Annotated in this window: 112 protein-coding genes, 3 tRNA genes and 2 pseudogenes (2 of these 117 running past the window's edge); 61 read left to right on the plus strand and 56 right to left on the minus strand. The window is 60.8% G+C overall.

The window, feature by feature from the left end; translation table 11 throughout:
• Positions 1-777, minus strand: the 5' portion of a protein-coding gene (exoR, locus tag FHT69_RS08800; RefSeq protein WP_047614771.1) for an exopolysaccharide production regulator ExoR. 27 nt of this gene lie to the left of the window's left edge; 777 of the gene's 804 nt are visible here — the first part of the coding sequence; the start codon lies at positions 775-777; the stop codon falls past the left edge of the window.
• Between exoR and FHT69_RS08805 the strand changes: the two genes are divergently transcribed.
• On the plus strand, positions 731-1,474 hold the full coding sequence (locus FHT69_RS08805) for a hypothetical protein (protein WP_164735957.1): 744 nt from the start codon (positions 731-733) through the stop codon (positions 1,472-1,474). The genes exoR and FHT69_RS08805 overlap by 47 nt on opposite strands.
• 22 nt (positions 1,475-1,496) lie before the next feature.
• Here FHT69_RS08805 and FHT69_RS08810 read toward each other — a convergent pair whose 3' ends face one another.
• The 4 genes from FHT69_RS08810 to FHT69_RS08825 all read right to left on the minus strand — a co-directional run bounded on the left by FHT69_RS08810 (position 1,497) and on the right by FHT69_RS08825 (position 7,947).
• A complete protein-coding gene (locus tag FHT69_RS08810; RefSeq protein ID WP_047614769.1) occupies positions 1,497-2,774 on the minus strand; it encodes an OmpP1/FadL family transporter in 1,278 nt (425 codons plus the stop codon).
• Between the two features lie 399 nt (positions 2,775-3,173).
• Positions 3,174-6,017, minus strand: coding sequence for a valine--tRNA ligase (locus tag FHT69_RS08815; protein ID WP_047614767.1), 2,844 nt, complete (start codon positions 6,015-6,017; stop codon positions 3,174-3,176).
• A gap of 115 nt (positions 6,018-6,132) precedes the next feature.
• Positions 6,133-7,005 carry a DUF2497 domain-containing protein gene (locus FHT69_RS08820; RefSeq protein WP_183905235.1) on the minus strand — a complete coding sequence of 291 codons (873 nt, stop codon included), beginning with the start codon at positions 7,003-7,005 and terminating at the stop codon, positions 6,133-6,135.
• Between the two features lie 276 nt (positions 7,006-7,281).
• The gene (locus FHT69_RS08825) at positions 7,282-7,947 is read right to left on the minus strand and encodes a protein-L-isoaspartate O-methyltransferase (protein WP_174824495.1); all 666 of its coding nucleotides are present in this window, start codon (positions 7,945-7,947) and stop codon (positions 7,282-7,284) included.
• Between the two features lie 528 nt (positions 7,948-8,475).
• Between FHT69_RS08825 and FHT69_RS08830 the strand changes: the two genes are divergently transcribed.
• Positions 8,476-8,778, plus strand: a complete 303-nt coding sequence (locus FHT69_RS08830) for a hypothetical protein (RefSeq protein ID WP_097543837.1) — start codon at positions 8,476-8,478, stop codon at positions 8,776-8,778.
• 76 nt (positions 8,779-8,854) lie between these two features.
• On the opposite strand, the gene FHT69_RS08835 is transcribed toward FHT69_RS08830, so the two are convergent.
• Positions 8,855-8,928 (minus strand) — tRNA-Cys (locus tag FHT69_RS08835).
• A gap of 260 nt (positions 8,929-9,188) precedes the next feature.
• Between FHT69_RS08835 and FHT69_RS08840 the strand changes: the two genes are divergently transcribed.
• Positions 9,189-9,527 carry a KTSC domain-containing protein gene (locus FHT69_RS08840; protein ID WP_097543836.1) on the plus strand — a complete coding sequence of 113 codons (339 nt, stop codon included), beginning with the start codon at positions 9,189-9,191 and terminating at the stop codon, positions 9,525-9,527.
• Here the strand turns inward: FHT69_RS08840 and FHT69_RS08845 are convergent.
• Both FHT69_RS08845 and FHT69_RS08850 read right to left on the minus strand, forming a co-directional pair.
• On the minus strand, positions 9,524-9,862 hold the full coding sequence (locus FHT69_RS08845; protein WP_047614762.1) for a hypothetical protein: 339 nt from the start codon (positions 9,860-9,862) through the stop codon (positions 9,524-9,526). The genes FHT69_RS08840 and FHT69_RS08845 overlap by 4 nt on opposite strands.
• A gap of 84 nt (positions 9,863-9,946) precedes the next feature.
• Positions 9,947-10,264 carry a hypothetical protein gene (locus FHT69_RS08850; protein ID WP_047614760.1) on the minus strand — a complete coding sequence of 106 codons (318 nt, stop codon included), beginning with the start codon at positions 10,262-10,264 and terminating at the stop codon, positions 9,947-9,949.
• A gap of 117 nt (positions 10,265-10,381) precedes the next feature.
• Between FHT69_RS08850 and FHT69_RS08855 the strand changes: the two genes are divergently transcribed.
• Positions 10,382-10,456 (plus strand) — tRNA-Asn (locus tag FHT69_RS08855).
• 135 nt (positions 10,457-10,591) lie between these two features.
• Positions 10,592-10,846: a hypothetical protein gene (locus FHT69_RS08860; protein ID WP_017991185.1), complete on the plus strand. Its 255-nt coding sequence runs from the start codon at positions 10,592-10,594 to the stop codon at positions 10,844-10,846.
• Between the two features lie 268 nt (positions 10,847-11,114).
• Here FHT69_RS08860 and FHT69_RS34135 read toward each other — a convergent pair whose 3' ends face one another.
• Positions 11,115-11,294 carry a hypothetical protein gene (locus FHT69_RS34135; protein ID WP_080759894.1) on the minus strand — a complete coding sequence of 60 codons (180 nt, stop codon included), beginning with the start codon at positions 11,292-11,294 and terminating at the stop codon, positions 11,115-11,117.
• A 324-nt stretch (positions 11,295-11,618) separates the two neighbouring features.
• Between FHT69_RS34135 and FHT69_RS08865 the strand changes: the two genes are divergently transcribed.
• The 3 genes from FHT69_RS08865 to FHT69_RS08875 all read left to right on the plus strand — a co-directional run bounded on the left by FHT69_RS08865 (position 11,619) and on the right by FHT69_RS08875 (position 15,328).
• Positions 11,619-12,518 carry a hypothetical protein gene (locus FHT69_RS08865; RefSeq protein ID WP_097543835.1) on the plus strand — a complete coding sequence of 300 codons (900 nt, stop codon included), beginning with the start codon at positions 11,619-11,621 and terminating at the stop codon, positions 12,516-12,518.
• A 193-nt stretch (positions 12,519-12,711) separates the two neighbouring features.
• Positions 12,712-14,829, plus strand: coding sequence for a catalase (locus FHT69_RS08870; RefSeq protein WP_168332906.1), 2,118 nt, complete (start codon positions 12,712-12,714; stop codon positions 14,827-14,829).
• Between the two features lie 139 nt (positions 14,830-14,968).
• Positions 14,969-15,328, plus strand: a complete 360-nt coding sequence (locus FHT69_RS08875; RefSeq protein WP_047614753.1) for a low affinity iron permease family protein — start codon at positions 14,969-14,971, stop codon at positions 15,326-15,328.
• Here the strand turns inward: FHT69_RS08875 and FHT69_RS08880 are convergent.
• From FHT69_RS08880 to FHT69_RS08890, 3 genes are all read right to left on the minus strand, one after another.
• Complete coding sequence (locus FHT69_RS08880) at positions 15,325-15,732, minus strand: low affinity iron permease family protein (RefSeq protein WP_047615366.1); 408 nt, start codon at positions 15,730-15,732, stop codon at positions 15,325-15,327. The genes FHT69_RS08875 and FHT69_RS08880 overlap by 4 nt on opposite strands.
• A gap of 219 nt (positions 15,733-15,951) precedes the next feature.
• A complete protein-coding gene (locus FHT69_RS08885; RefSeq protein WP_183905236.1) occupies positions 15,952-16,563 on the minus strand; it encodes a general stress protein in 612 nt (203 codons plus the stop codon).
• Positions 16,564-16,599: 36 nt separating this feature from the next.
• Positions 16,600-16,914 carry a PepSY domain-containing protein gene (locus tag FHT69_RS08890; protein WP_047614749.1) on the minus strand — a complete coding sequence of 105 codons (315 nt, stop codon included), beginning with the start codon at positions 16,912-16,914 and terminating at the stop codon, positions 16,600-16,602.
• Positions 16,915-17,171: 257 nt separating this feature from the next.
• Between FHT69_RS08890 and FHT69_RS08895 the strand changes: the two genes are divergently transcribed.
• The 7 genes from FHT69_RS08895 to FHT69_RS08925 all read left to right on the plus strand — a co-directional run bounded on the left by FHT69_RS08895 (position 17,172) and on the right by FHT69_RS08925 (position 23,050).
• Positions 17,172-18,263 (plus strand): alpha/beta hydrolase family esterase, encoded by a 1,092-nt coding sequence (locus FHT69_RS08895; protein ID WP_097543832.1) that lies wholly within the window; start codon positions 17,172-17,174, stop codon positions 18,261-18,263.
• Positions 18,264-18,376: 113 nt separating this feature from the next.
• Positions 18,377-19,480 carry an ABC transporter substrate-binding protein gene (locus FHT69_RS08900; RefSeq protein ID WP_047614745.1) on the plus strand — a complete coding sequence of 368 codons (1,104 nt, stop codon included), beginning with the start codon at positions 18,377-18,379 and terminating at the stop codon, positions 19,478-19,480.
• A gap of 4 nt (positions 19,481-19,484) precedes the next feature.
• Entirely contained in the window at positions 19,485-20,549 is a 1,065-nt protein-coding gene (locus tag FHT69_RS08905; protein ID WP_183905237.1) for a FecCD family ABC transporter permease, read from the plus strand.
• Positions 20,546-21,304 (plus strand): ABC transporter ATP-binding protein, encoded by a 759-nt coding sequence (locus tag FHT69_RS08910; RefSeq protein WP_063475434.1) that lies wholly within the window; start codon positions 20,546-20,548, stop codon positions 21,302-21,304. The genes FHT69_RS08905 and FHT69_RS08910 overlap by 4 nt, the downstream gene beginning before the upstream one ends.
• Complete coding sequence (locus FHT69_RS08915; protein WP_047614741.1) at positions 21,301-21,918, plus strand: hypothetical protein; 618 nt, start codon at positions 21,301-21,303, stop codon at positions 21,916-21,918. The genes FHT69_RS08910 and FHT69_RS08915 overlap by 4 nt, the downstream gene beginning before the upstream one ends.
• Complete coding sequence (locus FHT69_RS08920) at positions 21,915-22,535, plus strand: hypothetical protein (protein WP_097543829.1); 621 nt, start codon at positions 21,915-21,917, stop codon at positions 22,533-22,535. Before FHT69_RS08915 ends, FHT69_RS08920 begins: the two co-directional genes overlap by 4 nt.
• The gene (locus tag FHT69_RS08925) at positions 22,532-23,050 is read left to right on the plus strand and encodes a hypothetical protein (RefSeq protein ID WP_183905238.1); all 519 of its coding nucleotides are present in this window, start codon (positions 22,532-22,534) and stop codon (positions 23,048-23,050) included. The genes FHT69_RS08920 and FHT69_RS08925 overlap by 4 nt, the downstream gene beginning before the upstream one ends.
• Here the strand turns inward: FHT69_RS08925 and FHT69_RS34140 are convergent.
• Complete coding sequence (locus FHT69_RS34140; RefSeq protein WP_080759889.1) at positions 23,023-23,313, minus strand: DUF6074 family protein; 291 nt, start codon at positions 23,311-23,313, stop codon at positions 23,023-23,025. The two genes, FHT69_RS08925 and FHT69_RS34140, sit on opposite strands and share 28 nt — an antisense overlap.
• A gap of 108 nt (positions 23,314-23,421) precedes the next feature.
• Positions 23,422-25,497, minus strand: a pseudogene (locus FHT69_RS08935) (adenine deaminase).
• Between the two features lie 72 nt (positions 25,498-25,569).
• Here FHT69_RS08935 and FHT69_RS08940 point away from each other — a divergent pair.
• The 6 genes from FHT69_RS08940 to FHT69_RS08965 all read left to right on the plus strand — a co-directional run bounded on the left by FHT69_RS08940 (position 25,570) and on the right by FHT69_RS08965 (position 32,217).
• Complete coding sequence (locus FHT69_RS08940) at positions 25,570-26,610, plus strand: ABC transporter substrate-binding protein (protein ID WP_047614733.1); 1,041 nt, start codon at positions 25,570-25,572, stop codon at positions 26,608-26,610.
• A gap of 120 nt (positions 26,611-26,730) precedes the next feature.
• Positions 26,731-27,555 carry an ABC transporter permease gene (locus FHT69_RS08945; RefSeq protein ID WP_047614731.1) on the plus strand — a complete coding sequence of 275 codons (825 nt, stop codon included), beginning with the start codon at positions 26,731-26,733 and terminating at the stop codon, positions 27,553-27,555.
• The gene (locus tag FHT69_RS08950) at positions 27,552-28,343 is read left to right on the plus strand and encodes an ABC transporter permease (protein WP_047614729.1); all 792 of its coding nucleotides are present in this window, start codon (positions 27,552-27,554) and stop codon (positions 28,341-28,343) included. Before FHT69_RS08945 ends, FHT69_RS08950 begins: the two co-directional genes overlap by 4 nt.
• Positions 28,344-28,350: 7 nt before the next feature.
• A complete protein-coding gene (locus FHT69_RS08955) occupies positions 28,351-29,409 on the plus strand; it encodes an ABC transporter ATP-binding protein (RefSeq protein WP_047614727.1) in 1,059 nt (352 codons plus the stop codon).
• A gap of 17 nt (positions 29,410-29,426) precedes the next feature.
• Entirely contained in the window at positions 29,427-30,824 is a 1,398-nt protein-coding gene (locus FHT69_RS08960) for a dipeptidase (protein ID WP_097543827.1), read from the plus strand.
• A gap of 127 nt (positions 30,825-30,951) precedes the next feature.
• Complete coding sequence (locus tag FHT69_RS08965) at positions 30,952-32,217, plus strand: glycerate kinase (protein WP_097594633.1); 1,266 nt, start codon at positions 30,952-30,954, stop codon at positions 32,215-32,217.
• A 20-nt stretch (positions 32,218-32,237) separates the two neighbouring features.
• Here FHT69_RS08965 and FHT69_RS08970 read toward each other — a convergent pair whose 3' ends face one another.
• Together FHT69_RS08970 and FHT69_RS08975 are read right to left on the minus strand one after the other, a co-directional pair.
• Positions 32,238-33,191: an NAD-dependent epimerase/dehydratase family protein gene (locus tag FHT69_RS08970; RefSeq protein ID WP_183905240.1), complete on the minus strand. Its 954-nt coding sequence runs from the start codon at positions 33,189-33,191 to the stop codon at positions 32,238-32,240.
• A 96-nt stretch (positions 33,192-33,287) separates the two neighbouring features.
• Positions 33,288-34,271 carry a lytic transglycosylase domain-containing protein gene (locus FHT69_RS08975; RefSeq protein ID WP_174824493.1) on the minus strand — a complete coding sequence of 328 codons (984 nt, stop codon included), beginning with the start codon at positions 34,269-34,271 and terminating at the stop codon, positions 33,288-33,290.
• Between the two features lie 171 nt (positions 34,272-34,442).
• On the opposite strand from FHT69_RS08975, the gene FHT69_RS08980 reads away from it, so the two are divergent.
• On the plus strand, positions 34,443-35,165 hold the full coding sequence (locus tag FHT69_RS08980; protein ID WP_047615359.1) for a glutathione binding-like protein: 723 nt from the start codon (positions 34,443-34,445) through the stop codon (positions 35,163-35,165).
• A gap of 160 nt (positions 35,166-35,325) precedes the next feature.
• Positions 35,326-36,096 (plus strand): gamma-glutamyl-gamma-aminobutyrate hydrolase family protein, encoded by a 771-nt coding sequence (locus tag FHT69_RS08985; RefSeq protein WP_047614721.1) that lies wholly within the window; start codon positions 35,326-35,328, stop codon positions 36,094-36,096.
• A 100-nt stretch (positions 36,097-36,196) separates the two neighbouring features.
• On the opposite strand, the gene FHT69_RS08990 is transcribed toward FHT69_RS08985, so the two are convergent.
• Together FHT69_RS08990 and FHT69_RS08995 are read right to left on the minus strand one after the other, a co-directional pair.
• Entirely contained in the window at positions 36,197-36,856 is a 660-nt protein-coding gene (locus tag FHT69_RS08990) for a peroxiredoxin (protein WP_017964008.1), read from the minus strand.
• Between the two features lie 295 nt (positions 36,857-37,151).
• Positions 37,152-37,369, minus strand: a pseudogene (locus tag FHT69_RS08995) (TRAP transporter substrate-binding protein); the annotation flags it as partial.
• Positions 37,370-37,517: 148 nt separating this feature from the next.
• Between FHT69_RS08995 and FHT69_RS09000 the strand changes: the two are divergent.
• From FHT69_RS09000 to FHT69_RS09025, 6 genes are all read left to right on the plus strand, one after another.
• Positions 37,518-38,105 (plus strand): ANTAR domain-containing response regulator, encoded by a 588-nt coding sequence (locus FHT69_RS09000; protein ID WP_047614717.1) that lies wholly within the window; start codon positions 37,518-37,520, stop codon positions 38,103-38,105.
• A gap of 34 nt (positions 38,106-38,139) precedes the next feature.
• Positions 38,140-39,420 carry a CmpA/NrtA family ABC transporter substrate-binding protein gene (locus tag FHT69_RS09005; RefSeq protein WP_174824492.1) on the plus strand — a complete coding sequence of 427 codons (1,281 nt, stop codon included), beginning with the start codon at positions 38,140-38,142 and terminating at the stop codon, positions 39,418-39,420.
• 488 nt (positions 39,421-39,908) lie between these two features.
• Positions 39,909-41,150 carry an MFS transporter gene (locus FHT69_RS09010; protein WP_063475427.1) on the plus strand — a complete coding sequence of 414 codons (1,242 nt, stop codon included), beginning with the start codon at positions 39,909-39,911 and terminating at the stop codon, positions 41,148-41,150.
• Between the two features lie 17 nt (positions 41,151-41,167).
• A complete protein-coding gene (nirB, locus tag FHT69_RS09015; protein ID WP_047614711.1) occupies positions 41,168-43,618 on the plus strand; it encodes a nitrite reductase large subunit NirB in 2,451 nt (816 codons plus the stop codon).
• A gap of 4 nt (positions 43,619-43,622) precedes the next feature.
• Positions 43,623-43,973 (plus strand): nitrite reductase small subunit NirD, encoded by a 351-nt coding sequence (gene nirD / locus FHT69_RS09020; RefSeq protein WP_047614709.1) that lies wholly within the window; start codon positions 43,623-43,625, stop codon positions 43,971-43,973.
• Positions 43,974-46,631: a nitrate reductase gene (locus tag FHT69_RS09025; RefSeq protein WP_183905241.1), complete on the plus strand. Its 2,658-nt coding sequence runs from the start codon at positions 43,974-43,976 to the stop codon at positions 46,629-46,631.
• 36 nt (positions 46,632-46,667) lie between these two features.
• Here FHT69_RS09025 and FHT69_RS09030 read toward each other — a convergent pair whose 3' ends face one another.
• Together FHT69_RS09030 and FHT69_RS09035 are read right to left on the minus strand one after the other, a co-directional pair.
• Positions 46,668-47,345 (minus strand): HAD family hydrolase, encoded by a 678-nt coding sequence (locus tag FHT69_RS09030; RefSeq protein ID WP_047614706.1) that lies wholly within the window; start codon positions 47,343-47,345, stop codon positions 46,668-46,670.
• 119 nt (positions 47,346-47,464) lie between these two features.
• A complete protein-coding gene (locus FHT69_RS09035; RefSeq protein ID WP_028757668.1) occupies positions 47,465-47,884 on the minus strand; it encodes a DUF2000 domain-containing protein in 420 nt (139 codons plus the stop codon).
• 136 nt (positions 47,885-48,020) lie between these two features.
• Between FHT69_RS09035 and FHT69_RS09040 the strand changes: the two genes are divergently transcribed.
• Complete coding sequence (locus tag FHT69_RS09040) at positions 48,021-48,506, plus strand: Lrp/AsnC family transcriptional regulator (protein WP_028757669.1); 486 nt, start codon at positions 48,021-48,023, stop codon at positions 48,504-48,506.
• 58 nt (positions 48,507-48,564) lie between these two features.
• On the opposite strand, the gene FHT69_RS09045 is transcribed toward FHT69_RS09040, so the two are convergent.
• Positions 48,565-48,882: a hypothetical protein gene (locus FHT69_RS09045; protein ID WP_063475424.1), complete on the minus strand. Its 318-nt coding sequence runs from the start codon at positions 48,880-48,882 to the stop codon at positions 48,565-48,567.
• 213 nt (positions 48,883-49,095) lie between these two features.
• On the opposite strand from FHT69_RS09045, the gene FHT69_RS09050 reads away from it, so the two are divergent.
• The 5 genes from FHT69_RS09050 (at position 49,096) to FHT69_RS09070 (ending at position 54,669) form a co-directional block, all read left to right on the plus strand.
• Positions 49,096-49,422 carry a hypothetical protein gene (locus FHT69_RS09050; protein ID WP_028757671.1) on the plus strand — a complete coding sequence of 109 codons (327 nt, stop codon included), beginning with the start codon at positions 49,096-49,098 and terminating at the stop codon, positions 49,420-49,422.
• A gap of 177 nt (positions 49,423-49,599) precedes the next feature.
• Positions 49,600-51,051 (plus strand): cryptochrome/photolyase family protein, encoded by a 1,452-nt coding sequence (locus FHT69_RS09055; protein WP_183905385.1) that lies wholly within the window; start codon positions 49,600-49,602, stop codon positions 51,049-51,051.
• Positions 51,048-52,385: an NAD(P)/FAD-dependent oxidoreductase gene (locus FHT69_RS09060; protein WP_063475423.1), complete on the plus strand. Its 1,338-nt coding sequence runs from the start codon at positions 51,048-51,050 to the stop codon at positions 52,383-52,385. Before FHT69_RS09055 ends, FHT69_RS09060 begins: the two co-directional genes overlap by 4 nt.
• Positions 52,382-53,287 (plus strand): DUF1365 domain-containing protein, encoded by a 906-nt coding sequence (locus FHT69_RS09065; RefSeq protein WP_183905242.1) that lies wholly within the window; start codon positions 52,382-52,384, stop codon positions 53,285-53,287. Before FHT69_RS09060 ends, FHT69_RS09065 begins: the two co-directional genes overlap by 4 nt.
• 122 nt (positions 53,288-53,409) lie before the next feature.
• The gene (locus FHT69_RS09070; RefSeq protein WP_183905243.1) at positions 53,410-54,669 is read left to right on the plus strand and encodes a cyclopropane-fatty-acyl-phospholipid synthase family protein; all 1,260 of its coding nucleotides are present in this window, start codon (positions 53,410-53,412) and stop codon (positions 54,667-54,669) included.
• On the opposite strand, the gene FHT69_RS09075 is transcribed toward FHT69_RS09070, so the two are convergent.
• Positions 54,670-55,503 carry an SDR family NAD(P)-dependent oxidoreductase gene (locus FHT69_RS09075; protein WP_063475421.1) on the minus strand — a complete coding sequence of 278 codons (834 nt, stop codon included), beginning with the start codon at positions 55,501-55,503 and terminating at the stop codon, positions 54,670-54,672.
• A 98-nt stretch (positions 55,504-55,601) separates the two neighbouring features.
• Positions 55,602-56,261, minus strand: coding sequence for a ChrR family anti-sigma-E factor (locus FHT69_RS09080; RefSeq protein ID WP_176707380.1), 660 nt, complete (start codon positions 56,259-56,261; stop codon positions 55,602-55,604).
• 223 nt (positions 56,262-56,484) lie between these two features.
• Here FHT69_RS09080 and FHT69_RS09085 point away from each other — a divergent pair, with 223 nt between their 5' ends.
• From FHT69_RS09085 to FHT69_RS09100, 4 genes are read left to right on the plus strand one after another with little or no spacing between them, the layout of a single operon-like run.
• Positions 56,485-57,522, plus strand: a complete 1,038-nt coding sequence (locus FHT69_RS09085; protein WP_029867991.1) for a cysteine synthase A — start codon at positions 56,485-56,487, stop codon at positions 57,520-57,522.
• A gap of 6 nt (positions 57,523-57,528) precedes the next feature.
• The gene (locus FHT69_RS09090; protein WP_047614697.1) at positions 57,529-58,266 is read left to right on the plus strand and encodes an alanyl-tRNA editing protein; all 738 of its coding nucleotides are present in this window, start codon (positions 57,529-57,531) and stop codon (positions 58,264-58,266) included.
• Between the two features lie 18 nt (positions 58,267-58,284).
• The gene (sseA, locus tag FHT69_RS09095) at positions 58,285-59,154 is read left to right on the plus strand and encodes a 3-mercaptopyruvate sulfurtransferase (RefSeq protein ID WP_183905244.1); all 870 of its coding nucleotides are present in this window, start codon (positions 58,285-58,287) and stop codon (positions 59,152-59,154) included.
• A gap of 5 nt (positions 59,155-59,159) precedes the next feature.
• Positions 59,160-59,720, plus strand: coding sequence for a GNAT family N-acetyltransferase (locus FHT69_RS09100; protein WP_063475417.1), 561 nt, complete (start codon positions 59,160-59,162; stop codon positions 59,718-59,720).
• A 27-nt stretch (positions 59,721-59,747) separates the two neighbouring features.
• On the opposite strand, the gene FHT69_RS09105 is transcribed toward FHT69_RS09100, so the two are convergent.
• Both FHT69_RS09105 and FHT69_RS09110 read right to left on the minus strand, forming a co-directional pair.
• Positions 59,748-59,915, minus strand: coding sequence for a hypothetical protein (locus FHT69_RS09105; protein WP_176707379.1), 168 nt, complete (start codon positions 59,913-59,915; stop codon positions 59,748-59,750).
• 48 nt (positions 59,916-59,963) lie between these two features.
• Entirely contained in the window at positions 59,964-60,752 is a 789-nt protein-coding gene (locus FHT69_RS09110; RefSeq protein ID WP_183905386.1) for a class I SAM-dependent methyltransferase, read from the minus strand.
• 281 nt (positions 60,753-61,033) lie between these two features.
• Here FHT69_RS09110 and FHT69_RS09115 point away from each other — a divergent pair, with 281 nt between their 5' ends.
• Positions 61,034-61,537, plus strand: a complete 504-nt coding sequence (locus FHT69_RS09115) for a DUF1203 domain-containing protein (protein ID WP_028757377.1) — start codon at positions 61,034-61,036, stop codon at positions 61,535-61,537.
• A 122-nt stretch (positions 61,538-61,659) separates the two neighbouring features.
• On the opposite strand, the gene FHT69_RS09120 is transcribed toward FHT69_RS09115, so the two are convergent.
• The 5 genes from FHT69_RS09120 to ald form a co-directional block, all read right to left on the minus strand.
• Positions 61,660-61,944 carry a DUF1330 domain-containing protein gene (locus FHT69_RS09120; RefSeq protein WP_028757378.1) on the minus strand — a complete coding sequence of 95 codons (285 nt, stop codon included), beginning with the start codon at positions 61,942-61,944 and terminating at the stop codon, positions 61,660-61,662.
• Between the two features lie 61 nt (positions 61,945-62,005).
• On the minus strand, positions 62,006-62,554 hold the full coding sequence (locus FHT69_RS09125) for a flavin reductase family protein (protein WP_183905245.1): 549 nt from the start codon (positions 62,552-62,554) through the stop codon (positions 62,006-62,008).
• A gap of 67 nt (positions 62,555-62,621) precedes the next feature.
• Positions 62,622-63,371, minus strand: a complete 750-nt coding sequence (locus tag FHT69_RS09130; RefSeq protein WP_028757380.1) for an SDR family oxidoreductase — start codon at positions 63,369-63,371, stop codon at positions 62,622-62,624.
• A gap of 250 nt (positions 63,372-63,621) precedes the next feature.
• On the minus strand, positions 63,622-64,551 hold the full coding sequence (locus tag FHT69_RS09135; RefSeq protein ID WP_028757382.1) for a helix-turn-helix domain-containing protein: 930 nt from the start codon (positions 64,549-64,551) through the stop codon (positions 63,622-63,624).
• A gap of 228 nt (positions 64,552-64,779) precedes the next feature.
• Positions 64,780-65,898 (minus strand): alanine dehydrogenase, encoded by a 1,119-nt coding sequence (ald, locus tag FHT69_RS09140; RefSeq protein WP_183903510.1) that lies wholly within the window; start codon positions 65,896-65,898, stop codon positions 64,780-64,782.
• Between the two features lie 155 nt (positions 65,899-66,053).
• Here ald and FHT69_RS09145 point away from each other — a divergent pair, with 155 nt between their 5' ends.
• The 4 genes from FHT69_RS09145 (at position 66,054) to FHT69_RS09160 (ending at position 70,288) form a co-directional block, all read left to right on the plus strand.
• Positions 66,054-66,515: an Lrp/AsnC family transcriptional regulator gene (locus tag FHT69_RS09145; RefSeq protein ID WP_028757384.1), complete on the plus strand. Its 462-nt coding sequence runs from the start codon at positions 66,054-66,056 to the stop codon at positions 66,513-66,515.
• Between the two features lie 72 nt (positions 66,516-66,587).
• Positions 66,588-67,469 (plus strand): DMT family transporter, encoded by an 882-nt coding sequence (locus FHT69_RS09150; RefSeq protein ID WP_028757385.1) that lies wholly within the window; start codon positions 66,588-66,590, stop codon positions 67,467-67,469.
• Between the two features lie 84 nt (positions 67,470-67,553).
• The gene (locus FHT69_RS09155) at positions 67,554-67,958 is read left to right on the plus strand and encodes a PilZ domain-containing protein (RefSeq protein WP_028757386.1); all 405 of its coding nucleotides are present in this window, start codon (positions 67,554-67,556) and stop codon (positions 67,956-67,958) included.
• 341 nt (positions 67,959-68,299) lie between these two features.
• Positions 68,300-70,288: a bifunctional 2',3'-cyclic-nucleotide 2'-phosphodiesterase/3'-nucleotidase gene (locus FHT69_RS09160; protein WP_063475413.1), complete on the plus strand. Its 1,989-nt coding sequence runs from the start codon at positions 68,300-68,302 to the stop codon at positions 70,286-70,288.
• Between the two features lie 98 nt (positions 70,289-70,386).
• Here the strand turns inward: FHT69_RS09160 and FHT69_RS09165 are convergent, their stop codons facing one another.
• On the minus strand, positions 70,387-71,355 hold the full coding sequence (locus FHT69_RS09165) for a LysR family transcriptional regulator (RefSeq protein ID WP_063475412.1): 969 nt from the start codon (positions 71,353-71,355) through the stop codon (positions 70,387-70,389).
• 139 nt (positions 71,356-71,494) lie between these two features.
• On the opposite strand from FHT69_RS09165, the gene FHT69_RS09170 reads away from it, so the two are divergent.
• The gene (locus tag FHT69_RS09170; RefSeq protein WP_063475411.1) at positions 71,495-72,109 is read left to right on the plus strand and encodes an FMN-dependent NADH-azoreductase; all 615 of its coding nucleotides are present in this window, start codon (positions 71,495-71,497) and stop codon (positions 72,107-72,109) included.
• A gap of 48 nt (positions 72,110-72,157) precedes the next feature.
• Here the strand turns inward: FHT69_RS09170 and FHT69_RS09175 are convergent, their stop codons facing one another.
• Positions 72,158-72,733, minus strand: a complete 576-nt coding sequence (locus FHT69_RS09175) for a TetR/AcrR family transcriptional regulator (protein WP_063475410.1) — start codon at positions 72,731-72,733, stop codon at positions 72,158-72,160.
• 108 nt (positions 72,734-72,841) lie between these two features.
• On the opposite strand from FHT69_RS09175, the gene FHT69_RS09180 reads away from it, so the two are divergent.
• Positions 72,842-73,618 (plus strand): SDR family oxidoreductase, encoded by a 777-nt coding sequence (locus FHT69_RS09180; RefSeq protein ID WP_097594654.1) that lies wholly within the window; start codon positions 72,842-72,844, stop codon positions 73,616-73,618.
• An 81-nt stretch (positions 73,619-73,699) separates the two neighbouring features.
• On the opposite strand, the gene FHT69_RS09185 is transcribed toward FHT69_RS09180, so the two are convergent.
• The 4 genes from FHT69_RS09185 to ilvA form a co-directional block, all read right to left on the minus strand.
• A complete protein-coding gene (locus FHT69_RS09185) occupies positions 73,700-74,917 on the minus strand; it encodes an MFS transporter (protein WP_183905246.1) in 1,218 nt (405 codons plus the stop codon).
• A 203-nt stretch (positions 74,918-75,120) separates the two neighbouring features.
• Complete coding sequence (locus tag FHT69_RS09190) at positions 75,121-76,392, minus strand: sensor domain-containing diguanylate cyclase (RefSeq protein ID WP_049813629.1); 1,272 nt, start codon at positions 76,390-76,392, stop codon at positions 75,121-75,123.
• A gap of 253 nt (positions 76,393-76,645) precedes the next feature.
• Complete coding sequence (locus tag FHT69_RS09195) at positions 76,646-76,972, minus strand: HlyU family transcriptional regulator (protein WP_029867973.1); 327 nt, start codon at positions 76,970-76,972, stop codon at positions 76,646-76,648.
• Between the two features lie 37 nt (positions 76,973-77,009).
• The gene (gene ilvA, locus FHT69_RS09200; RefSeq protein ID WP_183905247.1) at positions 77,010-78,260 is read right to left on the minus strand and encodes a threonine ammonia-lyase; all 1,251 of its coding nucleotides are present in this window, start codon (positions 78,258-78,260) and stop codon (positions 77,010-77,012) included.
• Positions 78,261-78,440: 180 nt separating this feature from the next.
• Between ilvA and FHT69_RS09205 the strand changes: the two genes are divergently transcribed.
• A complete protein-coding gene (locus FHT69_RS09205) occupies positions 78,441-78,815 on the plus strand; it encodes a VanZ family protein (protein WP_183905248.1) in 375 nt (124 codons plus the stop codon).
• A gap of 271 nt (positions 78,816-79,086) precedes the next feature.
• Here FHT69_RS09205 and FHT69_RS09210 read toward each other — a convergent pair.
• Positions 79,087-79,171: transfer RNA gene (locus FHT69_RS09210), tRNA-Leu, on the minus strand.
• A 149-nt stretch (positions 79,172-79,320) separates the two neighbouring features.
• Positions 79,321-79,917, minus strand: coding sequence for an NAD(P)H:quinone oxidoreductase type IV (gene wrbA, locus FHT69_RS09215; RefSeq protein ID WP_183905249.1), 597 nt, complete (start codon positions 79,915-79,917; stop codon positions 79,321-79,323).
• 261 nt (positions 79,918-80,178) lie between these two features.
• On the opposite strand from wrbA, the gene FHT69_RS09220 reads away from it, so the two are divergent.
• The 4 genes from FHT69_RS09220 to FHT69_RS09235 all read left to right on the plus strand — a co-directional run bounded on the left by FHT69_RS09220 (position 80,179) and on the right by FHT69_RS09235 (position 83,427).
• Positions 80,179-80,955 carry a competence/damage-inducible protein A gene (locus tag FHT69_RS09220; RefSeq protein ID WP_029867969.1) on the plus strand — a complete coding sequence of 259 codons (777 nt, stop codon included), beginning with the start codon at positions 80,179-80,181 and terminating at the stop codon, positions 80,953-80,955.
• 107 nt (positions 80,956-81,062) lie between these two features.
• A complete protein-coding gene (locus tag FHT69_RS09225) occupies positions 81,063-81,905 on the plus strand; it encodes a universal stress protein (protein ID WP_183905250.1) in 843 nt (280 codons plus the stop codon).
• A gap of 243 nt (positions 81,906-82,148) precedes the next feature.
• Positions 82,149-82,643, plus strand: coding sequence for a xanthine phosphoribosyltransferase (gpt, locus tag FHT69_RS09230; RefSeq protein WP_029867966.1), 495 nt, complete (start codon positions 82,149-82,151; stop codon positions 82,641-82,643).
• Positions 82,644-82,836: 193 nt separating this feature from the next.
• Positions 82,837-83,427, plus strand: coding sequence for a hypothetical protein (locus FHT69_RS09235; RefSeq protein WP_029867965.1), 591 nt, complete (start codon positions 82,837-82,839; stop codon positions 83,425-83,427).
• A gap of 186 nt (positions 83,428-83,613) precedes the next feature.
• On the opposite strand, the gene FHT69_RS09240 is transcribed toward FHT69_RS09235, so the two are convergent.
• Complete coding sequence (locus FHT69_RS09240; protein WP_029867964.1) at positions 83,614-83,895, minus strand: hypothetical protein; 282 nt, start codon at positions 83,893-83,895, stop codon at positions 83,614-83,616.
• A 122-nt stretch (positions 83,896-84,017) separates the two neighbouring features.
• Between FHT69_RS09240 and FHT69_RS09245 the strand changes: the two genes are divergently transcribed.
• Positions 84,018-87,836 carry a vitamin B12-dependent ribonucleotide reductase gene (locus tag FHT69_RS09245; protein WP_183905251.1) on the plus strand — a complete coding sequence of 1,273 codons (3,819 nt, stop codon included), beginning with the start codon at positions 84,018-84,020 and terminating at the stop codon, positions 87,834-87,836.
• A gap of 270 nt (positions 87,837-88,106) precedes the next feature.
• Here FHT69_RS09245 and FHT69_RS09250 read toward each other — a convergent pair whose 3' ends face one another.
• The 6 genes from FHT69_RS09250 to hppD form a co-directional block, all read right to left on the minus strand.
• On the minus strand, positions 88,107-89,432 hold the full coding sequence (locus FHT69_RS09250) for a hypothetical protein (RefSeq protein ID WP_183905252.1): 1,326 nt from the start codon (positions 89,430-89,432) through the stop codon (positions 88,107-88,109).
• Positions 89,433-89,449: 17 nt separating this feature from the next.
• Entirely contained in the window at positions 89,450-90,595 is a 1,146-nt protein-coding gene (locus FHT69_RS09255; RefSeq protein WP_183905253.1) for an SH3 domain-containing protein, read from the minus strand.
• 210 nt (positions 90,596-90,805) lie between these two features.
• Positions 90,806-91,438 (minus strand): maleylacetoacetate isomerase, encoded by a 633-nt coding sequence (gene maiA, locus FHT69_RS09260; protein ID WP_168332920.1) that lies wholly within the window; start codon positions 91,436-91,438, stop codon positions 90,806-90,808.
• The gene (locus tag FHT69_RS09265) at positions 91,435-92,460 is read right to left on the minus strand and encodes a fumarylacetoacetate hydrolase family protein (RefSeq protein WP_047614555.1); all 1,026 of its coding nucleotides are present in this window, start codon (positions 92,458-92,460) and stop codon (positions 91,435-91,437) included. Before FHT69_RS09265 ends, maiA begins: the two co-directional genes overlap by 4 nt.
• Positions 92,461-92,512: 52 nt before the next feature.
• Entirely contained in the window at positions 92,513-93,874 is a 1,362-nt protein-coding gene (gene hmgA, locus FHT69_RS09270; protein WP_183905254.1) for a homogentisate 1,2-dioxygenase, read from the minus strand.
• Between the two features lie 62 nt (positions 93,875-93,936).
• A complete protein-coding gene (gene hppD, locus FHT69_RS09275; protein ID WP_183905255.1) occupies positions 93,937-95,046 on the minus strand; it encodes a 4-hydroxyphenylpyruvate dioxygenase in 1,110 nt (369 codons plus the stop codon).
• Between the two features lie 129 nt (positions 95,047-95,175).
• Here hppD and FHT69_RS09280 point away from each other — a divergent pair, with 129 nt between their 5' ends.
• Positions 95,176-95,655, plus strand: a complete 480-nt coding sequence (locus FHT69_RS09280; protein WP_029867958.1) for an Lrp/AsnC family transcriptional regulator — start codon at positions 95,176-95,178, stop codon at positions 95,653-95,655.
• A gap of 37 nt (positions 95,656-95,692) precedes the next feature.
• Here FHT69_RS09280 and FHT69_RS09285 read toward each other — a convergent pair whose 3' ends face one another.
• Entirely contained in the window at positions 95,693-96,154 is a 462-nt protein-coding gene (locus FHT69_RS09285; RefSeq protein WP_047614551.1) for an Lrp/AsnC family transcriptional regulator, read from the minus strand.
• A gap of 123 nt (positions 96,155-96,277) precedes the next feature.
• On the opposite strand from FHT69_RS09285, the gene FHT69_RS09290 reads away from it, so the two are divergent.
• On the plus strand, positions 96,278-97,069 hold the full coding sequence (locus FHT69_RS09290; RefSeq protein ID WP_047614550.1) for a phenylalanine 4-monooxygenase: 792 nt from the start codon (positions 96,278-96,280) through the stop codon (positions 97,067-97,069).
• A 31-nt stretch (positions 97,070-97,100) separates the two neighbouring features.
• Here the strand turns inward: FHT69_RS09290 and FHT69_RS09295 are convergent, their stop codons facing one another.
• Complete coding sequence (locus FHT69_RS09295; RefSeq protein WP_183905256.1) at positions 97,101-98,114, minus strand: L,D-transpeptidase; 1,014 nt, start codon at positions 98,112-98,114, stop codon at positions 97,101-97,103.
• 150 nt (positions 98,115-98,264) lie between these two features.
• On the opposite strand from FHT69_RS09295, the gene FHT69_RS09300 reads away from it, so the two are divergent.
• Entirely contained in the window at positions 98,265-99,158 is an 894-nt protein-coding gene (locus FHT69_RS09300; protein WP_183905257.1) for a LysR family transcriptional regulator, read from the plus strand.
• A gap of 26 nt (positions 99,159-99,184) precedes the next feature.
• On the opposite strand, the gene FHT69_RS09305 is transcribed toward FHT69_RS09300, so the two are convergent.
• The 4 genes from FHT69_RS09305 to FHT69_RS09320 all read right to left on the minus strand — a co-directional run bounded on the left by FHT69_RS09305 (position 99,185) and on the right by FHT69_RS09320 (position 100,910).
• Positions 99,185-99,499: a hypothetical protein gene (locus FHT69_RS09305; RefSeq protein ID WP_047614547.1), complete on the minus strand. Its 315-nt coding sequence runs from the start codon at positions 99,497-99,499 to the stop codon at positions 99,185-99,187.
• A 117-nt stretch (positions 99,500-99,616) separates the two neighbouring features.
• Positions 99,617-100,198, minus strand: coding sequence for a BA14K family protein (locus FHT69_RS09310; protein ID WP_047614545.1), 582 nt, complete (start codon positions 100,196-100,198; stop codon positions 99,617-99,619).
• Complete coding sequence (locus tag FHT69_RS09315; RefSeq protein WP_164735955.1) at positions 100,195-100,362, minus strand: hypothetical protein; 168 nt, start codon at positions 100,360-100,362, stop codon at positions 100,195-100,197. Before FHT69_RS09315 ends, FHT69_RS09310 begins: the two co-directional genes overlap by 4 nt.
• Positions 100,363-100,511: 149 nt before the next feature.
• Positions 100,512-100,910 (minus strand): DUF1236 domain-containing protein, encoded by a 399-nt coding sequence (locus FHT69_RS09320; RefSeq protein WP_047614544.1) that lies wholly within the window; start codon positions 100,908-100,910, stop codon positions 100,512-100,514.
• 197 nt (positions 100,911-101,107) lie between these two features.
• Between FHT69_RS09320 and FHT69_RS09325 the strand changes: the two genes are divergently transcribed.
• A complete protein-coding gene (locus FHT69_RS09325) occupies positions 101,108-101,401 on the plus strand; it encodes a hypothetical protein (RefSeq protein WP_047614542.1) in 294 nt (97 codons plus the stop codon).
• Positions 101,402-101,459: 58 nt separating this feature from the next.
• Here FHT69_RS09325 and FHT69_RS09330 read toward each other — a convergent pair whose 3' ends face one another.
• Positions 101,460-102,302 carry a methyltransferase domain-containing protein gene (locus tag FHT69_RS09330; RefSeq protein WP_183905258.1) on the minus strand — a complete coding sequence of 281 codons (843 nt, stop codon included), beginning with the start codon at positions 102,300-102,302 and terminating at the stop codon, positions 101,460-101,462.
• Positions 102,303-102,703: 401 nt separating this feature from the next.
• Between FHT69_RS09330 and FHT69_RS09335 the strand changes: the two genes are divergently transcribed.
• Positions 102,704-104,092 carry a sensor histidine kinase gene (locus FHT69_RS09335; protein WP_097631453.1) on the plus strand — a complete coding sequence of 463 codons (1,389 nt, stop codon included), beginning with the start codon at positions 102,704-102,706 and terminating at the stop codon, positions 104,090-104,092.
• Positions 104,093-104,094: 2 nt separating this feature from the next.
• Positions 104,095-104,718 (plus strand): response regulator, encoded by a 624-nt coding sequence (locus tag FHT69_RS09340; protein ID WP_047614536.1) that lies wholly within the window; start codon positions 104,095-104,097, stop codon positions 104,716-104,718.
• Positions 104,719-104,733: 15 nt separating this feature from the next.
• On the opposite strand, the gene FHT69_RS09345 is transcribed toward FHT69_RS09340, so the two are convergent.
• Positions 104,734-105,249 carry a hypothetical protein gene (locus FHT69_RS09345; RefSeq protein WP_183905259.1) on the minus strand — a complete coding sequence of 172 codons (516 nt, stop codon included), beginning with the start codon at positions 105,247-105,249 and terminating at the stop codon, positions 104,734-104,736.
• Positions 105,250-105,547: 298 nt separating this feature from the next.
• On the opposite strand from FHT69_RS09345, the gene FHT69_RS09350 reads away from it, so the two are divergent.
• The 3 genes from FHT69_RS09350 to FHT69_RS09360 all read left to right on the plus strand — a co-directional run bounded on the left by FHT69_RS09350 (position 105,548) and on the right by FHT69_RS09360 (position 107,237).
• Positions 105,548-106,045, plus strand: coding sequence for a hypothetical protein (locus tag FHT69_RS09350; RefSeq protein ID WP_097545176.1), 498 nt, complete (start codon positions 105,548-105,550; stop codon positions 106,043-106,045).
• A gap of 92 nt (positions 106,046-106,137) precedes the next feature.
• Complete coding sequence (gene xth / locus FHT69_RS09355; RefSeq protein ID WP_097631455.1) at positions 106,138-106,932, plus strand: exodeoxyribonuclease III; 795 nt, start codon at positions 106,138-106,140, stop codon at positions 106,930-106,932.
• A gap of 122 nt (positions 106,933-107,054) precedes the next feature.
• A complete protein-coding gene (locus FHT69_RS09360) occupies positions 107,055-107,237 on the plus strand; it encodes a hypothetical protein (protein ID WP_097545174.1) in 183 nt (60 codons plus the stop codon).
• A gap of 34 nt (positions 107,238-107,271) precedes the next feature.
• Here the strand turns inward: FHT69_RS09360 and FHT69_RS09365 are convergent, their stop codons facing one another.
• The 3 genes in view from FHT69_RS09365 to FHT69_RS09375 are tightly spaced (at most 24 nt apart) and all read right to left on the minus strand, a layout consistent with a single transcriptional unit that may run on beyond the window.
• Positions 107,272-109,341, minus strand: coding sequence for an FAD-binding protein (locus FHT69_RS09365; RefSeq protein WP_183905260.1), 2,070 nt, complete (start codon positions 109,339-109,341; stop codon positions 107,272-107,274).
• On the minus strand, positions 109,338-110,516 hold the full coding sequence (locus tag FHT69_RS09370; protein WP_183905261.1) for a Gfo/Idh/MocA family protein: 1,179 nt from the start codon (positions 110,514-110,516) through the stop codon (positions 109,338-109,340). The genes FHT69_RS09365 and FHT69_RS09370 overlap by 4 nt, the downstream gene beginning before the upstream one ends.
• A gap of 24 nt (positions 110,517-110,540) precedes the next feature.
• Positions 110,541-111,617, minus strand: partial view of a GMC family oxidoreductase gene (locus FHT69_RS09375; RefSeq protein WP_063475384.1) — the 3' portion only. 579 nt of this gene lie beyond the right edge of the window; only the last 1,077 of its 1,656 coding nucleotides appear in the window; its start codon lies beyond the right edge, outside the window; it ends in the stop codon at positions 110,541-110,543.

Here is a 111,617-nt window from a genome sequence, read left to right on the forward strand (position 1 = left end):
GTGCGAGAGGGATACCGCCGTGCGGCGGTCGGCCTCGTTCGCAACAGAGAAGGCCTGCTCCTGCAACGCTTCCATCCAGCCACAGTCCTTGGGCTTGCAGCGGTCGAGTGCCGCCGTCATCAGCGCCAGACCACGGGCCGTCTGGCCTTCGTCGAACAGGATATTGCCGAAGACCGCCATGGCGCCGGGATGGCCGCTCTTGCGGGCCTGGTTCAACCATTTCTTCGCCTGCTGCGGGCTGGCATTGCCGCCCTCGCCGGCGAGCATCATCTGCGCCAGTTGGAACTGCGCTTCGGGGACGCCAAAGGTGGAGGCCACCTGGAAATAAAGTTGGCGTGCCTGGCTGAGGTCGATCCTGACCGGGCTGCCGGCAATGCCGTGCTTGTAATAGTTGGCGAGCGAGAGCAGCGCGTTGACGAAGAAGCCGGTATCTTCCGAACCGGGCTCGACGCCCTGCTGGGCGATCTCGCTATAGATCTTGAAGGCTTCGAAATCATCCTGGGTGACGCCGTCGCCATCGGCATACATGTTGGCAAGCGCCCAGCGCGAGCCGGTGTGCCCCTTTTCGGCGGCGTATCTATAGGCTTCCACCGCCTCTTCCTTCTGGCCGTTCTTGTAGGCCTTGAAGCCGAACTTGAAGAGGTCGAAGGGTCCGGATTCCTTGCTGACGCCGCCTTTGATATCGAATGCGCGGCACGGACCGGACAGCGCCAGCGCGACGGCTATCGACATGCCCATCAGCATGAATTTGAACAGTTTGAACTCGGACGTCACCATTTCAACCGATTTCTTTCGTTCATCTCAGGCAGGCGGCAACGGCGCTCGCGCCCTGCATCCCGCGGATGTATTCCTTCGAGGCGAGCGATCCCGCGGCGAGCTCAATGGCTCCCTTACCCGCGTCGCATCCAGCCCAGTGGCCTTTTCTCAAAGGCGCTATTCTCAGCCCATCATTCAGAACCACCCGGCTCCCGGCATGGCCCCGACTGCAATCTCCGTGGCATTCTTTCGGCAGGTGCGGCATCCGCCTTCCCGCCTCATCGCATTCGTAAACAGCAAATGTGACGAAAGCGGTATCGACGTCTCCGGCAAAGCTAGGCTGCTCATCCGAACGGGTCGAAAACAACGACAATGGATGGATCGGCGACGTCATCGCAAGGCCGGATTGGCGGCCGGAACAGCCTTGTTCGGAAAGCGAAACGACTGCAATCAAACGACTGTCGCCAATCGCGCCGTGCGATCTGGTGTTACCGGAAAAAAATCGACCCATGCTACTATTTACACGCACCGTAAGCCTGCCATCTCCTCGCCTGCAAATAGCGCTGCGCCCTCTTTGTGGCGGGAAATGGACAAATTCGCCCCGCCGCCACCTTACGCCAATCGTCGTAAAAAAGTGTTGCTGAATCGTCACAAATTGGAACGTCGATTTGTCTTGCCGACCGCCCAAAGAAAAGCCCGGCAAACTGCCGGGCTTTAACACTTTTACTTGGATCGCAGGATCAGAACTTGACCTTTACGCTGGTGGAAAGAGCCGCGACCAGATCGTCGCCGAAGGAATAGGAGACGTCGTTGCCATAGGTCCGGCCATTATAGACGTAGGTACCGGAATCCCCGCCCGTCATGATGCCGAGCGCGCCGGCCAGACGCCACTCGACATTCTCGACCGGCGTATAGGCGACACCTGCGCCGAGCGTCCATGTATCGGTCTGGGCGCCGTAGCCCTGGCTCGTGCCGCGATCCCAGGTCAGGCTGAGGGCACCGGACCATTGGTCGTTGAACTTGTGGCCGACGCCGCCGCTGACCGTCCAGCCGTCGCGGTAGAAGAGATCGAGCGAGGTGAGCTGGCTGCTGGCGGAGCAGGCGACGACGCCCTTGGTGGCCTTCGGGCAGAAGGCGATCGACTGCAGCACGCTCCAGTTCGTCCACTTGACCGACCCGAAGGCGAGCCAATCGGGCGCAATGCCGCTCTGAAGCTTGAGCTCAACGGAATCCGGCGCCTCGGCCTCCCCATAGACCGGCGTCACGACACCGAGGTAGGGATTTTTGGGATTGGCGGCCTTCGGCACCTCGGTCAGGTCGACCGTGCCGGTGAGATCGTCATACTTGACCTTGCTGTTGTAGACCAGGCTGGCGCGGAAGGCATATTCCTCGATTTCGTAGGCGATGCCCGCCCGCCATCCCATAGCCTGGTCGGCAAGATCCAGACGACCGGTGCCGTCATAGATCAGCGCGGCCGGCATTGTGGTGATCGGCGCCACGAGGCGCGTCTTGAAACCTTCGACCGTCTGATAGAATCCGCCGCCGATCAGGCGAAGCTGGCCGGGACCCATATCGAAACGATAGGAGCAGGTGGCGCCGTAATTGCGGGTGCTGATCTTGGTTTCGATATTGTCGTTGACGCCAAGCCAGTCAGCGCCGGGATTGGTGTGTGCGCCGAAGGGTGTCGAAAAATCGCCCATGCAGTCGATCGAGTCGCCGAGACCAACCTTCACGCCGAGATAGGGGACCCAGTAATCCTCGGTATCATCCGCCGTGGTCGAACCGCCGCCGATGCCGTTGGTGCCGAGGCCATCGGTGGGATCGGTGTCCTTGACGTTCTTCAGCTTACGCTGCGGCATGACATAGGTCGCACCGGACTGCACGGCAAACCGCGAATTGTCGAAGAGAAGGTCGATATTGTATCCGCCGCGCTCCAGACCGCCGGCAAAGGATGGCGATGCAAGCGACGAAAAAAGAACGAGCGATGTTATGCCCTTGGAAAACCTACGAGATGCCATTGTGTCTCCCCCACTCCAGCAATTGATGTGACCCCACTCTAGTAAGTGTTCGCGTGATATGGCAACGCGCCCCTCAGCGGCGCTCCCGGCCATTGCAGTGGCTAATTTACGTAAAGAAATTGACGGACACGTCAAAAAATCTGGTTAATAAAATTTTTTTCGAACTTGGCGGCATTTCAGCGGTACTTTTGGGTTTTCATTCCAAACATTGCAGAAGCTGTATCAATCCGACAACAGTGGCACTTTTCGCCGGCAGGCCCCTTGTACGACAACAATCCACAGGCTGAGACGCCTAAAATCTGCTGGTTCGGGACCGAATCGCATGAGGCAGCAGTAAAAAAGACGCACCCCGCAAAGGGCGCGTCTTTGAAATAACTTACCAAAATGGGTCGGGGAAATTTACCCGGCTTCGCTCACCCTGGAAAGAGCGGTCGTCAGGCTGCCGATCTGACCCTTCAGTTCCTCAAGGCGCTCGCGTTCGGCCTCGACCACTTCGGGATTGGCATTGGCGACGAACTTCTCGTTGGAGAGCTTGCCGTCGATCCGGGAGATCTCGCCTTCCATCTTGGCAATCGCCTTTTCGAGCCGAGCCTTTTCGGCGGAAAGGTCGATCAGCTTGCCGAGCGGCAGGCAGATGGTGGCCTCGGCGACAACGATCTGTGCGGCACCCTTCGGCGCGTCCTCCGCCAGCGATATCGCCTCGACGCGCGCAAGCCGCTTGATGGCCGCGTCGTGGCGGAACAGCCTTTCACGCGTCAGGCTGTTGGCCTTGACGACGACGAGCGGGGCTGTCGCCGACGGCGGCACGTTCATTTCAGCGCGCACCGAGCGGATGCCGGAGACGAGGTCGATCAGCCAGTTGATCTCGTCGGCGGCGCCGTCGTCGGCATAGGAGGGCGCAGGCCATTCGGCGTGGCAGACCAGTGTGTCGCGCTCTTTGCCATCGCCTGCGGTATGGGCCCAAAGCTCTTCGGTCATGAAGGGCATGAAGGGATGCAGCAGCTTGTAGATCTCTTCGAGAATATAGGCGCTGCAGGCCTGGGCTTCAGCCTTGGCGCCCTCGTCCTCGCCGTTGAAGACCGGCTTCAAGAGTTCGAGATACCAGTCGCAGACCTCGTTCCAGACGAAGCGATAGAGCGCACCGGCGGCATCGTTGAAGCGGAAGGCTTCGAGTGCTTCCGTAACGTCACGTTCCGTACGGGCAAGTTCCGTCAGGATCCAGCGGTTGATGGTGAGCTCGGCCGCCTCCGGCACGAAATGCGGATCGCTCTTCGCCCCGTTCATCTCGGCAAAACGCGTGGCGTTCCAGAGCTTGGTGCCGAAATTACGGTAGCCGGCGATGCGGGCCGGATCGAGTTTCACGTCGCGGCCCTGCGCGGCCATGATCGCCAAGGTGAAGCGCAGCGCGTCGGCGCCGTATTCGTCGATCAGTTCCAGGGGATCGATGACGTTGCCCTTCGACTTCGACATCTTCTGCCCGTTCTTGTCGCGCACCAGCGCGTGGACATAGACGGTCTGGAAGGGCTCGACGGGCTGCCCGTCCTCGTCCTTCATGAAGTGCAGGCCCATCATCATCATGCGGGCGACCCAGAAGAAGATGATGTCGAAACCGGTGACGAGAACGTTGGTCGGGTAATAACGTGCCAGCTCCGGCGTCTCGTCCGGCCAGCCGAGCGTCGAGAAGGGCCAGAGCGCGGAGGAGAACCATGTGTCGAGCACGTCCTCGTCCCGCGTCAGGATCTCGCCCGGCTTGAAGTTTTCGAGCAGGTCCTCGACATAGGCCTTCATCGGCCCCTCATGCGAGAGGTAATGCTGGATCGCCGCCTGCAGCGCCTCTTCCTCGGTCTTTTCGACGAAGACCTGGCCGTCCGGGCCATACCAAGCGGGAATCTGGTGACCCCACCAGAGCTGACGGGAGACGCACCAGGGCTGGATGTTTTCCATCCATTCGTAATAGGTCTTGTCCCAGCTCTTCGGCACCATCCTGGTGCGGCCTTCGCGGACCGAGGCGATCGCCGGCTCGGCGAGCGTCTTGGCATCGACATACCATTGTTCGGTCAGCCGCGGCTCGATCGGCACGCCGCCGCGGTCGCCATGCGGGACCATGTGCTTGTGTGGCTCGATCTTGTCGAGAAGGCCGGCCTCTTCGAAAATCTCGACGATGACCTTGCGCGCATAGAAACGGTCCTGCCCTTCCAGGCGATCCCAGGCGCCATGCAGCGCCGCCGGATTGTCGAGGCCTTCGAGAAAATCCTCATTGTCCTTGATGGTGATCGTGCCGTCGATATTCAGGATGTTGATCGCGCGCAGGCCAGCCCGTTTGCCGACGTCGAAGTCGTTGAAGTCATGCGCAGGCGTGATCTTGACGGCACCGGTACCGGCGGTCGGATCGGCGTAGCCGTCAGCAACGACCGGAATGCGGCGGCCGACGATCGGCAAGATGACGTGCTTGCCGATGATCGACTTGTAACGCTCGTCCTCCGGATTGACGGCAACACCGGTATCACCCAGCATCGTCTCCGGTCGCGTGGTCGCAACGACCATATAGTCGCGCGTTTCCCATTCGGTCGGCTTGCCTTCCTCGTCGAAAGCGATCGGGTACTGGTAGGTAACGCCCGGCTCCAGCGGATAACGAAGATGCCAGAGATTGCCCTTGATCTCGTGCTGTTCGACTTCAAGGTCGGAGATCGCCGTCAGGAGCTTCGGATCCCAGTTGACCAGACGCTTGTCCTTGTAGATCAGCCCTTCCTTGTAGAGCGTGACGAAAACCTCGAGAACGGCCTTCGACAGGCCCTCGTCCATGGTGAAACGTTCGCGCGACCAGTCGCAGGATGCACCCAGACGTTTCAGCTGGTTGAAGATCAGTCCGCCCGATTCGGCCTTCCATTCCCAGACCTTGTCGATGAAGGCGTCGCGGCCCATGTCGCGGCGGCCCGGCAGCTGCTGTTCCATCAGCTTGCGCTCGACGACCATTTGCGTGGCGATGCCGGCATGGTCCATGCCCGGCTGCCAGAGCACGTCCTTGCCGCGCATGCGCTCGAAACGGACCAGGATATCCTGCAGCGTATTGTTCAGCGCATGGCCCATATGCAGCGAACCGGTGACATTCGGCGGTGGGATCACGATGGTGAAGGTCTCGGCCCCGGGCTTGGCGTTCGCGCCGGCGCGGAAAGCGTCCGCCTCATCCCATTTCGCGGCGATTTTTGGTTCGACGGCGGCGGAATCATAGGTCTTGTCGAGCATTTTCTGACCAATTTCGAGGTTCGAGGATGGAGGTTGTAAATAGGATGGCCACGGGCAAGTCAATAAAAAAGCCGCCCCGGAGACCGGAGCGGCTTTTCAGGAAAAAGCAATCCGATCAGCGGCGCGGGCCGCGTGCCACGCGCTCAATTTCTTCGCGCACCAACCGCTCGACCAGTGTCGGCAAATTGTCATCAAGCCATTCGCGCAGCATCGGGCGCAGCATGTCCTCGGCGATTTCGTCCAGCGAGCGGCGTTCAGCACCGTCGATCGCGGCGGCGAGCTCCTCGAAGGAACGGCTGATCTGCAGGCCGGCATCTTCCGAAAGCAGCGCCGGCTGGACCTCGTCCATAACGCTCGGCAGGAAACGCTCGACCGACGACTGAGCAGGCTCCATAGCCGGCGGCGCTGTTTCGACGGCAGGCGCCGGCTCGGCGACGGCCACCCCAGGCGCTTCCGTCAGCACCGGCTCGGCCGGCTGCTGGATCGGAGCATGCTGAGCAGGCGCTGCGGCAGCCGGGAAAAAGGGCTGTGAGGGTTGCGGTTGGGGTTGTGGCGCCACGGCGCGCGGCGGCTCCGGTATTGCGGCCGGTTGCGGTTCGGGCTGACGGAAGCCGCTCGGAATTTCGCGCAGTGCCTGACCGGCATGCACGGCGCTGCGCTCGGAGGCGGCGCGCACGCGGGCGGCGACATCGGCAAGCGACAGCGCGCGGGCCGGCACTTCCGCTTCGGGGGTGCCGGCCGAATTGGCGGCGACAAAACGCGGATCGGAAGAGCGCATGACCGGTTCGGGGAATTCCACACCGGCATAGGTGTCGTCGACCGTCAAATGGATTTCGGAGCTGTTCTCATCCTCGTCGGCGCCGTAGACCGGCGGCAGGGATGGGGAAATCGCCTTGCCGGCGCCGGGCTCATTGCTTTCGATAATCTGGCGGATGGAGGCCAGAATTTCTTCCATGGACGGTTCACGCGCTACACTTGGCTGAGCCATATCTATCCCCGTTATTCCAAAACAACGACCGGATGGTGTGGAGCATTCATCCGAATCACCACGACCTTAGAATACCCCAGGCGGGAAAAAAATCATCGCGAATGAAATGAATGCGGCCATGCACAGTTTTGTTACCCAATGTTTGCCACCCGCAAAGCCTGCCGTGATTTTGTGGCGGCGTCAGGATAAATTATGTTTGTGAAGGCTTTCCAGCGGCGCTCATAAAAAACGGGCGCCGATGGCGCCCGTCGTTGAATTTCGTCGACAAGAACGATGTCAGAAAACGAATTCGCGCGCCTTGGCGAAACCCGGCAGCGGCTTGACCGAGGCATTGAAGAAGACGTTTTCCGAAACCGCGCCGCGTTCGGCGACGAAGACCTTGGCGCGGGCGGCATTGCCGTAACCCTCGACCGTGATCAGGCGGCCACCATCGCGCAGTTGACCGAGAAGGGCTGCTGGAACTTCCTCGACGGCGCCGTTGACGAAAATCAGATCATAGGGAGCGCCGGCAGCGTAACCTTTTTCGAGCGGGCCGGTGACGACCTCGACTTTGGCATAGTCGGCAAGCTTGGCCTTCGCCTCGGCGGCCAGCGTCTCGTCGCATTCGAGCGCGATGACGGAGCCGGCAACCATTGACAGCAGCGCCGAGGTGTAACCTGTGCCGCAACCGACTTCGAGGACGAAATCATCCTTGGTGATCGCGGCGAGTTGCAGCAGCTTGGCGAGCGGAGACGCCTCCATCAGGAATCGGGCCGGCTTTCCCGGTGCGGCGGCTGATATTTCGACATCGTTGTCGATATAGGCCAACAGCTTCGCCTTCTCCGGCACGAAAGCCTCACGCGGCACCGTGAGAAGCGCCATCAGCACGGAATGGGAGGTAACGTCCGTGGTGCGAACCTGAGTGTCGACCATCTTTACGCGCGCTGCTTCGAAATCCATCATGTCCTCTCGCTCTTTGAAAAGCGGTTCCTGTCCTTCGTCTCTTAATCCCCGCCACGGATGCTTTCAAGGCTTGGCAGCCGCCGGCGAAAAGAATCCGGCAGACGCCTCTTCCGCGCCACAGGAGACGGAGTGGACGCTGCAACTCCAGCGTGGAAGCTTCTGCCCCTTCATGATATGATCTGCAACGGAGGAAATGGGAGGAGCAGGCCATGTCTGCGATTTTCGAATATTTCACGCTGTTCGATTTCTTCATCCTCGCAGCGCTTGTCGGCATATTCTGCTGCGGGCTGCTGGACGGCGAAACGACCTGGAGGCGATAGCGCGCCGAACTACGCTCGGCGATCTCCCCCGCATCGCGTCTGCGGCAACCTCACGCTGGCGGACGCAGTTTTGACATGCGCTCCATTCCACTTGAAATAGCGGCGCGACCGCAGGTGCGCGCATTTTTCCAACAGTTCCAACCCTTTGCGACCGCACGCACATTAACGTTACGTCAACCATTTTGTTGCAGCGCCCTCACCTTCCGCTATGGGTGCGCGCATGCAAACCTTCCTGATCCAATCGCGCGGTATAGAAGCGCTTCACTACAACGCTGATGCCCGGCTGTTGCTGATCAAATACAGCAGCGGCGACATTCGCAGTTTCACCCGCATTTCGCCGCAGGGCATGCGACGGCTGCTCGGCGACGGCCCTGAAATCGATGACCGGTCTGAATTGAGCGATCTGCAATATCAGGCGGAAATCCGCAAAGGCGGCCTGAAGGCGCTCTACCGCCTCACCGGAATCAATCCGTCACAGTTCGATTTTTCGCCTGGCCAGCGGGTCTGGTAGCATTTGCGCCTGAAGCGCCCATGCAGCGCCCATCGTTTGGGCGCATTTCAGACGGGTTTGTCATGTGGGAAGATGTTGGAGGCCTCGCCCGGAATTGAACCGGGGTACAAGGATTTGCAGTCCTCTGCGTCACCACTCCGCCACGAGGCCTCACGCGCTCGTTATCTGAGCCGTGGCGAGCGTTTAGAATGATCGTAAGGAAATCGCAAGAGGGCATTTCGGAAAAACGCCATTCCACCTCTACCGAAAAGGGCATTTTCCGATCCCGGAACGGCACGGGTGCAGGCTGGAATTTCCATGACCGTCGCGATGCCCCATTTCCTGCCAATGATTGCATTTGAAACAAATTGGCAGCTTGACTTCGATCGCCGTCCAGGCCTCAATTATCCTCGGGAGGGTAAGGAGCTGCGATGGATTGGGCTGCCCTCAAATCTAAGCATATGCATGCCGCATACGATGCCGAAACCAGGGATCTCCATGTAAAGTTTCCCGGTTCTACGCCGGTGAAACACGCGAATATCCCACCGCACGTCTATCGGAACCTGCTGGAAACGGATGATCCGCACTTCTATTATAAATATTATATAGCGCCGTCTCGCGTATCACAGGGCCGTCGGCAACCGGTTTCCGTGGCGTCTTACACCATGAAGCTCGTCCTCCTCCTTGCCGCCTGCAGCCTGTTGATGGCGACCAGCCTCGACCCGGACCATGGCGGAGTTTTCGAGGAAAGCGAACTCAGATCCAACTAGACCCGAATTTGCATAGGCGGCACGCCCAGTTCCATCACAGGGCCGGCGGCAAGGCGGTTGGCTGTGGGGGCGAAATTGTCGCTTCTGTTCTGAGAACGATAACGACGATTGTTCCGGTCGCGGTCATTGTCGCCATTGCGCTCGTTGCGACCGTTGAAGTTGCGATAGTTGCGAGGTCCGCTATAGCCACCCTGGCCATGATCGACCACGCAGCCTTCGGGCCGGCGGCAGATGCCGCGGGCGTCGAAACCGCCGCTGTCGACACTCTGGGCCTCGGCGGGAGCGCCGGAGAGCATGCTCGCCGCGGACAGGACAACCACAAAAAATAGCTTCATTTCGTCACCTGGGCCATTGTGGCGCACTTACACTTCATAAACCACAAATGCGAAAAGCGCTCCACCGTTCCACGGGGGCGGCCGTCAGCCAGCTGGTTTCCCCCGCCTGTGCCACCAGACCGCCAGCCGACGCCGAAGCCGGCGCGCAAACGGCAGATCGTGCGAGAGCACGATGAAGCCAAGCGGCAGCATCCAGAAGCCGAGGATGGGCAGGAAGCCCAGAAACCCGCACAAGATGAGAGCTACGCCGAGCCCCATCCGCGCGATGCGCGAGCGCGGCAAGCCGATGCTGAAGGAGCCGAGCACAAGCCTGCCGCTGGCATGATCGATGCCGAAGCGCCTTGCCCGCGCCTCGCGCTTTTCGCCGCCCCTCGTCTCTCTGCGATCATTCCCTTTTGTCATTCCCCAGAGATGGGCGCAGGCAACCCAAATACAAGTTCATTTCATTTTTTTGAAAAAACCGCTTGGCAAATCGGGAAAGCGTTTGTATTAGCCCACTCACACCGCGCCAAGCAGTGATCCCTGGTAGCTCAGCGGTAGAGCATTCGACTGTTAATCGACAGGTCGCCGGTTCGAATCCGGCCCGGGGAGCCATTTTTTCAAGCAAACGCCTGTTTCGTTGATAAATCCGAAATCAGGCGTTTTCTTCCCCCTCGGCGGACAACGCGCTTTTTACGACGGGTAGGCATTCGCTGGCCAACCAACCGCCGGCGGTGTAAAGCAAACGCCATGGCGTTAGATCCCGAAAAAGCATTTTTAGATTACAGTGCGGCGGACTGCAGCGTGCAGTTCTGGACCGCCAACGCACCGGCCGTGCAATTCACATCTTTGGAAGCCGCCGTCAGGTTCGCAAAAGACCATGGCGGCAGGTGGGAAGAGATTGAGATAACAGTCCATCTGCCGCGCGAGGACATCGCGTTCGCGACCGGAAAAGTGCATCAACTCATTGACGCTTTGCCAGGTGATCTCCGGAAAAAACGGTAATGGGATGGATGGGCCGTCGAAGGACAATCCGGCGCGGCCAGCCTCTGGATCTGCCACAAGCTCTCGTGCCGTTCATCGTCGGTAATCCAGTCGGCGTCAAATCGGTCGAGCTCTCCGATCGCCATGGCGATAGGAATCGGAATAGGCGGCGCATTCGGCCCGATACTGTTCGATGACGCTGCGATCGGCGCTGCCGTTGCGGCTGTCACTAAACGGAATGACCGCTTACGCAGCACCTCTCTCGCAAGCGACAAAGAGGCGACTATCTCTAATAGCTACACGAACGGCCGTCACCGGGACGGAAGCCGTCCGCACAGGCCCGGTTCATTGAATCGCCCGGCTGATATCCTGATGCCGTGCCATATGAATTCGGCGGCGTCGAGCAGGCCGAGGCCATGACGGCAAGACTGATTGCGCCGGCTGCGACAAATGCCCGAAATCTGTTCATCGATGCTTCTTCCGTTTAGGCCGTGACCGAGCGATGAAAGCCGCTGCTCTCCCTTCCAGATCACCTTTCGCCTGAAGATATAGGGGCGCTGCCCGACTTGCGTTAGTTCCGAATGCAGAAGATTCTTGTCGCTTCCTATCAGCATCGTCGATGACCAAGCCGGCCGGGAACAAAGACCGTGGTTCAAAGTTGAGTGGCATCAACCACGTAACGTCAGGTTCTGACAGGAGGTCTTTCATGGGTCGCGGTATTTTGCTTTGGCTGCTTGGTGTTCCACTGCCGATCATCATCCTTCTTGCTCTGTTTATGCGATAGGAACAGATCATGTCGGTTTCAATGACAGGTGCCGGAGAGATTGCTACTCCGGTCGAATCCTCCAAATCCGCCATGGCATGGGGGCCGATCTTCGGCGGCGCCGCTGCGGCCATCGGAGTGACCCTCATTCTGTTGCTGCTTGGATCCGGGGTCGGGTTGACGATGGTGTCGCCCTGGTCGGGGCAAAGCAGTTCGCTCGGCACGGTGGGGGTCACGGCAGCGATCTGGCTCGTTGTCGTGCAATGGCTCTCCTCCGGGCTCGGCGGCTATATCACCGGGCGGCTGCGAACCAAGTGGGCGGCCGTCCACACTGACGAGGTGTTCTTCCGTGACACGGCGCATGGCTTCATAAGCTGGGCGCTGGCGACGATCTTCGTCGCCGGATTTCTCGCCTCGTCGCTGACTTCGCTTGCCGGTGCGGGCGCACAAGCCGTGAGTTCGGCCGCCACTGCCGCCGGTACGGCGGCAGCATCGTCGACCTCATCGCCTGTCGATCTCTCCACCGCCTATTTTACCGACGCATTGCTGCGTCCTGAACAGGCCCGAGCAGGCGCGACATCCGATGATACTGCGGCAACGGCTGAGGTCTCCCGCATTCTCCTCAACGGTGCCGCCGCCGGCCAGATCCCGGATGACGACAAGGCCTATCTTGCCACGATCGTCGCTGCGCGCACCGGCCTTTCCGAAGCCGATGCACGCACCCGCGTCGACACCGTCCTGAAGCGCATTGAAGACGCCAAGGTCGCCGCCCAGAAAGCCGCCGATGAGGCACGCAAGGCGGCCTCCACGACGGCCTTGCTCGGCTCGTTGTCACTTCTGATCGGGGCTTTCATCGCCGCGGCCGCTGCAGCTTTCGGCGGATCGCAACGCGACGAAGAGGAAGATCTTATCGTTACCTCCCGAACCTAGGGGCAGACGAAACGGGGACGCGAGGTCGAAAGGCTCCGCGTCCCAATTTTATCTGGGGCTATCCCTGCCTCGTGGCTGGTTCTCGGCCGCAGTGAAGCGGCTTCTCTCCTCAGTGGCGGTTTATTTCGCATCAAGCGGAACATGTGGCCATTGTGGAGCTTCGGTTAGGTCACACCCTTTCCGGAGAATAGAGATGGCCAAGAACACGTCCAAAACCTCGCCCTCGGACAATGCAACGATCCATGATCAGAAGCTGCACCGCGGCGCAGGCGGCGAGCTTCATCAGTTTGCCGAAGACGGCAAGCCTGTGCTGACCACCGCTCAAGGCGGCCCCGTGTCCGACGATCAGAATACGCTTCGCGTCGGCGCCCGCGGCCCTGCCCTCATCGATGACTTCCACTTCCGCGAGAAGATCTTTCATTTCGACCACGAGCGCATCCCCGAACGGGTCGTCCATGCCCGCGGTTACGGCGCCCATGGCTACTTCGAAACATACGAATCCCTGGCCGCCTATACCCGGGCCGATCTTTTCCAGCGGCCCGGCGAAAAAACACCGGCTTTCGTGCGGTTTTCGACCGTCGCCGGCAGCAAGGGTTCGTTTGATCTGGCGCGCGACGTGCGCGGTTTTGCGGTGAAGATCTACACCCAGCAGGGAAATTGGGATCTGGTCGGCAATAATATCCCGGTCTTCTTTATTCAGGATGCAATCAAGTTTCCCGACATCATCCATTCGGTAAAGCCGGAGCCCGACAAGGAATTTCCGCAGGCGCAGTCGGCGCATGACAATTTCTGGGATTTCATCACGCTGACGCCCGAAAGCATGCACATGATCATGTGGGTGATGTCGGACCGCGCCATTCCACGATCCTTCCGCTTCATGGAGGGTTTCGGCGTCCATACCTTCCGCTTCGTCAATGCAGCGGATGAGTCGACCTTCGTCAAATTTCATTGGAAACCGAAACTCGGTCTGCAGTCCGTCGCCTGGAACGAAGCAGTCAAGATCAATGGTGCCGATCCGGATTTCCATCGCCGCGACCTCTGGCAGTCGATCCAGTCGGGAGCCTTCCCGGAATGGGAACTCTGCGTGCAGCTCTTCGATCAGGACTTCGCCGACACGTTCGACTTCGACATCCTCGATCCAACGAAGATCATTCCGGAGGAGATCCTTCCGGTCAAAGCGATCGGCCGTCTCGTTCTCGACCGAATGCCGGAGAACTTTTTTGCGGAGACCGAACAGGTCGCCTTCATGACGCAGAATGTTCCTCCCGGCATCGACTTCAGCAACGATCCGCTTCTGCAGGGACGGAACTTCTCCTATCTCGACACGCAGCTGAAACGTCTGGGTGGTCCGAATTTCACACATCTGCCGATCAACGCGCCGAAGTGTCCCTTCCACAATTTTCAGCAGGATGGCCATATGGCGATGCGCAATCCTGTCGGGCGCGTCAATTACCAGCCGAACTCCTGGAATCAGGGGCCACGGGAATCGCCGGTGCAGGGCTATCGCCACTTCCCCGCCGAGGAACAGGGTCCCAAGGTTCGGCTGCGACCGGAAAGCTTTGCCGATCATTACAGCCAGGCCCGGCAGTTCTACATCAGCCAGACCCCGCCGGAGCAACGCCATATTGCCGCGGCGCTGATCTTCGAACTGAGCAAGGTCGAAACGCCGGTCATTCGCGAGCGCATGGTCTCGCATCTGATGAACATCGATGAGACTCTGGCCAGCAAGGTCGGCCACGCCCTCGGATTCAAGTCGATGCCGAAGCCTGCCGACGCGGCCATGCCGACCCGGCAGGATCTCGAGCCGTCGCCGGCGCTCAGCATTATCGAGCGCGGCCCGGGTCGGTTCGAAGGACGCAAGCTCGGCATTCTTGTCAGCGACGGCAGCGATGCCGCTGTCTTCAAGGCGCTGCTTGCCGAGATCACCGAGCAGAAGGCAACATTCGAAGTGATCGCGCCGAAGATCGGCGGCGTGACGCTCTCGGACGGCAATTGGATCGAGGCGCATCAGATGATCGACGGCGGACCTTCGGTGCTTTACGACGCCGTCGCCCTCCTCCCCTCGGCCGAGGGAACCGGCGATCTGCTGAAGGAGGCAACGGCCCGCGATTTCGTGGCGGATGCCTTCGTGCACTGCAAGTTCATCGGCTATGTGGAGACAGCGCTGCCGCTGATGCAAAAAGCCGGCATTGCCGATTCTCTGGATGAGGGCGTGATTGCACTCGGAGCGGCGAAGGATGTCAGCGCCTTTATCAAGGCGCTTGGCAAACTGCGGGTCTGGGGTCGGGAGCCATCGGTCAAATTGAATTGACCGTCTCGTCGTCATGTTCGTAACGTAAAACCCGTGGAAACGCGGGTTTTAGGTCGTTTGCAGCGTCTATTTATCAGCCCGGGCGATGGAAGCTGTCCCGATCTGCTCTATTTTCCTTTTACGCGCTGTGGAGAGCCGTATGCACTGGCGCTTTCGACAGATCTCTGACTTGGCCGTCTCATGGGCAGGGCATCGTGTGGTCCCGGTCATGCTGATCGCGTTCATAGCTCTATGGGCGGCAGTGGGTCTCAGCATTTCCTTCCCACGGCAGTGGTTTCTGCTGACCAACATGCTCGGGACACTCACTATATTTTTCATTTTGCTGCTGGTGCAGCACTCCCAGAATCGGGACATGATGGCACTCCATGCCAAGCTCGATGAGTTGATCCGCTCAAGCAAGGCAGGAAACCACTGGATTGCGGCTGAGAAGAACGACGCCGACGCAATCGAGGGAATGCGCCAGCAACATCACGGCCAAATCTCAGAGAGCGCGAATTAGGCGGACGCTGCCTCTGCGGCAGATTTCTCATCCGCTTTTTCCTCGACGCATTCTGCCTTTTCGGCAAGGGTCTTGCTCATTTCCCTGAGTTCGCCCTCCTCCAGCTTTTCGATACCGACAAATTTGTTGGCGGCCTGGCTCGTCAGGATGAGTTCGTCAAGCTTGGCCTGCAAAGCCTTTCCGTCACGGTTCTGGCTGTTCTGCAACACAAACACCATCAGGAATGTGATGATGGTCGTGGTGGTATTGATGACAAGCTGCCAGGTTTCAGAATAGCCGAAAAACGGGCCTGACACCGCCCAGACGAACACAAGCGCCAGAGCCGCGACAAAGGTGAACGGCTTTCCCGAGAGGTCGGCGACGGCAGTTGCAAAGGAAGAGAAGAAGTTGGGTTTGTTCGACATCTGAAAAGCCTCGTTCGATCGCAGCATCAGTGCTGTCAATCGACAACATCAACTCCATATCCAGGCCGAAGTTCCTCGCGCCGCCGAGGCCGATCAAGTTGGGCGGCCGTCTTTGCTGCCAGCAAACTGCCATCGAATTGGCAGCCTTCACAAGTTGAACCGCCGCCATGAAAAAGCCGGCCCTGGTGAGGCCGGTTTTCCGAAACTATTCGCAGAAGATCAGATACGCGGGCCGGTCGAATACCGGCCACGTTCGGCATCCACTTCGGCCGGTGTATAGGGGTCGAGCGTATCGTCGAAGCGCTCCCAGCCGTTTTTGGTATAGGATGCGCGCCGCTCGGCAATGTCGACACTTTCGGAGCGGTCGAGAATCGCTCTGGCCGCCATGGCCCTATCATCCTCGACGCGGGCTGTGACCAGCGAGCCGCCGCGACGGACGCCTTCGGCGTAGACGTGGGCGTCTTCTTCGGGCACACCCGATTTGACGAGCGCGCCAACCACGCCGCCTGCGGCCCCTCCGACGACTGCGCCGGCAGTTGCTCCGGCCAGCGTTGCGACCAGCCATCCCGCGGCAACGACAGGGCCGACACCCGGAATGGCGATCATGCCAAGACCCGTGAGCAGACCGCCGGCACCGCCTGCGAGAGCGCCGATCCCGGCGCCGGTGCCGGCGCCTTCGGCAGCGTTACTGCCCTGCCCCTCGACGGTGCGGCCATCGCCGGTATTCGAAACGATGCTGATTTCCTTCGATGCAATGCCGGCGGCTTCGAGCTCACCAACGGCCAACTTCGCATCTTCGTAGTTGTCGAACAGTCCTGTTACAGTCTTCATAATGTTATCCTTCGATGTTGAGGAAAGGCGCGGCCGTCACTTGACGACGATGTTGCCCTGGTAATCGAGTGCCACCTGCACCTGCTTGGCATCCTTGGTCGCGGACGCACGCCACACGCCCTGATCGTCAAGCTTGAGACCGGTGACGGCGCTGTAGCCCGCATCCTCAAGCCGCGACTTGGCCTGGTCTTCGGTGAAACTGTTCTTGCCTTGGACAGGCGCGCCCGGGTTGTTGGTATCAGGCGTCGCCACAGCCGGCGTTTCCTGGCTTGTCGTCGGTGTCTGGCTCTGGGCGAGCGAAACGGAGGCCGCCATCAGGAAGGCAGCCGTTGTCAGTAGAATCTTTTTCATTGGTTTCCTCGCGTTCATATCTTCATGGGGAAGATTGCCGCTGATAACCCGGTGCAAGCAGGTATGTTCCCTCGTTTTCCTAAAAGAAAATAAGATATCTGAATAACTTAGCGGGTGCGCTCCTCAGGAGAGCGCGCCCGCCCTTGGAAAGGCTGCCGTTCCAAAAATAAACATTGTGCAGTGCAGCAACCTTTCGTAGGCTGAAGCGTTTAGTCAGGCATCACCGCCATCCCGGCTGCTGATTGGCGGAGAGTTTCATGAGATCTATGTCAGACACCCTTGCACGCCTTGCTGCGCTGCGAGGAACACTTCGCACTCAACCCACGCAGGGCAACTCCGATCTCGTCGCCTTGGACGCGTTTGGCACAAACCCGGGTGCCTTGGGGGGCTACACCTATTTGCCGTCGAAGCGCGGGAAAAACATGGCCCTGGTCGTTGTCCTGCACGGCTGCACCCAGACCGCCGCCGGCTATGATAGCGGATCCGGGTGGTCGCGATTGGCCGAGGACTATGGCTTCGCGCTGTTGTTTCCCGAGCAGCAAAGGGCAAACAATCCAAACCTCTGCTTCAACTGGTTCAACCCGGAGGATATTCGCCGGGATTATGGCGAGGTCTCTTCCATTCGCCAGATGATCGCAAAGGTCGTTGCGGAACATGGTATTGACGGCAGACGTGTGTTTGTGACGGGGCTGTCGGCCGGCGGCGCCATGGCCGCCGCCATGCTCGCGACCTATCCCGAGTTTTTTGCCGGCGGCGCGATCATCGCAGGCCTGCCATACGCAAGTGCCGCGACCATTCCCGAAGCGTTCGACCGGATGCGCGGTCAAGGTGGCCCGACTGGCAAAGAGCTTGAACTGCGGTTGAGAAACGCTTCAAAACACAAAGGCCCGTGGCCGACATTGTCACTCTGGCAGGGGACCGCAGACAGAACCGTCGCCGCATCCAACGCGAATGCGATCATCGAGCAATGGAGACATGTCCACGGCGTCGGCGCATCGCCGGCGCGCATCGAAGATATCGGACAACATCAGCGTCAGGTCTGGACCGATCCGCACGGTAGCGAGGTGATCGAACTCTATACGATTGCCGGCATGGGTCACGGCACGCCACTCGATGTCGGCACCGGCTACGGGGCAAGCGGCCCCTTCATGCTTGACGTCGGAATTTCCTCGACTGTCGAAATTGCCAGGTCCTGGGGTCTCGTTCCCTCGTTTGAGAAACGGCGCGACGCGAGGCCCTCAGCTACTCAACCGGAAAATACCCCGGATCCATTTGGCGCGGGCAGCGACCGTGGCGGTATTCAGAAGGTCATTGAAGATGCCCTCCGGTCCGCCGGGCTGCTGCGCTAGGTATCGATGAGGGTTCCACGACATGTCGCTAATTAAAGTGGAGATTTGTAGACAAGATTAAATACGCGGAATAGGAATGGCGCTCATCGCATATGCCTGTACGGGGAGACACCATGGTTCCGCTTTCGCTTGTTATCGCAACTGCTTGCCGCCGCCGCATGGCGGCAGCCCTTGCCGCCGTGCTTTTTGCACCGGCAGCTTTTGCCGAAGAGATCGTCTTCAAGGATCAGGGAAACCGCGAGGTACGGCTGGCAAAAGCGGCCGAGCGAGTCGTCTCGATCGTCATCCCGATGGCGTCCACCGTCATTGCGCTGGATGGCAGCACCAGGAAGCTCGTCGGCATGAACCCGACGGCGAAGAGTGCCGTGGTCGAAGGGATTCTCGGAAAGATCTTCCCCGAAGCCAAGGATATTCCCTCCGACGTGACGGCGCCGAATTTCGTACCGAATGTCGAGGCGCTGACCGCCGCCAATCCCGACCTCGTGATCCAGTGGGGCGATCGCGGCGCCGATATCGTCGCACCGATCACCAATGCCGGCCTCACCACGATGCTGATCCTCTACGGCACGGAAGAGCTGACCCGAGACTATATGACCATGGCTTCGAAGGCGATCGGCAAGCCCGAGCGGATCGGCGAACTGGTGGAATGGCGCGACCGCGTCCAGAAGGATATCGAAGCCAAGGCGACCGTTATTCCCGATGACAAGAGGCCGAACGTTCTCTATCTCGGCCGCGCGCTCTCCGATATCAGCGCATCGGGCACCAAGGGCAATTACAATGCCTGGTCCATCGCGCTTGCGGGCGGGAAAAACGCCTCTGCCGAACTCAACGGCACGGTCTCGGTGAACAAGGAACAGATCGCGCAATGGAACCCCGACGTCATCTTCCTCAATGCTTTTGAGGCCAAGCTGAACGTCGACTGGGTCTATAAGGATCCGATCCTGTCCCTGACCAATGCCGCCAAATCCAAGCGGGTCTACAAGATGCCGCTCGGCGGCTATCGCTGGGATCCGCCGAACCAGGAATCACCGTTGTCCTGGATGTGGACCGCCAACCTGCTCCATCCCGATATCTTCAAATACGATCTGCGGGCGGAAATGAAGACGGCCTACAAGACGCTTTACAACTACGACCTGACCGACGGCGATATCGACAATATCCTTTGGCTGAAGGATCAGGGCGCCTCCGCCGACTACGCGCAGTTCGAGGCTAGGTAATGTCATGACGACGATGACGCAGGACGAGGCGGTGCCCGCTGCCCGCCGAATCCACCTCGCCAGGCAGACGCTGATTTTCGCCTTGCTGCTGGCGCTGCTGGTGATTGCCTTCATCGTCAGCCTCTGCGTCGGACGGTTCTCGGTGCCGCCAGGACGTGCGCTGGAGCTGATCTGGCAGGGGATCAGCGATCCGTCGCGGGAGCTTGCCGGGATCGACGAACGCATCGTCTTGCTGGTGCGGGCGCCGCGCGTGGTGCTGGCAGCACTTGCCGGCGCCGGGCTCGCCATCTCGGGCGCCGGCCTTCAGGGCGTGTTTCGAAATCCCCTGGTCTCGCCCGACATATTGGGCATTTCCCAGGGTGCAGCCTTTGGCGGCGCCCTGGCGATCATGCTCGGTATCTGGGGATTTCCGCTCATCGCCATGGTGTTTTTCTGCGGCATGGCGGCCGTCATCCTGGTGGGACTGCTCTCGCGCATCAACGGCCGGTCGGAAACGGTGACCGTGATCCTGTCGGGACTGGTCATCAGTTCGATGTTCTCGGCGGTCGTCTCGCTGCTGCAATTCATCGCCGATCCCAACACATCCCTTCCCGCCATCGTCTACTGGCTGATGGGATCGTTTGCGACCGCCACCTGGGAACGCACGTTGGTGGCGGCACCGGGCCTCATCCTCGGAAGCTGCTTCCTGTGGATGCTCCGTTTCCGGCTCAACATCCTGTCGCTCGACGAGGCCGAGGCCCGCAGCCTCGGCGCCAATACGACACGCGAGAGATGGCTGGTCTTCTGCCTCATCGCCGTCATCGTCGGCAGCCAGGTCGCGGTCTCCGGCATCATCGGCTGGATCGGCATCGTCATTCCCCACGCCGCCCGCCTGCTGGTCGGTCATGATCACCGCGCGCTGCTGCCGGCGGCCGCCGTGCTCGGCGCAGGGTTCATGGTCTGCATCGATACGCTCGCCCGCGCGGCGACGGCGGCGGAGATCCCGCTCGGCGTCATTACCGCCCTCGTCGGCGCGCCGATCTTCGCAACGCTGCTGCGTCATCACTATCGGGAAAGGACGGGATCATGATCGGCTTGACGGATGCGGTCGTCAGGTTCGGGACGCGCATCATTCTCGACCGTCTCAGCTTCTCGGTTGCCGTCGGGCGGTCGCTCGCCATTCTCGGCCCCAACGGGCGCGGCAAGACGACGACGCTGAAAGCACTGCTCGGTTTTCAACGGCTGGACGAAGGCAGCCGCGTCGCGCCCGCCATTGTCGGTTATGTCCCGCAGACCGGAAGCAGCAACCAGCGCTACCGCGCCATCGATGTCACCGTCATGGGACGGGCAGCGCATCTCGGCCTCTTCGGACAGCCGGGACCTGATGATTTCGAGATTGCCCATGCGGCGCTCGAGCGGGCGGGCGCTGCCCGCTTTGCCGATCATTTCTTCGACCGGCTTTCCGGCGGCGAACGGCAGCTCGTGCTTCTGGCACGGGCGCTCGCCACCGGCTCGCAGGCGATCGTCCTCGATGAGCCGGCAGCGGCACTCGACCTTCGCAACCAGGAGCGGCTGCTCGACCTGCTCAAGAGCCTTCGCGAGCCGCGCGACAAGGCGATCGCCTTCACCACACATGATCCGAACCATGCGCTCGCGGCCGCCGACGACGCACTGCTGATGATGCCTGATGGTCAATCGCTGTTCGGCCCGGTCGCGGAGACGATCACGCCGGACCATCTGGAACGGCTCTACGGGGTGCCGATGCGGGTTGTCGAGCTTGTCGGTCCGGCAGGCGAAAGACATCAGGCGGTCCTGCCCGCCTTTGCAGGAATTCGCGCCGCATGACCATTCTTCTCATCCAGTCGCACTATCAGGACCCCTTCACCCTGAGCGCGCCGGCTTTCGCGGAGGCAACCGCGCAGGGCAAGCTGATGACGGTACGCGAGACGGAGCTTGCGGAGGCGCATTTTGCCGCCGCAAGCGGCCTGATCACCACCATCCATCTCGATCAGATCGGCTTTCTCAAATATGCCTCGGCGGTGGCGTCCTTCCTCGATCGCGGCGGCCGGTGGATCTTCAACGGCCATATGCTCCGGCCGATCCTGCCGGAACTCGGCGTCTATATTCCCATGCCGCAGCCGAAGCGGTCAGACTTCGCCCAAATCAGGCGCTTCGATCATCCGGTCTTTGCCGGCATCGATCAGAGGATGCTGGAAACGAACCGCGGCGTCGCCGGGTTCTACGGCCGGGGACACAATCCGATGCCATCAGGCGCCGTCGCGATCAATACATTGGGACCGGCTGCGGTACCCATCGACTGGATCTGGGCGCGGCCGGCGGGCGGAGAGATATTGTCGCATGCCGGCAACGAATTCTGGGGTTGCGGAGACGACCCCGACATCCAGAAGCATCTGGCCGGCCGCGCCATTGCCTGGCTGGCGGGGGAACTGAACCGATGAGCGTGCTCGCGATCCATCCTGGCGCCTACTACCATATCGAGACGCTGGAAGCGCCGCGTTACCGGCATTATTTCGACAGCCTGGTGCGGCCGGAGGACCTGCCCTCGGTCGAACTCGGCAAACACCAGGTGCTGTTCATTCCCTGCCGCACACCGGCGGACCGGTTGGCGCCGCATGCGGCCCAGCTGCGCGACTATCTCGATCAGGGCGGCACGATCGTCGCGACCGGCGAGACGGCCTGGCAGGCGTTCCTGCCTGCTATCCATTTCACACCTCAGCCGACGAACTGGTGGTGGTGGCTGACCGAGGGCGCCGATCTCGGCGTCAGGATCGCCTCCCCGCACCATTCACTGTTCGAACATCTCGGGCAGGACGACCTGACCTGGCATCTTCACGGCTGGTTCGATCCACCCGAGGGCGTCGAGGTTCTTGCGGTGAATGAGGAAGGCAAGCCGATCCTCTATGTGGACGAGGTCACGACGGCGGGGCGCATGGTGATCACCAGCCTCGACCCCTGCTTCCACCACGGATCGCATTTCATGCCGGCGACGACGCGTTTCCTGGATGGTTTTCTTCCCTGGATGCGCCGGGAATTGGACAAAGGAAGATCGAGATGAACGAAGCGAAGATCGAAGTTCTCGAAGACGGCAAGCCGCTTGCCTACGGCTTTGCCGATATCATGCACTATCACGGCTTTGGTTTTCCCGGCGGTGTCGCCCATGCCTTCAAGGTGATGGAGCGCGCCTTTCCGCTGCTCAGCGTCGATGGACCACCGGAGCGCCGCGAAATCTCGATCCGCACGGCCTTTCGCGGTCCCGGCGGGCGTGACGCCTTTGAAATGGTGACGCGTGCGCTGACGGAAGGACGCTATAGCGTCGACCCCTCGCTCGACCGGACGGAGCGCGGCGACATCCTCGCTCGCTACGTCTTCGAACTCAGCTATCGCGGACGAACCGTCACCCTGCAATTGCGTGACGGCCATGTCCGCGAGGAGTTCATCACGCTCGGCCGCAAGACCAACCGGACGCCCGCGGAAGAGGAGCGCCTCGCCTGGCTCAAGCTTGAGATGGCCGACCGGTTGCTGGCGCTGCCGCCAGAGGCAGTTTACGAAGAGGCAACGGCCCGCTTTTGATGGCTGAGGACGAGTTCGTTCTGGACATCCTCCTGAAACCACATCACCCGCTGACGGACGTCGCTCTCCGGTATCCCGGCCGCCAGAAGCTGATCGGCAAGCCTGCGGCATTCGGCCTTCCAGAATTCCAGCGCATCCGCGCCATGCCGTCGGCCGAGTTCGCGGGCGCAACGCTCGATATTGGCAGTTCCGGTTCCGGAGGGGAAAGCAATTACCCTGCCTTCACTGGAAGCGGCGGGGCGGTGGGTCATTTCATCAGCCATCGAACACAGGTTCCCTTGATCCTGTTCGTTATCTAAGGGACTATGGTTAATGCTTTCTATTGCTGCAGTCAGAAGATCAATCAGGTGGATTTTTGGCGCTCCGCAATGTCACCAGACAATCGGATGGGTCTTGCCTGTGAGCACGTTCACGAACCCCTCCGGCGCCAGCTCCGACGGCGCGACCAGGACCCAGCGCCAGGGTGAGCAGGTAAGCGTTGCAAACGACAGGCGTTCGGGAAAGCCCGGCCACCATCGAGGCGAAAAGGTCGGCTCGTACATCCAGTCGATCCCGGCACCGGCCGCATAAAGAGCCTGCATCTCCGCATCGAGCGCTTCGGCCGAACGGGCCGTCATCAGGCCGCCGACCTCGTAGCGGACGCGGGCGAGAATCTTGCCGCCGGATACCAGCGCCCAGCCGCCCTGCTGCTCGTTCAGGGCATTGACGGCCAGCGCCATCGCCTCGTCCGACGAACCGACCGTCCAGATATTGTGCTTGTCGTGCCCGAGCGTGGAGGCGAGCGCCGTCTCCGGCGTGCGCGGTCCGGTGCCCAGCCAGAACATCCTGGAGATCTTGGCCTCCCCGGAAAACCGGTCGACAATCGAGAACTTGGTAACATTGCGCGCGGGATCCCGCTGCACGAGGCCATCTTCCACCGGCAATTCCATGGTGATGAAATCGTCGTGCCAGTGAAACGGCCGCAAAAGTGCTGCGTTGACCGTGGCCCGGTTCGGCGGCGCCTCGATGCGGAAATCGTCTGCCGTGACCGTCCTGTCTATGGTCACGGTGCGCGTCGCCCATTGCGGCCAGTCGATTTCCGGGCGCACGCCAATGAAGGTCGCACCCTCGGACACAGGACGCCCGTCCGCCCACACCTTTTCGATCGACAGGCTGCCGACGTCGCTGAGAAGAACGATATCGGCGAAGCGGCCCGGTGCGATCGATCCGACCCACGGCGTCAGCCGCATATGGCGCGCCGGATTGAGGGTGACGCATTGGATGGCGATCTCCGGCGCAAGGCCGTTTTCGATGGCGAGGCGGACATTGTGGTCGGTCGCACCGATTTTCAGCGTGTCCGAGGCGCTGCGGTCGTCGGTCACCAGGGCGATCTGCGACCAGTCCGTCAGTCCCTTGTCGATCAGGCCGCGGATGACCTCCGGCAGGGAATGCGGCCTGAGCTCGATGAATAGACCGTGGAGGAGCTTCTGCCAGATCTCATCGAGAAACCAGCCTTCGTGATCGGAGGCGAGACCCGCCGCGGCAAAGGCGTTGATCGAGGCCATGTCGCGCAGTCCGGCACCGTGGCCTTCGATGACGCCGCGTTGTTCGAAGGTGGCGCCGATCATGCCCCACAGCCTGTTGTAGGAAGGATTGCCGGGATCGGATATGGACGGCCAGTCCATGACTTCGTCGAGCCCGGCGACCATCAGGCTTTCGGACAGGAAGGCCTTCTGTTCGTCGTAACCGAACCAGCCGCCACCCCACTCGTAGGCGGTCGGCGGCACGGCGGAGCCAGGCAGGGGAAAGATTTTCATCGGCGATCCGCGCCGGCGCGCTTCCAGCCAGAATTCCAGGTTGCGGGCGCCGTTGACGTTGGAAAATTCGTGGCTCGCCTCACACGTCCAGGTCACGCCATGCGGCATTACCAGCGCCGCCTCCCATTCGGGCGTCAGATGGGAGCTTTCGATATGTTTGTGTGCCTCGCCGAAGCCCGGCACGGCCGCAAGATCCGGCTCGGAAAAGCGCTCGTTCACCTCGCCAACATAACTGCCGGCAGGGCCGACATAGGCGATACGGCGGCCCTTGATGACGATCTCCTGATCGTCGAGCCATGTCCTGGTGTGGACATCGAGCAATCTGCCGACGCGCAGCAGCCTGTCGGCGGGCCGGCGTCCGAGCGCCGTCAGCACAAGATCCTGGCGCGTCCGAACCTCGTCGGACGCGTTGATCAGCAAGTCATCAGGAAGTGCGGTGCGCGAGGTAACCATGAATGAAATGCCCGTGAGACGCTGGAACCGCCGCGGACCGTAAAGACCACGCGCGAATGTGTAAAGCGCTGGCGCAACACGTTTTGCGATCAACAACAAGACGTCATCAACCGAGAGCTACTGATGGTTCGATCTTGGAAAATTCCCCAAGCAAGTACGCATTTGCCCAAGTATTGAGCTTGCGAGCCGATCGATCAAAAAATAGTATCCCTCAAATCCAAGGGGCATGATCCCGATTATCAACGCCGTTTTCACAGAAGGATATTGCTCATGAAGGCCAGACGTTTCGCCCGAATCCTGTCTCTTGCGCTGCTTGCCGCCGCCGGCGGCACCGCTGCGGCCCATGCGCAATCGAAGACGCTGACCATCTCCTGGTGGGGCTATAACGGCGAGAAGATGAACGCCAACATCATCACGCCCTTCAAGAAGATCTGCGGCTGCGAGATCGTGTTCGAGACCGGCAACAACGCCGACCGGCTCAACAAGCTGAAACTGCGCGATGGCAAGGGCGTCGATGTCATCTACCTCACCGACAGCTTCTCGCAGCTCGGCATCGAACAGGGATTGTTCCAGGAGATCGATCCCTCGAAGATCCCCAACCTTGCGGATATCTACGAACTGGGCAAGGCGCCTCAGGGCAAATACGGCCCCGCCTATACGATCGGGCGCGTCGGCATCGTCTATGATTCCGCCAAGGTCAACCCGCCGATCACTGCCTGGGGCGACCTGTGGCGCGACGATCTGAAAAGCTCCGTCTCCCTGCCCGGCATCACCACCACCGCCGGCCCGCTGGTCGTTCTGGAAGCCGGCAAGCATGGCGGCGCGGATGCCTATGAGGACACCGACAAGGCCTTCTCGGAAATCGAGGCGCTGAAGCCCAATGTCGTCAAGAACTACAACACCGGCTCGGAGCTGGTAAACCTGATATCGACAGGCGAAGTGCGCGTTGCGCTAGCCCAGGACTTTACCCTGGCATCGATGCAGGCGGCCGTTCCGACGATGACATGGGCCAAGCTCAAGGACGGCGACATCGCCACGCTGAATACGGTGAACATCCCGAAGGGTTCGGAAAATGTCGAACTGGCGCATCAGTTCATCAACTTCATCCTGTCCAAGGACGTCCAGCAGGCTGAAGCCGAACAAGGCGTCGATGCGCCGATCTCGACCAAGGTCAGCCTGACTCCGGATCAGGCGAAGATCTGGACCTATGGCGCGGATATGGTCGCGAGCCTCACCCGCATCGACTATGCCAAGATGAATGCCGCCAAGGCCGACTGGATCGACCGCTGGAACGAAGTCTTCGCTCAGTAAGCTGCCGGTATCCCGGCCCGAGGCCGGTTTATTGCCGGGCCTCGGTCAGACCTGGAAGCGCCGCACATCCGAGCCCGAGATGCGGCGCTCCCGATATCAGGACATGCCACGAGTTTTGAGATGAAGCATTTTGCCAGATGGGGATTGACGATGCCGGCGACGATTGCCGTCGTTGCGCTTCTCATCGTTCCCGTCGCCATCACCATCGCGGCGACGTTTGCGGAACCGAAGGGCGTGTTTGCGCCCTATGTGACATTCTTCAGCAGCGGCTTTCGCCGGGCGGTTCTTTACCGAACGCTGGAGATCGCTCTGATCACCACGGCGATCTCCCTCACCGTGGGTTTCATCACCGCCTATGTGATCGCCCAAATGCCCGGCCGCGCGAAGAGTATCATGATCATCGCAGCGGTTTTTCCACTGCTGACAGGTGTCGTCGTCCGATCCTTCGCATGGCTGATTATTCTCGGGAAGAACGGCATCCTCAACACCATGCTGATCTCGACCGGTATCCTCAGTGAGCCGCTTTCGATGCTCTATACCGAAGGCTCGGTGATCGTCGCCATGGTCTATCTCTTCGTTCCCCTGATGATCCTGACGCTCGTCGGCGTGCTTGAGGGCATCCCGCGCGATCTGATCGATGCATCCGCTTCGCTCGGCGCCAGACCGCTGATGACATTCCTTCAGGTGATCCTGCCGCTGGCGACACCCGGCCTCATCGTCGGCGCCGTGCTGGTGTTCACCGGCAGCTTCACCTCCTATGCGACACCGCAACTGCTCGGCGGAGAAAAGCAGATGATGATGGGGACCTTCCTCTACCAGCGCGCCATGGTCACCTTCGATTGGGTGGGTGCATCGACGATCGCCGCCATCATGGTGGTGCTGACGCTCGGCGTCGTCCTCATCATGAGCCGCGTTGCACGCCGGCTCAATCCGATGGCGGTGTGATGGACAGGCGCGTTCACCCGATCCTCGCCGCCTTCGCGGCCTGCGTTTTCTTCTTCCTGCTCGCACCGCTGGTCATCATCGTCGGTGCGGCCTTCAGCGACACGACCTATCTGACCTTCCCGCCGCAGGGCCTGACATTGCGCTGGTTCGTCAATATCTTCGAGATCGAGGCCTTCCGCACGACGGCGCTGACCAGCCTGCAGGTCGCCTTTCTCGGCACGGCGCTATCGCTGCTGATCGGCATCCCGGCCGCCTATGCGATCAACCGCTACCGGGTGGAATTGCCGCGCTGGCTTTCCACCATTTTCGTCCTGCCGATCCTGGTGCCGGAGATCGTCTTCGGATTCTCGCTGATGAAGTCGGTCACGATCGGCCTCGGGCTTCCGATCTTCATCAGCCTGCTGGTCGGTCATGCGCTGCTGATCCTGCCCTATTCGGTGCGGGTCGTCGGCGCCAGCCTGGCGGCCTTCGATTTTTCCGTCGAGGAGGCGGCGATCAGCCTGGGTTGCCCGCCGCTGAAAACCTTCCTGACCGTGGTCCTGCCAAATATCCGCGCCGGGGTCATTGCCGCCTTCATCCTCGCCTTCATCACCTCGATCAACGACGTGTCGGTGTCAGTCTTCCTGACCGGTCCTGGCATCTCGACGCTGCCGATCCAGATCCTTGCGCATATGGAACAGTTCTTCGATCCGACGATCGCCTCGGTATCGGTGCTGCTGATGTTCGTGACAGTCGGCGTCATGGCCGTCGTCGAGGCCACGCTCGGTCTCACCTTCCTGACAAAGTAGAACGCTCTTGACCGTATCCCTCACCATCGATTCCATCTCCGCCCATTACGGCAGCACTGAGGTTCTCAAGGACCTGTCGATCTCAGTCATGGCCGGGGAGCTGGTTTCCCTGCTCGGCTCCAGCGGCTGCGGCAAGACGACGACATTGCGCCTGGTGGCCGGTTTTCTGCAGCCGACCAGCGGCAGCATCAAGCTCGGCGAACGCGACCTCACCGGCCTTCCTGCGCATGCGCGCGACATTGGTCTGGTCTTTCAGAACTACGCGCTTTTTCCTCACCTGAGCGTGCAGGACAATGTCGCCTTCGGCCTGAGGCAGCGTCGTGTTCCCCAGCCGGAACGGACGAAGAGAACGATGGCCATGCTGGAGCGCGTCGGCCTTTCCGCCTTCGCCGACCGCCTGCCTTCGGCTCTCTCCGGCGGCCAGAAACAGCGCGTGGCGCTCGCCCGGGCACTGGTCATCGAGCCGCCGCTGCTGATGTTCGACGAGCCGCTTTCCAATCTCGATGCAAAGCTCAGGATCGACATGCGCGTCGAGATCAGGCAGCTCCAGCGCGCCAACGGCACGACATCGCTTTACGTCACCCACGACCAGGAAGAGGCATTCTCGATCTCCGACAGGGTGGCGATCATGAATGCCGGGCGCATCATGCAGCTCGATGCGCCGGAGGTGCTGTACCGCCAGCCGGCCAATGCCTTCGTCGCCCGGTTCGTCGGCTTCGAGAACCTGATCCGGATGAAGGTAACCGCGCGCAACGGAGCGATCGTGACCGCCGAAGCGACGGGCGGCGCACGGCTGCATCTGTCTCAGGATGCATTCGGGCCGATCAAGGACGACTTCGTGCTGGCCTGCCGCGCAGACGGCCTTGCCGTCAGCCGTGACGGCGATGGCATCGCCGCCGTGCTCGGCACCCGCACCTATCTCGGCCGGGCCTATCAGTATAAATGCGCGACATCGGCGGGAGAGATTACCGCCAATGGGGCTTTGTCCGACCCGCTGGAAACAGGGGCGTCCGCCGTGCTGATACCGCTTGCCGAGCAGTGCTGCATTCTCGACCCGGAAGATTGAGCCGCTGAGGAGAAACCATGGCCAGTATCAGCAATCAGGATATCGACGCCGTTCTTGCCCATGTGGACCGGAGCCTCGATGACAGCCTGGCGCGGCTTTTCGAGCTGATCCGCATTCCGAGCGTCTCGACCGACCCGGCTTATCGCGATCAATGCCGCGCCGCCGCCGAATGGCTGAGCCGGGATCTGGCTGCCATCGGCTTCGAAGCATCGGTGCGCAAAACGACCGGCCATCCGATGGTGGTCGCGCATGAAAAGGCGGCATCCGCACCGCATCTGCTGTTTTACGGCCATTACGATGTCCAGCCGGTCGATCCGCTGGCACTGTGGACCAGCGATCCGTTCGAGCCGCGCATGGAAGCCTTGCCGAACGGCGATACCGCGATCGTGGCGCGCGGCGCCTCCGACGATAAAGGACAATTGATGACCTTCGTCGAAGCCTGCCGCGCCTGGAAAAGCGTTACCGGGAAACTGCCGGTGCAGGTGAGCATGCTGTTCGAAGGCGAAGAAGAGGCCGGCAGTCCGAGTCTCGCACCCTTTCTGGATGCCACGGCGGACGAGTTGAAGGCCGATGCTGTTTTCGTCTGCGACACGGATATGTGGGATCGTGAAACGCCTGCCGTCACCACGATGCTGCGCGGTATCTACACCACGGAAATCGAGATCACCTGCGCCGATCAGGACCTGCATTCCGGCATGTTCGGCAATGCCGCACGCAATCCGCTGCAGGTGTTGTCAGACATCGTTTCAAGCCTGCGGCGAACCGATGGCGGCGTTGCGGTCGAAGGTTTCTATGACGGCGTGAAAGAGCTCCCCGACGCCATCAAGGCGCTGTGGAAAAGACTGCCCTTCGACGAGGAGGCCTTTCTCGGCGATATCGGCCTGAGAGATCCGGCCGGCGAGGCAGGCCGTTCCGTCCTCGAACAGATCTGGGCGCGGCCGAGCTGCGAGATCAACGGCATGAGCGGCGGCTATACGGGCGAAGGCTTCAAGACGGTCATTCCGGCGAAGGCAAGCGCCAAGATTTCGTTTCGACTGGTGGAAGGACAGGATCCCCAAGCGATCCGCGATGCCTTCCAGCGGCATGTGCGCGCACGTATCCCCAGGGATTGTTCGGTCAGTTTCAGGGATTATGGACTTTCGCCGGCCACCGTCATGCCGATCGACAGTCCGTTTCTCACCAGGACGCTTCAGGCGCTTTCGACAGAATGGCAATGCGAAGCGGCTCTTGCCGGCACGGGAGGCTCGATCCCCATCGTCGGCGACTTCAAACGCCGGCTCGGATGCGATGCCCTCCTGGTCGGCTTTGCCCGCTTCGACAACCGCGTCCACAGCCCGAACGAAAAATATGATCTCTCCAGCTTCCACAAAGGCATACGATCCTGGGTTCGTATCCTGGCGGCCCTCGCCGACTGACGCGCGGCACTGTAACAGTTTGAATTATGCAATAGGCTGTGGTGCGGCCAATGTCTTGCGGACCTTCGGGGCCGAGAATTAAAGCACTGTCCCATCCCTATCGACACCGAAGCAGCAGAGACCACCGATGAGGATATCAGCTCCCCGCGACTTCCTGAAAAGCCTGTTCGACGCGGCGGTTCGCGCCGCCGATCCGCTGACCGGCATCAAAGCGCATCTGCCTGACAGGCCGAAGGGAAGGACCGTGGTGATTGGCGCCGGCAAGGGCGCGGCGCAAATGGCGCGTGCCCTCGAAAGCGTCTGGGACGGAGCGATCGAAGGCCTGGTGGTCACCCGCTACGGCTATGGCTGTGAGACGCGCAGCATCGAAATCATCGAGGCCGCCCATCCGGTACCCGATGCCGCGGGGCTCGCCGGGGCAAAGCGGTTGATGGAAACGGTGAACGGCTTGACGGAAGACGATCTGGTGATCGCGCTGATCTGCGGCGGCGGCTCGGCGCTGCTGCCCGCTCCGCCGGAAGGGCTGACCCTCGAAGACGAGATTGCGCTCAACGAAATGCTGCTTGCCTCGGGCGCGCCGATTTCGGCGATGAACGTCGTGCGCAAGCATCTCTCCACCATCAAGGGCGGAAGGCTTGCGGCAGCGACCAGAGCGAAGGTCGTCAGTCTTGTTGTCTCCGACATTCCCGGCGACAACCCGGCCCATGTCGCCTCCGGGCCGACGGTGCCGGATGGTTCGACACGACACGATGCGCTCGAGATCATCCGGCAATATGGATTGCAGCTGCCGCAGGCCGCACTCGACCATCTGAACTCGCCGAAGGCCGATGCCCCTCGCCCGGACGATCCGGTCTTCTCACGGCACGCGCACCACATCATCGCCTCCGCAGGCGTTTCGCTGGAGGCCGCTGCGGCACTGGCAAAATCGCAGGGGATCGAGCCGGCGATCCTTTCGGATGCGATCGAGGGGGAATCGCGCGACGTGGCGCTGGTGCATGCAGCGATCGCCCGCGAAGTATTGGGCCGGAACAGGCCGTTTTCGAAGCCGGTCGTCATCCTTTCCGGCGGCGAGACGACGGTGACGCTGCGCGCCAAGGGCGGCAAGGGCGGACGCAACGGCGAATTCGCGCTCGCCATGGGGCTTGCGATCGACGGACAGGAGGGCATCCATGTCCTCGCCGCCGACACGGACGGGATCGACGGCTCGGAGGATAATGCCGGCGCCTTTGCCGATGGCGGCACGGTGAAGCGCCTGCGCGCCGCCGGGCTCGATCCGCGCCGCCTGCTCGACGGCAATGACAGCTATTCAGGCTTTGCGGCCAGCGGCGATCTGTTTGAAACCGGCCCGACCGGAACCAATGTCAATGATTTCAGGGCTATCCTGATCCGTTAGCAGCCCGCGGCAATGGTGGGTCAGGTCTTGATCCGCCCCTGCCCGACCAGCCAGCCGACCGATTCCTGCACCGCCTGCAGCGACTGATATCTCGGGGTAAACCCAAGCAAGCGCCTGGCTTTGGCGATCGAGCAATTCGGGCTGCGGGCGATATGCTCCCAGGTCGCCTCCGCATCCTCGGCCGTCTGGCCTTTGGCCCAGGCATCGAACGGCGCGAAGGTGAGCTTCGGCTCATGCCCGAACCACCGCGACATGGATTCGGCGTAGCCGCGAAGCGTCAGCGCCTGCTGAGAGACCGCGTGGAAACTTTCGCCGATCGAGGCATTCCAGTTGGCGATCGCATCCATGAACATCGCCGCCACATCATCGGCATGGACGTGATGAACGGTCTCCAGACCGAAATTGGGCAGCGCCAGGGTCTCTCCGCGGGCAAGGGTTGAAAAGACCTGCAGGTTGAAATTGCCGGCTGGATTGAGCGGCGCCCAGCCCGGACCGACAATATGACCGGGATGGATGATGGTGGCCGGAAATCCGCGAAGCCTTGCCTGCTGTAGCAGGTAGGTTTCGATATCAGCCTTCTGCGTGCCGTAATCGCCGAAGGGAGATTTCGGCGCCTCTTCCAGCGTCGGCACGGCGCTGGCATGGCCATGCGTCCAGATCGTGCCGGTATGCAGGAAATGGCCGACATGCCCCGACAGCGCCGTCACCAGCTGCTCGGCACTTTCCAGCGTGAAGCAGATCATGTCGATGACGATATCGGCTTTCACTTCACGGACGGCCGGGCCGAAATCACCCACCCGCTCCATCGCCGCCCGATCCATCTGACGCTGATCGACAGAAGCCCAGGCACGGTTTTCCGTATAAGGCTTCGCCGTGCCGCGGCTGATCGTGACGACGTCATGACCTGCCTCCACCAGGCGGGGAACGAGATAGGTTCCGACATGGCCCGTTGCCCCGATTACCAAAACCCGCATCGTCATTCCTCCTTTGGCATTTCCGTGTCGAATATGCTGCGCTCAGGCGATCCTGCAAGCAGACTTTTCATGATCCAGGCGGCTGGGCCAGGCCCGCTACCGGTTCTTGAAAACAAGGCAGGTGCCGCCGTGTTTGCGGATCTGGTTGCAGAGATCATTGGCTTCCATACGCGTCTGCCGACCGATGCGGGCAGCGTAGCGCGGGCGAAAACCGAAGCTGCGATCGCGCTGGCGCAGGATCAGCGGCTGCTCGGCATTCAGGGGCGCAGGCAGATCCTGCACGGCATCGAGAAACATGCGTCGGGCCACCGCGACATTCGCATTCGCCGCAAGCTGGACGCCCCAGGGGGCCCATTCGCCCTCCTGACGCCAGGGCGTGTCCTTCAACGTCCGTCTCTCCGCGAGCGCCACGCAACCATCGATGAAGGACTTGTCCTTGTCGAGCGGGGCGGCCGCATCTTGCGGTGGGTTATCCTTCCATTCCTCGACCGTATGGGCAGTGATCGCCGTGACATAGCTGCGCGTTTCGTAGGGTAATCTTCCTGACGTAAGGTAAGATGCTAGGCCGTTTTCGCCGGCATTATAGGCGGCAGCGGCAAGGCCGAGATTGCCGAAGCGATTGCGCAGTTCGTCGAGATACTGCGCCGATTTCCGCAGGGCTTCCAACACCTGGTAGCTGTCTTCAAGACCGCGCAGTTTCGCCGTACCGGGCATGAACTGCGCAATCCCCTGCGCTCCTTTGAAGCTGACGGCATCGGGGCGAAAGGTGCTCTCGCGCCAGATGAGACGGGCGAAATAATCCGGCGGCAATTGATTGGCGCTGGCGAAATGCTCGATCGCGACGCAAAGGTCACGATTGAAACTGTCCTTACGGATGCAGAGCGCTTCACCCGATCCCGACGCTGAAGGGCCTGAATAGAGACAGGCCGGCGGTCCCGCGCTTCCTTCCGGCTGAGCCGTGACCGCATCCACGTGGGAAAACAGAAGGCAAAGCGAAAGCATGGCCTTCGCCGATCTCCTCCCCATGTCGGACTGACATTTCCGGCCTATCATCGGATCTCGGCGGGTTCGAACTTCCATCGCGACGCGGAATTCTCAATACCATCGATACGGGTAGGAAGCTTCCCCCATTTCCATCTCTGCACCAGGTTTCTAATTTCGCCATCAATTTTGGAACAGATATATTCGACCTGCCAAGGTCGCAGCGTCATCCTGATCGCCAGGAAATCCCGAGCGAACGAGGACGCGCAGATGATTGATCTCCACTACTGGCCGACGCCGAACGGCAAGAAGGTTTCGATCTTCCTGGAGGAAACCGGCACGCCCTACCGGCTGGTGCCGGTCAATATCGGCCGGGGCGACCAGTTCAAACCCGATTATCTCAGGCTCAATCCCAATCACCGCATGCCTGCTATCGTCGACCACACGCCTGCCGACGGCGGCGGGCCGCTCAGCGTCTTCGAATCCGGTGCAATCCTCTTCTACCTCGCCGAAAAGACCGGAAGATTCTGGCCGCAGGATCTGCGCGGCAAATACGACGTGACGCAATGGGTGATCTGGCAGATGGCCAACCAGGGACCGAAACTCGGCGAAGCCGGTCACTTCCGCCGTCTCGGCGATCGCGAGGGCGATCAGTCCTATGCGGTGCGGCGTTTCACCGACGAAGCCAACCGCCTCTACGGTGTTCTCAACATGCGGCTTCGTGACCGGCGTTATCTCGCCGGCGACGAATTCACCATCGCCGACATCATCAGCTATCCCTGGACCGTCAACTGGCAGGCGCAGGGCCAGGACATCGACGAATTCAAGCATTTCAAGCGATGGTTCGAGGAGGTCGGCGCACGGCCCGGCGTCCAGCGCGGCCTTGCGGTCGGCGCCGACCTTGGCACCGACAACAGCAAGCTCTCCGAAGAGGAACAGTCGCGCATCCGCAAGATCCTCTACAACCAGCGCGCCCTTCCCGTTCCGGATTGAGCTTCGGCCCGGCTGGAGATAACCATAGCCACAACCGAGCCGGCAGCCAGCACCGGTCGGTCCCGGTTTCCAGGCGCTTTAAATCACCTGCCGGGGAGCCAGGGGGCTTGGACAGCAGCTGGCGTTGCGACTTGGGTGTGACTTGGGGGTGTAACCGGCAATGACAAGACCTGTAATCGGCATCATCGGGAATGCCCGCATCGTCGAAAGCCGATTTCCGGCTCAGCATGTCGGAGAAAACAATCTGCGGGCCGTGGCCGATGTCGCCGAAGCCTTGCCGCTGATGTTTGCCGGCAACCCCAAACTGGCCGATATCGCCGATCTGCTGGCTGTCGTCGACGGCATTCTGCTGACAGGCGCCAGAGCCAATGTCCATCCCAGCCGTTTCAACACGGTGCCGGATCCCAAGCATGAACCTTATGACGAGGATCGTGACGGGCTGGCGCTGCCATTGATCGAAGCCTGTGTAGCGCGCGGCGTTCCTATTTTCGGCATATGCCGCGGTTTCCAGGAAATGAACGTCGCGGCCGGCGGCTCGCTGCATCCCGAAATCCGGGAATTGCCCGGACGCATGAACCACCGAATGCCGCGCCTGGAAACCGGCGAGATCCATCCCGACCTCGCCATCGTTTTCGGCGATCGTCACGATGTTCAACTTATACAGGATGGGATGTTTGCACGCATCCTCGGCCGGGAGACGATCCGGGTGAACTCCCTGCATGGACAGGGCATTCTCGAGCTTGGCGACAGGGTCGTTGCCGAAGGCATTGCAGAGGACGGGACGATCGAGGCGATACGGTTCAAGGATGCGCCGGGATTTGCGCTCGGCGTGCAATGGCATGCCGAATACGATCCGCAGACCAACCCCGTGAACCGTGCGTTGTTTCAGGCATTCGGCGATGCGGTTCGGGCACGAAAAGCCACCGCTTAATCTGACAACTACGGCGATCATCACCGCCTTCCGCATCAACAAAAAGCCGCTGCGAAACTGCTTTCGCGGCGGCTTTGTAGCAGTTGGGAAGCAGCAGCGATCAGGCGGTCGGCTGCTTGGTCTTCCTCAGATAGGGCAGAACCGTATCGAAGGAACCGAAACGCGTGATCGCGTCTTCGTTGGAAACCGCGGCGGTGATGATGACGTCCTCGCCCTGGTTCCAGTTCGCCGGCGTCGCCACCTGGTGCTTGGCCGTCAGCTGGATGGAATCGATGGCGCGCAGGATCTCATTGAAATTGCGGCCCGTCGTCATCGGATAGGTCAGGATCAGTTTGATCTTCTTGTCGGGACCGATGATGAAAACCGAACGCACCGTCGCATTGTCGGCAGGCGTGCGGCCTTCCGAGCTCTCGCCGGCGCCGGCCGGCAGCATGTCATAGAGCTTGGCGACCTTGAGGTCCTTGTCACCGATCAGGGGATATTCGACGTCGAAACCGGTGGCGGTCTTGATGTCGTTCTTCCACTTGGCATGGCTTTCCACAGGATCGACGGAGATGCCGATGATCTTGGCACCACGCTTGGAAAACTCCCCCGCCAAGCCGGCCATGGCGCCGAGCTCGGTGGTGCAGACAGGCGTGAAATTCTTCGGATGCGAGAACAGGACGGCCCAGCCATTGCCGATCCAATCATGGAAGCTGATCGGTCCCTGGGTGGTGTCGGCGGTAAAATCGGGGGCAATATCGTTGATGCGTAAGCTCATGGTCGGCCCTCCAAAGCCTTGTGTTCAATGTTGTTCTTCTCAAATCGAGGCCATGGGATCCGTCCGCCGGGAGCGGTCGCGAGATTGCGGTCAACAGGATCGCACCGGCCGAAGGTAAAAGACTTCCCATTCCAGGATTTTAAGTAAGTCATATACCACGATTACCGAAGGCATGCTCTTTCGATTTCCGGCCTGCTCCGGCATTATTTTTCCGGCATGTGCGCGCGACGAAGAGACCGATGGTTTTCCATCGGTCCCGTCAAAAGCGGCAGGCACAACTGCCTTGCCCCTTGCTTCAGGCGGCCTGGATGGATTTGATCCTGTCGATGCCGCCGACAACAGGCGCGAAATCGTCCCATACGCCCTGGGCGCCCTTCTGCCATTCGTCGAAGGCTTCCGGCTTCAGGAGCTTCTGCCATGGCCAAGCGCCGTCTCGACGGATTTGGCTTCACCATCGACGATCAGCTGGTTGAAATAGGCGGCTCCTTCGCTGAAGGCCTGCTGGAACACCGCGCCATGCAGTGCGGTCATGCGCTGCTGGCCGACGGAATGTCCTCGCCCGAAAATGCGGCAATTTGATTATTTTTTGCGCATATCTATTTTTGCACAGTTTTCAGGCGACACCTTGCCAAAATTGCTGCAGCGCGTCATAAATATAGCAATGACGCATCGCGATCTGACAATTCTGGTGATCGACGAAAATGCCATTCGCGCCTCCATCATCGAAGAGGGGCTGCGCGAGGCAGGGCATGCGCACGTCACCGTGGTCCATGAGGTCAACGGCATTGCGCGAATCATCGAAACGCTGATGCCCGACGTGATCATCATCGATATCGAAAATCCCAATCGCGACATGATGGAGCATCTCTTCCAGCTGACGCGCACGGTCAGCCGTCCGATCGCCATGTTCGTCGATCGCTCCGACACCGCCTCGATCGAGGCCGCCGTCGATGCCGGCGTCTCGGCCTATATCGTCGATGGCCTGAAGAAGGAACGCGTCAAGCCGATCCTCGACATGGCCGTCAGCCGCTTCAACGCCTTCAGCCGGCTGCGGCGCGAGCTTGCCGATGCCCGCTCAGCGCTGGAAGAACGCAAGCTCATCGAGCGCGCCAAGGGCATATTGATGAAGATGCGCGGCCTGTCTGAGGAAGAGGCCTTCGCGCTGCTGCGGCAGACGGCGATGAACGAAAAGAAGAAGATGTCGGAAATCGCCCAGAGCGTCGTCACCGCCGCGGGGCTGTTGATGTAATGGCCGACCTGATGAATTTCCGGAGGAAACCGGAGTGGATATGATGACGAAGACCGCCAAATCAGGCGGCGAGTTGCCCTCGCCCATGCGCCTGAATGCCGAAGGACCGAAAGTGCTCAGGGCCGGTTTCATTCCGCTCGTCGATGCGTCAGTGCTGATTGCAGCGGCGGAATTCGGTTTCGCGCAGAAGGAAGGCCTGACGCTCGATCTCGTCAAGGATGTCTCCTGGGCGAATGTGCGTGACCGTCTGGCATTCCGCCAGTTCGATATCGCCCACATGCTGTCGCCAATGCCCGTCGCCTCCATGCTCGGCCTCGGCTCCAATCCCTCACCGACGATCACACCGTTTTCGCTGGGGCGCGGCGGCAATGCGATCACCCTGTCGACGCGGCTCTTCGACAGGATGCGCAATGACGCGGGACTGCCGGAAACGGCAGGCGCGCTCGACAATGCCCGCGCCCTGGCAAAAACACTGGCGGCGATGAAGGTGCGCGGCGAACCGCTGCCGACCTTCGGGGTCACCTATCCCTTCTCCTCGCATAATTACGAATTCCGCTACTGGCTGGCCGCCGGCGGCATCGATCCCGATAAGGACGTCAAGCTCGTCGTGGTGCCGCCGCCGATGACTTCGGATGCGCTGGCCGCCGGTGCGATCGACGGTTTCTGCGTCGGCGCGCCGTGGAATATGGTCGCTTCGGAGCGCGGCGTCGGCCGCATCGTCGCCGCCAAGCAGGATATCTGGCCGTCCGCCCCGGAAAAGGTGATCGGCATGCGGCCGGATTGGGCGGAAACCCATCCGGAAACCGTTTCCAGGCTGATCGTGGCGCTCGATGCGGCAGCCCGCTGGTGCGACCAGCCGGACAATCACGATGCGCTGGCGGCCGCTCTTGCCGACCCCCGCTATATCGCTGCCCCCGTCGAGATCATCCGCCGCGTGCTCGCCGGCGAATTCAGCCTCGACGCAAAGGGCAACCGGCGCATCATCGCCGATTATTTCATGTTCCATTCCGGATTCGCCAATTATCCTCGGCCAAGCCAGGCGCTGTGGATATACAGCCAGATGATCCGCTGGGGGCAGGCCGAGGCCAGCCTCAACATGGCAAGGGCTGCCGCGTCCGCCTACCGCCCGGATCTCTATCGGACAGCGCTCGGCGACGGCAACGCACCCGATGATGCCGATATCCGCATCGAAGGCGGCGACGAGGGCGACCGTTTCATGGACGGCCATGTCTTCGACCCGGCGAGGCTGCCTGATTATGTCGCAGGCTTTGCCGTCAAAAGCGCCCTGCCCTTCGTTACCGGCGACGAAATCTAATCCACGCCCGCCTGCCCAAAACGCCAGCAAGGATCTGCGCCCCACATGGCAAGCGCACAAAAGATTAGCACAACTGTCGACAGCTCGAAAAACAAGCAAACGGCCGATTTCGAGAAATGTAAATAAATCAATACATTACACAAAAAGCGACAAACTGGCACGCAGCTTGCAAGGATATTACCGCACCGGTCAAAGGCGATCTGCGCAGAAAGAGCGCCAGCAGGCGTTCACGGAAGACACGGAGATCCTCTTCAAATGGAAGAAGCAGATCTCGGTGATTTGAAATCAAATACCTGGGCGATCATGTCGATTGTCTCCGGGTAACCGGCCGGAAGGCCCAAGAATTCGGCGTCCAACGGCGGGCGCCACCAGCAAAGCCGCTGATCAGGATATTTCGCGCACCTCGTGCATGCGCGTCCTGACCAGCGGCTTTTTGTTTTAACCCTCAGCGATGGATCGGCACGACCTTGTCGGGCCCCGGAGAAGTTATGTCTGTCATCGAGAAAGTGCCACCCATGTCCGCCGGCGAACCAGCCAAAGCATTGTGGATTTCCACGGTCGCCTTCACCCTCTGTTTTGCCGTCTGGACGATCTTCGCGATCATCGGCATTCGCATCAAGCAGGATCTCGGGCTGAACGAGGCCGAGTTCGGCCTGCTGGTCGGCACTCCGGTGCTGACCGGTTCGCTCGTGCGCATCGTCCTCGGCATCTGGACGGGGCGTTACGGCGGCCGTCTCGTTTACACGCTCACCATGCTGGCCGCCGCATTGGCGACCTTCCTGCTCTCCTATGCCCAGACTTATACGCAAATGCTGATCGCCGGCCTCGGTGTCGGCCTTGCCGGCGGCTCGTTTGCGGTCGGTGTCGCCTATGTCTCGCCTTTCTTTCCGGCGGAGAAGCAGGGAACCGCGCTCGGCATCTTCGGCGCCGGCAATGTCGGCGCAGCCGTGACCAAATTCGCCGCTCCTTTCGTGCTGCTCGCCTGGGGCTGGCAGGCGGTTGCCGAGATCTGGGCCGTCTGTCTGGCGCTGATGGCCATCGTCTTCTGGTTCACCACGACCGATGATCCGGCCTACCGTCTCCGCCGCGAGCGCAACGTCGCGTCCAAGAGTTTTGCCCAGGAATTCGCGCCGCTGCAGAACGTTCAGGTCTGGCGCTTCTCGCTCTACTATTTCTTCGCCTTCGGCGGCTTCGTCGCCCTGTCGCTGTGGCTGCCGCGCTACCTCGTCGGCGTCTACGGCTTCAACCTCGAAACTGCCGGCATGATCGCGGCGGCCTATTCCATTCCCGGCAGCATCTTCCGCGCCTTCGGCGGCGTGCTATCGGACAAGAAGGGGGCGCGCAGCGTCATGTATACGATGTTTGCCGTGTCGGCGGTCGCCACCCTCATCCTGTCGCTACCGGCTACTACCATCACGCCGGTCATCTTCATCGTGGTTATCTTCGTGCTCGGCTTCTTCATGAGCCTCGGCAAGGCTGCCGTCTACAAGCACATTCCGGCCTACTATCCGGAAAACGTCGGCGCAGTCGGCGGCGTCGTCGGGATGATGGGCGGCCTTGGCGGCTTCATCCTTCCGATCGCCTTCGGCCTCCTCAAGGACATGACCGGCCTCTGGTCCAGCTGTTTCCTGCTGCTCTTTGCGATCGTCGTCACCTCACTCATCTGGATGCACCTGTCCGTCAAGCAACTGTCGCGCCAAGGGCACTCGGCGCCCGTGGCTGCAACCTGATCTAAGGACTTGGAAATATGACCGAAAAACTCGTCATCATCGGCAATGGCATGGCGCCCGGGCGCATGCTGGAGCACCTCTTCGAACAGGCGCCCGGACGCTATGAAGTTACGATCTTCAATGCCGAGCCGCGCGTCAACTACGACCGCATCATGCTGTCGCCGGTTCTCTCCGGCGAGAAGGATTACGAGCAGATCATCATTCACGGTGACGGCTGGTATATCAAGCACGGCATCATGCTCTACAAGGGCCACAAGATCGTCAATATCGATCGCGTCGCCAAGACCGTCACCTCCGACCACGGCGTCACCGAAAGCTACGACAAGCTGGTGATCGCAACCGGTTCGGTGCCCTTCATCATCCCCGTTCCCGGCAAGGATCTGCCCGGCGTCATCACCTATCGCGATCTCGACGACGTGCAGGCCATGCTGCTTGCCGCCCAGTCGCGCGAAAAGGCTGTCGTGATCGGCGGCGGCCTGCTTGGCCTGGAAGCAGCCGCCGGTCTTGCCCAGCGCGGCATGGACGTCACCGTGCTGCACGTCATGCCGACGCTGATGGAGCGCCAGCTCGATCCCGCCGCCGGCTATCTCTTGCAGAAGGCGGTGGAGGAGCGCGGCATCAAGGTCATCTGCAAGGCCAATACCAAGGCGATCATCGGCAACGGCAAGGTCGAAGGCATCGAGCTTGACGACGGCCGCATCATCCCGGCAACGCTTGTTGTGATGGCCGTCGGCATTCGTCCCAGTGTCGGCCTTGCGAAGGACGCCGGCATTGCGGTCAATCGCGGCATCGTCGTCGATTCCGGCATGCAGACCTCGGATGGCGATATTCTCGCGCTCGGCGAATGCGCCGAAGTGGGCGGCATGGTCTATGGCCTCGTTGCGCCGCTCTATGAAATGGCCCGAATCGCTGCCGCGCATCTCTCTGGCGATCGCTCGCCCGCCTTCGTTCACGCCGATACGCCGACCAAGCTCAAGGTCACCGGCATCGAGCTTTATTCACTCGGTGACTTCGCCGACGGCGACGACCGCGAGGAGATCGTGCTGCGCGATGCCAGCGCCGGCGTCTATAAGCGCCTGGTGCTGAAGGACAACAAGATCATCGGCACTGTGCTTTACGGCGAGACCGCCGACGGGGCATGGTTCAACGATCTGAAGAAGAAGGCCACCGATATTTCGGAGATGCGCGAGACGCTGATCTTCGGACAGGCCTATCAGGGAGGGTCGCCGCTGGACCCTATGGCGGCCGTTGCAGCCTTGCCGGATGACGCGGAGATCTGTGGCTGCAACGGCGTATGCAAGGGCAAAATCACTTCGACGATTTCAGGCAAGGGGCTGACGTCGCTCGACGACGTCCGTGCCCACACGAAGGCATCCGCCTCGTGCGGCTCCTGTACCGGCCTCGTCGAGCAACTCATGGCACTGACGCTCGGCGACAGCTACAATCCGGCCGCCGTCCAGCCGATGTGCACCTGTACCGAACTCGGCCATGACGATGTCCGCCGTCTGATCAAGGCCAAGGGCCTGAAGAGCATACCTGCCGTCATGCAGGAGCTGGAATGGAAGACTTCCTGCGGCTGCGCCAAATGTCGGCCGGCGCTCAACTATTACCTCGTCTGCGACTGGCCGGACGAATATGCCGACGACTACCAGTCGCGTTTCATCAATGAGCGCGTGCATGCCAATATCCAGAAGGACGGCACCTACTCCGTCGTTCCGCGCATGTGGGGCGGCGTCACCAATTCGAACGAGCTGCGCGCCATCGCCGATGTCGTCGACAAATTCGAGATCCCGATGGTCAAGGTGACCGGCGGCCAGCGCATCGACCTGCTCGGCATCGAGAAGGAAGACCTGCCCGCCGTCTGGGCCGATCTCGGCAAGGCCGGCTTCGTCTCCGGCCAGGCCTATGCCAAGGGTCTGCGTACCGTGAAGACCTGCGTCGGCTCGGACTGGTGCCGCTTCGGTACGCAGGACTCCACCGGTCTCGGCATTCGCATCGAGAAATTCATGTGGGGCTCCTGGACGCCGGCCAAGCTGAAGATGGCCGTCTCCGGCTGCCCGCGCAACTGCGCGGAAGCAACCTGCAAGGACATCGGCGTTATCTGCGTGGATTCCGGTTTCGAAATCCATTTCGCCGGTGCGGCCGGTCTCGACATCAAGGGCACGGAGGTTCTTGGGCTTGTCCGGACCGAGGACGAGGCGCTGGAGCATATCGTGGCGCTGACGCAGATGTACCGCGAGCAGGCCCGCTATCTCGAGCGCATCTACAAGTGGGCCAAGCGCATCGGCCTGGAGGAAATCCGCCGCCAGATCATGGGCGATGCCGAAAAGCGCCAAGCCTATTACGACCGCTTCGTCTTCAGCCAGAAATTTGCCCAGGTCGATCCCTGGTCGGAGCGTGTTTCCGGCAAGGACAAGCACGAGTTCAAGCCGATGGCGACGATCGGCTATCCGCAGGCAGCCGAGTAAGGAGATGGACATGAACTGGCCCAATGAAAACTGGCATCCAATCGGTGACATCTCCGACATCCCCTTACGCGGCGCGCGCTGCGTGAAAACACCGCAGGGCAAGATCGCCGTCTTCCGCACGGCTGAAAACGAGGTCTTCGCCATCGAAGACCATTGCCCGCACAAGGGCGGCCCGCTCTCCCAGGGCATCGTGCATGCCAAGGCGGTCACCTGCCCGTTGCACAACTGGGTGATCTCCCTCGAAACCGGCAAGGCGCTCGGCGCCGACGAGGGCCAGGTGCGGACCATCCCGGTCCGCAATGAGGACGGCGCCCTCTTCATCGCGCTCGAAAGCCTGATGATGGCGGCGGAATAGATGGCGGCTGAGGTCAAGACCACCTGTCCCTATTGCGGCGTCGGCTGCGGCGTCCTCGCCACGGTCGATGAGGCCGGAACCGTCAGCGTCAAGGGAGATCCCGAGCATCCGTCGAATTTCGGCCGGCTCTGCTCGAAGGGGTCGGCCCTTGCCGAAACCATCGATCTCGACGGCCGGATTCTCTATCCCGAAATCGCAGGCGAACGGAGCGGTTGGGACGAAGCACTTGACCTGGTCGCCCGGCGTTTTTCTGAAACGATCGCCGAACACGGGCCTGACGCTGTCGCCTTCTACGTCTCGGGCCAGTTGCTGACCGAGGATTACTACGTCGCCAACAAGCTGATGAAGGGCTTCATCGGCTCGGCCAATATCGATACCAATTCAAGGCTCTGCATGTCCTCCTCCGTGGCGGGGCATCGCCGCGCCTTCGGCGCCGACACGGTGCCCGGAACCTATGAGGATATCGAACTCGCCGATCTGGTGATCCTGACCGGCTCCAACCTTGCCTGGTGTCATCCCGTCATCTACCAGCGGCTTGCCGCCGCCAAGACGGCGCGGCCCAACATGCGGATCGTCGTCATCGATCCGCGCCGGACGATGACATGCGATATCGCCGACCTGCACCTGGCGATCCGCCCCGACGGCGACGTCGCGCTGTTCATGGGACTGCTTGCCCATCTCGCTACAAGCCCGGCCATCGATCAGAACTATATCGGCGCCCATACGGAAGGTTTCGGCGAGGCTTTTGCGGCGGCCGCAGCACTTGATATCAACGAACTCCTGGAACGCACCGGCCTGCCGGCCATGCAGATCAGGGAGTTCTTCCGCCTGTTCGAGACGACGCCGAAAGTCGTCACCTGCTACAGCCAGGGCGTCAATCAATCCGCCTCCGGCACCGACAAGGTCAATGCCATCCTCAACTGCCACCTGGCGACCGGCCGCATCGGCCGTCCCGGCATGGGACCGTTCTCGCTGACCGGCCAGCCGAACGCCATGGGCGGGCGCGAGGTCGGCGGCCTTGCCAATATGCTTGCCGCCCATATGGCGATCGAGAATACCGATGACCGGGACCGCGTGCAGCGCTTCTGGAATTCGCCCGTCATCGCCGCAAAACCCGGCCTGAAGGCGGTCGACATGTTCCGCGCCGTGGCCGACGGACGCATCAAGGCGCTCTGGATCATGGCCACCAATCCCGTCGTCTCGATGCCGGATGCCGATAGCGTCGAAAGCGCGATCGCCGCCTGTCCCTTCGTCGTCGTGTCGGACATCCTCAAAGAGACGGATACGACCCGGCACGCAGACGTGCTTTTGCCCTCGCTCGGCTGGGGCGAGAAGGACGGGACCGTCACCAATTCCGAACGGCGCATTTCCCGGCAGCGGCCGTTTCTAGGGCTCCCCGGCGATGCAAGAGCCGACTGGTGGCAGCTTGCCGAGGTCGGGCGCCGCATGGGATTTGCCGCCGCCTTCGATTTTGATGCGCCAGACGCAATCTTTGCGGAGCACGCCGCGCTTTCCGCCTTCGAAAATAACGGCAGCCGCGATTTCGACATCGGCGCGCGCGCCGATATCAGCGGCGACGCCTATGACGAGCTGTCGCCCTTCCAGTGGCCGCAGCCGGCAGGGACCGCACCCGGCGTCACCCGCTTCTTCGCCGAGGGTGGATTCTTCCATCCGGATGGCAAGGCACGTTTTGTCGCGGTCAAACCGCCGGCCACGGATCGCACCAGTGCCGATTTCCCCTTCACGCTGAATACCGGGCGCATCCGCGACCAGTGGCACACGATGACGCGAACCGGAAAGAGCGCACGCCTTTCCGCCCACATCGCCGAACCCTTTGCCGAGATCCATCCGCGTGACGCGATCGAGACCGGTATATCAAGCGCCGGTCTGGTCGAGATCGAAAGCCCCCATGGCAAGGCGATCGTCCGGGCGCTGGTGACCGATCGTCAGGCTCGCAGCGGCGTCTTTGCGCCGATGCACTGGAACGATCAGTTCGCCGCGAAAGCGCGGATCGATGCCGTGGTCGCGCCGATCACCGATCCCGTTTCCGGTCAGCCGGCGTCGAAGAATGTTGCTGTCGCCATCCGGCCCTTCCGCGCCACCCATTATGGCTTCGCCGTCTCTGCTACAAAACCGGCCACGCCCAACGCGGCCTATTGGGCGCTGGCGAAAGCCTCCGGCGGCTGGCGGCTGGAGCTTGCCTTCGGTGAAGCTGTCGAAGACTGGACAGCCTGGTGCCGGGCGGTGTTCGCCATTCCGGCCGAGGTCGAACCACTGGGTTATGCCGACCGGCAATCCGGCGACCTCAGGCTAGCCTTTTTCGATGGCGAGGTCCTGCTTGCCGCGCTGTTTCTCGCCCGCGAGCCGGTCGCCGTCGCGCGCAATTGGGCGATCTCGCAGCTTACTGCCTCGCATGGCGACCTCAGGAAGCGCTTTGCGCTGGTCGCTGGCCGTCCCGGAGCCGGCAGGCCGGATCCGGGCGCCACCGTCTGCTCCTGCTTCAGCGTCGGAGTCAATCAGATCGCTGCCGCCGTGCGCGGCGGATGCCACAGCGTCGAGGCGGTCGGCAAGGAAACGAGCGCCGGAACCAATTGCGGCTCCTGCCGCAGCGAAATCGGCAGGATCATCGATCGATGTCTTGCCGCAGCCGCGGAGTGAAAGCGCAAAGGATGCTGTAACGCGGCCGGACTGATGTCAGGCCGTGGCGGGGACGATCAGCATCTTACGCTCGGCAGAGATGCGAACCGCGATCTCGTCATAGGATGAGAGCGTCGGATGGGGCGTTTCCATCTTGTCGTGATGGGTTGCGGTGACGACCATGACATCGGCGCCCGCCGCTTCGCCGGCGGTGATGCCGGCTGCGACGTCCTCGAATACCAGGCAGTCCCGCGTGCCGACGCCGAGGCGTTCGGCGCCGAGAATGTAACATTGCGGATCGGGTTTTCCGACCTTCACGTCCTCCGCCGTCACCATGAATTTCGGCAGCGGCAGCCCCGCCGCCTCCAGCCGCCTGTGGGCAAGGCGCAGAGGCGAGGAGGTGACGATCGCCCAGCGATCCGGCGGCAGTGAACTCAAAAATGCCGCAGCACCCGGGATGGCAACGACATCGCTGACATCGGCGATCTCGGCCTCGGTCACCAGCCTGGATTCATGTTCGGGATCGACGCCGGGCAGGTTCAGCCGGGTGATCGTGTCGATGCCGCGCGATCCGTGCATCTTCGGCAAAAAGGTTGCGACATCGAGCCCGTGGCGCCTTGCCCAGTCACTCCATGCACGCTCGGCCGCACGGATCGAATTGAGGATGGTGCCGTCCATATCGAACAGGAAGGCGGCATAAGGCTTCTCGAAGCCGCGGGGCATCGGCAGGGACAAAGGCGGATCCTTTTAAGGAAGAGTGTCGGATGGTCGTCGTATCGCTCGATCAAACGGCAAATCATGGCCTTTTGCAAGCTTTCGCGAGACGAGCCTATCCACACGCCCGGCCACTCGGATCAACGAAGCAGCTTTAGCGAGCCCGTCAGCGAGCGGATCCATTTCGTCGGGCCGGCGAGCCCGACGCCGTCGATGACCTCCGAAGAGAGGTCGCGTTCGGGCATCGAAGCCTCATAATCGGCATAGACGTGCAGCGCTCGAGCAAAACGCGGGAACGGCACCACCAGCGCCCCTTCGGGCGCCGGCAGTGCCTTCAGCAAGAGCGATCTCAGATCGGCCGCTGCCGCCTGCAGCACCGGAACCGGCTTATTGGCACTGACATGAAATGCCCGACCGGCATGATCGCTCAGCCGTGCCCCGGCAAGTGCGGGTGCCGCGGCACCGAGGCCGATCGACAGCACCGCAACCGTATTGGCGAGTTCGCCGGCCGGCAGCCCCGGCTCGACGATCACGGCGACACGCCAGTCCTCAACCATCATTCGTCCGCTCCTTCTCGGTTCGACGTCCTCACCCTATCGAAAGGCAGAGAAATATCCTGCCTATTCCTGACGTCTCACATCCAAATCAGGTAGGATTTTCCCGGCGACCGAAAAAATTCGAAAGGACATACCGATCATGGAATTCGAGCCGGGAGATATCCGCATATTGAAGGCGCTGCAAAGCGAGGGGCGGCTGACGAACCAGGAGCTTGCCGAACGCGTGGGGATGTCGACCTCGCCTTGTTGGCGCAGGGTGAAAAGGCTTGAAGAGGCCGGCGTCATCCGCGGCTATCAGGCTGTTGTCGATCGCCGCGCCGTCGGCCTCGGCGTCCTCGCTTTCGTCCGCGTCCAGATCGATACGCATTCCCATGACGAGGCCGAACGGTTCGAACGCGAGGTCGGCGCACTGGAAGCGGTGGTCGCCTGTTATTCCGTCGCCGGCGAGGCCGATTTCCTTTTGCAGGTGGTCGCGGCCGATCTCGACAGCTATGCCGAATTCGCCATGACGGTGATCCGCCGCCTGCCCGGCATCAAGGAGATGCATACGATGTTTGTGCTGAAGGACATCAAGGCATCGACGATCCTGCCCGTTCAGACGGCGGCCGCCAGCCGTTCGCGCTGAAGTCATCGCCTGCCTCGCTGCCTATGCCTGCGGGCTGGAGGCTGCGGAGAGGCTTCGCCTAAAAGGCTGTGCTGGCGGTCGTGGTGATCAGGTCGCAGGAGAGCCGGAGGCCGATCGGATCGTGGCAAAGATCATCCGCGGCGCCGGCGAGTTCCAGTCCGGCTGGAGCGTCGGCACGCAGGTAGGTCTGTGTGGTCAAGTCGACGCGCACCGGAACGGCGGTCCAGAGCGAGGGACGGCTGACGTTGATCGCGGAAATTTTAGTCTTGTCATTCCTGACGGCGTAAGAGGCGACCGCCATGCCGCTCACCGTCAAGGTGAGTGCAAGTGCGATCTGGAGACCGAGATCTGCGGCTTCGCGAAAGGAGATGAACATTGCGGCCTCATGCCACGGTTTTTTAGTATCTCCGCATGCAAGTAGGGCATGCGCTGGCACCGATCCAGCGACATCGCCCGTTAAGGTTTACGCATAACCATGTCGGCTACGCCGTGCGACTTGAATGCAGGTTTTCGGCAAATTTCGGAACAATGATTCAGCCCGGCAGTTACATCAGGGTCATCCAAGATGAAAATCCAAGGAGGATATCCCATGTCTAGATCCCTTATCGCCGCTTCGTTACTCGCGATCGGCATGGCGTCGTCGGCCTTTGCCCAGTCGAACCCGGATCCGATCGGGCCGACGAATGGCGGCTCGACCGATCCGAGCTCGGGTACCTATTCGTCCGATTACACCAACGATGACAATGGCATACGCCCGGTCCCCGTCTCGCCGGTCGATCCGATGACGACCCAGAGCATCGGGCGGCCGCAGACGATGGAATGCCCCGGAATGCCGCAACAGATGTCCGGCGTCGACACGCGCGGCGGCCAGAGCGGTGCATCGATCAGCGAAGCCTGCCGCGAATACGACAACTGAGCGGACAGTCCCCCGCTCTGAGCATGTCGCACAAACGTGCGCCATGCTTGAAAAAGGCCGGTTCACACCGGCCTTTTTCATGACAGCCATGAAAGCTTTTCTTTCGGATGAAACTTTTGATCCGCGTGTTCCGTACCTCCGTAACAGCTTGAAAGAACACGAACGGGAATGGCTTCATTGGCAAAGGACACGGCAAAACCTGTTATCCTCTGGTTTCGCAAGGATTTGCGCCTTGACGACAACCAGGCTCTCAACGCCGCCCATCACTCAGGACGGCCGGTCATCCCTCTCTATATCAGAGAGCCGCAGGCGGCAGGCACCGGTCCACTGGGTGCCGCGCAGGCCTGGTGGCTGCACCATTCGCTGGCAGCGCTGGACGGCTCGCTGGGCAAGCTGCAGGGGCGGCTGGTGCTGGCCAGCGGCGATGCTCTTGCGGTGCTCTGTGCCCTGATCCGGGAAAGCGGCGCGGAAGCCGTCTTCTGGAACCGGCGCTACGATCCATCCGGAATGTCGATCGACATCCGGATCAAGCACGAACTGGAGAAGCAGGCAGTCGAAGCGAGAAGCTTCGGCGGTCAGTTGCTGCACGAACCTTCCCAGCTGATGACCGGCAATGGCACGCCCTATCGCGTCTATACGCCATTCTGGCGCGCGCTGGAGGGCGGCTGCGAACCGGAGCCGCCGCTGGATGCGCCGGCGAAACTGCTTCTCGCATCGCAACGTCCGAAGTCGGAAAGGCTGGAGAGCTGGAAGCTGCTGCCGGTGAAACCGGTTTGGGCGGGCGATTTCGCCGATCTCTGGACACCTGGCGAAGAAGGCGCCCGAAAGAAGCTCCATGCTTTCGTCGAGGACGCACTCGACGGCTACAAGCAAAACCGCGATTATCCGGCAAGACCGGCAACATCGATGCTGTCGCCGCATCTGGCTCTCGGCGAGATATCCCCTGCCCGCATCTGGCACGCGACACGCGGCCTGTCAAAACGGGTGCCGGCAACCGATATCGTGCATTTCCGCAAGGAGATCGCCTGGCGCGAATTTTCCTATCACCTGCTCTTCCATTTCCCGCGTCTTGCCTCGGCCAACTGGAACGATCGTTTCGACGGCTTCGAATGGCGCAACGACGGCGAAGATTTCAAGGCGTGGTGCAGAGGGCTGACCGGTTATCCGATCGTCGATGCCGGCATGCGCCAACTGTGGCGCCACGGCTGGATGCACAATCGCGTGCGCATGATCGTCGCCTCCTTCCTTATCAAGGATCTGATGATCGATTGGCGACGCGGCGAGGCCTGGTTCCGTGACACGCTTGTTGATGCCGATCCCGCCAACAATGCGGCAAGCTGGCAGTGGGTGGCAGGCTCGGGAGCCGACGCCTCGCCGTTCTTCCGCATCTTCAATCCGGTGCTGCAGGGAGAAACCTTCGATCCCGGCGGCGACTATGTCAGAGCTCATGTGCCGGAGCTTCGAGGGCTCGGGGCAAAATACATCCACCGGCCATTCGAGGCGCCGCAAGGCGTGCTCGACGAGGCCGGCATCACGCTGGGCCAAACCTATCCGAAACCGATCGTCGATCATGCGAACGCGCGCAACCGAGCGCTCGCCGCCTACAACGCCATGAGGGATGCCGCATGAACGCGCATGTCCGTCCCGCATCGCGCCGGCTGAAGATCGCCGTCATCGGCTCCGGCATATCGGGCGCCTCCGCTGCCTGGGCGCTGAACACCGTGCACGACGTCACGCTCTACGAGAGCCAGGCGCGGGCCGGTGGCCATACGGCGACCGTCGACGTCGATTACAACGGCTTTCGGATTGCGGTCGACACCGGCTTCATCGTCTATAACGAACAGAATTACCCCAATCTGACGGCGCTGTTTGCCGAGCTCGGCATTGCGACGCATGCCAGCGACATGAGCTTTTCGCTCTCGCTCGACCACGGCAGGCTGGAATGGAGCGGCGGCGGACTGTCCTCGGTCTTCGCGCAGAAGCGCAACCTGCTGCGGCCGTCATTTCTGTGGATGATCCGCGAGATCCTGCGCTTCAACCGCAGTTGCCTCGAAGATCGGGCCGCTGGCCATCTCGCCTCACGCTCGATCGGCGATTATCTCGACTGGCGCGGCTTCTCGCCCGGTTTCACCAACAATTATCTGGTGCCGATGGCGGCGGCGATCTGGTCGACGCCGTCCGCCCGCATGCTGCAGTTTCCGGCCGAGCACTTCGTCAATTTCTTCGACAATCACCGGCTGATCTACCGCCGGCAGCACCAGTGGCGGACGGTCACCGGCGGCAGCCGCACCTATCTCGACCGGCTGCTTCGACCCCTCGGCGAACGGGTGAAACTTTCCTGCGGCGTGCGCGCCGTCATCCGCTCCGAGCACGGCGTGACGCTCATCGACGAAACGGGCGGCGAACACCTGTTCGACAAGGTGATCTTCGCCTGCCATAGCGATCAGACGGCACGCCTGCTCGCCGATGCCAGCGATAGGGAAAGCAGGCTCTTTGCCGCCATTCCCTACCAGCCGAACCGCGTCGTCCTGCACCGCGACCAATCGTTGATGCCGCAGCGGCGCAAGCTTTGGGCCTCGTGGAACTATTTGCGCTCCAGCCGTGAAGAGGGAAATGCCGGCGTTGCCGTCACCTACTGGATGAACCGGCTGCAAGGCATCGACGACAATTTTCCGTTGTTCGTCACTCTCAATCCCGACCGGGAGCCGGAACGTGACAAGGTGTTTGCCGAATTCACCTACGACCATCCGCAATTCTCGGCGGACGCCATGGCTGCACAACAGGCGCTTGTCACCATTCAGGGACAAAGCCATTGCTATTTCGCCGGCGCCTGGACGGGCTACGGATTCCACGAGGATGGCCTCGTTTCCGGTCTGGCGGCGGCGGAAGCCTTGGGCGGGATCATACCCTGGCGAACTACCCGAACCGCCATCCTCAAGCCTCAACCGGACGTGGCGGCATGACAGGGCGCGGCGAAAAACACGGCATGAATACGATGACCAACGGCCCTCCACCAGATGCCGCGGCAACGCTCTATGTCGGCGACATCATGCATCAACGGATGAAACCGTTCGGTCACCGCTTCCGCTACCGCGTCTTCTCGCTGCTCGTAGACCTCGACAGGCTGGATGAGGCTGGCAGGCTATCGTCGCTGTTTTCCGTCAATCGGCGCAATCTTGTCTCGTTCCACGAGAAGGACCATGCCAGTGGCGGGAGCGCGACGCTGCGCGCCTATGTCGACCGGCTGTTCGCCGAGACGGGGCTCGACCGCGCGGACAGGATCCTGCTCGTCTGTTACCCCCGAATTCTCGGCTATGTCTTCAACCCGCTCTCTGTCTATCACGCCTATGATGGCGGCGGCGCACTCGTCGCGATGATCTATGAGGTGCGCAATACGTTTGGCGAGCGGCACAGCTATGTCTGTCCCGTCGGCCCCGGTGAGATGTCGGAAAGCGGGCTTCGCCAGAGCTGCGACAAGCGCTTTCACGTTTCGCCCTTTATCGACATGGCGGCGCGTTATCATTTCCGCATGCTGCCGCCCGGTGCCGAAATCCGCTGGCGCATCCTGGAAAACGATCATGAAGGCCCGCTTCTCTCGGCGACATTTTCCGGACGACAGGTGCCGTTGACCAGTGCCTCGCTGCTCACGCTCACGGCGCGCATCCCCTTCCTCACCTTCAAGATCGTCGCCGGGATCCATTGGGAGGCGCTGAAATTGTGGCTGAAGGGCGCGCGCTACATCAGGCGTCCGGCACCGCCCCCTGAAGTAAGCGTCCGACAGCCCCGCCCGCTTGCGGAAGCGGCGGAACGACATGAGAGCCTCGCCTGCCCCGCGCAAAGGAGCCGTAACTTTTTGAACTGCTAAATCTATTCCGATTTCGGGAATTATGCGGTAGCGTTCGATGCAATGGCCGAGGGGGCGGCCACGCATATCATAATGGGTGTATCGTCGTCCCTAACCGGCACGGAAATGCTGGAGGAGAAAAGATGAGCAAGGCGCAGGATTGGAACCTGCTGGCTCGTGATGCGGTGACGCTGACGGCCGAAAATATGTCCCGCATAGTGAAGGGTCTGCCCTTCAAGGCAAGGCTAGCCCTGCGCGGACTTCTGCACATGCAGCACGGTTCGCTTGCCGTCACACTCCCCGACGGCCGCAGGCTGCTGGTCGAGGGCAAAAAGGCGGGACCGAAGGCGGCACTCCACCTCCGCAACTGGAACCTTGCCTATAGGGCGCTGACGAGCGGCACGATCGGTGTCGCCGAAACCTATATGGATGGCGACTGGGACAGCCCCGACATCGCCGCCTTCCTCGAGCTCTTCCTCGTCAACGGCGAGGCCGCGCACAGCTATGCGCATGGCAAGGGCGGCCTCGGCCGCCTTTTCGAGCGCGTCCGCCATTGGATGAACGCCAATACCAAGACGGGCTCGAAACGCAACATCTCCGCCCATTACGATCTCGGCAACGATTTCTACAGGCAATGGCTCGATCCGAGCATGACCTATTCCTCAGCGCTCTATTCCACAGGCGCCAACGACCTGCAATCGGGCCAGAATGCCAAATACCGGGCGCTTGCCGAAGCGACCGGCATCGGCCCCGGCGACCACGTGCTTGAGATCGGCTGCGGTTGGGGCGGTTTTGCCGAGTTTGCCGCAAGCGAGCTGAACTGCAAGGTAACAGGCCTGACGATCAGCCGCGAGCAACTCGCCTTTGCCGAGGAGCGCATCCAAAAGGCCGGCCTCGACGACCGCGTGAAATTCCGCTTCCAGGATTACCGCGATGAAACAGGCCTCTACGACCGGATCGTCTCGATCGAGATGTTCGAAGCGGTCGGCGAGAGGTACTGGCCATCCTATTTTTCAAAGCTCAGGCAATGTCTGAAGCCGGGCGGCAAGGCCGGCCTGCAGATCATCACCATCCGGCCGGAATCCTTCGACCAGTATCGCAGCAACCCCGACTTCATCCAGAAATACGTCTTTCCCGGCGGCATGCTGCCGACGCGCAATCATCTGGCCGAGCTTGCCGGCAAGGTCGATCTGTCGCTGGTCAAGGATTTCGGCTTCGGGCTCGACTATGCCCGCACGCTGGCCGAATGGCGCGAACGCTTCTGGTCGGTCTGGGAGCGCATCCGTCCGATGGGCTTCGACGAGCGTTTCAAGCGGCTCTGGGAATTCTACCTGTTCTATTGCGAAGCCGGCTTCCGCGCCCGCAACATCGATGTGCGCCAGGTCGTGTTCTCGCGCCGTTGATCATTCCGCCGGATGCGGCGTCGCCGGATGGTGACCAGCCAAGGGCGGCCGCTCCCGCCAGCCGGTCGCGCGGTTCACCAGCGCGAAATAGGCGCTGTAAGGCAACAGGCGTCCGAGCTTCAGCATGGTGGTGAAGCGCTTCGGGAAGGTGATCTCGAAGACCTGCGATTTCAACCCGGCAGCAATCTGCCGGGCCGCCTCCTCGACCGATACCAGGGCCGGCATCGGAAAGGCGTTCTTCCGCGTCGCCGGCGTATCGACGAAGCCCGGGCTGACGAGCTGGATGCGGATGCCCATCTTGTCGAGATCGAATTTCAGGCTCTCGGTCATATTGATCAACGCCGCCTTGGTGGCGCCGTAGGCAGCCCCTGTCGGCAGGCCGCCATAGCCGGTGACGGAGGAGACGATGGCGATCTGCCCCTGCCCCTTTTCCTTCATATGGCGGATTGCCGGCAACAGGCAGTTGACGACGCCGGAAAGATTGACGGCGAAGCTCTTCTCGAAATCGGCGCGGTTCAGATCCTCGGCATGAACAGGCAGGTAGACGCCGGCATTGAGGATCGCCATGGCGAGCGTGCCGTGCTCATATTCGATGGAAGCCATGATATGTTCCATGTCCTCGGCATCGGTGACGTCGCCGTCGAGAACGACAATACTGCCGGAAAGGCCGCTGGCCTCGGTCTGCAGCTCGACCAGCTTTTCATGGCTTCTGGCAGTGACGGCGACCTTGTATCCTTCGCCGGCCAGCTTCAGCGCCAGCGCCCGGCCGATGCCGGAACTCGCGCCCGAGATCCAGACGATTCCATGTTCGGGACGGGCGATGAAATCACGCATGACATGTTCCTCCGGGCTGCCTGATCAATGTGAAAACAGGTCCGGAAGTTCCTCACCTCTCCCGGATTTATGGCTCTATCACACCATTGTGGCTGCTTTCAGCCGATCAGGTCGCCGATCAGCTGACGAAAGGATCCCGTGAGCCTGACCGGCCCGTCGGAAACGGCAAAGGCGATGCAAGGCCTGTCCTTTTCGGCGACCGGCCGATGGTCGACCGTCTCGTCGGCAATAGAGATGTCGCCGGGGCCGAAGCGGCCGCGTTCATCGTTGAAGGCGCCGTCGAGAATGAGGATCAGTTCCATGCCTTTGTGGGTGTGCGCCGGCAAGGCGCGACCCGGACGGATCCACATCAGGTTGACCTCGCAGCCGTCCATGTCGAGCGGATATTCCCTGAAGCCCGGCAGCCGCGTGCGCCAGGGCACATCCTCGGCCTCGAAGCCGACGAGATCGCGCAAGGCTTGGGGAAACAGCGCGTTTTCCGGCCGCGCCGCCGCCGGTGGCGGCGTTCCGGGAGATGCAGAGGAAAAGATCGCCGCAAGCCGCCCGTTGCGATCGGCAATAGCCGCTTCAGGCACGTTTTCCAACGCTTCGCCGGCCAGCAGCTCGAGGCTGTTCACCAGGATGCGATTGTCCGGTTTCATTTCGAGATGAGACTGTACCAGCACGCGCGCCGGCTCGGGCAAGGAGCCGGCAACATAATGCGCCATCAATGCATCGATCGTGTCGATCTGCTCGTGAACCATGTCTGTTTCGGTCACGCCCTGTTGCCGCGCTCCGTTTCGCTTTGTCGTCATCCGTACGGGGAAAGTCAATCTTCGGATCACCCTCACAGGGCGGGAACGCGGGCCGTACACAATTTCGGTGAGGAAAGCGAAATTTTATCGTGTCCAACAGAGGCGTGGAATAGCTTTTCTTGCCAACCCAGCCTTGTGAAGGGAAAAGACCGTTCCTAAAGTAAGAGTTCGAATAGAGGCAGATTCCATGACCTTCCACCCCTCGGTCCTCGAAGCCATCGGCAACACGCCCCTGATCAAACTCAAGGGCGCCTCAGAGGTGACCGGCTGCACCATTCTCGGCAAGGCGGAGTTCCTGAACCCCGGCCAGTCGGTGAAGGATCGCGCCGCGCTTTACATCATCCGCGACGCAGAGCGGAAGGGACTGCTTCGTCCGGGCGGCGTCATCGTCGAAGGCACGGCCGGCAATACCGGTATCGGCCTGACGCTGGTCGCCAAGGCGCTCGGTTATCGCACCGTCATCGTCATCCCGGAAACGCAGAGCCAGGAAAAGAAAGACGCGCTGAAGCTGCTCGGCGCCGAACTGGTCGAAGTGCCCGCCGTTCCCTACAAAAACCCGAACAACTATGTGAAGGTATCCGGGCGGCTGGCAGAACAGCTGGCGAAGACCGAGCCGAACGGCGCAATCTGGGCAAACCAGTTCGACAACGTCGCCAACCGTCAGGCGCATGTCGAAACGACCGCCAAGGAAATCTGGAAAGACACCGACGGCAAGGTCGACGGCTTCATCTGCTCCGTCGGCTCCGGCGGCACGCTGGCCGGCGTGGCGGCCGGCCTCAAGGCTTTCAAATCAGACGTCAAGATCGGCATCGCCGACCCCGACGGCGCTGCACTCTATGAATTCTACCAGAACGGCACGCTGAAATCCGAAGGATCCTCGATCACCGAGGGCATCGGCCAGGGCCGTATCACCGCCAATCTCGAGGGCTTCACGCCCGATTTCTCCTATCGGGTCTCCGATGCCGAAGCGCTTCCCTATCTTTTCGATCTCGTCGAGAACGAGGGCCTGTGCCTCGGCGGCTCGACAGCCATCAACATTGCCGGCGCGGTCAATCTCGCCCGGGATCTCGGCCCCGGTCACACGGTGGTGACAATCCTCTGCGACTACGGCAACCGCTATCAGTCGAAGCTCTTCAACCCGGATTTCCTGACGTCGAAGGGACTGCCCGTTCCGGGCTGGATGGCCAAGTCGCCCGATATCCACGTTCCCTACGAGCCCGCGTGAGACCCCATGCCCGTTAATGCCCTCTATCGTGACGACTTCTATCTCTCGACGTGCGAAGCGGTCGTCACGGCCGTTCACGAAGACGGGGGCATCGAACTGGATCAGACCTGTTTCTATGCGACATCAGGTGGCCAGCCTGGTGATACCGGTGAGTTCGAACGCGCCGACGGCAGCAAGATCGCGCTCGGCCAGACGAAGCATGGTCCGAGCAAGGATATCATCATCCACGTGCCGCTCGAAAACGAGCCGAGGCCTGTGATCGGCGAAACGCTGGTGCTGCATGTCGACTGGCCGCGCCGCTACAGGCTGATGCGCATGCACACGGCCTGCCACCTGCTTTCCGTCGTCTGCTCCTATCCGATCACCGGGGCTGCCGTCGGCGAGGAGGAGAGCCGCGTCGATTTCGACATGGCCGAGACGATCGACAAGGATGAGGTGACGGCCAAGCTGATGGAACTGGTCGGTGAGAACCATCCGGTCTATCTGCAGTGGATCACCGACGAGGAGCTTGTGGCCAATCCCGACATCGTCAAATCGAAGAATGTACGCCCGCCGATCGGGCTCGGGCGCGTCAGCCTCGTCTGCATCGGCGAGAACTCCTCGATTGACAGCCAACCCTGCGGCGGCACACATGTCTCCGAGACCCAGGAAGTCGGCCGGATCCATATCGCCAAGATCGAAAAAAAGGGCAAAGAGAACCGGCGCTTCCGCATCCGCTTCGGCACGCCCGGCGACGAAGCCTGACCATCAAGGGAGACCATCATGAGTGAGACCAAGAGCCGTTTCGTCGTTTCGGCCGATTGGCTGCAGTCCGAACTCGGGAAAGCCGATCTGCGCGTGCTGGACGCCTCCTTCTATCTGCCGGCGCAAAAACGCGATGCGGATGCCGAATATGCGGCCGGCCATATTCCCGGCGCCATCCGCTTTGACCAGGACAAGATCGCCGACCATTCGACATCGCTGCCGCATACGATCCCCTCACCCGACTATTTCGCTGCCGAAGTCGGCCGGCTCGGCATCAGCGAGAAGGATCGGATCGTCGTCTATGACGGCATCGGCCTGTTCGCCTCGCCACGCGTCTGGTGGCTGTTCCGGGTGATGGGGGCAAAGAATGTCTTCGTGCTCGACGGCGGCCTCGATGGCTGGAAGGCAGAAGGCCGTCCGCTGGAAACCGCAGCACCCAAGCATGCGCCGGCGACCTTCACGCCTGACTTCGACGAAAGCCGCGTGGTGACGCTCGATAGAATGCGCGACATCGTCTCCAGCGGTGCCATGCAAATCGCCGATGCCCGCAGCGCCGGCCGCTTCGCCGCCGCCGAGCCCGAGCCGCGTGCCGGCATGCGCTCCGGCCATATGCCGGGCGCCCGCAGCCTGCCTTCCGGCGTCTTTGCCAACCAGGGCCGGTTCAAATCGCTGCCCGAACTCAGGCAGACGATCGAGGATGCCGGCATCGATCTTTCGAAGCCCGTCGTCACCTCTTGCGGCTCGGGGATCACCGCAGCGATCATCACGCTGGCGCTGGAATCGCTCGGCCATAACGACAACAAGCTTTATGACGGCTCGTGGAGCGAATGGGGCAGCCGTGACGATACGCCCATCGTCACCGGTCCGCCGACACCGGTCAAAGCCTGATCGCCATGGGGAAGACACCTGCTTCGCTGAAAGCTCACATCACCCGGCTCGAAATGACGTCGCCGCCGAAGGCAAGCATGCCGGTGCCCGTCAATATCCAGACGGCGATCATGCGCGCTCCCCAGATTCCGCTACCCTTCTATCGTTATCTCTACCGGCAGGTGGGCGCGCGCTGGCAATGGGTGGACCGGTTGCGCATGAGCGACGAGCAGCTTGCCGAGACACTGAAAGACAAGCGCAACAATATCAGCGTTCTCTATGTGAACGGCGCACCCGCCGGATTCTACGAATATTTCTGCGAAGACGAGGATGTGATCGAGCTCAGCCATTTCGGCCTGATCGAACATGCGCTCGGTCTCGGCATCGGCAAATGGTTCCTGCTGCAGGCGCTCTATGCCATCTGGTCGCTCAATCCGAAGCGGGTCACCACCACCACCAACAATCTCGACCACCCGCGCGCGCTGCAGCTCTATCAGATGTACGGCTTCTCCCCCGTCTCCACCGGCACCGGAATCGTCCGGCCGCTGAGCGACAAGGAGCTTCTGGAGCTCGCGCGGAAAAGTTGACGGCCTCCTCCCGACATAGTTGGATGACTAACGCGGTGTAAGGCTGTTCGGGCGGCGCGGATCGTTGCGGCGCTCGAAATCGAGCGTGCGGCCCGACTGTTCCTTGAGCTCCGCCACCTCCCGGCGCAGAGCCCTGAGTTCTTCCAGTATTTCGGCATTCTGTTGCGCCAGCAGCGCGAGATCGATGTCGGCCAAGGGTTTCTCCTTTTCGTCATGCAGTGTTGCGGCGGACCCGGAAAGGCTCTAGCCGTGCCGGTGGCCGGTGATCAGCCATGCGCGCGAATCGAACTGAATTCCATGGGATGTCTGGTGCGCTCGCAGCATGTCGAGTAGACGCGCCCGTATTTCGGACGCAGCAGTGGGATGATTGAGAGCCGTCTCGACATTTTCAAATGTCTGAATAGTCGCCAATGCAGTCTCAGGATCCGGACCGTAGAACACAGGCTCGCTGATTTCACGAAACTCGACGGCAGTGAACCCGGCCGTCTCGAGCAATCGAGACGTCACCGAGGGTTCGCTCAGTGAAAAGGCTTTGCCGGCCGCAACCGGACCGGTTGAATCCGGGTCGAGCGCCTCATGTATAGCGGTCGCCCACTCATTGCGATCTCTGCCCTGCCAGACCATGAAAACGAAACGCCCGCCCGGCCGTACGGCGTTGGCGATATTGGCGAAGGTGGCCGCCGGATCGGCAAAGAACATGACGCCAAATCGGCTGATGCAAAGGTCGAACTCCCCTTGTGCGAAAAAATGGTTCTGTGCATCCGCCACTTCGAACGTAACATTGGACAACCCCTCCTCGGCGCTGCGGCGACGGGCGACGTCCAGCATCGTCACAGACAGGTCGATTCCATGCGCTCGTCCTGTTTCTGTAACACGAGCGGCATCACGAGTGGTTTGTCCGGCGCCGCAACCGATATCGAGCACACAATCAGACTGCCCAACCGCGGCGGCGACCCGAAAATGCGCGTTATGAAGAGCAAGCTCGGCATCATAGAAGTCCGCGAAATTCAATGCCGTTTCGTCAGCCATGATCTATCCCTAGAAACCGAAATTCGTGAGGAGTTAGCCGCCCGGCCCGCGCAGCCTCTCAAACCGAGCATGGGCCGTACATGTACCGTCCCGATCGTGTATCACGGGATGAAGACGCCAGACATACCCGCCGCGGCGACGAGAGACACGATTGACGCGACGATAGCATCATACCGCCAGAAGCTAGCTGGCCTATGATCGCCCAATGCCTGCGGCGCGCAAGAAACGGGTGGCTTGCACGCTCGTCCGGGTGCATTTCATGGCAATCACAAAGGAGATCTGCCATGACCGCCATTCGTTTTGTCGCCATGCCGACGACCGACGCCGAACACCTCTGGAACGGCGGGCGCGACGCCTATGACAGGCTGCCCGAGACGATCGTTTCCGATGGTCCCGGCCATCCCTGCCGCCACTGCCTTCAGAATATCGATGCCGGCAAGGCGTTGCTGGTCTTCGCCTACCGGCCCTTCCCGAAGCTGCAGCCCTATGCCGAAACCGGCCCGGTCTTCCTGCACAAGCAACCTTGTGCACGTTATGCCGCCGAAGAGATCATGCCGCCGGTGCTGACGACGAGTCGCGACTTCATCGTCCGCGGCTACAGCGAGAACGACCGCATCGTCTACGGTACCGGCGCGGTGACTGAGATCGGCGATATTCCGGCCTATGGTGAAGAGCTGCTGGGACGATCTGATATCGCCTATGTGCATGTGCGCTCCGCGCGCAACAACTGCTTCCAGTGCCGGATCGACAAGGTAAAGGCGCCGGCCCTGGCGGAGGCTGGCGCCTGATCGGCGGCCGTCGAGGCGCAACAAGAAGTCGTGAATTCGCCGGCACGCTCCTTCTGCTGTAATCGGCGGGCCGTCTCGGTTTCCCCGGACGAATGCTGCCAGGATCGCGCCCTCGAATGTTATCAAACGCCGCGTAAAGCAATGATCCGCGAACCTGCGGCAGCCTGCCGTTGGTGTGCGAGCGGCGCATATTCGGGCGATGCAAAGAGACCACGGATGGCATCCATATCGAGAAACTCGATGATCAGCATATTCGTCGCCTGCCAGCCTTCGAGTTCGAGGGGGGCGTCATCGAGAGCGATGAGACGGCCGCCGGCCTTTGCCACCAGAGGCAGGGCCTTCGAACGGTAATCGGCAATGGCTTCGGGGTCGTGGATATCAAGATCGACAACGAGGTAGGCGGACATGATTATATCCTTTCAATCAATGTGAAGTTTGGGATGTGTGTTTTGCGTGCGGCGGCGCGCCTTATGGCAAGTGCCGCCACTTAACCATGCGCTTCCGGAGATCAAGTGTGCCGCCATCCACGGTGAAGCTGCCGTCGCCACGATGATGCATGGTCCGCCGTTCCTTGCGGGTCTCGTCGATCCAGATCCTCTTCGCTTCGAGGATGAAGAGATTGTATCGATCGACGAGGCTCGGATCGGCAAGACGGCATTCGATATTGGCAAGGCAGTCCACCAGCAACGGCGCCGCGACATCCTTTGCTGGACGAGTCCCCAAGCTGAACCGCTCGAACTTGTCCACCGTGTCACCGGAGCAATTGCCGATGTCCACCACGGTTTCGGCAAGATCGGTGGCTGGAATCGCAATCACGCATTCGCCGGTCTTTTTCAAAGTCTGGTAGCTGAAGTCCCAGGGGCCGATGACGCAACCGATCAGCGGCGGTGCGTGCTGGACCATCATGTGAAAACCCATTGTCATCACATTGGGCGTTCCCTCAAGGCTCGTCGTCACAAGAACGATCGGGCCCGGTTCGAGCAGGCGATAGGCCTGGGAAGCGGAAATCTCTTTCATCGTGCGGTTCCTTCGCGAGTCTCTTCCCCGCACGTATGCAGGGAAGCTGAAAGACCTTCTGGCGTGGTTACCAGCCCTGTTCGACCGGCAGAACGAAGAGTTCCGCGACATTCACATGTGCGGGCGCCTGCGCCGCAAAGACGATGGTGTCGCCGATGTCCTCGCCCTGCAGGAACGTCATTTGCTTGGCAAGATCGTCCATCTGCTTGATATAGCCGGGTTCGGTGATGTGATCGTACAGCTCGGTCGCCACGGCACCCGGCTGGATGCAGGTCACCCGAATATTGTGCTTCTGGCCCACTTCCATGCGCAGGCCGTCGGAGAACGCGGCCACCGCGTGCTTGGTGGCGCAATAGATCGACAGGCCTTTGAAGACCTTGCGGCCAGCGATCGACGACATGTTGAAGATGTGGCCGGAATGTTGATTGATCATCTGCGGCAGAACGGCAGCCGTGGTATTCAGCAGGCCCTTCACATTGACGTCGACCATCCGGTGCCATTCGTCGACTTTGAACTGATCGACATCCGAAAGCGGCATCAGACCGGCATTGTTGACGAGAATGTCGATCGAACCATAGGCACCCAACAGCTTTTTGACGCCGGCTTCGACGGAGGCTGGATCGACCACGTCCATTTCGATCACAAGGGCTTCACCGCCCCTGGAGGCGATCTCCTTTTGGAGGCCTTCAAGTTTGTCGGTGCGACGGGCGGCGATCCCAACCTTTGCGCCGGCCTCGGCGAGCTTCAACGCGGTAGCGGCGCCGATGCCGCTCGAGGCGCCGGTGACCAGCGCGATTTTTCCACTGATATTCGTCATGGTTTATCTCCTTGTCTGGCGCCCTTCCAACCGAAAGGACGGTCGTGTTCGACAAGGAGGAACATAAGGAAGCGGGCATGATCCCTCTCTCGGGACCTTGCGGGACCTGTTGGGATCTTGCTCAAAACCGCAAGGACCAAGCTGAATTCCTAAAGCATGCCACGCAAAACTGTGCAGCGATTTTGCGAGACATGCGCAAAAACAAAGGCCTAAAAGCGCAAGGAGCCAATCTGAAAGATCGCGACGCGTTTTAACTGCGACGGTAGTCGCTGGGGGAGACGCCGGCCTCCCGGCGGAAAATCTGAGCAAAATGGCTGGGGCTCGAATACCCCACGGACATGCCGATCTCGATGATGCTGGTGCTGGTTTCCTGCAGAAGTTGCTGGGCTTTGGCTATGCGTTGGCGAATGAAGTAATGGGATGGGGAAAGGCCGGTGGCTTTCTTGAAGAGGCGGCTGAAGTGAAAAGCGCTCATGCCGGCCGTTTGCGCCAGACGTGCGAGATCAAACGGCTCTTGAAGGTTGGCTTCCATGAATGCGATGGCCCGCCGTAGCTTGGCGCCCGGGAGGGCATTTGACGGCCGTGTCTCTGCATCAAATGTTGCATATTGTCGAATAAGATGAACAGCGAGCGTCTGCGCCAATCCCTGCACGAAGAGCCGACTTCCCTGCCCTTCTGCCGTCAGTTCAGCATGGATCAGTTCCAGCATGGTGGAAAGATGCTGGTCGCGGCCGCCAGATACGTCGCGCAGGCGCATGGCGCTGGCAGCCTTGCCGAGAACCCCTTCCGCCACCCGGTCGAACAACGGAACGGAGAGATAGAGATGCATTACCTGGAAAGGTTCGTCTCCCTCGGCATGCCAGCGCATTTCGTATGGCGTGGGCGACCGCGTCAGAAAAAAGTCCCCAACTTTGACTGTATTGGCCTCCCACTCCCCGCCCAGATCGCGTTCCTCGACACATGCTTGGCCTGAGATCACCCAAACAACGAGAGGCTCGGCGACTGCCGGAACAAGAAAGGGGTGTTGCACCTTCAGGCGGGAAAACACCTGCACGAATATGTCGGTCCAGGCTGGGCCATCCCCGCTGACGAGTGTTCTGCCGGCAATATATGTTTCGAGCCCGGTCGGTGACGTTCGAAGCGGAACCGGCGATGTTTGCTCTCGACTCTCAACCGTCATTGCTGCTCCGTTTGGATGGCGACTGCACATCGGCATGATACGATGGCAACTGTTCGGGAGGGACACAACTCATCGCGCTGCCTGACGAGGAAAAACATAGCTCCAACGCCGCCGACGGTCGCGGTTCGATTACAGGTGCGCCGTCATACAAAGAAGGCGGCATCCCTTCGGATACCGCCCTGCCGATCGAAGAATAATGCTGTAAGCCATCACCTTGAGTGAGATAGCTTACGCTACGTTCAGTACGCTCTCCGGCGCGAAGGCTTCGTAACCCAGTGCGTCGGCGACCGGCTTGCTGGTGATGCGGCCCTTGTGGACGTTGAGACCATTCCTCAGATGCTTGTCTTCGGCGATGGCGCGCAGGCCGCGATCGGCAAGCGCCAGACCATGAACCAGCGTGGCATTGTTCAGCGCATGCGCCGAGGTGACCGGCACGGCGCCCGGCATGTTGGCGACGCAATAATGCACGACGCCGTCAACCTCATAGGTCGGATCGGAATGGGTCGTCGCATGCGAGGTCTCGAAGCAGCCGCCCTGGTCGATGGCGACATCGACAATGACGGAGCCCTTCTTCATGCCGGAAAGCATTTCCCGGGTGACGAGCTTCGGAGCGGCAGCGCCGGGGATCAGCACCGCGCCGATAATCAGGTCGGCCGAAAAGACTTCCTCCTCCAGCGCCTGGATGCTGGAATAACGGGTGTGGATGCGGCCGGAAAAGATATCGTCGAGTTGGCGTAGGCGCGGCAGCGACCTGTCGAGGATGCTGACATCGGCGCCGAGACCGGCGGCCATGCGGGCCGCATGCAGGCCGACGACGCCGCCGCCGATCACCGCGACCTTGGCCGGCAGCACGCCGGGTACGCCGCCGAGCAGGACGCCGAGGCCGCCGTTGGCTTTCTGCAGCGCGGTCGCTCCTGCCTGGATCGACAGGCGTCCTGCCACTTCCGACATCGGCGCCAGCAGCGGCAGGCCGCCGCGCTCGTCGGTCACCGTCTCATAGGCAATCGCGGTCACCCCGGAGGCGATCAGACCCTTGGTCTGTTCGGGATCCGGCGCCAGATGCAGATAGGTGTAGAGAAGCTGACCGTCGCGGAGTTGCGCCCATTCAGAGGGCTGCGGCTCCTTCACCTTGACGATCATGTCGCACTTTTCGAAGATATCTTTAGCAGAGGCGGCGATCTTGGCGCCAGCCGCAGCATAGGCGGCATCATCGGCGCCGATGCCGGTGCCCGCCTTGGTCTCGACCCAGACTTCGTGCCCGTGGGCGACATATTCGCGCACCGAAGCCGGCGTCAAGCCGACGCGATATTCATGATTCTTGATTTCCTTCGGGCAACCGACACGCATTGGCGTTCCTCTCATGTCACTCCGCAGTCGCGGATCTCCTCAGACGATGAATCCAATCATCAAGGCCACGAAATGTCCTTGCAAAGACGATTTGCACAGATGCGTTTTTTCGGTGATTATTGTGCAATGCCCCTCCTTTTTCGAAGGTTCTTCGAATGGCCGATCTCGACACCATCGATCTTGCGATTCTGAAGGTGCTGCAGGCCGATGCCCGCATCACCAATGCCGAGCTTGCCGAAAGGATCGGACTGTCGCCTTCGGCCTGTTCACGCCGGCTCGACATCTTGGAAAGAAGCGGCGTCATCGACGGCTACCATGCCCGCCTTTCGCACAAGGCGCTCGACTACAAGATGATCGCCATCGTGCATATCTCGCTCTCCGGCCAGTTCGCCAAGACGCTGGCCGAATTCGAAGCGGCGGTGAAGCTCTGCCCCAACGTGCTCGTTTGCTACCTGATGTCGGGCGAATACGATTATATCCTGCGCGTCGCCGCGCGCGATCTCGAGGATTATGAGCGCATCCACCGCGACTGGCTGTCTGCCCTGCCCCACGTCGTCAAGATCAATTCCAGTTTCGCGCTCAGAGAAATCATCGACAGGCCGAATGTCGGCCTTTGAGGCCTTGCATATTCATTGAAAGCCTGCCCAGACTTTCGGTGCGCGCGGGCGTTTCCCGCTCAACGGCATGTCATGACATCGAAGACCCACGGCTATATTTTCGCCCTGCTGGCAATCACCATCTTCTCCTTGCAGGACGCGATCTCGAAACATCTGGCATCGACCTATCCGCCGATCTTCGTGACGATGATCCGCTACTGGGCTTTCGCGCTCTTCACGATCATTCTCGCCTCGAAGATGCGCGGCGGTCTCAAGGCGACGGCCCGCACCAAGCGGCCTTTCCTGCAGGTGACGCGCGGCGTTCTGCTTGCGATTCAGGTGGTTCTCGCCATCACCTGTTTTGCCATGATCGGCCTTGCCCGTTCACAGGCGATCTTTTCCGCGACGCCGATCCTGATCGCGCTGCTGGCAATGCCGATCCTCGGCGAGCGGGTCGGGTGGCGGCGGTGGGCGGCGATCGGCGCCGGACTGTTCGGGGTGTTGCTGATCCTGAAGCCGGAAGGCGAACTTTTCGACCTCAAGCTGCTTCTGGCCGTCATTTCCTGCTTCAACTTCGCCTTCTACGTCATCGCCACCCGCCTGGTCAGCCGCGACGATTCGTCGATGACCAGCTTCTTCTATACCGGCGTCGTCGGCGGCGTCACGATGACGCTGGTCGGGCCATTCTACTGGAGCTGGATGTCGCCGGGCGACTGGGGCTGGATGGCGCTCGTCTGCATCACCAGCATCTCCAGCCATTATTTCCTCATTCGCGCCTACGATATTCTCGATGCTGCCGCCGTCCAGCCGCTGACCTATCTGTCACTTGTCTACGCCTCGATCATCGGCATGGTGATCTATGACGAAACGCTCAGCATCAACATGATCGTCGGCTCGGCGATCGTGGTCGCCGCCGGCATCTTCACGGTCTGGCGCGAACATGTGGTGGGACGCAGAGCCGCCGCGGCAAACTGACGGTTTCACTGCAATTTTAGCCAAGCCCCTAAAACCATTTCAATTTTCGGGCGCTATGCTCCCTCGCTGTAGAAGGGAGACAGTATGACTCGTAATTTGAAAATCACGGCCCGAAAGGCCGACCGGAAAAGCTGCCGCGTTTTCGGCCATGTCAAATATCTGAACAGCCAGGTGGATGCCCGCATTCTTAACCTGTCGGTAACCGGCGCCGCCCTGGAGATGAAAGGGCCGTTCCATGCCGCCTCCGGCAGCAAGGTGCGGATCGAGGCCGAAAACCTCGGGCTGCTCGAAGGCGTCATCCGCTGGAAGCACAACGGCCGCGTCGGCATCCAGTTCGACGTGAATTCGAATGCGCGGGCACAGGTCTCCTCCTATTTCCGCTTCTTCCATAAGGAACTGCGGCCGGTATTGGCGACCCGCCCGTTGACCATATCAGGCGCCAATGGCGATCGGACGCCTCACTTGGCGGCATCGACACTGAAATCGTAAGGCTGCACCGCCTTTGCCCTGAAGGAGCGGCTAAGATCGTTCCAGTAGCTGCGGTTGACGTTGACGTCGAGGGTGACCGCCCCTTGCGTCTACGACAGCCTGACGCCCCCGAAGTCGATGGCGGCGCTCTTGGCGTTGACGGCGGAGCAGGATCGATCCTGCCGATGATCCGTCCCCGATGAAATTTCAGCCGGACCACTGCACCATAAATTGTATTTCGGAGCCACGCTGCTTTCCCGGCGGATTGTTTTGACGTCCTGTCATTTTCGCAGTGTACTCCACGGCAAATCGTCCTAATTCTGACGGGCCGGACGATGCATGATCCTTGAAGGAGAGTTTCCATGTCTTCTATTTTCGATGTTGGCGTAATGAGCCGCCGTTCCCTGCTCGGCGGCCTCGCCGCCACTTCCGCCCTGGTGTTGCTGCATCCCTTCAGCGCGCGAGCCAGCGCCAACCAGGCGCATCTGAGGCTGATGGAAACGACGGATATTCACGTCAACGTCTTCCCCTATGACTATTATGCCGACAAGCCGAACGACACGATGGGTCTTGCGCGCACCGGGACGATCATCGACGGCATCCGCGCCGAGGCGGTCAACTCGCTGCTGATCGACAATGGCGACGTGCTGCAGGGCAATCCGATGGGCGACTACATGGCCTATCAGCACGGCATGAAGGAGGGCGACGTCCATCCGGTGATCAAGGCGATGAACACGCTCGGCTATACCGTGGGAACGCTCGGAAATCACGAGTTCAACTACGGCCTCGACTTCATGTTCAAGGTACTCTCGGGCGCGAACTTCCCCTTCGTCTGCGCCAACCTGACCAAGGGCCAGCTTGCCTCGGACCCGAAGCAGGACGATCTCTTCTTCAAGCCCTACGTCGTCTTGGAAAAACAGATCAAGGACGGCGCCGGCAATGAGAGCCCGGTCAAGATCGGCTTCATCGGCTTCGTCCCGCCGCAGATCATGCTCTGGGACATCAAGAACCTCGAAGGCAAGGCGCAGACGCGCGATATCGTCGAGGCCGCCAAGGCCTGGGTTCCCGCCATGAAGGAGGCCGGCGCCGATATCGTCATCGCACTCTCCCATTCCGGCATCGACGGCAACGCACCGTCCGAAAAGATGGAAAACGCCTCACTGCATCTGGCCGCCGTCGACGGGATCGACGCGATCTTCACCGGTCACCAGCATCTCGTCTTCCCCGGCCCGAAGAGCTGGGACGGCATCGCCAATGCCGATCCAGTCAAGGGCACCCTGCATGGCAAGCCCACCGTGATGGCCGGCTTCTGGGGCTCGCATCTCGGCCTGATCGACCTGCTGCTCGAAAAGGACGGCAATAGCTGGAAGATCGTCGATTTCACCGCGGAAGCGCGGCCGATCTATCATCGCGACGACAAGAAGAAGGTGGTGGCCGATTACGCCGACAAGAAGGAAGTGGTCGAGGCCGCCAAGGCCGAACACGAAGCGACCCTTGCCTATGTCCGCACCCCGGTCGGCAAGACGTCCGCACCGCTCTACTCCTACTTCGCGCTGGTCGCCGACGACCCTTCGGTGCAGGTCGTCTCACAGGCGCAGACTTGGTACATCAGGCAGATGCTCGCCGATACCGCTTTCAAGGACCTGCCGGTGCTTTCGGCGGCGGCTCCCTTCAAGGCCGGCGGGCGTGGCGGCGCCGACTACTATACCGACGTTCCAGCCGGCAATATCGCCATCAAGAACGTCGCCGATCTCTATCTATACCCGAACACGGTGCAGGCTGTCGCCATCACCGGCGCACAGGTGAAGAACTGGCTCGAAATGTCGGCCGGCATGTTCAATCACATCGAAGCGGGCTCGAAGGACGCGCCGCTGCTCAACAGCGACTTCCCGTCCTATAATTTCGACGTGATCGACGGGGTCACCTACCAGATCGACCTGTCGCAGCCGCCGAAATATGATTCATCCGGCAAGGCGATCAATCCGGACGCCAACCGCATCCAGAACCTCGCCTTCGATGGCAAGCCGATCGATCCGGCCCAAAAGTTCGTCGTCGTCTCGAACAATTACCGCGCCGGCGGTGGCGGCAATTTCCCGGAGATCACCGCAGACAAGGTGATCTTCCAGGCGCCGGATACCAACCGCGACGTCATCGTCCGCTATATCCATGACCAGGGCACGATCAATCCGTCGGCCGACGCAAACTGGACCTTCAAACCGCTTCCCGGTACGACCGCGACCTTCGAAAGCGGTCCGAAGGCGAAGCAGTTCCTCGGCGAGGTGAAGAGCGTCAAGATCGAGGATGCCGGCGAAGGCGCCGACGGTTTCTCGAAATTCAGGCTGGTTCTCTAGAGCGCCGTGCGTCCTTTCGGACGCACAAAGGACGCTCTAACACTTTGAATCTACGCATCGAAGGACATGTAGACGAAGGCGCGGCACCCGCGCCTTCATCATTCGGCCGCGAGCGGTGCCGCGGGTTCCTGGAGTTCGGCCATCTGCGCATGGAAATCGGCCTGGCTCGGGCAATGGGAAAGCCGCGTGCGGAAGGCGTCAATCATCCAGGTGGCGGCAGGTCCGGGCGGATTGGCGAGCTGGCGCACCGAATATATCGGATATTCCCCCTGTTCATAGGCATCCAGATCGAGATGGACGAGCGTGCCGCTCACCAGATCGTCATGGATCAGGGAAGCCGGGAGGCCGCCCCAGCCAAGACCGGCTTTGATGAGCTGGTGCTTCGTTGCAATATCGCTGACGCGCCAGGTCTTGTAGGACAGAACGTTGAAATCGCGGCCCTTCGTCCGGCCCGACGCATCGGTGACGACGAGCTGCACTTCTTCACGCACATCGCCCAGCGTCAGCGGCCGGCCAATCGCGGCCAGCGGGTGGTTGCGCGCGGCAACCGGCAACATGAAGGAATGACCGATCCGCTCCGTAACGATCGAATCGTCCTGCTTGACGACTGCGCCGCCAATGCCGATCGTCGCCTTGCCGCTGAGGACGAGATCCATGACCATTCCGAGCTCGCCGACGTTGAGGCTCAACGAAACGGAGGGAAACATCTCGCGGAATTCGCGCAGGACATCCACCATGGCCCGTGACGGCACCATGACGCTGATGGCGACGGACACCTCCGCTTCGAGCCCTTCCCTCAGGCTCTTGACCCGCGCCCGCATGACCTGCAGGTCGCCGAGAATGCGCCGCGCATCCTCCAGCATCGCCTTGCCCGCCTCCGTCAGCTTCGGCTGGCGCGCGCCGGAGCGCTCGAAAAGCGGCACTTCAAGCTGCGCCTCCAGATTGGCGATCGTATAGCTCACCACCGATTGCGCCCGGTTCAGCGCCCGCGAAGCTGCCGAGAAGCTGCCGGTCTCGGCAACGGTCAAAAACACCTGCAATTGGTCCAGAGTCGGGTTCGGAAGCATCTTCCATCCATTCCATCGATAGTTTCGATCGACATTATCACCGTTTTTTCGATAGCAGGCCAGACCTATTTTCCTCGTCGAGACTGCGGCTCACCTCCCAGCAACGGGCCGTCAAATTCAATTCGAAAGGAAATGCACCATGTCGTCCATCCTTCTTCTGACGTCCAGCCCGCGTGCCGAATCCCTCTCGACGCCGATCGCCGTCGATCTCGCCGAAAAGCTGAAGAGCCAGAACCCGGGCAGCCTCGTCGTCCGCCGCGATCTGGCCACCAACCCGCTGCCGCATATCGATGACCTCTTTACCGGCGCGATCCGCAAGCCGGCTGAAGCCCGTACCGCCGAAGAAATCGCGGCCATCAAAACCTCCGACGAACTGGTCAACGAGTTGTTTGCCGCCGACACGATCGTCATCAGCACCGGCCTGATCAACTTCAACATCTATTCATCGCTGAAGACCTGGATCGACAACGTCGCTCGCGCCGGCGTGACCTTCAAGTATACGGAAAGCGGCCCGGTCGGCCTCCTGACCGGTAAGAAGGTTTACGTGGTACTTGCTTCCGGTGGGGTCTACTCGCAGGGACCGGCTGCTCCCCTGAACCATGCCGTGCCGTACCTGAAGTCGGTTCTCGGCTTCCTCGGCATCACCGACATCGAGACCATCTATGTCGAAGGCCTGGCCTTCGGACCGGAAGCTGCCGAAAAGGCCATCGACGCCGCCAAGTCGCGCGTCCAGGAAATCGCGCTGGCCGCCTGATCGGCGCCTAAAACGCTCCATGGAACGGCCGGCTTTGCCGGCCGTTTTTCATTTGTCGATACCAGCGACAAAATCCCGGACCGTCGCCAGGATTTCGGCCGAGAGTTCCTCATCGGACGAAATTCTGGCAAGGCCGACGCCGCCGGCCATCATCGCGAAGGCCATGATCGCCTTGCGCCGCCTTTCCCCATCGTCCGCTCCCGCAGCCTTGCCCGCCAATGACGCGAAGTTTCGCCGGAGCCCGTCCGTCGCGATCCCCCGCGCCTTCTCGCCGCTGCGGGATATGTCGGAGGTCAGCGCGGCAAAAGGGCAGCCCTCACCCGGATTGTCACGGTGATAGGCGCTGACATAACGATCGGCGACATCGGCGGCCGTCATCTCCGCCGGGTTGATGCCTTCGGCCTCCAGCTTGCGTCCCCATGAATCGAAAGCAGACTGGATCGCCTCGGCGACCAAATCGTCGCGGGAGGCGAAATGCTTGTAGAAGCCGCCGACGGTCAGTCCGGCTTCCTTCATCAGGTCGGCGACACCGATACCGTCAAGCCCCTCCTCACGCAGCCGCTTCGACGCGGTCTCGACAATCTTCTCGTGCGTCTTCTGTTTCTCCAGCTGCGAACGGCCCATCCGAAATCTCTCCAGTACTGCTTCTTGACTCATGTGGATTACTATCGTAATCCTGATAGATAACGATCATAATCTAGATCGTTGCCAATTCCAAGAGGAGCATGAATCATGCGTCTAAGAAACAAGATCGCCCTGATCACCGGCGGAAACAGCGGCATCGGTCTTGCGACCGCCCGAGTCTTCATCGATGAGGGCGCCAGGGTCGTCATCACCGGCCGCAACCCGGAAACGCTCGCCGCTGCCGAAAAGGCGCTCGGGGCAGGCGTGCTGGCGCTGAAGGTCGATGTCACCGATGCCGCCGCCACCGAAAAAGCCTTTGCGGAAGCTGCCGGAAAGGTCGGCAAATTCGACATCGTCTTTGCCAATGCCGGCATCGGCGGCGCGACGCCACTCGGCGAAACTTCGCCGGAGCAGTTCAACCAGATCATCAGCACCAATCTGACGGCGGTTTTCTTCACGGTGCAATCGGCCCTGCCGCATCTCAATGACGGCGCTTCGGTGATCCTCAACGGTTCGGTGCATGCCGTGCTCGGCGCTCCCGGCTGGTCGGCCTACGCAGCGACCAAGGCGGCAGTCCGCGCCATGACGCGCAATATGGCGTCCGAACTTGCGCCGCGCGGCATCCGCGTCAATCAGGTAACGCCAGGCGGCACGAAGACGCCGATCTGGTCGCCGATGGCCCAGACGGAAGATGCAATGTCGGCGCTCGAGGCCCGCATCGGCGGCATGAGCCCGCTCGGCCGCATGAGCGAAGCCGACGAAATCGCCAAGGCGGCGCTCTATCTGGCTTCGGATGATTCGGCCAACGTCACCGGCATCGAGATCACCGTCGATGGCGGCATGACGAGCGCCCCCTCCGGCGCCAAGATTTTTCGCGCCGCCTGAACCTGCCGGGCCGGGCAAGTGACCTTGCCCGGCCCCGCCGTCAATCTCCTCGCCGACCCGGTCCGCCGTCCTCGAGCGCTGCTATTTTCTCCTGAGGACGCTTGCTTCGTTTGCGCCTGTCGCGCGCAGGGCAATACGAAACAGGACAAGTGCGAAATTCAGGACGGCAAGCAGGAGCACGACGTACAGCATGGTCTGTACGCCGGAGGAAACGATCAGATTGCCGGCGATCAGCGGAAAGCCGAAGACGCCGATGATATAGGCCAGCGAGAATAACAGAAGTGATTGCGGCATAAGGCCGGCGGGAGCCTCATTGGCAGCCAGGCCGTTGATGACGGAATAGGTCAGCCCGTAGCCCAGACCCAGCATCGCTGCGCCTCCGAGATAGGCAAGCTGACTTGATGTCAGCATCAGGAACAGCAGGATCGATGCCAGCGTCAGGCTGGTCAGGATCAAGAGCGAATAGAGCGGGTCCTTCTTGACCACATAGCCCGCCACGAACAGCCGGCTCAGAATCGCGGCGGACATGAAGCCGATGAAGAACAGGGAGTAGTCGAACCCGTGCGCCTTGGCGTAGCTGGTCTGAAAGCTGGACAGCCCGCCGAACATCGCACCGCCGATGCCGACCATGACGATGGAATAGATGGCCGGCGAAGCAATCACCTCCCGCGTCGCGCCAAACGAGATCTTGTTGACATGCGGCAAGATCTTGCCGGCCTTGGTCAGCCTGATGTGGAGCAAAAAGTAAAGCGCACCGCCGGCGAGACTGGAGAGGAAGGCAAATACGAAGGCTGTCTCGATCGGCATCGACCAGCCGGTGGCAATGCGGCCAATGATCGGTCCAGCGCCGATTCCCGACATCATCGATCCCGAAAGCAGGGCAAAAAACCTGATGCGGTGCACGGGCTCGACGATCGCGGCGACCAGAATGGGTCCGAGCGTATAAAACGCGCCCCAACCGATGCCAAGGATGAAGCCGACAATCATCAGGCTCAATCCCGCCGATGGGATGATGGCGAATCCCAGCGCCGATGCCGCAAGAAACAGTCCCGAAACAGCCACCGCCCGCGCCGAGCCGATGGCATCCGCGATGTGGCCGGAGAGGATCACCAGAATGACGGTGCTGACAGTGGCGGCCGAAATGATCAGACCGGCCAGCGCCTCGTCGCCGCCACGCTGACCCACCAGCACCGGGATCAGAAAGGTCACGCCATAGGCGATCGAAAGAAGAAACCCTCCGATACACAAAACGGCGAACTCGCCGCCATCGACTTTCTTCCGTGCCATTGAATCACTCATGTCTCCACGCCCTTCGCAGGAAAACTCATCCGGGATATTGCGGCAATGGAGATCACGTTTGGATTTTACGAACAAGCCGTTTTTATGTTTCCACTAACATATTGAAAATACTGAAATCCAATGACAAATGTTGCGGTTTAAGCAACATCCTCAACATCGAGTTCAGTCAAGTGGGAAGAGTTTCAAAATTAAGGCCAGCCGGACTAATTGAGTTTCACCACGCCTGAGCGGCCGACGACGCAGTTGCGGCCGCTCTTCTTGGCCGCGTAGAGCCTGCCGTCGGCAGCCGTCAGCACGGCGGTGAAATCGACGCCGTCCTCATCGGCAGTCGCAACGCCGATACTGACGGTGACCGGCCTGTCATCCGGCGTCTTGACGCTGGTCGCGATCGTCCAACGCAGGCGCTCGGCGAGCCGCAGCCCCTCCTCGTGGTCAGTGCCCGGGCAGACGGCAACGAATTCCTCGCCGCCGAAGCGGAAGACGCGATCGCTGGACCGCAGCGTCGTGCCCAATCGGGCGGCGATCGCCTTCAGCACTTCGTCGCCCTGGAGATGGCCGTAGCCGTCATTGACATCCTTGAAGTGATCGGCATCGAGAATGAGGACGGTGGCGAACAGGCCCTGCTTCAGCGCCTCGCGCAGCATCAGCGGCGCTTCCATCTCCATGCGCGTCCGATCGTAGACGCCGGTGAGCATATCGCGGCCGGTGCGCTCCAGAAGATCGTTGTAGCGCTCGCGGAATGTCAGGTCGCCGAACACGTCGCTGATCGAGCGTGCAGACACGGCCGCCCGACCGCGGCGAATGTAATACTCATAGATGGCGAACATCGCCGCATAGAGGCAGACGGCAAACATCTTTGCCTTCCAGCCGCCCCAGAAGGCGGCGATCGGCACTCCCAAGAAATAATGCAGCGCGGAAAAGAAGCCGATCTGGTCGAAAGTCAGCAGCACGAAGCCTGAAATCAGGAAGCGCAGGACGACGCGGCGGCGGAAGAAGTCGCCGAGTTTTTCGTACAGCAGGATGATGCCGAGGGAATCGACATAGAGCAGCGCCGTGCCCCAGACCATCAGCCAGCCCATCTCCTTGAGGAAATCGACGTCGGGGGTGTGGTCCGGCGACATCTGCAGGGGCTGGTGCAGCTGCAGCACCCCGGCGATGCCGACGGTGAGCAGGTTACCGAGGAACAGGCCATAGATCGGCTGGCGCACCGTCGCGGCATCCTCCTGCAGATAAAGCATCAGGATCATCATCAGCTTGCCGGAGAAGAAGACGGATGAACCCGGCGACACGTCCCCGAACGGCAGCGAGACGTAGAAGACCGCCGCCAGATAGGTCTCCATGAAATGCATGACGCCGAGCGCCGTCAGGAAAACCCCGAGACCGAGCCGATGACGGAAATGCAGAAGCGTCACCATCAGCGCGAAATAGGCGATGGCTTCGACGACGAAGAGAAGGAGGTTGAGTGTCTCCATCACGATAGCTCGGCTCCGGACATCCGCCCTCGGTCTCCTGCCGGCGCGACGATCGCGACAGCGAATCCTTTGGTCGATCGTCGGAAAAAGTCAAACACGAGGGCGTCCTGCAAATCCTGCAGGATACCTTTCACCCCAATCCTTTAAGATTGCGTGAGTGAGATCGCGTTCGCTGGCCGGGGGGCCGGGGTCACCCGATTGATAAACAAGAATAATTGCGGGCCGGCATCGCGTGCTGATCCGGCGGATCCCGATTTCAGACCTGGCGAATCTTTTCGCCGTCACCAAAGAGTGACGAACCATGCTGATCGATGATCTGATGCGCCTTGCGCACCGTGCATTCGATCGCGTCGTCGGAGGAAGAAAACAGATCGGCGCGAATGAAATTGCGCACCAGCACCTCGTCGCCGACCTTCTTTTCAATGCGGCCGGCAAGGCGATACTGGCTGCCTTCCCTGCGCGGCTCGGCATAGATCGTGCAATCGCCGTAAAGCTGGGGCTCGCCGGAAGGGCCTGCCGCTTCCGTGGCCGGTTTGCCGCCGCCGGAGAACATCGAAAAGATATTTGAAATGAACGAAGCCATGCTCCGCCTTTAGCACGACGGCATCGCTGTCGCCAAGTCAAATGATCAGGTTGGCGAGGATCTCGTTTTCGGTGATATCCTCGTAACCCATGCCGGCAGCTTCGAAATTTCCGATCAGCCGGGCGAAATTCTCAGGCGCCTTGGTTTCGATGCCGATCAGGATCGAGCCGAAGTTGCGTGCCGATTTCTTCAGATATTCGAAGCGGGCGATATCGTCGTCGGGACCGAGCAGATTGAGGAAATCCCTGAGCGCGCCGGGGCGCTGGGCGAGCCGCAGGATGAAGTATTTCTTCAGCCCCGCGTAACGCATGGCTCTTTCCTTTACGTCAGGCAGACGCTCGAAATCGAAATTGCCGCCGGAGACGATGGCAACGACGGTCTTTCCGCGGATCGTTTGGCCGTCCATCGCGGCGATCGCCGTCAGCGACAGGGCGCCGGCCGGTTCCAGCACGACGCCTTCGACATTCAGCATCTCCTGAATCGTCACGCAGATGGCGTTCTCCGGCATCAGATGCACCTGGCTCGCCGGGAAATCGCTGAGGGCGGCGAAATTCAGGTCGCCGATACGGGCGACGGCGGCGCCATCGACGAAATTGTCGACCTTGGCCAGCGTCGTCACCTTGCCCGCCTCGATGCTGCGCCTGAGGCTCGGTGCGCCGGCGGGTTCAGTGAAGACGAAGGCCGATTTCGGCACGGTGCCGTCGAGATAACCGGTGATGCCGGCGGCAAGCCCGCCGCCGCCGACCGGCAGGACGACCATGTCGGGCACCGTTCCTTCCGGCAGCTGCTGCATGATTTCCGCGGCGACCGTCGCCTGGCCCTCGATGATGTCCTCATGGTCAAAGGGCGGCACCATGACGCCGCCGACCGCCTCGACATGTTCGCGGGCGGCCTGGTAGCACTGGTCGAAGAAGTCGCCGAACAGCCGGATGGTGATGAATTCGGCGCCGAACATGCGGGTCTTGTCGATCTTCTGCTGCGGTGTCGTCACCGGCATGAAGACGACGCCCGGCACGCCGAAATGGCGGCAGACGAAGGCAAAGCCCTGGGCATGATTGCCGGCCGAGGCGCAGACGAAAGTCTTGCCGGCCGCACCCTGCCCGATCGCCTTGCGGAAGAAATTGAAGGCGCCGCGGATCTTGTAGGAGCGCACCGGCGACAGGTCCTCGCGCTTCAGCCAGATGTCGGCCCCGTAGCGGGCCGACAGATGGTCGTTCAGCTGCAGCGGCGTTGCCGGAAACAGGCTGCGCATTGCCTCTTCGGCGCTTTCGACATCAAGTCTCGTCACGGGCGTGATCCATTCTCATGATTGCAGCGCCGCTATGGCACAGGCCGGCCGGCAAAAGAAAGCCCGCTTCGACCATTTGCAGTTCGCTCCTGGGAAGCTTTTCTTAAGCCAATCGCAAAATCAGCGGCACATGAACTGATTTTAACTGTCAATGAAAAGGCCAACCACTAATATGAAGCCATGATCACATTCAAACTCGCAAAACCGCTCGCCTGGCTGCTGCTCGCCTTCATCCTCGTCGTCACGGTTTCACCGATCGGGCTGAGGCCGGATACAGTGACGACGGTCAATACCGATCGCGCAAGCGCCTATGTTCTCCTCGGCCTTGCCTTTGCGCTCGCCTATCCGAAGCAGTGGAAATTGGTGGCGGTGCTGCTGATCGTCGGTGCGGTTGGCATCGAATATTTGCAGTACTTCTCGCCGACGCGGCATCCGCGCCTGCATGACGCGGGTATCAAGGCCATGGGTGCCGCCGTCGGGCTGCTCGCCGGCTGGGTGATCAACAGGCGGCGCGACACGAAAGCGCCCAACGCGCTTCCTCTAGCGGAACGCTGATTGCCCCAGCTTAGAAAGCGCGCAACTGCACTGCCCAAAAGAACAGTGGTATTGCAGCCATCGCAGTTCCCAGAACAAGTGCGACACTGGTCTTGAAGATTCGGATGCGCCGAACCCTCGCCCCACTCCAATCGTAAACCATCGTCTTACTCCCACAAGACAACACTTACTCAACCGCCGCGGCGCAATCCTTGCACCGAAAATGTCATTGTCAAGCAACAACGCGCTTTTACGCACAAAATACAGGCATATTCAAACAGGATTGTGAAGATGGTGCGGGCGACGGGGGTCGAACCCGTACAGCCAAGGCCGAGGGATTTTAAGTCCCTTGCGTCTACCAGTTTCGCCACGCCCGCTTGCTGCGTTTTCAATATCTTGCGTCATTGGCGATGGGAAGAGCCGCGAGGCGTAAATTCTGCTCGTTTTGTCGGCTGCGCCAACCAAAACGGATAAGGCGCGGCGAGCCTCACGCCCGCCGCACCCTTCATCATGTCAATATCAACGATCAGGCGAGCTTGGCGGCCAGCTTGGCAACATGGGCGCCCTGGTATTTCGCGCCTTCCAGCTCGATCTCGGAGGGCTGGCGCGAGCCGTCTCCGTTGGTGATGGTGGACGCGCCGTAGGGCGAGCCGCCCTTGACTTCCTCGGTGCCCATCTGGCCCTGGAAGGCATAGGGAAGGCCGGCAACGACCATGCCCTGGTGCAGGAAGGTCGGGATGAAGCCGAGGATGGTCGATTCCTGGCCGCCATGCTGGGTGGCCGAAGAGGTGAAGACCGAACCGATCTTGCCGACGAGCTTGCCGGAGAACCAGAGGCCGCCCGTCTGATCCCAGAAATTGCGCATCTGCGAGGCGACCGTGCCGAAGCGGGTGCCGGCGCCGACGATGATCGCGTCATAATCCGCCAGTTCGTCGACGGTGGCGATCGGAGCGGCCTGATCGACCTTGTAATAGGAAGCCTTGGCGACCTCTTCCGGAACCAGTTCCGGAACGCGCTTGACGGTGACCTCGGCACCGGCCGACTTCGCGCCTTCGGCGACGGCATAGGCCATGGTTTCGATATGGCCGTAAGCCGAATAATAAAGGACGAGAACCTTCGCCATCTTCTATCTTTCTTAAAACATCGGGTTGAATTTCGTGACCGGAGGATGTCTATCAGCCCGCCTGCTTGAACAAAGCCCCGGCCTGAAGAACTCAGTGTTCAACTGATGTAGACGAAAATTCACTTGCCTTTTCATTTCAGCAAAATGGACGCAGATGCTGCCGTCCGATAACCGCTTGCACTTGCGGCATAATGCTCCGGCTGTTTGCAAAGAGATCGAACGGCGCTACCTATTCACCAGCTTCACATTACGGAACATCCCATGAGCCAAGACATCGTCGTCACCGCCGCCATGCTCGCCATCGGCGACGAACTTCTTTCCGGCCGCACCAAGGACAAAAATATTGGCCATCTCGCCGATCTGCTCACGCTTTCCGGCATCGACCTCAAGGAGGTGCGCATCGTCGCCGACGACGAGGAGGCGATCGTCGAGGCGCTAAATGCGCTTCGCGGCAAATATGATTACGTCTTCACTTCGGGCGGCATCGGGCCGACGCATGACGACATCACCGCCGACGCCATCTCCAAGGCTTTCGGCCTGCCCTGCGAATACGACGAAACGGCGATGACGCTGCTGGCCGAAATGTATCGGCGCCGCGAGATGGAATTCACCGAAGCCCGCCAGCGCATGGCGCGCATGCCGCGCGGGGCCGTGCATATCGCCAATCCCGTCTCGACGGCGCCTGGCTTCATCATCGGCAATGTCCATGTCATGGCCGGCGTCCCGCAGGTCTTCCAGGCAATGGTCGACAATGTGCTGCCGGCGCTCCGGACCGGCACGCCGGTGCTGTCGCTCGCCATCGCCTGCCCTTACGGCGAAGGTGAAATCGGCACGCCCTTGACCGCGATCCAGAAAGCGCATCCGGAAACCAGCATCGGCTCCTACCCGCGCTATATCGGCCAGAAATTCTCGACCGAGATCGTCGTGCGCGGCCGCTCGCAGGCAGTGATCGATGCGGCCGGCGCCGAGGTGCAGGCGATGATCGAAGCCATCCGCCGGAGGAAGGACATCACAGAAAACCATTCTGCCGAGGCTTGAAGGAAACGCCGGAACGGGGGTCATCCTTGATCCCTGTCAAGGAACAGCAGAAGGGGCCGGTGCATTCCTTCCCTCGCGCACGCCATTTCAGCGCAAGGAGAATTGATATGTCTTACAAAACCATTCTCGCCATACTCGATACATCCGATAATAGTGCTGCGGTTGCCGATTTCGCCTTTGCCATCGCCGCTGAAAGCGGTGCCCATGTGATCGGCCTGCATGCCGAAATCATCTCCGCCGTGCCGCTGGTGGCGCCGATGGAAATCCCCGATCCCGTCGCCGTGCAGGCGCTGCAGGACATGGCGCATAGCGAAACGCTCGCGGTTGAGCGCATCTTCCGGGCAAAAGCGGCTGCGACAGGCGCCTCCTACGAGTGGCGCAGCTTTGCGACCTCAACCGGCTACGGCTCCGCGCCGCTGATCGAAAGTGCACGCAGCGCCGACCTTCTGATCGCCTCGCAGGCCGATCCGGGCAAACCTTCCGACAGCCAAGTCGACGTCGACAGCTTCCTTTTCGAAACCGGCCGGCCGGTGCTGATGATCCCCTATATCATCCGCCAGCCGAAGCCGATCAAACGCGTGCTGATCGCCTGGAACGGCTCGAAGGAGGTGGCGCGCGCGACCTTCGACGCGTTGCCGATCCTCAAAGCCGCCGAGGAGGTGGAGATCTTTTCGGTCGATCCGGCCGACACGGCGCTGCAATCGCCGCTCACCGCCGGCGCCGAGATTGCCGCCACACTCGCCCGTCATGGCGTGAAGACGACGCTTTCGACGGCCCAAAGTGTGGACAAGAACGCGTCGCATGTCATCGAGAACCGGCTTTCGGACAGCAGCATCGATCTTCTCGTCATGGGCGCCTATACGCATTCCTGGCTCTGGCAGATGATCTTCGGCGGCACGACGAAGAGCTTGCTGCAATCGATGACGGCGCTGACCCTGTTGTCGCGATGATCCTCTTGCCGCAATCATTGCTGCTCTTGCGTTTTGCCGGCAAATCCCGCTAATTGCAGCGACCGATGAGAGCTTCGAGCCTCGGCCACAACTCGCGCAGTGCAGCTCGCGATCTCGCGCAGCTGCAGCTCGCGATTTCGCGCAGTTTCGGCTACGCGATTTCTCGTTTTGCCGATCGCCGTTCTAAGCCCATCCGGTCGCCGGCAAACGGCGTATCGTTTTTCATGCCGCGGAGCAGCCCGAATGTCCCTTCCCGATAAAGCCTTTCCCGTTTCCTGGGATCAGTTCCACCGCGATGCACGCGCCCTTGCCTGGCGGCTAGCCGGCCTCAATCAGGCGTTCAAGGCGATCGTCTGCATCACCCGCGGCGGCCTCGTTCCGGCGGCGATCATCTCACGCGAGCTGAACATCCGGCTGATCGAGACCGTCTGCGTCGCCTCCTATCATGATTATGTCAACCAGGGCGACATGGTGCTGCTCAAGGGGATCGCGCCCGAACTTCAGGAAAATGGCGGCGAAGGCGTGCTCGTCGTCGACGACCTGACGGATACCGGCAAGACCGCCGCCCAGGTGCGCGCCATGCTGCCGAGGGCGCATTTTGCTTGCGTCTATGCCAAGCCGAAGGGCGTGCCGACGGTCGACACCTTCGTCACCGAGGTGAGCCAGGACACCTGGATCTACTTCCCCTGGGACATGGGCTTCACCTATCAGGAGCCGATCGCCAAAGGCGCAGGCTGATCGCCACCGATCACAGCGCGCGGCCTTCGTATTTACCACTTGAAATTGTTCCAGTTTTTGTCTGCGGGGTTTCCTGAATCCGCTATCGGGAGCAGCACATCTATTTTATCGTGTTCGCATAAACTCGACAGCTGCGAATCGCATCAAATTGCGCTTAAAGCGTGCAGCAAACGATGTGATATAGGGAAACAAGATGGCGCGGTGGGGGCGTAGAGCAGCGGTTGTGACCGTCGGGCTGGCGGCATGTCTGTTTTCCCTCACGCCTGTCCGCGCCGAGCCTGCCTATATCCCCCTTGTGCGCGACTATGTCGAGAAGCAGATCCGGCCAATGGTGGAAACGCCATTGGTGCTGAAGGCCATTGCCGAGCAGAACGCGGAGTTCGGCAACGTCAGCGAAATGGATATGCGGGTGCTCGATGACACTTACCGATCTGAGGTCGATCAGCATCACCTGCATATGGTCAAGCTGCTGCTCGACAGATCCGTGTCGCATTACCTGAAAGCCAGGCAGGACGCCTCGCAGGGAGCGATCGTCGAATTTTTCGTCACCGATAGTCATGGACTGAATGTCGGGCAGAGCATCATTACCGCCGACTACTGGCAGGGCGACGAAGAGAAATATCTCAGAACCTTCGCCAACGGCTCGCGAGAGGTCTTCATCGACCGGGCCGAGCGCAACGAATCCACTCAGATACTCGAGACGCAGGCGAGCTTCGTGGTCATGGACGAAGAGAACAGGCCGATCGGCGTGGCCACCGTTACCATCGCCATCGACGCGCTTTAAGACCGCTCGTTTTCTCGCCGAATCGCCATGCGCATTTGCGCCGGAAATGCCATCACAAGATTTGCCGCAGGGCGCTTTTTTATCGTTCCGGCCTTTTCCTTAGCCGGCAACGCCTGCAAGCCATTGTAATTTCAGCGCTCCCCGGCTTTCCCCAATCTCCACAGGCGCATCCACAACATGTTGTGGTTAGCAATCAATTAAAAGCCAGCCCTTGACGGAATCAGCTGTTTCAAACTTTACTGTTTTCGATGTTGCGGCGGCGACAGGACCGGAGGTAACGAGCCCGGTTCCCTTTTGAAAATCAGGACGCAGAATCAGGGTGATGCGCCGGGAGCGGTTCAGACCCGACAGGTTCTCTGCGCGGTTTTCAGCCTCCAAAAAAAGTGACGTCGGGACTGGCGATAATAAGCTGTTAATACTATATTTAGCGTTTGCAGCCACCATCACCACAAGATACAGGAAGGACATCTCCGGATGACACCCCTGTCACGATACGGAAACGAGGCTGGCTGCACGACGACAAAGTGCCGCCGGATAGGAATTTTGCGCCCCGGTCGCTGGGGATCGGGCGCCAACACGAGGTCAAGACCATGCGCATCGAACGTCGTTTCACGAAGGCCGGCCAAGGCGCCTATGCGGATATCGAATTCCGCAAGGCGACGAGCGAGATCAAGAACCCCGACGGTTCGATCGTGTTCCGCCTCGAGAATATCGACGTTCCCGCGCAGTTCTCCCAGGTCGCGACCGACGTTCTGGCGCAGAAGTATTTCCGCAAGGCTGGCGTCCCCACCCGCCTGAAGAAGGTCGAGGAAAACGACGTTCCCTCCTTCCTGTGGCGCTCCGTTCCCGACGATGCTGCGCTGAAGACCCTGCCGAAGGATGAGCAGACCGGCTCCGAAATCGATGCGCGCCAGGTTTTCGACCGTCTTGCCGGCACCTGGACCTATTGGGGCTGGAAGGGCGGCTATTTCTCCTCCGAGGAAGACGCCGCGGCCTTCAAGGACGAGCTTGCCTATATGCTCGCCACCCAGCGCGTCGCCCCGAACTCTCCGCAATGGTTCAACACCGGCCTGCACTGGGCCTACGGCATCGACGGCCCAGGCCAGGGCCATTTCTATGTCGATCCCTTCACCGGCAAGCTGACCAAGTCCAAGTCGGCCTACGAACATCCGCAGCCGCATGCCTGCTTCATCCAGTCGGTCGAGGACGATCTCGTCAACGAAGGCGGCATCATGGACCTCTGGGTGCGTGAAGCGCGCCTGTTCAAATACGGCTCCGGCACGGGCTCCAACTTCTCCATGCTGCGCGGCGAAGGCGAAAAGCTTTCCGGCGGCGGCCGCTCCTCCGGTCTGATGAGCTTCCTGAAGATCGGCGACCGCGCCGCCGGCGCCATCAAATCGGGCGGCACGACGCGCCGCGCCGCCAAGATGGTGGTCGTCGATATCGACCATCCCGACATCGAGGAATACATCAACTGGAAGGTCAAGGAAGAGCAGAAGGTCGCGGCCCTGGTCACCGGCTCGAAGGTCGTCGCCAAGCATCTGAAGGCGATCATGAAGGCCTGCTTCAATTGTGAAGGCGGCGACAACGGGGATTGCTTCGACCCGGGCAAGAACCCTGCCCTGAAGCGCGAAATCCGCGCTGCCAAGAAGGACCAGGTTCCGGAGAACTACGTCCAGCGCGTCATCCAGTTCGCCCGCCAGGGCTATAAGGATCTCCAGTTCAAGACCTACGACACGGATTGGGATTCGGAAGCCTACCTCACGGTATCGGGCCAGAACTCCAACAACTCCGTCTCGATCAAGGACGACTTCCTGCGCGCCGTCGAGAATGATGGCGAATGGAACCTGACCGCCCGCAAGGACGGCAGGGTGATGAAGACGCTTAAGGCGCGCGATCTCTGGGAAACGATTTCCTACGCTGCCTGGGCCTCGGCCGATCCGGGCATCCACTTCAACACGACGATGAACGACTGGCACACTTCGCCGGCCGGCGGCCCGATCCGCGGCTCGAACCCGTGCTCGGAATATATGTTCCTCGACGACACGGCCTGCAACCTTGCCTCGCTGAACCTGCTGCAGTTCAAGGACAAGGCCACCAAGCGCATCAACATTGCCGATTACGAACATGCCGTTCGCCTGTGGACCGTTGTGCTCGAAGTCTCGGTGATGATGGCGCAGTTCCCGTCGAAGCGCATTGCCGAACTCTCCTACGAATACCGCACGCTCGGCCTTGGCTACGCCAATATCGGCGGCCTGCTGATGTCGTCGGGCATTCCCTACGACTCCACCGAGGCCCGCGCCATTGCCGGTTCGCTGACCGCGATCATGACTGGCGTCTGCTATGCGACCTCGGCCGAAATGGCTGCCGAACTCGGGCCCTTCCCGAACTTCGCGCCGAACCGCGAGAGCATGCTCAGGGTCATCCGCAACCATCGCCGCGCCGCCCATGGCGAGACGTCAGGCTATGAGGCCCTGTCGATCAACCCGGTCGCGCTGATCCATTCAGAAAACCCGGACCAGGATCTCGTCGCCCACGCCAAATCGGCCTGGGACAAGGCGCTCGAGCTCGGCGAACAGCATGGCTATCGCAACGCCCAGGTCTCGGTCATCGCGCCCACCGGCACGATCGGTCTCGTCATGGATTGCGACACCACCGGCATCGAGCCCGACTTCGCCCTCGTCAAGTTCAAGAAGCTCGCCGGCGGCGGCTACTTCAAGATCATCAACCGCGCCGTGCCCGAAGCGCTGCGCACGCTCGGCTATTCCGAGAGCCAGATTGCCGAGATCGAGGCCTATGCCGTCGGCCACGGCAACCTGAACCAGGCGCCGGCGATCAACCCATCGACGCTGAAGACCAAGGGCTTCACCGACGAGAAGGTGGAAGCCGTCAACGCCGCGCTGAAGAGCGCCTTCGACATCAAGTTCGTCTTCAACCAGTGGACGCTCGGCGCCGACTTCCTGAAGGACACGCTGAAGGTTTCCGACGAACAGCTGTCCGACATGAGCTTCAGCCTGCTCGACCATATCGGCTTCTCGAAGAAGGACATCGAAGCCGCCAACATCCATGTCTGCGGTGCGATGACGCTGGAAGGCGCGCCCTTCCTCAAGAATGAGCATCTGCCGGTCTTCGATTGCGCCAATCCCTGCGGCAAGATCGGTAAGCGCTACCTCTCTGTGGAAAGCCATATCCGCATGATGGCGGCGGCCCAGCCGTTCATCTCGGGTGCGATTTCCAAGACGATCAACATGCCGAACGAGGCGACCGTCGAGGATTGCAAGAACGCCTACCTGCTCTCCTGGAAGCTCGGCCTCAAGGCCAACGCGCTCTATCGCGACGGCTCGAAGCTGTCGCAGCCGCTCAATGCCTCGCTGATCGAAGACGAGGATGACGAGGATGCGCTGGAGGAACTGCTGCAGGCGCCGGTCGCCGCCCAGGCCGTCACCATCACCGAGAAGATCATCGAGCGGGTGATCGAACGCGTTTCGCGCGAACGCGAGAAGCTGCCGAACCGCCGCCAGGGCTACACCCAGAAGGCCGCCGTCGGCGGACACAAGGTCTATCTCCGCACCGGCGAGTTCGGCGACGGCCGCCTCGGCGAGATCTTCATCGACATGCACAAGGAAGGCGCTGCCTTCCGCGCGATGATGAACAATTTCGCCATCGCCATCTCGCTCGGCCTGCAATATGGCGTGCCGCTCGAGGAATATGTCGAGGCCTTCACCTTCACCAAGTTCGAGCCGGCCGGCATGGTCATCGGCAATGACGCGATCAAGAACGCCACGTCGATCCTCGACTACGTCTTCCGCGAACTTGCCGTCTCCTATCTCGGCCGCCATGACCTGGCGCATGTCGATACGTCCGACTTCTCCAACACCGCACTCGGCAAGGGCATCCAGGAGGGCAAGACCAACCTGCTCTCCACCGGCTGGACCCGCGGCTACAAGCCGACCCTGGTCTCCGGCACCGGCGGCGAACGCCAGGCAGCGGCCGAGCCCAAGGGTGCGGCGACTGCCGCCCCTGCCCGCGCCGCTTCCACCGGTACCGTGACTGCCTTTGCCGGCAGTGCCGCCCGCAAGCTGGAGCCGACGGTCGCCATCTCCACCTCCGAAATCGTCGCCTTCAAGCGCGACTATGAGGAGCGCGCCAAGGAACTGGCGGAAGAGATTGCCGAAGAGGTGATCGACGAAATCACCAGCGACGCAACCGCCCTCTTCTCCGACAAGGCGGCGGCCGACGCGGCCACGGCGAAATCCGAAGCCAAGAAGCGGGAGGCCGAACGCCGCCAACGCTCGATCATGCAGGGCTATACCGGCAACATGTGCTCGGAGTGCCAGAACTTCACGATGGTGCGGAATGGGACCTGCGAGAAGTGCGACACGTGTGGTGCTACGAGCGGGTGCAGCTGAGTGGGCGTTTGTTGTCTAGCGCGCCCCGTTGAAAGGCGTCCGACACAAACTGATCGATAGTCAAAAGCCGCCGACAGTCAGCTGCCGGCGGCTTTTTATTTGGCCGAGACGATCGCCACTCGTTTGAAGCTCGAGATAGACCCCGTGGTATTCTTGCCTTCTACTCCGCGCTCGCCGCAGCCGACGGTGAAACCGCCTCGGCGCTAGTCATTCCGGAGAAGCGCGGCCAAGGACCCTTCAACGTTCGCTTCCGGTCCGGCATACTTAATCTCAATACCTACGGGAGTTGGCATCGCATTTGTGCCATTGCATATCCATTCCGGCTTCATCCTCATGGCCATAGCACCAGTCAACGCGATTGAGCAGCGGACTGATCTGCTCGCGCCGTTTGCAGGCCCGCTCCGTCTCGATGCCGTAGCGATCGGTGCTGCCGCGGCAGATGTCGTCCAGTCCTATCCACTGCTGGATCAACCGATCCGGCGCTTTGGCTCCTTTGTCTGTGGCGATCACCTTTCCGGTCTCGGACTCGATCTGCAGGGAGGCGGTGTTCCACACGAAAGAGAATTCCGCCATCCCGGAAGTTGTCCTACCTGTATCCCGGTTTCGGGCAAACCATTCGACAATTCCTGACATTTCGCATTTTCCGGCGCAGCTGGCGGTCACGGAGCCGGGTTTCACGCTGTATATGCGCTCTGGCCAGCGTTGGGCGAAGGCCGCCTTGTCTTTCAAGACGACGTCTTTGTCGACCACCGTCCCGAAGAAGGAAACCTGATCGGCATAGACGCTCTTCATGAAATCAAGCGCCGAAGCGCTGTCTTTCGACCATTCGTCATTGTATCGGTTGACGAAATCAACCGCCTCCGTGGTCAGGTCGCCGGGTTCGGAGGCGGCCACCTCCTCGGAAGCGCTGGGGTCTGACGGCATGTCGGCGGGTGTTGCACTCTCCTGCGGTGCGGCGTCTGGCGGGGGCGGCGCGCTTTCCTGTGCCGACGGCATATCCTCGGGCGTGTTGATGTTCCAGTCCCGCATTTCCGCAGCGGTGAGATACCGTATATCGGTGCTGTCGATCGACAGGCTGAGCTGCAGCAGATTGGGGCTTACCCCCATGTCGGTGAGGTAGCCGATGATCTCGCCGGTCATTGCTTGAACGGTCGAGACCGCCAATTTGTTGTCCACCGTGGCGTCATCGGACAGGGAAGCCCGATGCACGCCGATCGAGCCCGGCTCGGCGAACCTTTCGACGCCACCGACGAAGGCCAAGGCGCAAGCCGATGCACATTCCATGGCTCTGATCTGGAGCGTTCTTGCATTCAGTGCGCGGATGGCGCGGCCGAACATGATCGCGGTGGCCACGCTTCCGCCGGGCGAGTCAAAGCTGATGTAGTCCGCTTGGTACTGCCTGTATTCTTCGACAAGCTGCGTCGGATCGTCGGAGAATTCAAACACGCCCTTTATCACCAGACCACGCCCTCCCGGGGCGCCGTCCACACGTTGGTAGGAAATTGCTGCATGCCCCTCTCCGGCCATGGCGACGAACGCCAGCAGTATCGATATCAACGAGACGAATTTGCGCATTCTTACCCAGCCCTCGAGCATGTGTATTTCTCCCTTCGTCATTCGCAGCATATCTTGCGCACGTATGTATTCCCGAGGGTGATCATCGAATCCTTTGCAATGAGGCCATGAGTCTTCAATGCGTTTGAAACGTCCTTGGCTTCCTGTTGGCCGTAGACGTCACGCAAGGTCACGGCGAACCATCCGTTGGCTGCCAGATGAGCAGCGAGAGGGACAGGTGATTGCTTGATGAAGGCCTCTGCTTCCGGGAGAGAGCTGAAGCTCTTCACCTGCACATATCGTCCATCACCGGCATCCTCCTCAAACTCGGCCACGTGAACCCACGAGTAGTGCATATATCCGGTACTTCCGGAGACGGCGACGCGGTACCAGTCTCCATCGATGTTGATTATCTGAACACTGCTTCCGTTCAGCGCCTCGCCGATGGTCTTCGAGTCGGGATTGTTCAAAGCCTTTATCGGCGCCTTGCCCTTTGGATGCCGTACCGACCCGCTTCTTGCGACAGGCACCTGCAGCGATGGTTCCGCCTTCGCCTGAACGCCGTCCGGCGCTCGTGCGTCGCGGGAAGCCTCGGGTTCGACTTCCGTCGAAAGAAGCGGCGGCAAGGTAGGGGTCGTGACCCTGTACTTCGTCATTTCGCTGCCTGAGAGATAGCGAATGTCATCACTATCGTAGCTCAAGGAAAGTTGCAGCAATCCGGGATCGACACCCATTTCGGACATGTAACCAATGACGTCCGCCGTGACCTGTTGAACCGCCGACACGGCGTCATTGACAGGCATGCCCTTTGTGTCACTGAATGACGACTTGTGAACGCCGATAGAGCCCGGTTGTGCAAAGCGATGCACCCCGCCAAGAAATGCAAGAGAACAAGCGGAGGCACATTCGGCGGCTCGGACCTGCAAGGTCGAAAGTCCTAACGCACGAACAAGCCGGCCGAATTCCATCGCCTTGGCGATGTTACCACCCGGACTGTCGAAGCTGACGACAACAGGACGATCCCGTGCAACGACATCACGGAACGCAAGGAGATCATCGCTGTATTCGAAAGCGCCTGAGACTATGACGAAGGCGGGATCGGTGGCTGTGCGGTGCACGGTATAGCCAAGACGCGCCTCGGCCTCATTGGCGACCAAGCCCGTAGCAATCACGAGTTTGAAGATCAACAGCTTTGACGAGAACATTTCAGACCTACCCCAGCAACCTGATCAATGCACAAGGGGCGATCTTCTGGCAAGCGGCACAATCAGAAGTGATAAGACACGGTAAACGCCGGTTGCTCGCCGCGATCGATAGATCCCAGCCCAGGCGATCCGACGCGGTGCCGGCAATTGATGTGGGAGCAGCAGGAAAAAGGCAGTGCGTCTTCGGATTTCGTGTGGTTAGGCCTGCCGTTACGGTTTCACCCGGTCAGGATGCGCCGTCTGGAAGGCGGGCAGTTCGGCGCATCTGGCGTCGATATCGACGATACGCGTAAAAGCGGTCAGATCCACACCCCAGCGGCGGGCATTGTAGACCTGGGGAACGAGACAGAGGTCCGCCATCGTCGGTGTATCTCCGAAGCTGAATGTGCCATAACCTTCACCGATCATGGCTTCCAGTTTGCGAAGCCCGTCCGTGATGAAATGTTTCATCCATTCCTCACGGGCATCCGTCTTGTCTGTCAGCGTCATCAGATGCGAGACGACATGCAGGTTGCAGATCGGATGGATGTCCATGGCAACCGCATATGCGAGGGCGCGGACTTTCTGGCGATCGGCGATATCAGACGGCAGCAATCCGCATTCCGGTCGGGTTTCGGCGAGATATTCGATGATGGCAAGCGACTGCGTCAGTGTTTTCCCGTTGATCACCAGTGTCGGCACCAAGCCTTGCGGGTTGAGCGCGAGATAGTCCGGCGTCCTGTGCGCGCCCTCCAACAGGTTGATCGGCGCGGTCCGATAGTCGACGCCCAGGAGATTGAGCGCGATGCGGACGCGATAGCTCGCCGATGATCGCCAGTAGTCGTAGAGAACGACCTCGTTCATTGCCGCCCGGCTCCCCCGTATTTTTCGACCGTCTGCTCGATCGCCCCGAAGATCGAATGACCGGCATGATCCTTCATCTCGATGCGAACCTGATCGCCGAACTTCATGAACGGCGTCTTCGGCGATCCGGTCTCGATGGCCTCGATCATCCGGAGTTCGGCAATGCAAGAGTAGCCGTTTCCGCCACCGTCCACCGGCTTGCCGGGGCCGCCGTCGAGCTTGTTGGAAACAGTGCCGGAACCGATGATCGTGCCGGCCGCAAGATGGCGGGTTTTGGCGGCATGGGCGATCAGCTGGCCGAAATCGAATGTCATGTCGATGCCGGCATTCGCCTTGCCGAAGGCCTTGCCGTTCAAACTGACGAGCAGCGGAAGATGCAGCTTGCCGCCATCCCAGGCCTCTCCAAGCTCGTCCGGCGTCACCGCGACCGGCGAAAATGCCGAGGCCGGTTTCGACTGGAAGAAACCAAATCCCTTCGCCAGTTCGTCGGGGATCAGACCGCGCAGCGACACGTCGTTGACGAGCATCACCAGCCGGATCGCGCCGCGCGCCGCTTCCGGGCTGGAACCCATGGCGACGTCGCCGGTGATGACGGCGACCTCGCCCTCCATGTCGATCCCGTAAACCTCGTCGGCCATCACGATCGGGTCGCGCGGGGCGAGGAAAGTGTCCGACCCGCCTTGATAGATCAGCGGATCGGTCCAGAAGCTCGCCGGCATCTCGGCACCGCGCGCCTTGCGCACCAGTTCGACATGGTTGACGTAAGCGGAACCATCTGCCCATTGGTAGGCCCGCGGTAGAGGTGACGTAGCGTCATGTTCGTGAAAGCGGATCGTCGGCTGGGCTCCGGTCTCGATGCCTTCGGCAATCAATGCAAGCCTCGGCGCCACATGCTCCCAGTCGTCGAGTGCTGCCTGCAATGTGCGGGCGATGTGGCCGACTTCCGAACAGCGGGTCAGGTCGCGGGAAACGACGACCAGCCGGCCGTCCCGCGTAGAGTCCTTCAAGGTCGCAAGTTTCATGTCCGAATTCCAATGCCGGAGGATGTCTTCGCTTGATGCTTCACTTGATACTTCACTTGAATCCGGGGGTTCCGTCGAACTTGCGTTCCAGGCCGTCCCAGCACTCGAGGTAGTCATCCTGCAGCGTTTCGAGCTCGGCCGCATATTTCGTCAGTTGCTGCGGGTACCGGGTCTCGAACATGAAGGCCATGGTGTGATCGAGCTTCACCGGCTTGAGCTCGGTATTGGATGCCTTTTCGAAGGCGAGCGCATCCGGCCCGTGGGGAAGCATCATGTTGTGCAGGCTCATGCCGCCCGGCACGAAACCCTCCTCCTTGGCGTCGTACTGGCCGTGGATCAGGCCCATGAATTCGCTCATGATGTTCCGGTGGTACCAGGGCGGGCGGAACGTGTGCTCGGCGACCAGCCAGCGCGGCGGAAAAATCACGAAATCGACATTGGCGGTACCGGCATCTTCGGTGGGCGCGGTCAGCACTGAAAAAATCGACGGATCGGGATGGTCGAAGCTGATGGCGCCGACCGGAGAAAACGTCCGCAGGTCATATTTGTAAGGCGCGTAATTGCCGTGCCAGGCGACCACATCGAGCGGCGAGTGGCCGATCTCCGTGACATAGAATTTTCCGCACCACTTCACATGCACGCGGCAAGGCGTTTCCTTGTCTTCGAAAGCGGCGACGGGTGTCTTGAAGTCACGCGGGTTTGCCAGGCAGTTGGCGCCGATCGGGCCGCGATCCGGCAGCGTGAATTTCGCGCCGTAGTTCTCGCAGATATAGCCACGCCAGACCGTCTGTTCACCGCCCCTCAAAATCTTGAACATCATGCCGCGCGGGATGAGACATATTTCCAGCGGCTCGACATCCATGATGCCCATTTCGGTGAACACCCTGATGGCGCCGAGCTGCGGCACGATCAGCAGTTCACCATCGGCGTTGAAGAAGTAATCGTCGACCATGTCCTCATTGAAGAGGTAGGCATGGGCCGACATGCCGACCTGGGTGGTGGCATCGCCTGCCGTCGTGATGGTCCGCACTCCCTCGAGAAAGGTCAGCTTTTCCGTGGGCGCGGGGATCGGATCCCAGCGAAGCTGGCCGAGAGGCAGCGAATGTTCGTCGAGACATGGCGCCGTTTTCCAGAGCGGATAGGACGCGTTGGAGAAGCGGCGGGTGTGGCGCACGCTCGGTCGAATGCGATAAAGCCAGGACCTTTCATTCGTGCCGCGCGGCGCGGTGAACGGCGAGCCGGAAAGCTGCTCGGCATAGAGGCCGTAATTGCATTTCTGCGGGCTGTTCTGGCCCTGCGGTAAGGCGCCGGGCAGCGACTCGGTTTCGAAGTCATTGCCGAAGCCCGGCATGTATTTCAGCCTGTTTGCCGTCGCGGCTTCACCGTCCGACGCCTGGATCGATGTCTGGTCCATTCTCAACTCCTCCCCGAAAACGCCGCAGCGCCGCGGCTCTGAAAACCCGCGGCGCTTAGAGTTTACTCCGCCGCCGCGCCGATGACACCACGCTTGATCTGATCGGCCTCGATCGACTCGAACAGCGCACGGAAGTTGCCCTCGCCGAAGCCCTCGTCGCCCTTGCGCTGGATGAATTCGAAGAAGATCGGGCCGATGACGGTCTTGGAGAAGATCTGCAGCAGGATTTTCGTCATGCCGCCATTCACCACGCCTTCGCCATCGATGAGGATGCCGTGCTTCTTCATGCGTTCGATCGGTTCGCTATGGCCGTTCACCCGTTCATAGGACATGTCGTAATAGGTCTCCGGCGGCCCCGGCATGAAGCGCAGGCCGTTATCGGCCAGCCTGTCGGTCGCGTCGTAGATATCCTCCGTTCCAACGGCGATGTGCTGGATGCCCTCGCCCCGGTACTTCTTCAGATATTCTTCGATCTGGCTGGTATCGTCCTTCGATTCATTCAGCGGAATGCGGATCTTGCCGCAGGGTGAGGTGATGGCGCGGCTGACCAGACCGGTGATGCGGCCATCGATATCGAAGAAGTGAATCTGCTTGAAATTGAACAGGTTGCGGTAAAAATCCCACCACTTGTCCATGTTGCCGCGGAAGACGTTGTGGGTGAGATGGTCGAGGTAATAGAAGCCGATCCCCTGGGGATGCGGGTTGCGCTCGCCAAGCCAATCGAACTCGGCATCGTAAACCGATCCCTTTGCGCCATAGGTCTCGACGAAATAGAGCAGCGAGCCGCCAATGCCGACGATCGCCGGGACGTCGAGCATCTTGTCGTCCCCTTCATAGGGAACGGCGCCCTTCGACACCGCATGATCGAAAGCGTGCCTGGCGTCGACGACGCGCCATGCCATCGACGGAGCGCAGGGACCGTGATTTGCGACGAAACGGGCGGCATGGCTGCCGGGTTCGGCGTTCAGGACATAGTTGATGTCACCCTGGCGCCAGACGGTGATGTCCTTGGTCTTGTGCCTGGCGACCGCCACATAGCCCATGCGTGTGAAGAGCTCGCTGAGCTTCTCGGGCTCGGGATGGGCGAATTCGACGAATTCGAAGCCGTCGGTACCTGCCGGGTTGTCGGCGGTGATTTCCGAAGGCGGCGCATCATGTGGAAAAGGGCCCATTTTCTCCTCCTGAGGATTGAACCTTGACTGGTGCAAAGTGTGGCCCAAAACGCGCGCAAAGTTCTTGCATTCTTTATGCTCCAAGAAGATATTATGCACGGTTTGTGAGTGTTTTGGAGATTTTGCGCAATGGATGAACAGCTCGACAAATTGGATTTGCGCCTACTCCAGGAGCTTCAAAAGGACGGACGGTTGACGAACAACGAGCTCGGCGAGCGGATCGCGCTTTCACCGTCGCAATGCTCGCGCCGGCGCACGAGACTGGAGGCTGAGGGATATATCCGCAGCTACCGCGCCTACCTCGATCAGCAGAAGCTAGGCCTCGATATGCTGGTCGTCATTTCGGTGACACTTGCCACCCACAACCGGGACAATGCCCGCCGGTTTTCGCAGCTGATCAACGGACTGCCGGAAGTTCTCGAAGCCTATGCGCTGACCGGTGAAATGGACTATCACCTGAAGGTCGCGACCCGCGGGCTCGCCGACCTTTCAAAATTCGTCAACGACGTTCTGTTGCCGCACGAGTCGGTGCAGCATGTGAAGACGTCGATCGTGCTCGACACGCTGAAGACATTCGAAGGCTTTCCGGTGCACATGCCGGGTCATTGACATGGCGACAACATCGCCCTGTGCAGACGCATCTCAATCAGAGCGGCAGTTCGGTCGAGAATTTCAGCTCGCGCAGCACGAAGCTCGAGACGACGGTGCGCACATGCGGATTGCGCATGAGGTAGCGGGTCATGAAGGCTTCGTAGCTTTCCACGTCCCTCGCCCGGATCTTCAGCATATAGTCGAAGGCACCTGACAGGGCGTAACACTCCATGATCTCCGGCCGCTCCAGCACAACGGAAGCGAAAGAGGCAACCGCCTCTTCGTGGTGATCCTCCAGCGTCACATGCGCAATGACGCAGAGCTTGAGATCGAGTTTTCCGGGATCGAGCAGCGTCACCCGCTTGCGGATGACGCCGTCGGCTTCCAGTTCCTGGATCTTCCGCCAAGCTGAACTCTGCGACATGCCGGCCTTTTCGGCCAGGTCTGCCAGCGAAAGGCTGCCGTCGGCCTGAACGAGTTGCAGAAGCCTGCGGTGAAAATTCCCAGTTTCTTTCATTTTTGGCGCCACTTTCGGGAAGATTTGCCAAGAGTATGGCAACAGCCAGCACGAAAGAAAAGAAAATCCTCCAAACCTGGATCATAATGGCAGGAATAGCGCCGCATCTGGGAGGATCAGCGAATGACCAAGGAAAGCAGCTACACCGCCAAACTGCCCGGCCCGGACGGCCTCTATGACTATACCCCGGATGAAGATGCGATATGGGGCGAGCTCTACCGGCGTCAGATGAAGCTGCTCGCCGATACGGCCTGCCGCGAATATCTGGACGGCGTCAAATTGCTGGGACTGACGCCTGATAAGGTGCCTCAGCTTCTCGATGTGAACAGACGCCTGAACGAGACCACCGGCTTCGGCGTCGAAGGCGTGCCGGCCCTCATTCCGCCCTCACGCTTTTATGAGCTTCTGTCGCAAGGCAAATTCCCGCTTGCAACCTTCCTGCGCCGTCGCGAGCATATCGACTATATCGAGGAACCGGACCTGTTCCACGAGGTTTTCGGCCACTGCCCGATGCTCACCAATCAGAGCTATGCCAATTTCGTCCGGCATTTCGGCGAAACCGCCGTCGGTCTCGGCAAGGGTTATTCCTGGCATCTGTTTCGCATCTTCTGGTTCACCGTCGAATTCGGCCTGATCAACACGCCGCAGGGCCGGCGCTGCTTCGGCGCGGGCATCGTCTCATCGCCAAGCGAAGCGAAAGCGGCAATGGAAGGCAAGGCGTGCGAGTTCCGGCCGTTCGATCTCATGAGCGTGCTGAGAACGCCCTACCGGATCGATATCCTCCAGCCGATCTATTACGTTATCGACAGCTTCGCCGATCTCGAAGCGATCGTGGAACAGGATATCGAGGGCATGATCCTCAAGGCGAAATCGCTCGGTGATTTCGCCCCCGCTTTCGAAGCCAAAGCGTCGTGAATCGCTGACGATAAGGCGGCGGGTGCGGGCCTCACTTCGGCGTGGCTGCACTTCGATTGACGAAGTCCACCAGGACTCCTGGCTTGACCATGCCGGCCAGCTCTTCGGCGTCCCAGTTCGTCAGCCGCACGCAGCCATGCGATCCAACCTTGTCGATGAGCTTCGGCTCCGGCGTGCCATGGATTCCATAGGTCGGTTCGGTCAGATCGATCCACACCGTGCCAACCGGGCCATTCGGTCCTTTCGGGATCGTCAGGACGTGATCGTTCTTCCCCTGCTTGAAGTTGCGCTTCGGGTCATACCGGTAGACCGGCATCCTCGCGACGCCCTTGACCTTATGCTTGCCCGACGGCGCCGGATTGTCTTCACTGCCGATCGTCGCGGGATAGACGGCAAGCAGTGATCCGTCCTCGGCATAGGCGAGCACCTGCCCCGTCTTCTTGTCGGCTTCGATCCTCTTGACCTTTCCTTCCCTCGGCGGACCTGAGTTCACGACCCACACCGTATCGCCGGGAGCGAACTGCGAACCCGGGTTGAGGGCATTGAGAAGATCGATACCCATGTGGAAGCGCTCGGACAGCTTCTCGGCAACGTTCACATATCCCAAGCTCTGCATCTTCGCCTTCTCGCCATAGTCCTCGGGGATCTTGTCGACGAGGCCGGCAGCATCCACCGCCGAAACGACGTAGCTTTCAACGATCGGGGCGACGATGGGGCCATTGCCTTCCAGGTGGGAGATGACTTCCGGATCCAGCCTGCCATCGACAGGAAGCTTGTTCATCGCCTCGAAGCCGGCCACGGCCTTGCTGACGTTTTCCCCGTAGAGGCCATCGATCTCGCCTGGAGACGAACCCGCCCGGTCGAGCAGAACCTGAAGGCGGGCGATCGCCGGGTCTGGATCTGCGGGCTTGGGCTTGCCTGCCTCAATGGAAGCAATCGACGCGGTATTGATGGCTTCGGGTTGGAGTTCCCGCGCGCTCGCACCGCCAACGGAGATGGTGAGAGCGAGCAGCGACATCGGCAGGGCTGTTTTCATGGACGACAAATGGCCAGCGCTGCAACTTGTTCCATTGCGACGAGACGGGTTGGAGAATTCCGCCGACAGCGCACGTATCGGCCATATGTTCACGATGATTTCAATGTCCGGCCCCTGCAAATTCGGTACAACCGCCATTTGATCCGAAGGAGCTCATGAATGCCGCGCGAGAACGTCAATGACCTGATGGTTTTTCTGGCGGTCGCCCGAGAGAAGAGCTTTACGCGCGCCGCTGCGAAGCTGGGCGTGTCCCAGTCGGCACTCAGCCATATCGTCCGCCAGCTCGAGGCGCGGCTGGGCATCCGCCTTCTGACCCGGACCACCCGAGCCGTTTCGCTCACCGAAGCGGGAGAACGATTATTTCAAGGCGTGGGGCCACATTTCGACGAGATCGATGCTCAGCTCGACGCTCTCACGGCGCTCCGGGAAAGACCCGCCGGGAACATTCGCATCACGGCATCCGATCACGCTGTCAACTGCATCATCTGGCCGAAGCTTCAGCGCTTCCTGCCGGACAACCCTGACATCAAAGTCGAACTGATACGCGAGAACGGACTGTCCGACATCGTGACGGAGCGCTTCGACGCGGGCGTCCGGATGGGAGAGCAGGTGGCGAAAGACATGATCTCGACGCGCATTGGGCCTGATTTCCCTTTTGCCGTCGTTGGCGCGCCCTCCTATTTCGACAGCATGGGGATTCCGGAGCATCCGCAGGACCTCGTCCGCCACAACTGCATCAACGAGCGCCTGCCGACCTACGGGGGCTTCTGGGCATGGGAGTTCGAAGACAATGGGAAAGAAATCAGGATCAGAGTGGAGGGACAGCTTGCCTTCAACAACTCCTATCAGAGTGTGGAAGCGGCTCTGCACGGACTTGGCCTGGCATACGTGCCGGAAGATGTCGCTCTTGCCCATATCGCAAAGGGCCATCTGAGACGCGTGCTGCAATCCTTTTCACCACACTGGGATGGCTACCATCTCTACTATCCCAGCAGAAGGCAATCCTCTCCAGCCTTCGTCGCTCTGGTGGATGCGCTACGCCATCGAAGCTGATGGGTAAGTGCCTGCCAATGTATTCCTCAATGAATTGTCTTCGGCCGCTTCTTCGTATGCGAAATGTCATCGAGCGTCGCCATTAGCTTTTCGAACTCGTTCAGGACACGATTGAACTCGGCGTCCTGCATGCTGACGATTTCCGAGATCGTCGAAGACACGGAGGCGATGAGGGTGTCGATCCAAACGCAGCGCTCGGCCGGCACGTTTCCGAGCGCCTCCCGCCGATGCGCCTTCAGTTCGTGGAGGATGCGAACGATGAGGGCTCCTCTATCCGCCCTGCTCAAGAACGGGAGCCTTGTCTGCGCCTGCTGGATTTCCGTTATCAGCGTCGTTGCCATCCCCGATCTCCAACCTCTAATACAACCGGTTATCACAACCGCAGCGTTTGTAACACGGACTTTGGTCCGACATCCCGGTCAGTGCAGCTTGGCATAGACCGCGCCCACCCCCGATGATCAATTGCGCGTCGCAAGGAGATCCGACATGTCGCAGGAGCGTCTCGGTCCATCCCATGGTTGATATGTGTTGTCTTCCGGTCGATACGACTTGTAGCGAGCAGCGCACCGGGCTGCCGCCTGTGCATTCGCTTTCATGCCGACGCGTTCATCGGATTCCGCGGTGATCTGCCGGAACGGCGGCGAGCACTCGCGGGTCTCGCCGCTATAGGATCGATAAGTGTTCGTTTCGGGATTGAAGGAGCGGTAGCGTTCCCCACACCAGGCAAGGTGTTCGGCCGAAAGTTTTGGCTGAGGCGGCGGAAGTTCGGTTGACGGGCGAGCGGCATCCGATCTTGCCGCTGACATCATGATCGCCGGCGCCTCGGTGACATAGCTGGAATAGAGCGGCGGAATTCGCTCATAGCGCTGCTGCCGCGGGTCGATTTTCACTGGCGTCGTCGTCCATAGATCGCGTGCTGCGAGGTCGTTGAAGGTGTGTGGTTCGGACTCCGCCACGACGTGGGACGCGACAGATGCGGCAGCGATGCAGGCTCCGACAGAGCTGACAATGCCAAAGGCAAGGGATGCGATGGCGTTCATTGTCCCGAACCTTGCTGTTGCGCCTGGGGAACCCAGACGCGGCCGACAGCCGCGCTCTCTCGGCCGCCGGTAGCGACAAGCACGGCGAGAATGCCGGCAATAGCCAGCATGATGGCGATCAGCGGCACGGCCAGACCACCGGATTTCTCTTCGGAATAGATCATGTTCCTCTCCTCAGGCCCGGCGGCGCAGGGCCGCCGGCTCGTTGCTTTGGCCGCACGACGACGCTGGCGTCCGTCGTGCGGCGGTTCTCGGGTCCTTAAAAGTTGATTTCCGGAAGGAAGGTGCGGCAGAGGCCGCGCAGAGGATCAGGTCACTTGATAACCTGGATCACCTTGCGGGACGACGGTTCGACGATGACGCGTTCATCATTGACCACCGCGTAAGCATAGGTGGGGTCGTCCGGAATGGGCGTGACGACGACCGTCTCCGGCAGGGGTTGACCGATAACGACCTTTTCCTTCACGACCACGCGTGCCGAGGGCGCCGGGGCCTCGCGGACATAGGTGACGACCTTTGCCGGCGGCGGATCGATCGCCGTGCCCACGACTGCGCCGGCAACGCCGCCGACAGCAGCGCCAACGGGACCACCGACGATCGCTCCGGTGATTGCACCGCCGGCCGCACCATTGACGGTCGAGGATTGGGCGAATGCGACGCCCGACATGAGGGTCGCGGCAGTTGCTGCGCCGACGATAAGTTTGGAGAGCATTGTTTCCTCCTTGTGTTGGAGCGGCCTTCGTGACCGCTGCCAAACCAACTGGCTGGAGGCGGGGTCGTTCCACGCCCCGGACCTCAGTCTGAGCGATCCCGGCCTTTGGTCCTAAACCCATTCCAACGTCCGTTGCCGACGCTATTTCAGAATCCAGAAGCCGCGTAATCGCGGGCATAAGCAGGAGATCGAAGGAGATGGCGCGATCCAACCGTCGGGAAGCCGGACGCAGGCGCCTGGCGATGCGCCTGCCGCAGATGCGGAAGCTGATCATGGAAGCGCGCGACCCGTGGCTGCTCGAGCTCTTCGAAGCCTATCAGATGGCAGTCGAAGCCCGCGACTCCGTTCGAAAGCGACGGTTCAATCCGAACCTGGTGCAAGAGTACGACGAGACCTGTTTGGTGATCGAGCGGCACGTCATTCGCGCGATAGAGGACGCCTCCTACGCAGACCCGCTAAAGTCCGATGAGCCGTCATATCCGGGCGGATAGATCTCTTGGACCGCCTGAGGAAGCGCCTGATCGAGACGACACCCTACGCCACGCAGCATTATGGTGCGCGGCCAGCGGCGATGAGCGCGCTCATGCCACCGCTGGGACGGGCTCCGTAGCGCGATTGCACGCGCTCGGCCACTTGATCGACGATTTCCGGCATGCGCTCCGGCGCCCGTCCTTCGATCTCTCCCCTGAGCGGCGTGCCTTGGCAGAAGGCGGCAGCCACGTCGTGCGCGGTGGCTGCGACGGATGTCAATTCGACCCGATCGCAGGACACCGCATCAAGCCCCGCCGCAGTCAGTTGCGCCTTGATCAGATCGGGGTCGAAGTAGGAATATGGCAAGCGCCTGAAAAAATCCGGCGGATCTGACGGGAAGAACCTTCCCAGGCATTCATCCACACATCTTGCGAAATCGTTGGCCTCGAGTGAATCCCACGTCGAGAACAGAAAATGACCGCCGCTGCGCAACACTCTTTTAGCCTCGCCATAGGCCTTCGGCTTATCAGGAAAGAACATCACGCCGAACTGGCAGACGACGAGATCGAACATCGAGGGCGCAAATGGCAGATCTTGCGCATCGGCGTGCATCCAGTGGGTCCGCGACAGCGTCAGCGAAGATGCGCCGACGTCAATCATCGCCTGGCTGAGGTCGGTAGCAACGATCTCGGTTGCTGGATCAAGCCTCGCCCGCAGAGCGCGTGTCAAAGCGCCCGTCCCCGCAGCGACCTCGAGAACACTGCCTGGTTGCGACCGTTCGGCGACGATTGCCATTTCCGATGCATAGGGTTCGAAGAGGATCGGCACGAGAAAGGTCTCGTATAGGTCGGCAACGCTTTCCGGAAAAAGCGCCAGAGATCCGGCGCCGGCGCCGCCTTCGATATCGATAGAAGCTGTCACTCGCAAACCTCCAGACCCGAGCCCATCGAGCCTGAAATATGCCTGAATCTGCGAATGTCCACGGGATCAGACCTTGGTCCCACCCTTCTCCGACCGAAGCCCCAATGTGGAACGGGCACCGGTTCCGCTCCGTTTCGAACGATACCGAAGGAGATCCGAACATGTCCCGGACTAATAGATCCCGAATCAATGGCGCCTGCAGCGCGTCCGTTTTCGCTCTTGTTATCGTTCTGGCCGCCCTTCTCTACGTTTTCGGCGCAGCCATGTCGGGCGATAGCCTCCGGTTGACCCAGAGCATAGCGGGCGCCGAGATCTTCGATACGAGGAATGCACCCTGACACCGTTTGGAAAAACTCTAAAGAAGCGGTAGGTTATTCTGCAAGTCTCTCGCCGGTATCAAAATGAATTGGCTTCGCCGCTGGAATGCCCGCACCCTCGCCTCCCAGTTCTTCGTCGCGGGTGGGCTCATATCGATCGCCACCATGTTCTTGGTGGGCATTCTCGTCACCCACCTCATAGAGGAGGCAGTCATCCACAATTCCGGTGCTGCAACGGCACTATATGTGGACAGCGTCGTCGCGCCGCTGCTTCCCGACATGCAAAAGGAATCGCTGCTGGACGAAGGCAGTGCCCAGGCTCTCGACGAGACGCTCGGCCAGGGTGCGCTCGGCAGGCGTCTTGTTTCGTTCAAGCTGTGGCGAGGCGACGGCACCATCCTTTATTCGAACGAGAAGGAACTGGTAGGAAAGAAATTCCCGGTCAACGACAAACTCCGCAGCGCATTCGCAGGGTCTCTGGTTGCGCGCTACGAGATCGCCAGCGATCCGGAAAGCAGCGAGGAGCGCGCACTCGGCAAGCCGCTCATGGAAATCTACAATCCTGTCCTCCAGCCTTGGTCCGGACAGGCGGTCGCCGTCCTTGAGTTCTACGAGACGGCAGAAGGACTGAGCGACAGTCTGGCGCATGCCAGGCTCCGGAGCTGGGGCGCCGTCGCCGCTCTCACGGCAATCTTTTTCCTTATTCTCTCCGCTCTGGTATTTCGGGGCAGTCGCACGATCGAGGCGCAACGCAAGGATCTCAAGGAACGGGTCAATGAACTGTCTGCGCTGCTTTCGGAAAATCGCGGGCTTCAGCGGCGGCTGCAGCGCGCCTCCCAGCGGGCGGCGGCGCTCAACGAAACATATCTGCGCAGCATCGGCGCCGATCTGCACGACGGTCCGGCCCAGCACATCGCCTATGCCTCATTGCGGCTGGACAGCGATTTGTTGATCAACGCTTCCACAGAGCCCGAAGCACGCGAGAAAGAGCTTTCCTGGATACGCTCGAGCCTTGCCGAGGCGATGACGGAGATCCGCAATATCTGTAGCGGGCTGGTGCTGCCGCAGATCGAGAAGTCATCGATCACCGAGATCGTCATGCGGGTCGTCGAAGCGCATCAGCATAAGACAGAAACCAATGTCGAAACCGTCATCGACGAGGATGGACCTGAACTTGCTCCTGCCGTGAAGATCTGTATCTATCGCTTCGTCCAGGAAGCCTTGAACAACGCCTATCGCCACGGCGGCGGCGTTCAGCAGGCTGTCAGCGCCGTCTCGCACAAAGGCCATGTCCGTGTCGAGGTCAGCGATCGCGGCAATGGCTTCGATCCGACCGAGGTGAGGCCAGCGAGCCTCGGTCTTGTCGGACTTCGGGAACGCATCGACAGCCTCGGAGGATCCTTCGACATCAAGACAGGGGAAGGTGGGACGACCGTGACCATGACCTTCGAGCCTATGGAAGTGGGAGATTAGAGATGACATCAATCACCATCGGCGTCGTGGACGACCACCCGCTTTTTCGCGAGGGCGTCACGCGCAGCCTGTCGGAGATCAGCAGCTTTGTCGTCATTGGCGAAGGCGCCAGCAGCGATGACGCGGCGATGATCGCTTCGGACAACCGCCCCGACATTATGCTCCTCGATGTCTCGATGCCCGGCGGCGGGCTGTCTGCGATCAGCAACGTCCTGGAGCGGAGCCCGACGACGAAAGTGCTGATGTTGACGGTATCCGAGGAGGTGGACACCTTGCTTGACGCTCTGCAACGGGGCGCGATGGGTTATGTTCTGAAGGGTGTCGGCTCCCGCGGTCTCGCCGAAGCAATCCAAACCGTCCTCGGTGGAACGCGATATATCTCGCCAACCATGTCGGCAAAGGTCATGGAGAATTCACTGAATGGCGGAACGTCGGATAAAAGCAGTCTGACGCCACGGGAACGCGAGGTGATGGATCTTGTCGCTCAAGGCTTGTCAAACAAGCATATCGGCTTGCGTCTCGGCCTGCAGGAAAAGACCGTGAAACACCATATGACCCAGATTCTGAGCAAGCTCGGCGCCTCGAACAGGACGGAAGCGGCTCTGCAATGGCGCGAACTGCATTAAAACAAGATTCAGCTTTTAGCGAAAGAAACGGCTCAATCGGAGGGCATCGTTGGCCGTCGCCTGCCGGCTTACGATCGTCCGCCCTTTCGAGTCCTTCATGATGTAGCGGCCACTGCGCAGGCTTTCCGTGATGCCATTCGCGTGACGGACATTGATCGAGCCATCGGACGCTTCGGTCGCTTTCGTTCCCGATCCTCCCGACGCCCCTGTAGAAGAGGTATTCGAAGAGGGACTGGAAGAGGATCCAGAACCGCTACCGGAGTTGCCACCGCTATTGCCATTTCCCGAGCCATTGCCGCTGCCGCCACTATTCCCATTCCCTCCCCCGTTGCCATTGCCGCTGTTGCCGTTCCCTCCCCCATTGCCGTTACCGCCGCCATTGCCGTTGTTGCCGTCTTTTGCCTGTGCGCGTTCCACCGCCAGACCAGGAAGGAAACCGTCGAGATTCAAAGTGGCTGGCGATGCGGCAGCGACCAGGGCGATGGCCGCGCTGCCGCCCAATCTCAGAAAATCGCGTTTCCGGATATTCATGCAATAGCCTCGTTCGGCGGTTCTTCGCCGTTTTCCATACAATATATGCCATATGGCGCATGAGATTTCTCGCTTTTCCCAATGCAGAATGCAACCGACCTAGGTAGTAGGCACTGGCAAGACTTTGGTCCGACTGATTGATTGTGACCCTCGTCGTCCAGAAAAGTCCGAGCGATTGCGCGCGCCGGCATTGCTCGTTTCGCGCGTCGCTGTTGCTCTGTGAGGCGCGGAAGCATTTCTATGGAACTTCTCCGCTCGTCGTCGCTTTGTTTGTCGAAGTGCAACAGAGGAAACCCCGATGGCAAACCCGAACGAATCCCCCGCAGTCCAATCCATGCGAAAAGAACAGGCAGAGCAGCGGAAGCAGTCCCGAAAGGGCGAACTCGACAGCGCAATCGAGGACACTTTTCCGGCCTCCGACCCGGTGTCAGCCACCCACACCTCAATTCCTGCCGGGCGCAGCGACGTCGAGGCCGCCGAGCGCGTGAAGCGAGAGCCCGATCCCACCAAACTCGACGAGGCGTTTCCGCTCGCGGATCAAGCTCTGCGCTCGACCGGCGAATTCGCCCGTTCCTCCGAAGGATTTGATGCCGATCACGAGAAGATGCGCGCGCTTCAGAAAGAAGCCGGTCGGATAGCGGAGTCGGCTTCGGAGCTGGCTTCCGGGACAGCCCGCCTGGCAAAGGCGGAAGCAAGCAGCTTCGTCCACGACCTCGAGGATCGGATACGCCGGCAGCCGCTGACAGCAGTTGCGATCGTCGCCGGCATCGCCTTCGTCTTCGGTGCGACGCGTTGAGGCGCCAGCCATGGCCGGCAAGACATTCCGAGGAGGAAATTTAAGAGCGTTTCTAGAGCATGTCCGGCGGGGGCCCGGCTTCCGGGAGTATGATGAAAATCGCAACCTACAACGTCAATGGGATCAATGGACGGCTGGACATCCTGCTGCGCTGGCTCAAGGAGGACGCGCCTGATGTGGTGTGCCTCCAGGAACTGAAGACAGACGACGCGGGGTTTCCGCGAAGGGAGATCGAAAGGGCCGGCTACGGCGCCGTCTGGCACGGACAGCGATCCTGGAACGGGGTAGCCATCCTGGCCAAGGGCAAGACACCGATCCTGACGCGGCGCGGACTTCCGGGCGATCCCGATGATAGCCACAGCCGCTATATCGAAGCTGTCGTCGACGGAATCGTGATCGGGTGCCTGTATCTTCCGAACGGAAATCCGTTCCCGGGCGTCAAGTTCGAATACAAACTCCGGTGGTTCCGTCGCCTGCACGAATACGCCGCCGAACTCCTCGAGCTCGAGGTGCCTTCGATCCTGGCCGGCGACTTCAACGTCATGCCGACGGAGATCGACGTCTATAAGCCGGAACGTTGGCTGGACGATGCCCTCTTCAGACCGGAAGTGCGCAAGGCCTATGCGCAACTCGTCGCCCAGGGCTGGACCGACGCCATCAGGCATCTGCATCCGGGCGAGCGCATCTACACCTTCTGGAAATATTGGCGAAACAGCTTCGAACGTGACGCGGGGCTTCGGATCGACCACTTCCTGCTCAGTCCGGCCGTCGCCCCATGGCTTCGATCGGCGACGGTCCGGAGAAAACCGCGCGGCTGGGAACATACGAGCGACCACGCGCCCGTCATAATCGAGCTCGACGTTTCCGAAGCCGGAGCCGACCTATGAGCCTCGGCCACCGCTGGCCGACCAGCGAGGGAACCCGTCATGTCGCCGAGCGTTAGCGTGCAAAGCGCCGATGCGGAGAATCGTTTTCCTGCATCGCAATTCCCCAACCTGAGGTGACCGCTATGGACGAAAGCAAGAACTACCTCAACACCGATGAGATCCAGGCCGACGACCAAATGTCGCCGAAGCCTATCGAAGGCAAGAATCCGCCAAGGCGAATGCGCAGAAGCGAGGAAGCCATTGCCGAAGGCTCTGACGACACCGAGCGAGTTCGTGTTCCGCCCGCGGTTGCGAATCCTGATTGATCAGCCGATCTGGCGTCCCCTCATTCGTCCGACCTCAGTCGTAGATGCGGCCCGTCAACCAGGATGGCCAGTCCCGCTCGAAGAAGGACTTGGCGCTTTCATCGAAACTACGGTTCGCCCGCGTTGAAAGCGTTATCTCATCACCATCGAGACGAACGACGATCTGCTCTTTGCGATGCGATTCGCGTTCTTTCCGGAAGCGATAATCCGGCAATGGACCTGAGCGCGCGAGCGGCGTGGATTCGCCCGCTATATCGCATATCGCTCGCGCCCCACGGCTGCCGCCGCCACCGCGAATGAAGAAATCAAGAGCGCTGAGCACGGCTTCCGAGGCGAGCGCCATATGCCGCCATTGCACGCCTCGGACCGCCTCCGCTGCGCGACCATAGGCGACGCCGTTGGCGCGGATGTCCACATTCAGTTTGCGCGCTTCGATCAAGGCTCGGGCCACATTCTGCTGATCGCAGAGGATGCCAGCCTTCTCGCTCATTCGCGCCTGCACCTCCGAGCGGATCGATTTGACGGTGAGCGGGCTCTCGGTGCGAAGGGCGGCAAGGAGATCGGAGATGCCTGTCTCTGCCGTACCGGTTATATCCCCTGAAGCTGTCCGCTTCGCCCTGCCGCTCGCGCTGATGTGCTCGGCCGCGCGGGTGCCGAAGACCTGCCCGGCATTGAGCGCTGCCCCACCCGGCCGCGTCACCCCATGGGTGCCCGCGGCCTCCCCGACCGCGTAACAGCCGCCGAGATTGCTGCGGCCCCAGGTGTCGACCATGATGCCGCCGTTCATATGCTGGTTGTTGACCGCAAATTCGAGCGGCTCTTCGGCAATATCGATCTTGTAGCGGCGGTAGAGTTCGATCGCGAGCGGGTTCATATGCTTCAATCGATCGATCGGCATGTCCTGGTCGGCGCCGGCCTTGCCGAGATAGTCGCGGACATCTTCGTCCAGTCTTTCCAGGCTGAACGGCAGATCGCCCGGTACGGACAGCGGATTGCGGTTGAAGTCCATGAAAACGCGCCGGCCAGCGGCAGTTTCGCTAGAGATGGCGAGATCGACCAGGCTGGAGCCGAAATCGAGCATGCGCGTCGCATGAAAGGGCCACTGATAGCCCTTGCGGAAGACGTTCGACGCCAGCTCCCGCGTGCTGCGGTAGTATTCTGCCAGGAAGTGGTGCTCGACGCCTTCGCGATCGAGCGAGTAGATATGCGGGATCGCCTGGACATAGGTGCCCGACAGGTTCCATGGGAAGCCTTCCCTGCGCGTTCCGATGCCGAACTGGCTTTCGGTCAGGTTGACGAGTTCGACGCCGGCTTCCAGCGCCAATCCAAGAGAGCCGAAGCAGCCATTGGGATAAACGCTGTCGCGATAGAGTTCGCCCGGCCCGCCGGCGGCGAGCACGATCACGCTGCTGACGAACAGCGCGATACCCAGCGGATTCTGCTCTGTACGGTCGCTGGCGCGCATGACAAGCATGCCGACGACATGACGGTCAGCCCCCTCGCCCCCAGTGAGGATCTTGACCGCCGTGGTCTGGTTGTAAAACGGCACGCCCAGTCGGATCGCCTCCTCGGCCAGCACCTTGACCATCAGGCGCGAGGTGCGCGGGCCGCAGCTGGTGGCGCGCCCGACCTCATCATGATCGGTCTGATATCTCAGCGTTCCCCCAAGCGGATCCTGGGGCAGCGGCAGGCCCAAGAACTGGAGCGACGCCATCATCCGCGACGAGCCCACCGCCTCGACGTAGGCCGTGTCCTCGTCCATCGCGCCGCCGCTGCGGATGGATCGGGCCATCGCCTTGTAATTGTCGCCCTGATCCGCCGTATTCGCAGTGTGCAGGGTCTGCTTGTCCGATCCCGAACAGGCCGAGGTTCCACCCCACGCGCTTTGGCTGACGATAACGACGTCATCGCCGCGCCGCTTCAATTCCACCGCCGCCCGCAGACCTGCCGCGCCGGATCCGACGACGATGCAGCCGGCCCGATAGACCGGCACCTCGACGCCGGCGAGCCGGACCGTTTCCGAAGGAGCGGCCTCGGGTGGCAGCCGCGGCATGTCGACATCGGTCAGCGCGTCGAGAATTTCCTGCGGAACGTCCATGGTCATTGGCGTTCAGCCAGCGGGATGTCGACCCAGCGCCTCTGCCGGGAAGACTCCATGCATGCGTCGACGATCTGGCAGATGTGGTGACCGGTCTCGAATGTCGGCCACATCGGCCTGTTGGCAACGATCGAGCGGATCACCTCGGCCACTTCGATGATCTTGCTTTCATTATAGCCTAATCCGAAATTCGGCAGCGGGAGAAAAGCCCGGAAGGTCGAATTTTCAGGTCCCACGTCGATCTCCCGGAAGCCGCGCCGCCCCGTCCGGTCGTCGTTGGAGTAGAAGCGCAGCCGGTTTATCTCGTCATAGTTAAAGGCGATGCTGCCTTTCGTTCCGTAGATTTCATAGGTCTGCATGAACTTGCGGCCGGTCGCCACACGGCTGAAATCGACGATCCCGCCGGCGCCGTTCTCGAACCGGCACAGCAGGTTTGTTGCATCGGGGTTGGTAATCTCAGCCCAGGACTCGTTGCCGGTCAGTTTCACCTGCTCGCCATAGGTTAGGCCCTCGACGACGGGCCGGCGCGGCGTCACGATCAGATTGTCGGCGATCAAGCAACTGACGCGACCGACCAGGAAATCCATGAAACTGAAGATGTGCGAGCCGGTGTCGCCGACGATCCCGGTCGGTGCCAGCTTTCCATCGGCCCGCCACATGAACGGTGCATAGGGATCACCATAGATGTCGACGTGCTGGCAGCCGCGGAACAGCTTGATCTCGCCGATTTCGCCGGATTGAATGATGTCTTTCGCCAGATCATGGACCGGGTTTCGGGGAAAGGCGTGCCCGACGCGGGTGATGACACCCTTTTCCCTGGCGATGTCGGCCAGCTCCCGCGCTTCAGCGGCGGTGTTTGCCAATGGCTTCTCGCAGTAGACATGTTTGCCGGCCAGCAAAGCCGCCTTGGCCACCTCGTAGTGAAGATGGTCAGGCAGGCAGATATCGATCAGATCGACATCGGGATCAGCGACCGCCAGTTTCCAATCCCGAAGAATTTTTGCGCCCGGCGCTCGGTGGTCAATATCCTCGGCTGCCGTCGAGGGGCCTTCGACGAGAGCGACGACCCGCGCCGTTCCGTCCGACACTCCGAAGAAATGCGGAAAGGTCTGGTAGGCCATCGTGTGGACCTTCCCCATCCAGCCCGAGGCGCCAAGCACGGCCACTTTGACTTCAGACATTGTCGTCTCTCCTCTCGACGCGGCTCACCGGATTTCGGCGCGAGCCCGAGGCCGCGCATCGTTGCGTTCGTAGGCGAAAATGGTGGGGGCAAGTGCCGGCAAGCCCCGAATGAGGTCCGACCCTTTTTCACCGACCATGATCGTCGGGGCGTTGGTGTTGCACGACGGCACGCGCGGCATGACGGATGAATCGCATACCCTCAGGCCTTCGAGGCCATGGACCTTGAGATCGAGCCCGACAACCGCGTCGGGCCCCGTCCCCATCTTGCAGGTACCGACCGGATGATGATCGGTCTTTGCGTTGGCGCAGCCATAATCGAAGAGCTCTTCGTCGGTCATGACCTTCGGTCCCGGAAGCCTTTCGGCCATGACATAGGGCTTCAGCGCCGCCTGCTGCATGATCTCGCGCGCGAGCTTGAGCCCCTCCAAAGACATCTTCCTGTCGTGAGGATCCGACCAGTAATTGGGGTCGATCAAGGGCGCGGCAGCCGGGTCGGCGGATGACAGACGGACCGTCCCGCGCGAGCGCGGATGCAGATAGGCAGAGTTGAGCGTCACACCTGCATTCTTGAGCCGCTCGACGCCCGCTTCGATGCCCGATCCCAGACCGAGGTGGAACTGGATATCAGGGGAACGCGCTTGCGGATCGGCGTACCAGAAACCGCCGGTCTCGAAGAGCGACGAGGCGACCGGACCGGTGCGGAACAGGACATACTGAAGCCCTGCCCAAAGCGTGCGGTGGATCTTTGCGACGCCGTCATAGGTGTGATCGCCGGTGCATTCGGATATGACGAAAAGATCCAGGTGATCCTGGAGGTTGCCGCCGACACCCGGCAGATCGTGAAGCACCTTGACGCCAACCGAGCGCAGATGGTCGGCCGGTCCGATGCCGGACTGCAGAAGCAGCTTCGGCGATCCGATAGCGCCGGAAGAAATCAGCACTTCGCGTTCGGCGCGGATGATCTCCTGGCCGCGCGCGGTCACGATCTCGACGCCTGTCGCACGGCCTCCCTCGACGATGATGCGCGCGACGCGAGCGCCGGTCCGGACCGTCAGGTTCTTGCGGTCCTTGATCGGCGAGAGATAGGCGAGCGAAGCCGA

The sequence above is a fragment of the Rhizobium sp. BK008 genome (assembly GCF_014197345.1).
Lineage (GTDB): Bacteria > Pseudomonadota > Alphaproteobacteria > Rhizobiales > Rhizobiaceae > Rhizobium > Rhizobium anhuiense.

What these genes read in the sequence shown, in the direction of transcription:
- FHT69_RS09165 (WP_063475412.1), bottom strand. Translation starts at nt 71,355, where the DNA reads ATGCTTCCGAACCCGACTCTGGACCAATTGCAGGTGTTTTTGACCGTT.
- FHT69_RS08960 (WP_097543827.1), top strand. Translation starts at nt 29,427, where the DNA reads ATGGCCAGTATCAGCAATCAGGATATCGACGCCGTTCTTGCCCATGTG.
- FHT69_RS08820 (WP_183905235.1), bottom strand. Translation starts at nt 7,005, where the DNA reads ATGGCTCAGCCAAGTGTAGCGCGTGAACCGTCCATGGAAGAAATTCTG.
- FHT69_RS09155 (WP_028757386.1), top strand. Translation starts at nt 67,554, where the DNA reads ATGACTCGTAATTTGAAAATCACGGCCCGAAAGGCCGACCGGAAAAGC.
- FHT69_RS09070 (WP_183905243.1), top strand. Translation starts at nt 53,410, where the DNA reads ATGAGCAAGGCGCAGGATTGGAACCTGCTGGCTCGTGATGCGGTGACG.
- FHT69_RS09065 (WP_183905242.1), top strand. Translation starts at nt 52,382, where the DNA reads ATGACAGGGCGCGGCGAAAAACACGGCATGAATACGATGACCAACGGC.
- FHT69_RS08805 (WP_164735957.1), top strand. Translation starts at nt 731, where the DNA reads ATGCCCATCAGCATGAATTTGAACAGTTTGAACTCGGACGTCACCATT.
- FHT69_RS09350 (WP_097545176.1), top strand. Translation starts at nt 105,548, where the DNA reads ATGGCAAACCCGAACGAATCCCCCGCAGTCCAATCCATGCGAAAAGAA.
- FHT69_RS09340 (WP_047614536.1), top strand. Translation starts at nt 104,095, where the DNA reads ATGACATCAATCACCATCGGCGTCGTGGACGACCACCCGCTTTTTCGC.
- FHT69_RS08880 (WP_047615366.1), bottom strand. Translation starts at nt 15,732, where the DNA reads ATGTCGAACAAACCCAACTTCTTCTCTTCCTTTGCAACTGCCGTCGCC.
- FHT69_RS09225 (WP_183905250.1), top strand. Translation starts at nt 81,063, where the DNA reads ATGTCTTACAAAACCATTCTCGCCATACTCGATACATCCGATAATAGT.
- FHT69_RS08870 (WP_168332906.1), top strand. Translation starts at nt 12,712, where the DNA reads ATGGCCAAGAACACGTCCAAAACCTCGCCCTCGGACAATGCAACGATC.
- FHT69_RS08980 (WP_047615359.1), top strand. Translation starts at nt 34,443, where the DNA reads ATGATTGATCTCCACTACTGGCCGACGCCGAACGGCAAGAAGGTTTCG.
- FHT69_RS08925 (WP_183905238.1), top strand. Translation starts at nt 22,532, where the DNA reads ATGAACGAAGCGAAGATCGAAGTTCTCGAAGACGGCAAGCCGCTTGCC.
- FHT69_RS08940 (WP_047614733.1), top strand. Translation starts at nt 25,570, where the DNA reads ATGAAGGCCAGACGTTTCGCCCGAATCCTGTCTCTTGCGCTGCTTGCC.
- FHT69_RS09045 (WP_063475424.1), bottom strand. Translation starts at nt 48,882, where the DNA reads ATGTTCATCTCCTTTCGCGAAGCCGCAGATCTCGGTCTCCAGATCGCA.
- FHT69_RS09240 (WP_029867964.1), bottom strand. Translation starts at nt 83,895, where the DNA reads ATGTCCTTCCTGTATCTTGTGGTGATGGTGGCTGCAAACGCTAAATAT.
- FHT69_RS09160 (WP_063475413.1), top strand. Translation starts at nt 68,300, where the DNA reads ATGTCTTCTATTTTCGATGTTGGCGTAATGAGCCGCCGTTCCCTGCTC.
- FHT69_RS09040 (WP_028757669.1), top strand. Translation starts at nt 48,021, where the DNA reads ATGGAATTCGAGCCGGGAGATATCCGCATATTGAAGGCGCTGCAAAGC.
- nirD (WP_047614709.1), top strand. Translation starts at nt 43,623, where the DNA reads ATGGACATGAACTGGCCCAATGAAAACTGGCATCCAATCGGTGACATC.
- FHT69_RS08825 (WP_174824495.1), bottom strand. Translation starts at nt 7,947, where the DNA reads ATGATGGATTTCGAAGCAGCGCGCGTAAAGATGGTCGACACTCAGGTT.
- FHT69_RS09220 (WP_029867969.1), top strand. Translation starts at nt 80,179, where the DNA reads ATGAGCCAAGACATCGTCGTCACCGCCGCCATGCTCGCCATCGGCGAC.
- FHT69_RS09300 (WP_183905257.1), top strand. Translation starts at nt 98,265, where the DNA reads ATGCCGCGCGAGAACGTCAATGACCTGATGGTTTTTCTGGCGGTCGCC.
- FHT69_RS08975 (WP_174824493.1), bottom strand. Translation starts at nt 34,271, where the DNA reads ATGGAAGTTCGAACCCGCCGAGATCCGATGATAGGCCGGAAATGTCAG.
- FHT69_RS08815 (WP_047614767.1), bottom strand. Translation starts at nt 6,017, where the DNA reads ATGCTCGACAAGACCTATGATTCCGCCGCCGTCGAACCAAAAATCGCC.
- FHT69_RS09335 (WP_097631453.1), top strand. Translation starts at nt 102,704, where the DNA reads ATGAATTGGCTTCGCCGCTGGAATGCCCGCACCCTCGCCTCCCAGTTC.
- FHT69_RS09265 (WP_047614555.1), bottom strand. Translation starts at nt 92,460, where the DNA reads ATGAAACTTGCGACCTTGAAGGACTCTACGCGGGACGGCCGGCTGGTC.
- FHT69_RS09170 (WP_063475411.1), top strand. Translation starts at nt 71,495, where the DNA reads ATGTCGTCCATCCTTCTTCTGACGTCCAGCCCGCGTGCCGAATCCCTC.
- nirB (WP_047614711.1), top strand. Translation starts at nt 41,168, where the DNA reads ATGACCGAAAAACTCGTCATCATCGGCAATGGCATGGCGCCCGGGCGC.
- ald (WP_183903510.1), bottom strand. Translation starts at nt 65,898, where the DNA reads ATGCGTGTCGGTTGCCCGAAGGAAATCAAGAATCATGAATATCGCGTC.
- FHT69_RS09075 (WP_063475421.1), bottom strand. Translation starts at nt 55,503, where the DNA reads ATGCGTGATTTCATCGCCCGTCCCGAACATGGAATCGTCTGGATCTCG.
- FHT69_RS08945 (WP_047614731.1), top strand. Translation starts at nt 26,731, where the DNA reads ATGAAGCATTTTGCCAGATGGGGATTGACGATGCCGGCGACGATTGCC.
- FHT69_RS09085 (WP_029867991.1), top strand. Translation starts at nt 56,485, where the DNA reads ATGACCTTCCACCCCTCGGTCCTCGAAGCCATCGGCAACACGCCCCTG.
- FHT69_RS09285 (WP_047614551.1), bottom strand. Translation starts at nt 96,154, where the DNA reads ATGAAAGAAACTGGGAATTTTCACCGCAGGCTTCTGCAACTCGTTCAG.
- FHT69_RS08885 (WP_183905236.1), bottom strand. Translation starts at nt 16,563, where the DNA reads ATGAAGACTGTAACAGGACTGTTCGACAACTACGAAGATGCGAAGTTG.
- FHT69_RS09235 (WP_029867965.1), top strand. Translation starts at nt 82,837, where the DNA reads ATGGCGCGGTGGGGGCGTAGAGCAGCGGTTGTGACCGTCGGGCTGGCG.
- FHT69_RS09370 (WP_183905261.1), bottom strand. Translation starts at nt 110,516, where the DNA reads ATGTCTGAAGTCAAAGTGGCCGTGCTTGGCGCCTCGGGCTGGATGGGG.
- FHT69_RS09135 (WP_028757382.1), bottom strand. Translation starts at nt 64,551, where the DNA reads ATGACGGTTGAGAGTCGAGAGCAAACATCGCCGGTTCCGCTTCGAACG.
- FHT69_RS08865 (WP_097543835.1), top strand. Translation starts at nt 11,619, where the DNA reads ATGTCGGTTTCAATGACAGGTGCCGGAGAGATTGCTACTCCGGTCGAA.
- FHT69_RS09035 (WP_028757668.1), bottom strand. Translation starts at nt 47,884, where the DNA reads ATGATGGTTGAGGACTGGCGTGTCGCCGTGATCGTCGAGCCGGGGCTG.
- FHT69_RS09255 (WP_183905253.1), bottom strand. Translation starts at nt 90,595, where the DNA reads ATGTTCTCGTCAAAGCTGTTGATCTTCAAACTCGTGATTGCTACGGGC.
- FHT69_RS09320 (WP_047614544.1), bottom strand. Translation starts at nt 100,910, where the DNA reads ATGCTCTCCAAACTTATCGTCGGCGCAGCAACTGCCGCGACCCTCATG.
- FHT69_RS34135 (WP_080759894.1), bottom strand. Translation starts at nt 11,294, where the DNA reads ATGAACAGATTTCGGGCATTTGTCGCAGCCGGCGCAATCAGTCTTGCC.
- maiA (WP_168332920.1), bottom strand. Translation starts at nt 91,438, where the DNA reads ATGAACGAGGTCGTTCTCTACGACTACTGGCGATCATCGGCGAGCTAT.
- FHT69_RS09050 (WP_028757671.1), top strand. Translation starts at nt 49,096, where the DNA reads ATGTCTAGATCCCTTATCGCCGCTTCGTTACTCGCGATCGGCATGGCG.
- FHT69_RS08905 (WP_183905237.1), top strand. Translation starts at nt 19,485, where the DNA reads ATGACGACGATGACGCAGGACGAGGCGGTGCCCGCTGCCCGCCGAATC.
- FHT69_RS09205 (WP_183905248.1), top strand. Translation starts at nt 78,441, where the DNA reads ATGATCACATTCAAACTCGCAAAACCGCTCGCCTGGCTGCTGCTCGCC.
- sseA (WP_183905244.1), top strand. Translation starts at nt 58,285, where the DNA reads ATGAGTGAGACCAAGAGCCGTTTCGTCGTTTCGGCCGATTGGCTGCAG.
- FHT69_RS09360 (WP_097545174.1), top strand. Translation starts at nt 107,055, where the DNA reads ATGGACGAAAGCAAGAACTACCTCAACACCGATGAGATCCAGGCCGAC.
- hmgA (WP_183905254.1), bottom strand. Translation starts at nt 93,874, where the DNA reads ATGGACCAGACATCGATCCAGGCGTCGGACGGTGAAGCCGCGACGGCA.
- hppD (WP_183905255.1), bottom strand. Translation starts at nt 95,046, where the DNA reads ATGGGCCCTTTTCCACATGATGCGCCGCCTTCGGAAATCACCGCCGAC.
- FHT69_RS08850 (WP_047614760.1), bottom strand. Translation starts at nt 10,264, where the DNA reads ATGACAAAAGGGAATGATCGCAGAGAGACGAGGGGCGGCGAAAAGCGC.
- FHT69_RS09010 (WP_063475427.1), top strand. Translation starts at nt 39,909, where the DNA reads ATGTCTGTCATCGAGAAAGTGCCACCCATGTCCGCCGGCGAACCAGCC.
- FHT69_RS08840 (WP_097543836.1), top strand. Translation starts at nt 9,189, where the DNA reads ATGGATTGGGCTGCCCTCAAATCTAAGCATATGCATGCCGCATACGAT.
- FHT69_RS09125 (WP_183905245.1), bottom strand. Translation starts at nt 62,554, where the DNA reads ATGAAAGAGATTTCCGCTTCCCAGGCCTATCGCCTGCTCGAACCGGGC.
- FHT69_RS09120 (WP_028757378.1), bottom strand. Translation starts at nt 61,944, where the DNA reads ATGTCCGCCTACCTCGTTGTCGATCTTGATATCCACGACCCCGAAGCC.
- FHT69_RS09180 (WP_097594654.1), top strand. Translation starts at nt 72,842, where the DNA reads ATGCGTCTAAGAAACAAGATCGCCCTGATCACCGGCGGAAACAGCGGC.
- FHT69_RS09025 (WP_183905241.1), top strand. Translation starts at nt 43,974, where the DNA reads ATGGCGGCTGAGGTCAAGACCACCTGTCCCTATTGCGGCGTCGGCTGC.
- FHT69_RS09115 (WP_028757377.1), top strand. Translation starts at nt 61,034, where the DNA reads ATGACCGCCATTCGTTTTGTCGCCATGCCGACGACCGACGCCGAACAC.
- FHT69_RS08860 (WP_017991185.1), top strand. Translation starts at nt 10,592, where the DNA reads ATGGCGTTAGATCCCGAAAAAGCATTTTTAGATTACAGTGCGGCGGAC.
- FHT69_RS08900 (WP_047614745.1), top strand. Translation starts at nt 18,377, where the DNA reads ATGGTTCCGCTTTCGCTTGTTATCGCAACTGCTTGCCGCCGCCGCATG.
- FHT69_RS09185 (WP_183905246.1), bottom strand. Translation starts at nt 74,917, where the DNA reads ATGAGTGATTCAATGGCACGGAAGAAAGTCGATGGCGGCGAGTTCGCC.
- FHT69_RS09345 (WP_183905259.1), bottom strand. Translation starts at nt 105,249, where the DNA reads ATGAATATCCGGAAACGCGATTTTCTGAGATTGGGCGGCAGCGCGGCC.
- FHT69_RS08970 (WP_183905240.1), bottom strand. Translation starts at nt 33,191, where the DNA reads ATGCGGGTTTTGGTAATCGGGGCAACGGGCCATGTCGGAACCTATCTC.
- FHT69_RS09090 (WP_047614697.1), top strand. Translation starts at nt 57,529, where the DNA reads ATGCCCGTTAATGCCCTCTATCGTGACGACTTCTATCTCTCGACGTGC.
- FHT69_RS09175 (WP_063475410.1), bottom strand. Translation starts at nt 72,733, where the DNA reads ATGGGCCGTTCGCAGCTGGAGAAACAGAAGACGCACGAGAAGATTGTC.
- FHT69_RS09130 (WP_028757380.1), bottom strand. Translation starts at nt 63,371, where the DNA reads ATGACGAATATCAGTGGAAAAATCGCGCTGGTCACCGGCGCCTCGAGC.
- xth (WP_097631455.1), top strand. Translation starts at nt 106,138, where the DNA reads ATGAAAATCGCAACCTACAACGTCAATGGGATCAATGGACGGCTGGAC.
- FHT69_RS09195 (WP_029867973.1), bottom strand. Translation starts at nt 76,972, where the DNA reads ATGGCTTCGTTCATTTCAAATATCTTTTCGATGTTCTCCGGCGGCGGC.
- FHT69_RS09100 (WP_063475417.1), top strand. Translation starts at nt 59,160, where the DNA reads ATGGGGAAGACACCTGCTTCGCTGAAAGCTCACATCACCCGGCTCGAA.
- FHT69_RS34140 (WP_080759889.1), bottom strand. Translation starts at nt 23,313, where the DNA reads ATGGCTGATGAAATGACCCACCGCCCCGCCGCTTCCAGTGAAGGCAGG.
- FHT69_RS08990 (WP_017964008.1), bottom strand. Translation starts at nt 36,856, where the DNA reads ATGAGCTTACGCATCAACGATATTGCCCCCGATTTTACCGCCGACACC.
- wrbA (WP_183905249.1), bottom strand. Translation starts at nt 79,917, where the DNA reads ATGGCGAAGGTTCTCGTCCTTTATTATTCGGCTTACGGCCATATCGAA.
- FHT69_RS08920 (WP_097543829.1), top strand. Translation starts at nt 21,915, where the DNA reads ATGAGCGTGCTCGCGATCCATCCTGGCGCCTACTACCATATCGAGACG.
- FHT69_RS08810 (WP_047614769.1), bottom strand. Translation starts at nt 2,774, where the DNA reads ATGGCATCTCGTAGGTTTTCCAAGGGCATAACATCGCTCGTTCTTTTT.
- FHT69_RS08910 (WP_063475434.1), top strand. Translation starts at nt 20,546, where the DNA reads ATGATCGGCTTGACGGATGCGGTCGTCAGGTTCGGGACGCGCATCATT.
- FHT69_RS08985 (WP_047614721.1), top strand. Translation starts at nt 35,326, where the DNA reads ATGACAAGACCTGTAATCGGCATCATCGGGAATGCCCGCATCGTCGAA.
- FHT69_RS09365 (WP_183905260.1), bottom strand. Translation starts at nt 109,341, where the DNA reads ATGACCATGGACGTTCCGCAGGAAATTCTCGACGCGCTGACCGATGTC.
- FHT69_RS08965 (WP_097594633.1), top strand. Translation starts at nt 30,952, where the DNA reads ATGAGGATATCAGCTCCCCGCGACTTCCTGAAAAGCCTGTTCGACGCG.
- FHT69_RS09245 (WP_183905251.1), top strand. Translation starts at nt 84,018, where the DNA reads ATGCGCATCGAACGTCGTTTCACGAAGGCCGGCCAAGGCGCCTATGCG.
- FHT69_RS09325 (WP_047614542.1), top strand. Translation starts at nt 101,108, where the DNA reads ATGGCGCGATCCAACCGTCGGGAAGCCGGACGCAGGCGCCTGGCGATG.
- FHT69_RS09250 (WP_183905252.1), bottom strand. Translation starts at nt 89,432, where the DNA reads ATGCTCGAGGGCTGGGTAAGAATGCGCAAATTCGTCTCGTTGATATCG.
- FHT69_RS08830 (WP_097543837.1), top strand. Translation starts at nt 8,476, where the DNA reads ATGGGTGCGCGCATGCAAACCTTCCTGATCCAATCGCGCGGTATAGAA.
- FHT69_RS09145 (WP_028757384.1), top strand. Translation starts at nt 66,054, where the DNA reads ATGGCCGATCTCGACACCATCGATCTTGCGATTCTGAAGGTGCTGCAG.
- FHT69_RS08890 (WP_047614749.1), bottom strand. Translation starts at nt 16,914, where the DNA reads ATGAAAAAGATTCTACTGACAACGGCTGCCTTCCTGATGGCGGCCTCC.
- FHT69_RS09310 (WP_047614545.1), bottom strand. Translation starts at nt 100,198, where the DNA reads ATGAACGCCATCGCATCCCTTGCCTTTGGCATTGTCAGCTCTGTCGGA.
- FHT69_RS09290 (WP_047614550.1), top strand. Translation starts at nt 96,278, where the DNA reads ATGACCAAGGAAAGCAGCTACACCGCCAAACTGCCCGGCCCGGACGGC.
- FHT69_RS09315 (WP_164735955.1), bottom strand. Translation starts at nt 100,362, where the DNA reads ATGATCTATTCCGAAGAGAAATCCGGTGGTCTGGCCGTGCCGCTGATC.
- FHT69_RS08875 (WP_047614753.1), top strand. Translation starts at nt 14,969, where the DNA reads ATGCACTGGCGCTTTCGACAGATCTCTGACTTGGCCGTCTCATGGGCA.
- FHT69_RS08845 (WP_047614762.1), bottom strand. Translation starts at nt 9,862, where the DNA reads ATGAAGCTATTTTTTGTGGTTGTCCTGTCCGCGGCGAGCATGCTCTCC.
- FHT69_RS09000 (WP_047614717.1), top strand. Translation starts at nt 37,518, where the DNA reads ATGACGCATCGCGATCTGACAATTCTGGTGATCGACGAAAATGCCATT.
- FHT69_RS09150 (WP_028757385.1), top strand. Translation starts at nt 66,588, where the DNA reads ATGACATCGAAGACCCACGGCTATATTTTCGCCCTGCTGGCAATCACC.
- FHT69_RS09060 (WP_063475423.1), top strand. Translation starts at nt 51,048, where the DNA reads ATGAACGCGCATGTCCGTCCCGCATCGCGCCGGCTGAAGATCGCCGTC.
- FHT69_RS09280 (WP_029867958.1), top strand. Translation starts at nt 95,176, where the DNA reads ATGGATGAACAGCTCGACAAATTGGATTTGCGCCTACTCCAGGAGCTT.
- FHT69_RS08895 (WP_097543832.1), top strand. Translation starts at nt 17,172, where the DNA reads ATGAGATCTATGTCAGACACCCTTGCACGCCTTGCTGCGCTGCGAGGA.
- FHT69_RS08915 (WP_047614741.1), top strand. Translation starts at nt 21,301, where the DNA reads ATGACCATTCTTCTCATCCAGTCGCACTATCAGGACCCCTTCACCCTG.
- gpt (WP_029867966.1), top strand. Translation starts at nt 82,149, where the DNA reads ATGTCCCTTCCCGATAAAGCCTTTCCCGTTTCCTGGGATCAGTTCCAC.
- FHT69_RS09305 (WP_047614547.1), bottom strand. Translation starts at nt 99,499, where the DNA reads ATGGCAACGACGCTGATAACGGAAATCCAGCAGGCGCAGACAAGGCTC.